Here is a 113,027-nt window from a genome sequence, read left to right as displayed (position 1 = left end):
GAACTGAAGGTGCGTCAGGCGTCCTGCAAACAGCGCAAGAGCATGGCAGGCAAGGGCTGACGATCCAGCCTCAAACGACGCGTGCCAAGCAGCACCTCGATCTGCTTGGCCTTGCTGGCCACAAGCCCATCCACCAACTGATCAGCAACCCCAAGCTGCAGCCAGTGACTGGTCAGCCCACCATCCATTCCCAAGCGGTGACAGCGATCCTCCGCCTGATCCACATCTCCGGGAGTCCAAGGTCGCTCCAACAACACCACGTGGCGGGCCCGGTGGAGGGTGAAGCCAAGCCCTCCGGCCCCATAGGTCGCCAGCAAAAGATCACTCTCTCCAGACTGAAACCGATCCACCACCGCCTGACGCTCCACAGGCTTCAGTCGCCCAGTGAGCAACTCCCCGCCGATCCGCTGCTGCAATAACTGCAACGGATCAACGAAACCACTGAACAGCACCACAGGCTGCTGTTGTCGGCGCAGCTCCTGAACAAGACGCTCTGCAAAGGGCAACTTGAACTCCGCTCCGATCCGCCGCAGGGCTGTGAGCACCGCAAAGGCCTCAGCATCAGAGCGCACCTGTCCCTCTCGCACGCGACGGCGGTAGTCATCGATCACCTGAGACATTCGATGATCCAAACCCAGGGATTCCGCATCAGCGATGGCGATGGGATGAAAACAACGCTGCTTTGGGGGCAGGCCTAACACCTGCTGTTTGCGACGGTGCAAAACCAATGGCTTAGTGAGGCGACGGAGTTCCTCCAATTGACTGGCGCCTTTGGCTTGCCAGCGCCGATTGTTGCCCTCATCGCGCCAATGCCCCTGACAAAACGTCTCCTCAAAAGCGCGTTGATCACGAGCAATCGGATGATCGATCGCAGCGAGCAGGGGATAGAACTGATCAGGCCGTCCGTTCTTCATCGGTGTGCCAGTCAGCAACCAGATCGCCCTCAGGCGCGGATGGCGGGCAAGACGGAGGAGCGCCTGGGTGCGCTGAGCCAGCATCGACTGGCCGTAGTGGGCTTCATCCACCACGAGCAAGGTGCCGGCAGCAGGCAGGTCTTGAGGCAGCCGAGCCCAGCTGAGCAGGGTGATCCTCAAATCCAGAGCCTCCGCTTCCCGACGCCAATGGCCGTGGAGTCCGACCGGTGCCACCACCATCAACCGCAACGACATTGCCCGCATCAAGGCCCTCGCCGCCAGCAAAGCCGTGAGTGTTTTGCCAAGACCCATCTCATCGGCCAGAACGGCACCACGACGAGCCAGCAGCCATCGCGCTCCCGAACGCTGGTGAGGCAACGGCTGGCGGCCGTCAGGGAGCACCGTCATCAAGTCGGCCAACTCCACAAGCTGCCGATGATCCGGCAGCGGAGGCAAGGGATGACGATGCCAATGGATCCAACGTGCGAGATCGTCGCGGGTGGGGAAACGCGATCCCAACTGCTCTTGAAGCGACTGCGCTGCAGCCAGGGGAAACTCCCAACCTTTCTTGACACCCCTCCAGATGCCACGAGGGCGAACCCGACCAATCTGGGCATGGGTCACCGCATCAAAAGGATGGATCACCTGCACCAGCCCTGAAGGGGAGAGGCCGAGATAACAGCGGGAGCTGGAGGACGCCGTAGCCACAGAACCAGCGAAGAAGATCTTAGAGGCCTGTGCAGAGCAGACAAGGCATCAAAAACTTTCTTGATCAACAAACAGCTGGAACTTGCAAAAATGCATTCTTCGACACATTGACGGCCGAGCAAAACGGGGCAAACTAGCTCTAACCGAGATACTCGGATGCACAACAGGGACGCGGTTTTCCTCGACGAACTCTGCCCCAAATTGCGCGTTCGACGATGGCGTCAATCCCTTCACACATATACGGGTAAAAGTTGTATTTATTGTGGCAAACCCTCTGAATCAATTGATCACATTGTCCCCCAATGTCGTGGTGGCCTGAGCATTACCGAAAATTGTGTTCCGGCTTGCCTCTCATGCAATGGGCATAAGTCCGATGCTGATGTTTTCGACTGGTATCGGCGTCAGCGCTTTTATGACCCACGTCGGGCGATGGCGATTCGCGCCTGGATGGATGGAGATCTACGCCTAGCGATGCGCTTGCTGCAATGGGCCCAACCGGAACTCAACAACACCGCGTCGCCCCATCACCACCAGCCCCAGCAACAAGACGATGACCCTCTAACGGGCGACTGGAATCTGCAGGCGGCCTGAACTCAACAGCTCACCAAACGCGACAGGCCGACACTGAATGATGCCTTTCACAAATGGAGGCCTGCTGTTGGGGCTGCTCGGGAGCCAACACAAAAGCGCCAGTGACAAGAGCCGCGGCCATCAAAGCACCGGCGCAATGGGGCAAGGCCAAGCGCGCAGACGGGCGCCGGGGCACCATAGAGACAGTTGGTGAGACCAAAGAAAGAGATGCGCCAGTCATGGCCGATTCGCAAACTAATACACTTGTACTGATGGCGAGCGAAACTGTCAACCGTTCCCGTCCTTGGCCGACCAACGCCACCCTGCTGGTTCTTGGTGCAGGCTTCAGTGGGAAGCGAATCGCCTCTCTCGCACGCCAGAACGGCGCCCGTGTTCTCACCACGCGTCGTCTAGTCGATGACAACGGCTCAGACGAAGCACTGTGCTTTGACAGCCAGCTAGGTCGCATTCCGACCCCAGAACAGCTCAACGGAGTGACCCATCTGATCAGCACCATCGCTCCAGAACGCGATGGTCAAGACCCCGTGCTGCGCTGCCTTGGCGATCGGCTTGGCTCGATGCCGCTGCAATGGGTGGGCTACCTCTCAACGACAGGGGTCTATGGCGACCGCCAGGGACATTGGGTGAGCGAAACTGATGCCCCCAACCCCACCCAGGAACGCAGCAAGCGCAGACTCGACTGTGAAGAGGCCTGGATGCAGACCGATCTTCCCCTTCAAATCATGCGTTTGCCAGGGATCTATGGCCCCGGACGCTCTCCGCTGCAGGCCATTCTCCGCGGAGAGATCAAGCCAGTGGAGAAACCAGGGCAGGTGTTCTCCCGCATCCATGTGGATGACATTGCGGGAGCATGTCTGCATCTGATCGATCGAGCCTCAAACGGACAGAGGCCGGCGATCGTGAATGTGTGCGATGACCGACCGGCCCCGAGTGCGGAGGTGCAGAGCTATGCCGCCGAGCTGCTAGGGATCGCTCTGCCTGCCTGCCGCTCCTACAACGCTGTGGAAGGATCCATGAGCCCCATGGCGCGTTCCTTCTGGGCAGAAAATCGACGGGTGAGCAACCAGCTGCTCTGCCAGGAGCTTGGCTACCGACTCGTTCACCCCGATTTCCGCAGTGGTATGCGTAACTGCTGGGAGCAAGAAGGATTCAGGGCTCGCGGGTCGGAGCCGGGGGCGGCTTGAGGATCGGATGCTCATGCAGACGTAGCGGCTGCTCAGAGTCATCAAAGCCAAGACCCGCATCTTCGAACAACTGCTGCCATTGCACCTCCAACCAGCCGTTCTTGAACGCAGTACCCAGTCCGTAGATCAGCAGCCCCAGAAGCAACCAGCGCAGCATCGTCATGTCCCTTGAACCCACTGACGCTAATCAGCGCTTGGTGATTGCTCTCGGCGATCCAGCCGGAATCGGCATGGAAGTCACCCTCAAAGCCTTAGCCAACCGCGGCTGTCCCAGCGAGATGTCTCCCCTCCTGGTGGGCTGCCGGCGCAGTCTCGAGATCACCTATGAGGAGCTGAGCCGGCGGGGAGCAATCTCCCTTGCCAATCCCGATCGACTCGAGATCGACGACATGCCCCTTGCAGAGCCTGTCAAACCAGGAGAGCCCAGCCCTGCAGGAGGTGCCGCCAGCTTCCAGTGGCTAACGCGTGCTGCCAGCCATGCTCTCGAGGGCAGAGCCCGCGCTCTGGTCACCGCGCCGATCGCCAAACACATCTGGCACGCTGCAGGTCATTCCTATCCCGGCCAAACCGAACGACTGGCCGAACTGGGGGGATGGTCTGAGGCCTCGATGCTCTTCACCGCAGTCTCTCCCCATACCAGCTGGCGACTCAACACCCTGCTGGCCACAACGCACATCCCACTAGCAGAAGTACCCAGAGCGCTGACTCCAGAACGAATCCACAGCAAACTCAACACCCTGGCGGACTTCTGTCGGCGTTTCCACCAACAACCAAAACTGCACGTGGCCGGACTCAATCCTCATGCCGGAGAGAACGGTCAACTGGGCCAGGAAGAAGCCAGCTGGCTCAAACAAGTGATGCAGCGGTGGGCCTCCGACAACCCCGATGTGATCCTCACAGGCCCGCTCCCGCCAGACACCTGTTGGCTGAGCGCAGCTCAAGCCTGGAGCAAGGGCGCAGACGACACCAGTCCTGATGGGTACCTAGCGCTCTATCACGATCAGGGGCTGATCCCAGTGAAGCTGCTGGCCTTCGATCAAGCCGTGAATACCAGCCTTGGGCTGCCTTTCCTTCGCACGTCACCAGACCACGGCACAGGATTTGATATCGCCGGGATGGGTGTAGCCCGCCCGGCAAGCATGCTGGCAGCAATTCAAGCCGCCTGGGAACTCAGCCAGGCTTGACCCTCATCAGCACCTGGCCGAATTCCACCGGAGTTCCATTGTCCACAAGAATCTCCACCACTTCACCGGAAGTCTCCGCTTCCAACTCATTCATGAGCTTCATCGCCTCAAGAATGCACACCGTCTGACCGACACCGATGCGACTGCCCACTTCGACAAAGGAGGGTTCACCCGGAGCAGGGGCTCGATAAAAAGTTCCAACCATCGGAGCGGTGACATCCACCAAGTCAGAGCGGGAGGCAGGCACCGGTGGTGGCGGTGTACTTGGTGCAGACGACTCATGGGCAACCTCCATTGGAGCTGCTGGAGCCGCAGCTACTGCGGCCACAGGAGCTGCAGCCACTGCCACAGCGGGAAGATTGCGCCTTACCTCAAGACGGAAGTCGTCTCCTTCAAGACGGAATTCCTGGATATCGCTGTCTGAGAGGACCTCCAGCAAGCGATGAAGCTGGTCGTGATCAAGCTGCATGGTCATCCGTTCTCCCGGCCCAGATAGGAATCATTGCGAGTATCAACCTTGATTTTCTCGCCAATGGAGAGAAAGAGAGGCACCATCACCTGGGCGCCGGTCTCAAGAATCGCAGGTTTCGTGCCACCCGTGGCTGTGTCGCCCTTCACACCCGGATCAGTTTCGGTGATCTCCAGCACCACGGAGTTGGGAAGTTCAACCTCCAGGGGCTTCTCATTCCACGAGACAACGCTGACCTCCATTCCTTCCTTGAGATATTTGCGGCTGTCACCGATCTGTTTGGCGGTGAGCCGAGTCTCCTCATAAGAGGACATGTCCATAAAGACATAGTCCTCACCTTCCATGTAGGTGTGCTGAAGGGTGGCCTTTTCAAGAATCGCCTGAGGCAGCATCTCCCCGGCGCGAAACGTCTTCTCAACCACGTTGCCGCTCTGGACAGCCTTGAGCTTGGTGCGCACGAAGGCAGAACCCTTGCCAGGCTTGACATGAAGGAACTCGACAACCCGCCAAACGGCACCATCAAGCTCGATGGTGGTACCGGTGCGAAAGTCGTTGCTGGAGATCATTCCGGCTGGACGGTTCAGGGGATCATACGGCTGTGCCAAAGTCCAGGCAGCACCTGGCTTCCCCATGGCCCATCAGCGTCTTGCCGCACTGCTGGTCGCCCTCATCACATCCCTTGGTCTTCTCGTTGCTGAGCCGGCCAATGCCGGCCTACCGCAGGGCAATGCGGTCAAGGACCCTGCCGCGATCCTGCGCGATGCTCTCCCCTTCGAGCAGCCCGATTTGCGCGATCTCCAGCATCGACTTGAAGGCACTAGCGATGACCTCCGGGCCAAACGTTGGAGCGCGCTCAGCCGTTCACTGACCAAGAGCCAAGCCTTCCTGTCCACCCGCCGGGACAGCATCCTCGCCTCGATGGCAAGCGACGATCAAACCATCGCTGAGGGACTACTCGACGCAGTCGACGCAGGCATCACCGCGATGCGGACCGAAGTCGACCAACAGAACAAAACCGGGTTGATCCAAGTGCGAAGGGAGACCCTCACCACAGTCGGCGATCTGGAAGCTCTGCTCACCGATGAGACGATTCCAGCCATTCCGACCGAGTTCGATGCGCTGCCTCGTCTGAAGGGTCGTGCCACCGTGAGCATCAGCACGAGCCAAGGCGAACTCACCGCTGTGGTGGACGGTTACAACGCTCCACTCACCGCAGGCGCCTTCATCGACCTCAGTCTCAAAGGCTTCTACGACGGCCTTCCATTCATCCGTGCAGAAGATTTCTACATCCTTCAAACCGGTGATCCGAAGGGTCCCGAGATCGGTTACATCGACCCCAAAACCAAGCAGGAGCGCCACGTCCCCCTCGAGATCCGTGTACCTGGTGAAGCCGAGACCATCTACAACGAAACCTTCGAAGATGTGGGGCTCTACAAAGCCACACCAACCCTGCCCTTTGCCACCCTCGGCACTCTGGGATGGGCCCATTCCGATCAATCTCTTGGCGACGGTTCCTCCCAGTTCTTCATGTTTCTCTATGAAGCGGAACTCACCCCAGCAGGCCTGAATCTGGTGGATGGCCGCAATGCCGCCTTCGGCTATGTGGTGGACGGTTTTGATGTGCTGGAAGAACTGGGAGTCGATGACCGCGTCGTGAGCATCAAGGTGATCGACGGGGCAGATCGACTCCAGCCGCACGCCTGAGGTCTCAACCTTGGCTGAGACGCTGCAATCACTAGGAGAAGCGGAGCTGCTGCGGCGGCTGGCAAGGTTTGCGCCGCCCGGTCAGCTCGATGACGACACGGCCCAACTCAAGAATCCCGCCGCCGACCTCCTGATCAACACAGACGTGTTGGTCGAGAACGTCCACTTCAGCGATGCCACCACAACCGCGGCCGACGTGGGATGGCGGGCCGCGGCCGCCAATCTCTCCGATCTGGCCTCCAGTGGCGTGGACACCGTGCTTGGGGTCACCGTTGGGCTGGTCGCACCACCACAAACCCCATGGAGCTGGGTGGAGGGGGTCTACAGCGGCATCGAAGCGATGCTGCAGTCCAGCGGTGGACAGCTGCTGGGAGGAGACTGCACCAGGGGCAGCGAACGAATCCTGTCCATTACTGCTCTAGGGACCCTGGGACCGCTGCGTCTGCATCGCAATCAAGCCCGGGCCGGAGATTGGATCGTGGTGAGTGGTGCCCATGGGCTGAGCCGCCTGGGGCTAGGCCTGCTTCAAAGGGAAGCAATGGCCATGCAGACCGACTTACCCGAAGCCTTGAGGACGATGGCCATCACACGGCATCAACGCCCTGAACCACGCCTGGATGCTCTGGTCCAACTGATCGAGTGCAAACCGAAGGACCTTGCCTGGAGAGCCGGGGGAACAGACAGCAGCGACGGGCTACTGGCAGCAGTACAAAACCTTTGCCAGAGCAGTGGCTGCGGTGCTGTGCTCGAACAAAAGCGCTTGCCACATGCTTCAGGTTGGCCCAAGGGCGAAGCTTGGCGGGAATGGTGTCTTAGCGGCGGAGAGGACTTCGAACTGGTGCTGAGCCTGCCCCAAGCTTGGGCGGAGGCCTGGCTGACTGCACGTCCAGAAAGCAGTCAGGTGGGCTGGATCACTGACCAACCTGACGTGATCCAGTGGAAAGAGGGTGGCCGTCCAATGAGGCGCAGTGGTTTTGATCACTTTCAAGGCCTCTGAGATCAGGAGGCGATCACAAAAAAATCCCTCCCCGAAGGGAGGGATCAAGCAAAACAGAATCGGACGATCAGCTGATCACTTCCAATTACGAGCAACCACTTCAGCCAGATCAACAACACGCTGGCTGTAGCCCCACTCATTGTCGTACCAGGAAACGATCTTGAAGAAGTCGTCACCCATGGACAGGGTCAGGTCGGCATCGAAGATCGTCGACTGATCAGTACCGGCGTAGTCGGTTGAGACCAGAGGCAGATCGCCGTACTTGATCACGTTGCTCATCGGGCCTTCGGCCGCAGCCTTGATGATCGACTTGATCTCATCGACAGACGAGGCGCGGGAGGACTGGAACACCAGGTCAACCGCGGACACGTTCGGGGTGGGAACGCGCATGGCAATACCGGTGAACTTGCCCTTCACGGCGGGATACACCAGAGCAACAGCTTGAGCTGCACCGGTTGAGGTGGGAACCATATTCACGGCTGCGGCTCGGGCACGACGCAGGTCGCGGTGGTTGTTGTCCAGGATCCTCTGGTCACCGGTGTAGCTGTGAATGGTGGTCATCAGACCACGGTTGATACCGATCGACTGATCAATCACCTTCACCAAAGGCGCCAGGCAGTTGGTGGTGCAGCTGGCATTGCTGAGGATGTCCCAATCCTCATGGCGGTACTGGTCCTCATTCACACCGACGACGAAGGTGCCCACCTTCGGACCTTTGCCAGGAGCGGTGAGGATCACCTTCTTGGCACCAGCCTGGATGTGCATGCTGGCTTTTTCATCGGTGTTGAAGACACCGGTGGACTCAATCACCAGATCCACACCCCATTCTTTCCAGGGGCAGTTGAGTGGATTGCGGTCGGAGAAAAACTTGACTTCTTTGCCATTGATGATCATGGAATCATCAGTGGTTTCGATCTTTACGCTGGGGTCGAGTTTGCCCAGAATGGAGTCGTAGGTCAGCAGGTGAGCGCTGGTCTTGGGGTCAGACGTGGCGTTGACGCCAACGATTTCAATACCGGTGTCAGCGCCACGGCTGATCCAACCCCGCATCACATTGCGACCGATTCGGCCGAATCCATTGATCGCAACGCGCAGGGTCATTACTTAAGCGGAAATCCGCAGCTAGGTGGTTTGGCCGCCGATCATACAGAAATTGGTGTTTTCTCTCGGGTCCGCGTGCCACTCCACCCGACAGACCATCGTCAACAGCTGGGCCAGGTCTCCCCTAGATCGACCTCCAGGACCAACTGCTGACAAGCGTGTCGATGACAAGCTTTCGGCCAGATCCTGACCTATCTTTCGGACCCACGGTTCAACCCCTTGTCCAGTTTGCTCAGCCGCCAGCAACCCATCCATTTCATCGGAATCGGCGGCATCGGCATGTCAGCCCTTGCGCTGATTCTGGCCAAACGCGGACAACGCGTTTCCGGTTCAGAGCCCAAGCAATCATCAACCGTGCACGAGCTGGCTGAGCTCGGAGTCCGGGTGTTCCCGCAGCAGATCGCAGAAACGATCAAGGCCGTCACTTCTGCTGATGGGCCTCAGCCCCATGTGGTCATCAGCACCGCCATCCCTGATCACAACCCAGAGCTGATGGCAGCGCGAGCCCTCGGGCTCACCATTCTTCATCGCTCCGATGTTTTGGCGGCTCTGATTGCCGAACAGACGTCGATTGCCGTCGCCGGCAGCCACGGCAAAACAACCACGAGCACGGTGATCACCACGCTTCTGGCCGCCGCCGGAGAGGACCCAACGGCAGTCATCGGCGGCATCGTGCCCTGCTACGGGAGCAATGGCCACGCCGGTGAAGGGCGGTTATTGGTGGCAGAAGCCGACGAATCCGACGGTTCGCTTGTCAAGTTCGCTGCACACTTGGGCGTGATCACCAACCTCGAGCTGGACCATACGGATCACTACGCCGATCTCAACGATCTGATCGCCACCATGCAACGGTTCGGAGCCGGCTGCGATCGGCTGCTGGCCAACCATGACGACCCGATTCTCAGGGAGCATTTCCAGGCCACCCACTGGTGGTCTGTGAGCAACCACGAAGGTGTGGATTACGCCGCCCTTCCCGTCGCACTGGAAGGGGACCGCACCGAGGCGGACTTCTACGAAGGTGGTGCTCGCATCGGTCGCATCACGCTGCCCATGCCCGGCCTGCACAACCTCAGCAATGCCACCGCTGCCCTTGCGGCCTGCCGGATGGAAGGCCTGCCCTTTGAACAACTGCAACTGGGTCTCAGCCAACTGCGCCCGCCCGGACGCCGCTTCGATTTCCGTGGGAGCTGGCAGGGACGGCTGGTGGTTGACGACTACGCCCATCACCCCAGTGAAGTGCGAGCCACTCTCGAAATGGCACAGTTGATGGTGAGCAGCGGTCGCAGCCCCCTGCCCCGTGCACCGCAACGGCTGCTGGTGGTGTTTCAGCCCCATCGCTACAGCCGCACCCAAGAGTTTCTCGACGCCTTTGCTCAGGCCCTCAGCAGTGCAGACACGGTGGTGCTGGCCCCGATCTATTCCGCCGGAGAAGCAGCCATCGAAGGCATCAACAGCCACACCCTGGGTGAAAAGCTGCAGCAGTTAATTCCAGAGCGCTCTGTTTTGGTGGCCGACACCATGGACCAACTCACTGCCCTGGTTCAAGAACACAGCCGACCCGAAGATCTCGTGCTGGCGATGGGGGCTGGTGATGTGAACAGCCTCTGGAACCGTCTTTGCCCCGACGAATCGTCTGCTGACGCCACCCAGCCGACATCGCTAGCAGCCTGATGGTTGATCACGACCCGGAACTGTTGCGTTCCCAGGTCTCCCTGGCTGACTACACCACCTGGCGGGTGGGTGGACCAGCCGAATGGCTAGCGGAACCAACGCACAAGGATCAGCTGATCGAACTGATCAGCTGGGCGCATCAGCACCAACTGTCCTGGAGAGTGATCGGTGCAGGCTCCAATCTGTTGATCAGTGATGCCGGCCTGGCAGGTCTCACCATCTGCCTACGCAAGCTTCAAGGCATGAACCTCAACGGAGAGACCGGCGTGGTGGAAGCTTTAGCCGGTGAACCGATCCCAACCCTGGCCCGGCGCGCGGCACGTGCAGGTCTTCATGGCCTGGAATGGGCTGTGGGTATCCCTGGCACCGTGGGGGGTGCTGCCGTCATGAATGCCGGAGCTCAGGGAGGCTGCACCGCCGAGAGACTGCTTTCCGTTGAGGTGATCGATGCTTTGCCCAATGGCAGCGAGAACGCTGCCATCCGCATCTTGAACAATGCTGAGCTCGACTTTTCCTACCGCCATAGTCGCCTCCAGGACTGCGACCTGATGGTGATCTCGGCGCGCTTTCAGCTGGAGCCAGGCCACGATCCCAAGGCACTCAGCCGCGCCACCAGCAGCAACCTCAACCACCGCACCACAACGCAGCCGTATCAGTGGCCTAGCTGTGGCAGCGTCTTCCGCAATCCCGAACCTCTTAAAGCCGGCCAGCTGATCGAAGCCTTAGGGCTGAAAGGCCACCGCATTGGCGGCGCTGAGGTGTCACCCGTGCACGCCAATTTCATCGTTAACAACGGTTCTGCGAGTGCGAATGACATCCTCAGCCTGATTGCCCTGGTGCAAAAAGAAGTGGAAAACAACCACGGCATCACCCTTCACCCAGAAGTGAAACGACTCGGATTCAGTCAAACGATCACGCACTGACCGCTTAACCTGCCCGTTCTCCCTTAGGCGCCATGGCAGGGTTCGGACTCCCCAACTTCGGACAACTCACCGAGGCTTTCCGCAAGGCTCAGCAGATCCAACAAGACGCCCAGAAACTGCAGGAGGAACTCGATGGTATGGAAATCGAAGGAAGCAGCGATGATGGCCGGGCAAGCATCTGGCTGTCAGGCAACCAGCAACCCCTGAGAGTGCGCCTGGACCCGTCCTTGCTGGCAGAGGGGCAGAGTGCCTGTGAAGCGGCCACTCTCGCGGCACTCCAATCGGCCTATGAGCACTCCACCGCCACCATGAAAGAGCGGATGGAAGAACTCACCGGAGGCCTCAACCTCAACCTCCCCGGGATGGGCGGCTGAACCCCATCAGCTCCTCAACGGCCCGCCGATAAATGCCGTAACGCTCCCAATCACGACTGACCCCGCAGCCTGGTTCATCCCGATGCAGACAGTCTCGGAAACGACAGGGATGGGTCTCGAGTTGACTGCGTAATTCGGGGAACAGCACCTCAAGGTTATGAACGTCATCCGGTAAGTCGGGACGATTAAACCCCGGTGTATCGGCCACTCTCGCTCCAGGACCGAGCGCATGCAATTCAACATGGCGCGTCGTGTGCCGCCCTCTTTGCAGGCGCCCTGAGACGGCCCCAACTCTGAGCGACAACTGCGGTAGCAGGCTGTTGAGCAAAGAGCTTTTGCCCACACCGGAAGGACCGCATAACACCGACAGGGCCTGACCCTTGAGGAGCGTGCGCAAAGAATCCATGCCTTCACCCGTCTCAGAGGACAGCAGCAAAGGTGCATACCCCCAGCCCTGAAGCCGATCCACCAATTGCCGAGAGGCCTTCTCCTGCAGCAGGTCGCATTTGGTCAGCAACACCTGAACGACCAAGCCCGTTTGCTCAGCTGTGAGCAGGAACCGACTGGCCTGATCGGGATCAAACGCTGGTTGCTCCACCGAGAAAGCAACCACCACCGCGGTGACATTGGCCACGGGAGGGCGGCTCAACCAACTGAAGCGAGGTTCCACATCCGCCACCACAGCACGACGCTGCTGCTGATCAATCGCCTCGACCCATACGCGATCACCCACATGAACGGCAGCCCCACGATGATTGAGGCGGGTGCGGCGGGTGCAGAGCAGTCGCGTGGCGGCGTCGGGCGGATCCAGTTCCACCTCGAGGTAGTTGGCCTGCAACGCCACCACCACACCCCTAAGGCGTTGCTCAACCACCCCCACAGGTCACCTTCAACCTCACCCAGTCGTCAGTGCCGCCATCCAGCTGAACCTGATGGCCGTCCTGTTCCAAACCGGGCACCACCATCGCCTCCGGCTCGCCCCGATCCAGGCTGACCGCCAGAACCTGTCCAGGAACCATGGTCTCCAGCGTGAGCCGACAGCGAATGAAGTTCACCGGACACGGAGTGCCGCGGAGATCGAGCTGCTGATCAACATCGGAGCCAGTCAACGTCAACCTTGACCAAACAGTCGTGCGAAGAGACCGCTGTTGTGGTGGTGATGCTGCACACCTCGCGCTGAATGGTGACCGGCCAACTGTTCCAGCAGCGTGCGCTCCTCCTCATTGAGACGAGTGGGCAACTGAACAGACACTGTGACCCTTTGATTACCTCTGGCCACTGGGTTACCCAACTTAGGGATGCCCTTGTTCTCGAGGGTGAGCACCGCATTGGGCTGAGTGCCGACCGGAATCTCCAAACTGGTGGGACCGTCAACGGTCTCCACCTCAATCGTGTCTCCGAGAATGGCCTGGAGATAGCTCACCTTCACATCGGAGAGAACGGTGAGGCCATCCCTGCGCAAACTGGGATGGCTTTTGACCGTAAGAAAGACGTAGAGGTCACCTGAAGGACCACCACGGAGGCCGGCATTGCCTTCGCCCGCAACACGCAAGCGCGTGCCCGTATCAACACCAGCGGGAATATTGATGCGCAGTTTCTTGCGCACCTGAATCACTCCTTGGCCACCACAGGCTGAACAAGGATCAGCGATGACCTGACCGCTGCCGCCACAGGTGGGACATTCCGCCACCTGGGTGAAATTTCCGAAAGGAGTGCGGGTAGCGCGCCGCACCTGACCGACACCACCGCAGGTGGAGCAGGTGGTGGGACCACTTCCCGACTTAGCCCCAGAGCCGTTGCACGTGGTGCAGGTTTCCAGGTGAGGAATGCGGATCTCCCTCTCTTGGCCGAACACGGCCTGATTGAAGTCGATCGTCAGGTCGTAGCGAAGGTCATCGCCTTGCTGGGGGCCCCGCCGCCGCGGACGAGCTCCAGCACCTCCAGCAGCACCCCCGAAACCACTGAAAAAGGTTTCAAAGAGATCAGCAAAGCCGCCCATATCGCCCATATCGGGCATCCCTGCAGCTCCACCCAGACCAGCTTCACCGAACTGGTCGTAACGGGCCTTGGTCTGTGGATCGCTGAGGACCTCGTAGGCCCTGCCGATCTCCTTGAAGCGATCCTCAGCTCCAGGATCCTTATTGATATCAGGGTGATACTGACGAGCAAGCCGCCGATAGGCACGCTTGAGCGTGTCGGCATCGGCGTCACGACTGACGCCGAGCAGGTCGTAGTAATCGGCCATCAGCTCGTCATCCCGTTCATCACCCTAAGGGCCAGCCCAGGGAGCTCAACTCTCCTGTTGGTTGGGTTCTCCCTCCATCGCAGGGCCAGAATCCTGAGCATCAGCGGGAGAATCAGGCGCCGTTGCGGAGGCGACATCACCTTGGGGTCCGGGCCCCATCGACACCTTCACCATGGCGTGGCGGAGCACACGGCCATTGAGGTGATACCCCCGCTGCAGCTCTTCGATCACCACGTCTTCATGGTGCTGATCGCTCGGTTCCCGCAAAACAGCCTCATGCAAGCTGGGATCGAACTCCTGACCCACAACCCGCATCGGAGCAACACCAAGTTGCTTCAACACATCCACCAGCTGCTTGTAGAGACCCTGATAGCTGCGATGTAAAGCCTGGGCCTCTTCACCTTCGGGATTGAGCTGATGCCGGGCACGCTCGAAGTTGTCCACCACCGGCAGGATCTCGCTCAATGTGCTGCAGGTGAGTTGCACCTTGAGATCATCCTGATCTCGGCTCTGACGCTTGCGGAAGTTGTCGAAATCAGCAGCGATGCGCATGTATTGGCTGCGCAGGGTCTCGTGTTCTTCGCGCAAGCTGCTGTGTTCGCGCTCCAACTGCTCCAAGCGCGCTTCATTGTCTTTGCCACCGGCTGCTGTTGGATCCGGAGAGGGAGCGCTGGCTGCATCACTCGGAGCATCCACAGTCTCGGCCGCAGCCTCGGGACCTGGACCGGGTGCTGCAGCATCAGCGGCGGGATCGTGAGCTGATGAAGAGGGATCGCCACTCATGCTGACCAGTTGCAGATTCACACCTAGACATGTTGATAGGTAAGGCTCACCTCCCACAAGCGGCGGAAGCCCGCACCTCCAGCACCAGATCCCTCGCCGCAGCCCCACCGTGAGAGACCAGCAGCGTTTTGTCCTGGAGCTGCTGTTGCAGGAACCGGTCCCGGAACGACTGGATCAAGACAGCCATCAGCAACTGCTGACAAGACTTGAAGCAAAAGGACTTGTCCCCAACAAGCATCCACGCCTGGCCGCAGCCCTGATGGCCCTCCAGAGCCAGGAAGACAACCAGACCACTGCCGCTGTGGCGGAGTCAAATCAAGCAGAAGCAGACATCAACCTGCCGCAGGATCCTGGAGAGGAAACACTGGATGACCCCCCAGAAAGCCAGGAAGAGAGCGAGGCACCCATCAACCTCGATTCACTGCTATCTGGCTTCAACAGCGACGGGGTGCTGGAAGAAGAGCCCGATGAAGCAGCCCGACTGGGCTCAAGACACGAAGACCTCGAACAGACCTTCCGAGACACGAACGCCTCACCAGTGGTGAATCTGGTGAACCGCATCCTGCTTCAGGCCCTGCAACTTGGGGCAAGCGACATTCACGTGGAACCCCAACAAATCGGCCTCCAGGTGCGCTTCCGCCAGGACGGTGTGTTGCAGAGCTACAGCGAACCGCTGCCCAGTCGCCTGGTGCCAGCCGTGACCTCACGCTTCAAGATCATGGCCGACCTGGATATCGCCGAACGACGGCAAGCCCAAGACGGTCGAATCCGCCGCCGCTTTCGCAAACGCAGCGTTGATTTCCGCGTCAGCAGTCTGCCGAGCCGCTTCGGGGAAAAGATCGTGCTGCGACTCCTCGACAGCTCATCCACGCAACTGGGCCTCGACAAGCTGATCAGCAACCCGGAGGCACTCGAACTGGTGCGCAGCCTCGGCTCAAAGCCATTCGGCATGATCCTGGTGACTGGTCCAACAGGATCAGGAAAATCGACGACTCTCTACTCGCTGCTGGCGGAACGCAACGATCCCGGGATCAATATCTCAACGGTGGAGGATCCAATCGAATACACCCTCCCAGGCATCACCCAATGCCAGGTGAACCGGGAAAAGGGCTTCGACTTCAGCACGGCCCTACGGGCGTTCATGCGACAAGACCCAGACGTGCTTCTCGTGGGAGAGACCCGTGATCTAGAAACAGCCAAAACAGCGATCGAAGCTGCCCTGACCGGCCACCTGGTGCTCACCACCCTGCACTGCAACGACGCCCCAAGCGCTATCGCCCGCCTTGGCGAGATGGGGGTGGAACCCTTCATGGTCAGCGCTTCCCTGATCGGGATCGTGTCGCAACGGCTGCTACGGCGTGTCTGTAGCCATTGCCGCGAAAGCTATCAACCCGATGCCACTGAACTGGGCCGATTCGGGCTCATGACGCACCATGAGACAGGTGTGCGCTTCTACCGAGCCCACCACCACGATGGCAATCGTGACCAGAGTGGCGACCCCTGTCCCCACTGTCAGGGCAGCGGTTATCGAGGCCGGATCGGTGTGTACGAAGTGCTGCGCATGAACGAGCAGTTGGCCACCGCGGTAGCCAACGGTGCCACCACCGATGTGCTCCGTCGTCTGGCTCTGGAATCGGGCATGAAAACCCTGCTGGGCTACAGCCTCGAGTTGGTGCGTCAGGGTCAGACCACCTTGGAAGAAGTGGGCCGGATGATCCTCACCGACTCAGGCCTGGAGTCAGAGCGACGGGCCAGGGCTCTCAGCACCGTCACCTGTGAACGATGTGGTGGCGGACTACAGGAAGGCTGGCTGGAATGTCCGTACTGTCTGACCCCTCGTCAGTGAGGTGCCTGCCATGGATCTGATGATCGAAGACCTGATGGAGCAACTGGTCAAGGCCGAAGGCAGTGATCTGCATCTCGCTTGCGGCCAACCACCGTACGGCCGTTTCAGCGGCGAACTGCGCCCCCTCTCCGACACACCGCTGAGTGAGGAGAGCTGCAACCGCCTGATCTTCTCAATGCTTAATAACAGCCAGCGCAAGACGCTGGAACAGACCTGGGAGCTCGATTGTGCCTACGGCCTCAAAGGCGTGGCACGCTTCCGCGTGAACGTCTATCGCCAGAAGGGCAGCTATGCCGCCTGCCTCAGGGCGCTCGGCAGTTCAATTCCCAGCATCGAGGCGCTCAACCTGCCCCCAGTGGTGGTGGAAACCTCTGCCCGCCCCCGCGGCCTTGTGCTGGTGACGGGACCGACCGGATCCGGCAAAACAACCACATTGGCGGCACTGCTCGACCACATCAACCACACCCGCAGCGAGCACATCCTCACGATCGAAGATCCGATCGAATTCGTGTACCGCAGTGACCGCAGCATGGTGCACCAGCGCCAATTGCATGAAGACACTCGCAGCTTTGCCAATGCCCTACGGGCTGCGCTGCGCGAAGACCCCGACGTGATTCTCGTGGGTGAGATGCGCGATCTGGAAACGATTCAACTCGCCATCAGTGCAGCCGAAACCGGTCACCTGGTCTTCGGCACCCTGCACACAAGCTCAGCCGCCCAGACCGTCGATCGCATGGTGGATGTGTTCCCACCTGGCCAGCAGACCCAAATCCGGGTACAGCTATCGGGAAGTCTGATGGCCGTGTTCTCCCAGACCCTCTGCCGTCGCGACAAGCCGCAGCCCGGCGAATTCGGACGGGTGATGGCTCAAGAGATCTTGATCAACACCCCGGCGATCGCAAACCTGATCCGTGAAGGCAAAACGGCTCAGCTCTATTCCCAACTTCAGACCGGGGGTGAACTGGGCATGCAGACCCTGGAGCGGGCCCTTGCCAATCTCGTGGAAACCGGAGCAATCAGCCAGGCAGAAGCCATGACCAAGGCCGGGAAACCAGGCGAACTGAATCGTCTCCTAGGGAACAGCTGAGCCGAACGCCATGGCCAGCTTCATTGCCACCTATCAGGCCACCAGTGGAGGAGACCGAACCCTGCGGATCCAAGCTCCGGATCAAGCAACGGCGCGCAAGCTGCTGCGGCGGCGGGGCATCAAGGCGACAACGGTTCAGATGGAGGAGCCAACCGACCAAGGTGGAAGGCCACGGAAGCGTGGAAGCAACCCCAACAACACGAGGGAAGGACAGGCAAAAGGCGGCCTGCAAGCCATGCTCTCCTTCGATCTCAGTGGCGCCTTTGAAAAGGCACCCGGGGTGCGAGAAAAGGCAGTTTTCGCCAGCAAGCTGGCGGCACTTGTGGATGCAGGGGTGCCAATTGTGCGCAGCCTGGATCTGATGGCCAGCCAGCAGCGACTGCCGATGTTCAAGCGAGCATTGCTGCAGATCGGCCTGGATGTGAATCAAGGCACGGCCATGGCGGCTGCCATGCGCCAATGGCCGAAGGTGTTCGACAAGCTCAGCATTGCCATGGTCGAAGCCGGAGAAGCGGGAGGCGTCCTCGACGAATCACTGAAACGTTTAGCCAAGCTGCTTGAAGACAACGCCAGGCTGCAAAACCAGATCAAAGGCGCCCTGGGCTATCCAGTCGCCGTTCTGGCAATCGCCATCCTGGTGTTTCTGGGAATGACCATCTTTTTGATTCCAACCTTCGCGGGGATCTTTGAAGACCTAGGAGCAGAGCTACCGCTGTTCACTCAGCTGATGGTGGATTTGAGCGCCTTATTGCGATCGTCTTTTGCCCTACTGATTGCCGGCGCCGGGCTGATAGGGATCTGGCTGATCAGCCGCTACTACGCCACGCACAACGGGCGGCGTGTGATCGATCGCCTGATCCTGAAACTGCCTCTCTTTGGGGATCTGATCATGAAAACGGCCACCGCCCAGTTCTGTCGGATTTTCAGCTCCCTGACCCGGGCAGGTGTTCCAATCCTGATGTCCTTAGAGATCTCGAGCGAAACCGCCGGCAACGCGATCATTTCCGACGCGATTCTGGAATCCCGCAACCGGGTGCAGGAAGGGGTGCTACTGAGCGCCGCCCTGATCCGCCAAAAAGTTCTACCCGATATGGCCCTGAGCATGCTGGCCATCGGCGAAGAAACCGGAGAGATGGATCAGATGCTGAGCAAGGTGGCCGACTTCTACGAAGACGAGGTCTCGGCAGCGGTCAAGGCCCTCACCTCGATGCTCGAACCAGCAATGATCGTGGTCGTTGGCGGCATCGTCGGCTCCATTCTGCTGGCGATGTATCTGCCGATGTTCACCGTGTTCGATCAGATCAACTGAGCCTGCATCGCTTTGAAGACGATGCAGGCCATTCCGATCAAGACAGAGACGCGGCTATGGCCTGACCAGCCAGCCAGCCGCTGCTCCAGCAGTGCTGAAAATTGAAACCTCCGGTGACCCCATCGACATCCATCAGCTCACCAGCGAGATAAAGCCCTGGCAGCCGCCGACTCTCCATCGTGGCCAGATTGATCTCCCCTAGATCCACCCCGCCAGCTGTGACGAACTCCTCCCCGAACGGACCGCGACCGCGAATCGGGTAACGACTTCCGGTGAGAGCCTGGGCCAAAGCCCGCTCCCAACTCCCGGGACAATCAGCCCAGCGGCGCTGCGAGTCGGCCCCTACCTGCGAGAGCAAAGCCAACCAAAGGCGACGCGGCAAGCGTTCAGGCCAAGGCCTGGCCACCGCCAAACTGCGTCGTGGCTGCTCCCGGCGCAACTGCGCCAACTCAGACGCGACCTGATCCAGTGTGTGGCCCCCAACCCAGCGCACTAGCAGAACACCCCGATAACGCTGGCCATGCAAAGCGCGCGCTGCAAAAGCACTCAGGCGCAAGGTGGCGGGTCCGCTGAGACCCCAGTGAGTGATCAGCACACGACCGGTCTGCCGAAAACGCTGCTGATCGCACTTCACTTCGAGGCTGACATCATCAAGAGCGATGCCACTGCAAGCCGTAATCGCTGGTGCTTCCAGAGCCAAGGTGAACAAGGAAGGCAACGGAGGCGTCACCCCATGCCCCAAAAGCTGAGCAAAGCGTCGGCCACTGGGGTGGCCACCGGTGGCCAGCAACAGCCTGCAGCCACGCCAGACCCGACCACCAGAACCATGCACCACGAAACCGGCTTGGGTGGTCTCCACCCGGCGCACCGGAGCACGGCATTCCAACGCCACACCAACTGCACGGGAAGCCTTGAGCAGGCAATCGATCACCGCCTCGGAACGGTTGGCTTGGGGGAACATGCGGCCATCAGGTTCCTCCACCAACTCAAGGCCATGGTCTGAGAACCAGCCCACGGCATCACCACAAGCAAAACGGCTGAACGGCCCGCGCAGGGGGCGGCTACCGCGGGGGTAATGACCGACCAGTTCCCGAGGGTCCCAGCAAGCATGGGTGACATTGCAACGGCCCCCTCCGCTGATCCGAACCTTGGTCAACGGGTCCGGTGTGGCCTCCAGCACCAGCACTCTCTGGCAGCCCTGCTCCGCCGCCGTGATCGCTGCCATGAAACCGGCGGGACCCCCACCGATCACAATCAAATCATGGAGAGGGCTGGAATCGCAGTGCAACTCCGTTGTTGCAGAAACGCTTGCCGGTGGGTTTGGGCCCGTCATTAAACACATGGCCCTGATGACCACCACAGCGACGGCAGTGGTATTCGGTGCGGGGAATGATCAGCTTGAAATCTATCTTTGTGGCGATCGCTCCAGGCAGTGCCTGCCAAAAGCTGGGCCAGCCGGTGCCGCTATTGAACTTGGCCTCAGAGGAGAACAGAGGCAGATCACAACCGCTGCAGTGAAAGGTGCCTGGTCCCTTTTCATCATTGAGAGCACTGCTAAACGGTGGTTCCGTTCCTTCCTGTCGCAAAACGCGATAAGCCTCCGGAGACAAGCGGCGCTTCCACTCCGCATCACTGAGGTCCCAGGCCGTTTCATCAGCCTTGGAGGCAGCCAGCACAGGCTTCGGCGACCTGAACAGACCGACCGATCCGGCCAAGATCGCCAACAGCAGGGAACGGCGACTCAGCCACCAGTACTGCAGTGAAGAGGCCATGGCTTCAAGCATGAATCGATCAACACCCCTTATCTAAGTGCTTCGGTCCAAGGGAAGGGAAGAATGGAGCGATGGATTCCCCACCCCCTATTGATCGGGAACCCGCCTGGAGGTTCAGCGTCGCGCCGATGCTCGACTGCACCGATCGACACTTCCGAGTGCTGATGCGGCAGATCAGCCGCCGAGCTCTGCTCTATTCAGAGATGGTGGTGGCTCAAGCGCTGCACCACAGCAAACGTCGGGAACGCCTGTTGGCGTTCGATCCGGTGGAACATCCCATTGCCCTACAGGTCGGGGGCGATGACCCCGCTCTGCTGGCTGAAGCCACAAAAATGGCTGCCGACTGGGGCTACGACGAGATCAACCTCAACGTGGGCTGCCCTAGCCCCAGGGTGCAAGCAGGCAATTTCGGTGCCTGCCTGATGGCGGAACCAGAACAGGTCGCTCGCTGCGTAGAAGCGATGTGCCAGGCCTCCCCGCTGCCGGTGACCGTGAAACACCGCGTGGGCATCGACGACCTCGATAGTGATGCCCTGCTCCAGACCTTTGTCGACCTGGTTGCTGCCGGCGGTGCCTCACGCTTCGCGATTCATGCCCGCAAAGCCTGGCTGGAGGGACTCGACCCCAAGCAGAACCGCACAATTCCACCGCTGCAACATAACCGGGTCATCGCCCTGAAACAACGCAGACCCGAGCTGACGATCGAACTCAACGGTGGCCTCGACACCCCGGAACAGTGTCTGGATGCGCTGCGCAGCTGTGATGGCGCCATGGTGGGGCGATCGGCCTATGCCCATCCTCTGCGTTGGGGATGTGTCGACCAACTGATCTACGGCGAGAGCGAACGCAACATCACCGCCTCAGGTGTGGTGCTTGGCCTGATCCCCCATGCCCAAGCTCATCTCGAACGGGGCGGGAGGCTCTGGGACCTCTGCCGCCATCTGGTGCAACTGGTGGAAGGAGTCCCTGGAGCCCGGCACTGGAGAAGCAACCTCGGGCTCAAAGCTCAACGCCGTGGAGCTGACATCCCGGTGCTGGAGGAAGCAGCCCGGCAACTGCTTGATGCCGGGCTGTAAAAGCAGAGATCAGCCCTCAGCACCGCCGTAACTGTCACCACCACCACCACCAGCACCGCTGCGACGGCGACGACTGCGACCGTCGTCATAGTCACTGGACTGACCGCCAGCGCCACCGCCGTAACTGCGATCTTCCCAGCCACGGGCACCAGAGCCGCCGCCATAACCGCCACCGCCACCGCTGCGGTAACCACCTCCTTCCGAACCACCGCCGCGGTAACCACCGCCGCCGCCGCCATAGCCACCACCGCCACCACGACGTGGAGCGCTGCCACGAGGCTCGGCTTTATTGATCCTCAGGGGACGACCCATGAGCTCAACACCCTGGAGCGCCTCGATCGCAGCGTCTTCGGCAGCTTCATCGACCATTTCGATGAAGGCGAAGCCACGCTTTCGACCGGTGTCCCGTTCCAAAGGAAGGGCGCAGTTTGAGACCTCGCCATGGGTCGCAAACAATTCAATGATGTCTTCCTGCTCAGCGCGGAAGGGCAGATTGCCGACGAAGATGCTCACTTTCCTAGTGGACCGTTGATGAAGGGGACCGATGGGACCTGACCTGCCATCGGTTCATGCTCCGGAAAGGAATCAATGGCCTTTGGCCTACTCAGCGTAGACCCAGTCAGTCACTTCGTTTCATCCACCTTCATGCCAATCGCGATTCCCAGCGTTTCAACTGTTCCTCAACACGCACAAAACCAGTGCCCCCTTCACTGACGCGGGCCGCCACCACTTGACGCGGAGCTAGAGCCTCGAACAGATCCGCCTCAAACACAGGGTGAAAACTTTTCCACTGCTCGAGGCTGAGATCGAGCAACAACACACCGTCCTGCAGACAGCGTTTCACCACGGCCCCGACTAACTGGTAGGCCTCCCGGAAAGGCACACCGCGGGCCACCAGATAATCAGCGACATCCGTGGCATTAGAAAAATCAGACGCCACCGCCCGTTCAAGCCGCTCAGGACGAAACTCGACTCCTTCCTCCATCAGGATCGCCATCGCCTCAAGACAATCGGATGTAGTGCGAACCAGATCGAACAGGGCTTCCTTGTCTTCCTGAAAATCCTTGTTGTACGCGAGGGGAAGACCCTTAATCATCGTCAGCAAACCTTGCAAGTGGCCGAAAACGCGCCCGCACTTACCCCGCACCAATTCAGGTACATCAGGATTCTTCTTCTGGGGCATCAGGCTGCTGCCGGTGGCACAGCGATCGCTGAGTCGCACAAAGCCACACTCCTCGCTCGCCCAGAAAATCACCTCTTCCGCAAGACGACTGAGGTGCACCATCACCAGCGCCGCAGCCGATGCGAATTCAACAGCGAAATCTCGGTCACTGACAGCATCAAGACTGTTGGCATAGATCGCCTCGAAACCAAGGGCCTCGGCTGTGCTGCGGCGGTTGATCGGCACCGGGGTTCCTGCCAAGGCAGCAGCCCCAAGTGGTGAGACATTGACCCTGCCGCGCACATCAGCCAGGCGCTGGCGATCACGCTCCAGCATCTCCACATAGGCAAGAAGATGATGCGCCAGACAAACGGGCTGTGCCCGCTGCAGGTGCGTATAGCCCGGGATCAGGGTGGTGCGCTGGTCTAAGGCCTGTTGCAGCAGCGCCCGCTGAAAACGAAGCACGCGATCGTTCAGTTCATCAAGACGACGGCGCAGCCAAAGGCGCAGGTCGGTACCCACTTGGTCGTTACGACTGCGACCGGTGTGAAGCTTCTTTCCGACCGGTCCGAGCAGGGTGATCAAACGCCGCTCAACGGCAAAGTGAACATCCTCATCGGCCAGGCCGGGACGGAAAGATCCGGCCGCGGCCTCATCGCGTATCGTCTCCAGCCCTGCGCAGAGCTGGCTGGCTTCCTCGGCACTGATCACACCACATTCCGCCAACATGCGGGCATGGGCGATGGAACCGTCGAGATCCTCTTGAAGAAGAGTGATGTCGAACCCGATCGAAGCATTGAACCTTTCGATCGCAGGGTGGAGGCCCTGATCAAAGCGGTCACTCCAGGTGCCGGAGCCTCCACCCGTCACTCCCCCAGCCATACCGTCATCCGAGCTCAGCGTGCAGTCAGCTTGTCAGGCCGAGGGATCACAACGGTGCCGAACAATCAGAGCGCAGCCCGGGGAACAGAAGGCAACATCACCTCCTCTGGGACCTTCAACACCACCATCGAGGCATCATCTTCCAGTTGGCGATCCACTCCAACGAAGCGATCCAAACGGGTGAAGAGCTGATCGAGGATGCCTTGAGACCCGGTGCCAGATCGACAAGCCGCCTCAAGGCTGCGCATCAGGCGCTCCTCATCAAAGCGATCACCAGTGATCCCAGGTGCCTCGGTCACCCCATCGGTGTAATAGAGCAGCACATCACCAGGTTCAAGCACCACCTCACCACAACCGTATTCCGCCTCCGCCTGCAAACCAATCAGCAGACCCGGGGCATCCAACCGACTGATACTGCGCTGCTGCGCCCTCCAAATCAGGGGCGGATTGTGGGCAGCATTGGCAAAGCGCAAGCGTCGGGTACGGGGATCGAAATCGGAATAGAACAGCGTGACAAAACGGTGCGACTGAACCAGATCCTCCTGGGCCAGCTGGTTGAGATCGTGGAGGATCCGATCAGGAGGCAGGCCGCTGAGAACTTCAGCCCGCAACATCCCGCGCAGCATGGTCATCAGTAGACCAGCGGGGACCCCCTTCCCCATCACATCACCCATCAACAGAGCCCAGCGTCCACGCTCACGGCGCCGACCCATCAGCTCCGGACGCGTGGGAATGAAGTCGTAGTAGTCACCACCCACCTGAAAGGCGGGACGACAACGAGCGGCAAGCTCCACCCCTTCAATCACCGGACAATGGTCGGGAAGCAATTGCGCCTGAATTTCGGCACCAATGCTGAGCTGGCGATCCACACGCTCATGACGGCGCGCTTCCTGGAGCATCAAGTCGTGTTCGACAGCAACACCAGTGAGATCAGCCACCAGTTGCACATGGCGCCGGTGCACGTCACTCCAAACCAGAGGACCGGTACTGCTGAACACATACAGACGACCCCGCTGACGGCCGCGAGCCACCAGAGATGTGGCAAACAGACCGGCCCGGCCGAGATGGCGCTGGACTAGATGGTCGAGAGCAAGCACCTGGCGTTCATCCGAACCGAAGCCCACCGCTGTGCCCGGATCAAAGGCGGCGATTTGTCGCAACAGCTCTGGCGACCGCTGATCCGGCAACATCTGCAATTGCTCGCGCCAGATCCTGCCATCAGCGGTGAAAGGGACCAGCAGGGAACCGTCAACACCCACCAGACGGGAGGCCACCACAGGCACCAACTCCAGGAAGCGATGCAGGTTGGTGAAGCTACGCAGGGCAAATCCAAGGGAGGCCAGAAGCTCCTGGCTGGATCGCTGCTCCCTGGAAAAGCTGTCGAACAGTTCTCGCAGCGAAGCAGTCGCCGTTAAGGGCTGAGCCACGGTGCGTTGATGCGGCGTGGAATGGCGACGGGTTGACTTGCTGCTCACGGCCGTCCATGGCAGTGCGCGAACGCTAGCTACGGCGATCAGCGGCCGGCCAACAAAGCCTCCACAAACTCAAAGCTGTTGAACGGTCGGAGGTCACGGATTCCCTCTCCGGCTCCGATGAACCTGATCGGAAGACCCGCCTCAGACGAAACAGCCAGAGCAACTCCACCGCGGGAGGTTCCATCGAGTTTGGTGATCACCACCCCCGTGAGATCGGCAGCCTTGGCGAAGGCCAGCGCCTGTTTCAGCCCGTTCTGACCCTGACTGGCATCAAGGACCAGGAGAGATTCCACCTTCGATTCCGGAGCTAGACGATCAACGATGCGCCGAATCTTCTGAAGCTCCTCCATCAAATTGTGCTTTGTCTGCAGACGACCAGCCGTGTCGACCAACAGCAGATCTGTCTCTTTGGAGCGGGCCGCTCCAATTGCATCGAACACGACAGCAGCAGGATCAGCGTTGGCTGTGGGATTGGACACCACGGGCACATCACTGCGTTGACCCCACACCTCCACCTGCTGCACTGCAGCAGCTCGGAACGTATCCGCAGCGGCGATCATGGCGCTGTAACCGCTTCGCACCGCCAGGTTGGCAAGCTTGCCGAGGGTCGTGGTCTTACCGACTCCATTGACACCCACCATCAACCAGATATTCAGACGCCCGCGCTCAGGGGCAAGTAGCTCAAAACCACTGGCCTGAATCGGCTCATCCAGCAAGTTTCGCAGCTGCTCCTTCAAGAAACGGATTCCTTCGCTGGGATCCACCACCTCTTCATTGAGGCGTTTTCTGAGCGCTTCCATCACCTGATCGGTCGCCACAACACCAGCATCTGCACGGAGCAGAAGGGCCTCAAGGTCATCCACCACCTCAGGGGTGAGGGGATCATCTCCAAGGCTGTCGAGAAGACCAGTAACAAAGCCCTGTCGGGTTTTTTCAAGGCCACGACGGAGGCGAACGAGCCAGTCGATTTCTTCCAGCGAGACCTGATCGGCCTGACGACCCTGGGCCGCCAACACCTCAGCAGACCAAGTGAAGCTGTCATCGAACTCGCCAAGCTGAGGTTGATCAGAACCATCAGCCAGAGCAGGCTCAACCGAGGGAGCGGCCGGTGCAGGCATCGACACCGGTGCGGACGTGGCACGGGCCTCAAGCTCCTGCTGGCGTTGCTGCCGCTCAGCGGCGGCCTGCTCGAGAAGAGACAGCCTTGGTGCGGGAGTCGTACTGGACTCCGAAGTGGCAATCGGGGTCGAAAGCGGAGTGGCAGACGAAGCGGTGCTCACCGGTGATTCAGGTGAGGCCACCTCAGACACCTCTTCAACTGAGGGCTGCTCTGGTGAGGGCTGCTGTGGCGCAACGGGCGTCTGAATTTGTTCAGCTTCAGCCGCCTGCTGCGCCTTCAGACGGGCATAGGCCTGACGAGCCCACTCAAGGGGATCGTCGTCCACATCAGCGGTCGCCGAAGCTTCGGCAGCGGTTGAAGCTGCCTCATCCACTGCCGCAACTGACGGCTGTGATGCAGGGATGCTGGGCTCAGGCTCAGGCTCAGGCTCAGGCTCAGGCTCAGGCTCAGGCGATTGTGCGTTGGCCAGCTCGTCTACTGCGGAAGACTCTGGTGTCTCGCCATCACTTTCGATCGGTGATGCCGGGTCACTCTCCGCTGGAGTCGGCTCGGGTTGAGCGGAGCGACGCTGGAACCAGTCGAAAACCATCGAAACTGCCGAAGCGAAACGAAATCAGGAGCCTGCAGATGAAGCCGGAGCCGCATTCTGCAGACGCCGCAGAACGCCATTAATCATGCGACGACCTTGATCATCGCTGTAGCGGTTAGCCAGTTCGACCGCCTCATTGCAGGCGACAGCGGAAGGTGTCTTCAAACTGGTGAGATCAACCACGGCCAGGCGCAGGATGTCACGGTCGATGCGGGGCAAACGACTCAAACGCCAGCCCTCCATCACCCCATCTAGACGAGCATCGATGCCACTCCGCTGTTCCAACACCAGACTCACCCGACGCATCGCTCCGTGGCGCACGGTCTCCTGATCAGCCAAGGCAAGCAGACGGGGCAGCTCCAGGCTTCCGGAGAGACTGTTCAACACCTGCTCAGCTGTGGTCAGTGAAGCCTTGAGGTGATCCCGCACCACGGATGAACTGTGATCGCCACCATCTTGAAGCTCACTATCGAGCAGAGACTGCTGAGCCTTTTCAAGATCCTGAGCCGAGGCATCCAGCGACTCTCGCCAATGCTGCTGCAAAGTCTCAAGAGCTTTCTGGAGAACGGAATCCAGCTGCAGATCCGCAGCATCCTGATGATCACGATCAGAGAGCTGACCAAGCACCAGCAGTGCCAGCTCACGGGCTAGAGAACGGGACTGCATGAAAGCAAGTAAAAAACGAAGGGATGGGTCAGACCCCTGACGTGGACGACGAGGGGGATACCGATGCTCGCAGCTGGGAGATCAGACTTGAAAAACTGCGATTGACCGGAGCCTCCCGCTCATCGGGATTCACAATGCCAGCCGAAATAATCGTTCGGAAGGCATCCTCCACCGAAATCTCGAGATCCCGAACCGAGGATTCAGGAACCAGGGTGTACCAGCCAGTGGTGGGATTGGGCGCTGTGGGAATGAAGACGCTGAGCAACGGTTCTTTCAAATCGGCCTGGAGTGAAGGACCAACCACTCCGGTCACGAATCCCACGCTGAAGAGTCCTTCACGGGGATATTCCACGAGAACAACCCGGCGGAAACGACTGGAGTTGTCTCGCAGAAAGGTCTCAAGTAACTGCTTGAGCGTCTTGTAAACGGAGCCTGCCAGGGGGATGCGTTGCAAGGTCCCCTCACCGAACTCAAGCAACCAGCGGCCAACGATGTTGCGAGCCATCAGGCCGATCAACAAGATCCCGAGCAGAGGCACCGTTAAACCCAGCGCCAGGTTGATCAGATCCTGTAGAAGCGGATTGAGGGTAATGAAAGGATTGAACTGCTTCGGAATCGACGTCAAAAACGCGAGTACAAAGCGGCTCACCGTTGTCGCCAACCAAATCGTGGTGGCAAGCGGAATGACCACCAGCAGACCGGCGATCAGATCATTTTTCAGATCCTTCTGAAGTCTGTCGCCGAGCGGCAGATCAGGTCTGGGGTTGGACTGCACCAAGGAACGACCAGGGCTTGGAGCCGACGTGATCTGCCCAACCTAACCAGCTGCCAGCGAAAACCCGCCTTTAGAGAACCGAGGCGAGAGCAAGCAGCACAAAGGCCACAGCCAAAACGACCGCACTGAAAGTGCCCCCAAAGCGCCGCTGATTCACAGCCAGATTGCGCTGGCGTTCAGCCTGCTGGATCTGGTCGTCCATCTGAGCAAGCTGACCATCAATAAACCTCTGGGCAGCCTTGGTTTTGTCGTCATCGCTGGCACCTGCAGGCAGCTGGCCGGCCTGGGCCAGCTGTTCACCCAACATTTTCACGCCTTCAGGATCCTTGGACTGCTGGCGGGCCATCTCCAACTGACCACGCTTTTGCTCGAGAGTCTGATCAGCCTGACCAGCAAGGGTCTGGTTACCGGTGATCGCCATAGGGACGACACCGATCAGGGCGATGGTGAGCAAAGAGGAGAGGACGCACACCACCCAGCGAATCGGCGTACGCGCAGCACCTGGATGATCAAGCCGCGAACCAATCAACATCAACAAAAGACCCACCAAACCCATCGGTGCCTGATTCACCAGGCGCTCAATCAGCACCTGCTGAAACGCTGGATCACTCCATTCCGCAGCACTGAAGATCACCACGAGCTGGAGAATCAGCAGCACCACAAGGGTGATGCCGAGCCAGCGAAGCACGGCCGCCAGGCGCAGGTTGGAGGAAAGACCCGAAGCTGAAGCAGACACGGCAAACTGCCAGAAGGTGCCCAACTTTAGAGTCAGTTTCCGTGGAGGCTCTGTCGACTCAGAAGGAACTCAGCAGCGCTCTTAAGCATCAGGCCCGAGCACAGGGATTCGAACCGGTCGGAATCGCCCGACTGCCAGGAAGCGCACGGATGCGCTTACGCAGCGCAGCTCTGGAACGGTGGCTGGACGCGGGGTACCAAGCCGACATGGGCTGGATGGCAGCACCGCGACGAAAGGATGCGACTCAATTGCTGGAGGGCGCTACGAGCCTGCTGGCCGTGGGCCTCAACTACCACGTGAAACACGAACGAATGCCAGGCCGTCTGGCAATCGCGCGCTATGGCTGGGGGCGGGACTACCACCGGGTCGTGAGCCAACGACTGAAACGACTGGGACGGTGGCTGGAAAGCCAGAAACCTGGCACCCACTGGCGGGCTTGTGTGGATGCCGATCCCTTGCTGGACAAAGCCTGGGCCGAAGAAGCTGGCCTGGGCTGGATCGGAAAGCACAGCAATCTGATCCACCACGAACGCGGCTCCTGGATGGTGATCGGCCATCTCCTCTGCGACATCGAGCTCAGCCCCGACCCCCCTGCAGCACCCCTTTGCGGTCGCTGCACGCTCTGCATGGAGGCCTGCCCGACCCAGGCGATCCGAGAACCGTTCGTGGTGGATTCAGGGCTCTGCCTTGCGTATCACACGATTGAAAATCGAGACGCCGAGCTACCCGAAGCAATCAAGGCAGCGATGGGCCCCTGGGTGGCTGGTTGCGACATCTGCCAGGACGTCTGCCCCTGGAATCGGGGCGACATACCGAGCAACGACGATCCAGATCTGCAACCACGGCAATGGATGCTTGATCTCAGCCGTGAACAGGCGATGACATGGGATGACACCACCTGGCAAGAGCAACTGCGCGGTTCAGCACTTCGCCGGATTAAACCCTGGATGTGGCGCCGAAATGCCGCCGCGGCAGAGCCGAAGGACGTGCCTACGCTGGACAAATCTGGATCAAGGTGATGGGGAGACGTCAACGTTCGTGGTGCTCAGCCCTGGTGCTGTCGATGGCCAGCATCGTCAGCACACTGCCCGCTCAGGCGCTTGTACCTACGGTTTACCTACCCAGTGCCCAGGAATTAGAGGGTTCAGCCATCGGCATCGGCCGAACCGCCGCCCAACTTCTCAGCCTGGGACAACCCGAGGAAGCAGCTCGACTCGCAGCCCTGGCCGTACGGCTGCGTCCGAATGATGAACGCTTATGGGCCGTGCTGGCAGAAGCCCAACTACGCAGCAAACAGCTCAAACCGGCCGCCGACTCCCTGGCCCGCGCCAAAAAACTCGACCCAAAGAATGCAGGACTCTGGTTTGCCGAAGCCTCTTTAGCTCTTCGGGACAATCGACCGAACGATGCCATCCCGCTCCTGGACCAAGGGCTAAAGCTGGATCCGAAGAACCCCAGTGCCTACTTCGACCTTGGCAATGCACGGGTGATGCAAACGGAATTCCGTGCCGCCCTCAGCGCCTTTGAAAAGGCGTCATCCCTCAAACCAACATTCTGGGAAGCACTGAACAACCAGGGGATCGTGTTGTTCGAAATGGGGAACACGCGAGAAGCGATCCAGCGTTGGCGCCATGTCCTAACCATCGAACGCAACGCCGAACCGATGCTGGCCCTGGCCGCAGCCCTGAATCGTCAAAAAGACGGAGATGAAGAAGCGATCACGCTTGCTCAACAGGCCCTAAAACAAGATCCCAACTACGTTCTGCCTGATCATCAGAAGCAGCAACTCTGGGGTCTCAGCCTGCGCCTCGCCACCCGAGATCTGCTGACCAACCCCGGGCTTAAAACTGCGGTTGAACGTGCCCAAGCCAATGCGGATCCCTCCAGCAGTCCTTGAACAGGGCTGTTCAAACAGAAAGACATCTGTAGGCTGAGCCCCGTTCGCCCTCGGTAGTTCCAGACACGGATGGCAGAGGAGCGCGTTCAACCGATCGCCCTGCATCAAGAGATGCAGCGCTCCTACCTCGAATACGCGATGAGCGTGATCGTGGGTCGGGCGCTTCCTGATGCCCGTGACGGTCTCAAACCGGTGCAGCGCCGCATCCTGTTTGCGATGCATGAACTGGGGCTCACCCCAGACCGCCCCTATCGCAAATGCGCCCGCGTGGTGGGTGACGTGCTGGGTAAGTATCACCCCCATGGTGACCAGGCGGTCTACGACGCACTGGTGCGATTGGTTCAGACCTTCTCGAGCCGCCATCCACTCCTCGATGGCCATGGAAACTTCGGATCGGTGGACGATGACCCACCGGCAGCCATGCGTTACACCGAAACGCGGTTGGCCCCCATCGCCCATCAAGGCCTTCTCGATGAGATCGGCGATGACACAGTTGATTTTGCCTCCAACTTCGACGGGTCCCAACAAGAACCAACGGTGCTTCCGGCCCAGCTGCCGTTCCTTCTCCTAAACGGTTGCTCCGGCATCGCGGTGGGCATGGCCACCAGCATCCCGCCACACAACCTGGGCGAAGTGGTCGATGGCTTGATCGCAATGGTGCGCAAGCCCGATCTAAGTGACGAGAAGCTGCTGTCGATGATCCCTGGGCCCGATTTCCCCACAGGCGGTGAGGTGCTGCTGGGAACCGGCGTCCGTGAAACGTATCTGCGCGGCCGGGGAAGCATTCCGATGCGGGGCGTCGCCCACATCGAGGAAATCCAACCCGGGAAAGGGCGCCACAAACGAGGCGCAGTGATCATCACCGAACTGCCTTACCAACTCAGCAAGGCCGGCTGGATCGAAAAACTCGCCGACCAAGTCAACGACGGCAAGATCGGAGGGATTGCCGACATCAGGGATGAAAGCGATCGCGAAGGCATGCGCGTCGTAGTGGAACTTCGCCGCGACGCTGAACCCGACAAAGTGCTCGCCGAATTGCAACGCCGAACATCGCTGCAAAGCAATTTCGGCGCCATTCTCCTGGCCCTGGTGAATGGTCAACCACATCAGCTGTCGTTGCGACAGCTGATGCAGACCTTCCTGGAATACCGGGAACTGACGCTGATCCGGCGCACCAGTCATGCCCTACGCAAGACGGAAGACCGGCTTGAGGTCGTGGAGGGTTTGATCACGGCCCTGGATTCACTCCAACGGGTGATCGCCATGATTCAAGAGGCCAAGGATGCCGCCTCCGCCAGGGCAAGCCTGATGGTGCATCTCGATCTAACCGAACGACAGGCTGATGCCGTTCTGGCAATGCCCTTACGACGGCTCACAGGCCTTGAGCAAGAAAGCCTGCGCAATGAAGCAGAGGATCTGCGCCGAGAACGGCAACGCCTTCAGTTGCTGTTAAAGGAACGAGATCAACTGCTCGATGCGATGGTGCAGGAGCTGAAGCAACTGAAAAAACGCTTCGCCACACCGCGACGCACCCGCCTGATCGAAGGAGGCGACCACTTGCTGGCCGAAAAGGCTGCGAGTCAGCGCCCCAATGCCGAACTACAGCGACGTCAGGCGCTTGGAGCCCTGCCCTCGGACGTACGTCTCCTGATCCAGACCGATGGTCAGGTGAAAGTGGTGAGCCCTCAACTGCTCGGTCGGCTGCATCTGAACGAACCAGTGGAACTGGGTGATGAACCCTCTCCGGCCCGTCTGATCCTGCCAATCAAGCCTGAGCCCCGATTGCTGGCCGTGACCAGCAGCGGACGCATGGCCTTGGTGCGCTGGGAATTCGCTGGCCAGCAACCGGGAGGACTGGAACGCTTCCTGCCAACCGCCATGGAAGGCGATCCAGTGGTCAGCCTGCTGCGCCTTCCGGCCTCTGACGACGCCAACGCCAACCGTTGCCGCTCCTTAGGACTCCTGAGCAGCGATGGACGCTTTAAACGACTTCCTCTGCAAGAGGTGCAGGATCTCTCAGGACGTGCCACCAGCATCGTGAAACTGAAAGAAGGCGTCTCACTGCTCTCGGCTGTGGTGTGTGAAGACGACGGAACAGTCGCCCTGGTCAGCGACATCGGCCGAGTGCTCTGCCTACCTGTCGAGGAACAAGCGCTGCCATTGATGGGGAAATTGGCTCAGGGTCCAATGACAATGCGAATGCTGCCCGGAGAATCTCTGGTCGGGGCCGTCAGTCAACCAGCCCACAACGACCACAGTGCTGAATCACAAGGAAACAGTGGTGAGATTCTTGTGGGTAGCCGTCAGGGGAAAGTCATACGCCTGTCACTAAGCGATTTACGCCGGTGCAAAAGGGGCGATATGGGCGACATGATCATGCAGCTCGAAAGCAAAGGGAACGATCCAGACCGCCTCGTTTCCATCTGTGCTGTCGAAGAGCTTGTGGGGGTGGTCAGCAGCAAGAACCGCCATGGCCGACTGCTCAGCGCCGAGCTGAGCAACAACACCGATCAACCCACCCAACTGACTCTGAAGGGCGATGAAAGCCTCGCCGATCTGGTGCCCTTGCTGAGCTAAATCCCTGCCCAGATCCGGATGGAAGCTTGCTGTGCTCAGCCTTTGGACGCCGCCACACCTGAGGGTTCGAGCATCAGTTTGCTGGAACGAACCGAGTCATCCATGGGAATTGGATAGCTGCCATCAAAACAAGCCGTGCAGAAATGTTCAGAGCTGGCGTGAGCGGCTTCAACCATGCCTTCCTTGCTGAGATAAGCGAGGGTGTCAACCTTGAGATGGTCCTCGATCTGCTTAACCGTCAACCGAGCGGCAATTAACTGATCCTGCGTATCGGTATCGATGCCGTAGAAGCAGGGATGGGTGACTGGCGGTGAACTGATCCGCATGTGCACCTCAGTGGCGCCTGCATCACGCAGAGCCTGCACCAATTTGCGGCTGGTCGTACCGCGCACGATGGAGTCATCAATCACCACCACCCGCTTACCAGCCAAGACATCCGGCAACGGATTGAGCTTGACGCGGATTCCAGCCTCTCGCATCGCCTGAGTGGGCTGAATGAAGGTGCGACCCACATAGCGATTTTTGATCAGACCATCAGCGAAGGTGATGCCACTGGCCTGAGAGAAACCAATCGCTGCCGGAATCCCAGAATCAGGTACACCGATCACCAAATCAGCCTCAACGCCCGATTCACGGGCCAGAATCTGACCAATCCGTTGGCGATAGCTATACAGCGACTCACCGAAAAAGCGACTATCTGGACGAGCGAAATAAATCATCTCGAACACACACATCCGCGTTGAAGGCTCCGCCCATTGCTCCCGCTGGGGCTCAGTGTCTCCAAGCCGAAAGGTAATCAACTCGCCAGGTTCGACGTCAGCCTCAAAAGCTGAACCGATGATGTCCAGACCACAGCTTTCACTGCTCACCACCCAGTGACCACTCTTGGCATCTCCCAACCGACCGAAGACCAACGGTCGGACGCCATAACTGTCCCGAAGGGCATACAACGCGTCGACGGTACCGATCACCAAGCTGAAGGCTCCGCGACACATGGCAGCGGCTTCGATGATGGCCGGCTTCCAATCCAGCCCACGATTCACGGCCTGCTGAATCGCGAAAGCAATTAATTCCGAATCAGTGGTGGAGGTGAATTCGGTCTGACCATCATCGAGCTTGTCCCGGAGCTCAGCGGCATTCACAAGATTGCCGTTGTGAGCAAAGGCAAAAGGCCCCAGACGGGTCATCAACACCACAGGCTGCGCATTGCAAGCCTTGCTGCTGCCCGTTGTGGAATAGCGGTTATGGCCGATGGCGAGGTTGCCGGGCATTCGCGCCAGCACGTCCTGATCGAACACCTGGCTGACCAAGCCCATGTCTTTGTGCAAGCGCACCTTGCCGTGGTTGAAAACGGCGATACCGGCCGATTCCTGGCCGCGATGCTGCAGTGAATACAGACCGAAGTAAGTGAGATTGGCAACAGGTTGCCCATCGGCCAACACCGCATAAACCCCGCACGCCTCCTCCATCCGATCGGGTCGCTCTGTGATGGGCTGATGCACAGGGCGCCTCAACTTCAGACTTCCTTCATGATTTTGCACCACGCCCCAGCGGCCGCTCACGAGACCTCAAGGCGACGGGGCAACGCCTGCTCATATGTGGATGCCAACGCATCCACCGACAGAGTCAACACAGACTGCCCCTCACAGGTGATGGAGAGCTGATCATGATCAGCCACGGATCCCAGTCGCTGCAGCGGAACATCGACAGAGGACAGCAAAGCTTGCCAGTCCTCCCATCGCTCCGATTTCACCGACACCACAATGCGGGCTCCACCTTCTGCGAACAAACGTCGCTGCAACGACGCCGGAGAAGCTCCCAACTTGATCTCAACGCCTTGCCCAGAAGCTAACGACGCTTCCGCCAGGGTTACCGCCAGACCTCCATCACTGCAGTCATGAGCGGAAGCGAGCAACCCTTGCGCAATGGCTTCACGCACAAGGGCCTGGACGCTGACCTCCAAGCCGAGATCGATCCGTGGGGGACGACCGGTAAGCAAGCCGTGAATGACACCTTGGTAAGCGCTACCGCCAAACCCGACCCGATCATCCTCAGGCTGCTCACCCGAGACCCCAAGCATCACAATCGGATCACCGGGCTGACGCCAAGCCATACCGCACACCCGATTGATGTCGTCCACCAAGCCCACCATGCCCACCACAGGAGTGGGATGAATGGGTGTGAGGGTGCCGTCGTCGCCGCGGGTTTCGTTGTAGAGAGAAACGTTCCCTCCAGTCACCGGAGTGTTGAGCGCACGACACGCTTCTGACAATCCTCGACAAGCCAGGGCGAGCTGCCAATAACCACGATCTGTCTCTGGGGAGGGGAAGTTGAGGTTGTCGGTGACCGCGAGGGGCTCAGCACCGACACAACTGAGATTGCGAGCAGACTCAGCCACCGCTGCGATGGCGCCGCGTTCTGGATCAAGAGCCACCCAGCGGTTGGGACAATCGACCGTTGCAGCCACGCCACGGACCGTGGTCTGCAGGGAGGCCTCACCTTGCTGTGGTCGAAGCCGCACGACAGCGGCATCAGCCCCACCGGATGGAACCACGGTGTTGGCCAAAACCTGCTGGTCGTACTGGCGATAGACCCAACGCTTACTAGCGATCGTGGGATCATCCAGCAGCTTGAGCAGGTCAGTACCCCAGTCATGGCCAACAGGCGCCGGGGGTAGATCGGCATCACACCAGGTCCAGTGCTGCTGGAGATCAGCCGGGGGTTCAGCCAGCAGTTCGTGATGGTTGATCGGGGTGTCCTCCGCCAGAGCCCGAGAGGGCACCTCAGCAGCAACCTCGCCATGCTGCAACACCCGCACAACCGGTTCCTCCAACACACGACCGACCACAGCAGCCTGAAGGCCCCAGCGCCGGAAACGTTCCATCAGCGGCTCCTCCCGACCGGCGCGCACCACAAACAACATGCGCTCCTGAGATTCGGACAGGAGGTACTCATAAGCAGTCATGCCCTCTTCACGGGCAGGAACCTTGTCGAGGTCGAGCTCCACGCCCACATCCCCCTTCGCAGCCATCTCTGAACAGCTGCAGGTCAACCCGGCCGCCCCCATGTCCTGGGCAGCCACCACATCTCCACTCTGGAACGCCTCCAGACAAGCTTCAATCAAACCTTTCTCGAGAAAAGGATCACCCACCTGAACAGCAGGGCGGTCATCCAAAGAAGCTGCGCTTAGTTCAGCACTGGCAAAACTGGCTCCACCCATGCCATCACGACCGGTGGTGCTGCCGACATAGACGACGGGATTACCGACACCAGAGGCGCCGGACTTGACGATGTCGTCGGTCTCCATCAAGCCCAAAGCCATGGCATTCACCAGGGGATTGCCGCTGTAAGAGGCATCGAACGCCACCTCTCCTCCCACGGTGGGCACGCCAACGCAGTTGCCGTAATGGGCGATGCCGGCAACCACACCCTCAACGAGACCGCGGGTGCTGGTTTCCTCCAAGGGCCCGAAGCGGAGGGCATTGAGCAAGGCGATCGGGCGAGCACCCATGGTGAAGATGTCTCGGAGAATGCCACCCACACCAGTGGCTGCGCCTTGGAAAGGCTCCACAGCAGAAGGATGGTTATGGCTTTCGATCTTGAAGGCAAGGCGATGGCCATCGCCGAGATCCACCACCCCTGCGTTCTCTCCGGGCCCCACCAGGATGCGCGGTCCTTCCGTAGGGAAACCACTGAGCAGAGGCCGGGAATTGCGATAACAGCAGTGCTCCGACCACATCACGCCAAACATCCCCAGCTCCGCACGGTTGGGATCTCGACCAAGACGACGCTGAATCTCCAGGTAATCGTCCTCGGTAAGTCCCTCCTGGCGGAGAGCGGCGGCCACATCAAACGGCATTGCCGATTCAAGGGACTGGACCACAGGGTGGATTTCAGCTTCTACCAGTGTTGCCGACTGTGGTCTCAGACCCAGGGATCAGAATCCGACTCCTCCTGCGGATCGGGAGCGGACGAATGGGGACGACCGCGGCGAGGTCGCCTGGAGCGAGGGGGATCCTCTCTCCAATCAGACTCATCCCAACCATTGAGAGGATCATCAAGATCCTCATTGAGAGGCTCGAGAGGCGAGGCAAATTCAGATGTCTGATCTCGCACGGACTCAGGTGTCGTGGCATAGGAACCCTCCCAATCACCGGAGTCATCCCAATGGTCGGCGTTGTCCTGATCACGCTCCACCCAACCTGCGGTGCCATCCCAAGGGGGCTCTTCCAGCCAGCCTTCCAAGCGCTCACCAGCCCGATCTCCGATCTGCTGAATCTGCTCACGCCAATGCTTTGATCGACGCAGTAGGTCTTGACGGACGCTTGAGCGTGCCAGCGGTAGGTCATCGAGAGCTGAGAGACCGGTGGTGACCAAACCCGGCTGCTGATCGAGAATCCGATCAGTCGTCAGCCGCCAGCGACTGCTGCCAGGAAGACGCGGATCGCTTCGAGAGACGAGGTAGTGGAGGATCTTGCCGGTGGCAGGCACGAACGTGAGGTCGGCAATCTGGCCCAGACGCTCACCATGCCGATCCACCAGATCAGCATCAATCAGAGTCGGAAGCCGCTCCAAAGTGAGCTGATCACTGACTGAGGGAAGCCCTTTCACAAACACTTCCTGGTCGGAGATGCCACGCCATTGATCCAGACGCCAGACATCACGACTGTTGCGAAGGGCGGAAGGACGGCTGACCCAACCAAGCAACCGATGCACTGGCGGATGCATCCAAGCCATCACACCAGCTCCATGGTCGATGCCCTGATCACAACGCACCCTGTGGTGCAGCAGATCACTCAACAGGACCTGATCCGGAAGCTCCACGGTGACGGTCGTTCGAGGGTGTCAATTGCGGATCTGAACGGGCATCACCAGATAGGTGAACCCTGCTGCATTATCGGCGGGTGTGAGGATCGCCGGTGTGGTTGGGGCATTGCATTGAAGCGAGATCCGATCTCCCTCCATGGCTTTGAGGCCATCGAGGACATAGCGCACATTGAAGGCAATCTGCACAGCCTCTCCAGTGAGCGTGGCCGGTAGTGATTCCGATCCACTACCCACATCCTGTGCATCAGCACTGATCTGCACCAGACCCGCAGTGGGATCCGTGCTGATCCTCACCACGTTGTTGTGCTGATCAGCAAGCACGGCCACCCGTTCCAAGGCCGCCATGAATGGACGGCGTTCCAAATCAATCGTGCGGGTGAACCCATCGGGGATGAGCTGCCGATAATTCGGATAGGTGCCTTCCAAGGTGCGGCTCGTGACCATCTGGTCAGCTGCGAGCACAACCACCTGGCCGCGGTCATAAAAGAGCGTGACAGGATCATCACTTTTCCAGCCAGCAATCAGACGCTCCACCTCACGCAAGGAACGAGCTGGCAGGGTGACAGCAAGAGAACCATCGTCAGACGTGATCCCCTCCGCTGATCCAGCGGCGGTTGGATCGTCCTGCAACGCATCGTTCACCGTCAGAACGGCAAGACGGTGGCCATCGGTAGACGCCGCTTCGAGATGACGCCCTTCGAAGCGAAGGTGAACGCCTGTGAGGAGCTGTTTTGCTTCGTCAGCGCTACTCGCAAACAAGGTTCCTCGCAGAGCCTGAACCAGCGAGACTGCATCCACACGCAGAGCGGTGCCGTTTTCAACCAGCGGCAGATCAGGAAATTCATCAGCCGGCATGGCGCGCATTTGGTAGCTGCCGCTCAAGCTGGTGAGCTCGACCTGCTCGGAAGCTTCATCTGTGGCCAGGGTGATTGGTGAATCAACAGAAAGCCGTGAAACGATCTCGCCTAGCAAACGGGCAGGCAGTGTCACGGCGCCGCTCGCTTCAACCGATGCCGATAGCGAAGTCTGAATGCCGAGATTGAGATCAAATCCGGTGAGGCTGAGGCGACCCGTGCCTGCATCAGCAGTGAGCAGAACATTGGCCAGCACCGGGTGGGTTGGGCGAGATGCCACAGCACGACTTACCAGTTGGAGGGCTGTATTGAGCTCCGCCTGGGAACAGACCAGTTTCATGGAGTCAACGTCCCGACCAAGTGTCCTGAAGAGTTCCCACGGTTTCACAGGCTGAGGAGATGTGCAACGGCCAGAGCATTTGGATCGGCATCATCCGTCTTTTGGATTTGATGATTTTTAAAACCAAACAAAACAGCCGTAGTCGGTCCTGGGGAAAGCGTGGAAAACCGTTCAGAATCCAGTTGGATCCTGATTGGTTGCTTTCACAGGCCTGGGGAAGTGGCTTCAGCGAATGCGGAGAACCTCTCGTTTTGCACAGCTTCCACAACCTGGGGAAAGAATCACTTGTCGAGCCGGGGGGAGTTGTCAGCCGTTTTCCACCATTTTTTTGTGGCTTTTCTGGCGTCTTCCGCAGCCGCTTTGTCGGGTGGTTCGCCGAAGAGCAACCTCTCAGAGTGACGTCGACCCATCAAAAAGCCCCTACGTAGAGGGGCCAGATCGAGAGATTGATCCAGAGCTGCTCGGCTCAGAAACCCATCACCTTGGCCACGGTCTCGAGATTTGGATCCAGATCTGTATGGAAGGCGGCATCGTTGTTATTGATGGCGCAGTCCGGATCCTTGAGTCCATTGCCGGTCAGTACACACACCACCGTGGCCCCTTCAGGCACTTCGGCAGACCGCTTCAGCAAACCTGCGACGGAGGCAGCGCTGGCTGGTTCGCAGAAGATCCCTTCTTGGCCACCCAGCAGCTTGTAGGCCTCGATGATTTCGGCGTCGGTGACGTCGAGGAAGGCGCCGTTGCTGCCTTCGCGGGCGGCAAGAGCCTTGTCTCGGTTCACCGGGTTACCGATTCGGATCGCGGTGGCGATGGTGTTGGGATCCTCCACGGTGGTGTTGTGGACGAGAGGAGCTGATCCGCTGGCCTGGAAACCCATCATTCGGGGCAGTGTGCGACTGTGGCCTGCCTGGTAATACTCTTGGAAGCCCATCCAATACGCCGTGATGTTGCCGGCATTCCCCATCGGAATGCAAAGCCAATCGGGGGCATTGCCAAGGGCATCAATCACCTCAAAAGCAGCGGTTTTTTGACCCTGCAGGCGGTAGGGATTCACCGAGTTCACCAGGGTGACCGGATAGCTTTCGGCTGCTTCCCTCACGATGTCGAGAGCACGGTCGAAGTTGCCACGGATGGCCAGTACCTCAGCTCCGTAGACGAGGGCCTGGGCCAGTTTCCCTTGGGCGACATAGCCATCTGGGATCAAGACAAACGCCCGCATTCCGGCACGCCGGGCATAGGCGGCTGCGGCTGCGGACGTGTTGCCCGTGCTGGCGCAGATCACTGCTTCACAGCCGACTTCCTTGGCTTTGCTGATTGCCATGGTCATGCCCCGGTCTTTGAAGGAGCCGGTGGGGTTGAGACCGTCGTATTTGACGTAGACCTTGACGCCTCGACCGATCCTTTCGGCCACCGAAGGGACGGGAATGAGGGGAGTGGCACCTTCATGCAGGGTCACCACAGGCGTGGCATCTGAAACCGGCAACCAGCCTCGATAGGCTTCAATCAGGCCGGGCCAGTCCTGCATGACGGGTCCGGTGATCAGACGCCTGCGGAGGTTCTGCAGCAGAGACACCGGCGAATGGCAAGGGACCAGAGGAATCTATGTCTCAGGGTTGGGCGTCCTTGAGGCCATCGAGTGGGGATTCTGAGAAAAATTGCACCAGACCCGAAATCGATTGAGCCTTTTCAATCACAGCCATCAACGCCGGGATGTTGACCTCCATCACTTCAGCTGGGTAGGCCTCTAGAAACTTGATGGCTGTTAGGCCGCCGTCGCCGATTTGTAGTCCGTTGATCACGCCGGCCCTGATTGCAGGCACGCTCACTTCCGGTGCAGGAACCATCAGCGGATAGATGATTCGAGCCACCCGGCGGATGATCACATCACCGATTCGGGTCGACATCAGCCGACTGGTGAGTACAAGCGGCAGGTTCAGTTCCTGGTTGAGCAATTTGGCGACGTCTTCAGGGTTCTGATTGCTCAGGCGGAGGATATCCACCATCAGTCCCCTGGGCTTACCGGTCTCAGCGAGGTAGGCAAGATCGGCCACGGAGATCGAACGACGAAAGGCTCCGCTCACCAGAGCGACATCCTTGGCTGCTTGGCTTGGTGGGCTGGCGATGGCTCCAAGGCCCGTCAGGGTCACTCCCACTCCAGTGCACAGAGCCAGCAGTCGGCGGCGACGCGTCTTGGACGAATGGTTCACAGCTGACTGGCGCATGGCCTTTTCTTTGTCTGTGAAATTTAGGCAGGGATTCCAGCGGCCACCTTCACTAGGCGGACAACTCCGCGTTCGGCCAGTCCCTTCGCCACTTGTGCTCCCATCCGGCGGGCATCCGGTTCGCGGATCAATCGGGGCAGACGTTTGAGGACAAGATCGGGGCTGAAGCCTGGTAATTGCTGCAACACGACCAGGAGTTGGCGGATTGGTTCGAGGTCAAGCAACTGTTCCTGTTCGATGCCCCAACTGCTCGTGTTGCTGATTAGCGCTGGTTGCAGAGCGCGGGGGAGTTGGCGTCCGAGACGTTGAACGGTCAACCAGCCAAGCGCATCGAGTCGCTCCACCACGGCTTCGACCAACTGCGTTCGCAACAGTCCGCCGTTGGCAGAGAAAAGAAAATCGAGCACTTGATCGAGAAGGGTGTCCAAATCGAGTTGGGCCTGACTGGCTGCACTGGCCACCAGGTTTTCCAGCCGAGTCCAGCGGAATGCTTCACCGTCGAACAGCATTTCCTTCAGGCTTTGACGCAGCTGGGGATCCGGGTCCTCCATGAGGCGCTGGGCGAAATACGGATAGGCGGCCCCAAGAATTTTGAACTCTGGATCCACACTCAGGGCAATGCCTTCCAGCGTGACTAATGAGCGGATGATCAGGGCGTAATAGGGCGGCACCCGGAACGGGAATTTGTACATCACCCCCGACATGTCGTCGGTGACGCTCTTGAAGTCCATGCGGTTGACCCCCATTTCCAGGGCTTGGCTGAACACCGATTCGAAGGCCGGAACGATCGGTTCGAGATTCACATCTTCAGCGAGGAAGCCGAGGGTGACGAAATCCTTGGAGAGCTGAGCGAAATTGCGGTTCACCAGGTGCACAACAGCCTGGATTAAGCCGGTGCGCGATTCTCGGCTCACCTCACTCATCATTCCGAAATCGAGGTAGCAGAGGCGGCCGTCCTCGAGGGCTAGCAGGTTGCCTGGGTGTGGATCGGCATGGAAAAAACCATGTTCCAGTAATTGCTGCAGGCTGCAGCTGACGCCCACTTCGACCATGTCATCTGGATCGATGCCGAGGGCGCGCACGGCACTGAGATTGGTCAGTTTCACGCCGTCAATCCACTCCATCGTCAGCACCCGGCGACTGGTGGAGTCCTGATAGATGGCAGGAACGGCGATGCGCGGATTTTGGTGGTGCAGTTCGCGGAATCGTTCGGCGTTCGCTGCCTCGTTCAAGTAGTCCATCTCTTCGAACACCCGTCGACCTAGCTCGTCGATCAGAGCCACCAGATCACTGCGGATTAGGCCGATATTGCTGTTCAGCCAGGCGGCGATATTCCTAACGATGTAGAGATCCAGAGTGATTTGCTCGCGTAGACCCGGTCGTTGCACCTTCACAGCGACGGCCTGGCCGCTCATCAGCACACCGCGGTGCACCTGACCGAGAGAGGCCGCGGAAATTGGCTCACGCTCGAGATCCTTGAAAATTTCTTCGATTGGAGCGCCAAGGTCCTCTTCGATGCACGCCATCGCCAGATCACTGTCGAATCCAGGCAGTTGATCCTGCAGTTGGGCTAGTTCCTCCAGCAGAACGGGGGGAATGATGTCTGGACGCGTGGACAAGGCCTGTCCAGCCTTAATAAAGGCAGGCCCCAGTTCGACCAACAGTTCGGCGCATTCTTTTGCACGGTTACGGGCTCGTTCAGGACTCTTCAATAGACCCAGAACCCAATCAGTCGCTAATCCCAGCAGCAGTAGGCCGATGGGTACCAGGGTTTGCCACAGCCTTCGCAGCAGCCGTTGGGGGTGACCGGCATAAATGCGTGTGATTGCAGCTGGGTCGTAGCTGAGCAGACCAGCGGCTTCGATGAAATCACCCAGTTCCTGTTCGATCACAGCCGGCGTTGGCAGTGACCCCCTTCTAAACGAGCTGAGCAGCCGCTACGGTCAATCCGATCACCAGGAGCTGCCGTGCTAGCCGGTCTGCGACTGCACAACATTGCTCTGATTGAGAGCCTGGAGCTTGATTTCGAGCCGGGTTTCACGGTGCTGACCGGTGAAACGGGTGCTGGTAAATCGCTGTTGCTTGACGCCCTTGATGCGGTGCTCGGCGGACTTCAGGGAACAGCGGCCGCTCGTTTGGTGCGTGGTGGTGAGCCACGAGCCGGAATCGAAGCCCGTTTCACTCTCAGTGATGGCGTCATCGATTGGTTACAGCAGCAGCAACTGGCTTGGGACGCTGATGACGACGATGGGTCTGATGCTCTGGTGGTGAGCCGTGAGTGGCGCCGACAGGATGAGCGTCTGTCCTCTCGTTTTCGGATCAACGGTGTGGCAGTTAATCGCCAGCAGGTGCTTGGGCTGCGGCCACTGCTCATCGATCTCACTGTTCAGGGGCAGACCCAGCAGTTAGCTCGGCCGGGTCAGCAACGTCGCTGGCTGGATCGGCTTGGGGCAGCACCATTGGCAACTGCTCTAGCCGAGGTGCGCGTGACGTGGCTTCAATGGCGAGAAGCCTCTGCGCTGTTGGACCAGGCGCGTCAACAGGCGGATCAGTGGCAGGAGCAGCTGGAGGAACGTCAGGCGTTGCTGGCGGAGCTGGAGGCCGCGGCCCTCAACGATGGCGATGAGCTCAAACAACTCAGTGCTGAACAGGATCGGCTCGTGCATGGTGTGCGTCTGCACGAGGGCCTGGCGCAATTGATCGGACGCCTTCAGGACGGTGCCGACCAGGCTCCGTCCGCGATGGATCATTTGCTGGCCTGTTGCCATGAGCTCCAGCAGATGCAACTGCTGGATCCTTCTTTGCAGTCCCTCAGTGGGCAATGCCTTGATTTGGAGTCTGGATTACGGGATCTGATTCGAGAGCTCGAGAGCTATGGAGCTGTTCTCGATAGTGATCCCGCCCGGCTGAGTGAATTGCAGGATCGGCTTGCTCTGCTCAAGCGGTTGGAGCGTCGTCATGGCTTGGATCTGGCGGGTCTGTGTCGGTTGACCGATGCACTGCGGGATCAGCTGACAGAAGGTGGTGCAGAGGCTGCTCTTGATCAGTTGCTTGCCGATGAGACCAAGGCACGTCTCGAAAGGGATGCGGCTAATCATCGTTTGACGCAGTTGCGGGAGCAGGCTGCCAGTGATCTGGAGCAGAGCCTGCTCAATCACCTCCGGCCGATGGGGTTGGCGAATGTTCGCTTTCAAGTGGCAATCACAGCCTGTGATCCCAGTGAAATAGGTGCTGATGCCGTCAATTTCCTCTTTTCCGCCAATCCCGGTCAGCTTCTCGCTCCACTGGCTGAAGTGGCTTCAGGTGGTGAGATGTCTCGGTTTCTGCTGGCGCTCAAAACCTGTCTTGCCGGTGTGGATGGTTCCAGTTCTTTGCTCTTCGATGAGATCGACTCTGGTGTGAGTGGTCGGGTCAGTGGGGCGATGGCTGATTTGCTGCGCACGATGGCTAGCCGTCGACAGGTCTTCTGTGTGACCCATCAACCGCTGGTTGCTGCTGCTGCCGATCACCATTTCCGTGTCAGTAAAACCGTCGTTGACGGTCAGACCCGTTCGCGAGTGTCCCAGCTGCGGGACACTCAGGCCAGGCAGCAGGAACTGGCGGAGCTTGCCGGCGGTGATCTTGGTGAAGCGCGTGCTTATGCCGCAAGTCTTTTGGATCAGCGGGCGGCCTGACCAATCGGTCCGTCAGTCTCTCTACACTGCTGGGCTGCTGAAGAGCGCTGCATGCGGCCTGTTGCTTCCAACTCGACGGATGCTGAGTTCAGGCCGCCGGTGAATCTTGCTGGAAGTTCATCGGAAGGTGTGATCCGGGTGCGTGGAGCCCGTCAGCACAATCTCAAGAACGTCGACGTCACCATCCCTCGCAACAAGATGGTGGTGTTCACAGGTGTGAGCGGGAGCGGTAAGAGCTCGTTGGCTTTCGACACGATCTTCGCTGAGGGTCAGCGACGGTACGTGGAGAGTCTTTCCGCCTACGCCCGCCAGTTCCTCGGACAGGTGGATAAGCCGGATGTGGATGCGATTGAGGGGCTTTCCCCTGCGATCTCCATCGATCAGAAATCCACTAGCCATAACCCCCGTTCGACGGTGGGAACGGTCACGGAGATTCAGGACTATCTGCGCTTGCTTTTCGGTCGTGCCGGAGAGCCTCATTGCCCGAAGTGTGGACGTTCAATCCGGCCTCAGACCATCGATGAGATGGTCGATCAGATCCTCACCTTGCCGGAGGCCACCCGGTATCAGCTGCTGGCACCGGTGGTGCGCGGTAAGAAGGGCACCCACAGCAAGTTGATTAGTGGTTTGGCTGCTGAGGGCTTTGCTCGTGTTCGCATCAACGGAGAGGTGCGTGAGCTTGCCGACAACATTGAGCTGGATAAGAACCAGAGCCACAACATCGAGGTGGTCGTTGATCGTTTGGTGGCTCGGGAGGGAATCCAGGAACGCCTCACCGATTCCCTGCGCACAGCGTTGAAGCGCGGCGACGGCTTGGCCTTAGTGGAGGTGGTGCCGAAGAAAGGCGAAGAGCTTCCCGAAGGTCTGGAACGCGAGCGTCTTTATTCCGAGAACTTTGCGTGTCCGGTTCACGGCGCCGTGATGGAAGAGCTGTCACCACGGCTCTTTTCTTTCAACAGCCCGTACGGAGCCTGCGAGGCCTGTCATGGCATCGGTCATTTACGCAAGTTCACCGCGGAGAGGGTGGTGCCCGATCCATCCTTGCCCGTGTATGCCGCTGTTGCTCCCTGGGCTGAGAAAGATAATTCCTACTACTTTTCCTTGCTCTACTCCGTTGGCGAAGCCTTCGGCTTTGAGATCAAAACCCCCTGGCAAGAGCTCACGGATGAGCAGCGAGATGTGTTGCTGCATGGCAGTCGTGAACCGATTCTGATCCAGGCCGATAGCCGCTTTCGCAAGAGCTCTGGCTATACGCGCCCGTTCGAGGGCATTCTCCCCATCTTGGAGCGACAACTCCGCGATGCCAGCGGGGAGGCCCAGCGCCAAAAGTTGGAGAAGTATCTAGAGTTGGTGCCGTGCGCCAGTTGCGCCGGTCAGCGCCTGCGGCCAGAAGCCTTGGCAGTGAAGGTTGGCCCGTTCAGGATTCCTGAGCTCACGGCTGTGAGTGTGGGTCAGACCCTGGAGCGAATTGAACAGCTGATGGGTGTGGGGGCTTCCGAGGGATGTGAGCCACTGCTCAATCCTCGCCAGATGCAAATCGGTGATCTGGTGCTTCGCGAGATCCGCATGCGTCTGCGCTTTCTGCTGGATGTGGGCCTCGACTACCTGAGTTTGGATCGGCCGGCGATGACGCTTTCAGGTGGTGAAGCGCAGCGCATCCGGCTCGCGACTCAGATCGGTGCCGGACTCACCGGTGTGCTGTATGTGCTTGATGAACCCAGCATCGGCTTGCACCAGCGCGATAACGATCGACTGCTGGCCACGCTGCATCGTTTGCGCGACCTGGGAAACACTCTGGTTGTCGTGGAGCACGATGAGGACACGATTCGGGCCGCTGATCACCTCGTTGATATCGGCCCAGGAGCGGGTGTACACGGTGGTCATATCGTTGCTGAGGGCAACCTGAAGGAACTGCTTGAAGCTGAGCAGTCACTCACCGGTGCCTATCTCAGCGGTCGGCGATCCATTCCGACGCCGGCAGAGCGGCGCCATGGGAGTACTCGCAGCCTCAAGTTGCTCAATTGCACACGCAACAATCTTTGCGATGTCAGTGTTGAGTTTCCGCTTGGCAGGCTCGTTTCGGTGACCGGTGTGAGCGGGAGCGGTAAGAGCACTCTGGTGAACGAGCTGTTGCATCCCGCGCTGGAGAACGGTTTGGGTCACAAGGTGCCTTTTCCAGCCGGTTTGGGTGAATTGCGTGGTCTCAAATCGATCGACAAGGTGATCGTGATTGATCAGTCACCGATCGGTCGCACCCCTCGCTCTAATCCAGCCACTTATACGGGTGCTTTTGATCCGATTCGTCAGGTGTTTGCTGCCACGGTGGAGGCCAAGGCCCGCGGCTATCAGGTGGGACAGTTCAGCTTCAACGTCAAGGGTGGTCGCTGCGAGGCCTGTCGTGGTCAGGGTGTGAACGTGATTGAGATGAATTTTCTGCCCGATGTCTATGTGCAATGCGACGTCTGTAAGGGGGCTCGCTTCAACCGCGAAACCTTGCAGGTCACCTACAAGGGCCACACCATCGCTGACGTTCTGGAGATGACGGTGGAGCAGGCCGCTGAAGTGTTCTCGGCGATCCCCCAGGCAGCGGACCGTCTGCGCACCCTGGTGGATGTTGGGCTCGGTTACGTCAAACTCGGGCAGCCGGCGCCCACGTTGTCGGGCGGTGAGGCCCAGCGCGTGAAGCTGGCGACGGAGTTGTCCCGGCGGGCCACTGGCAAGACCCTCTACTTGATCGATGAGCCCACCACAGGTTTGAGCTTCTATGACGTGCACAAGCTCATGGATGTGATGCAGCGGCTTGTGGATAAGGGCAATTCGATTGTCTGCATCGAGCACAATCTGGATGTGATTCGTTGTTCCGATTGGTTGATCGATCTTGGTCCTGAAGGGGGCGACAAGGGTGGCCAAGTGCTGGTCTGTGGCACACCGGAGGAGGTGGCTCAGCATCCGACCAGTCATACGGGTCGTTATCTGGCCAAGGTGCTTGAACAACATCCAGCGGAGATCCTTCCGGAGGCTGCGTGATCAAAGTTCGGAAGCATGGTCTGCTCACTTCCACTCTGGTGGCGTTGAGCGGCGTTCTGATTGCTCTGATGCCTCTGCCGAGTCGTGCTATCGAACGCTTGCGCATGATCTTGCCCCTGTTGGAGACCGAGGTGAGCTTTGAGCTCGGTCAGGCGGAGACTGCTCAGCAGTTGTTACTGGCGAATCCAGATTTAGCGGAGCTTGATCGCGTTGGCGAGGGGGCGGTCACTCGGGTTCTGGAGCAGATGCTGACGGCTCCGCTGCCGGACCAGAGTGTTGGTTTCTTGAGCGAATCGGCCGGTCAGCCTTTGTTTGAGCAGGCCCTACTGGCGGCTTCAGAACTGATGGATGTCGAGGGTCTGTCGGGCCCCTTGACTGGTGCAGATCTGAGATCAGCTCTGAAGGCGGCCTACCGAGATGACCAGTCCAATCTCCTCGGTTTGCTGCGCCATCTACCGGGAACGACGGCATCGATTGATCTGCAGGCCTTGGTGTTCTATGCCAACCGTTTGGCACGTCATCAGCGTTCGGCTCAGCTGCTGATCGCTGCTGGCCGAGAGGAGCAGTCGGTTGATGTCGCTCTAGCGGCCGAGCTGTTGCAACGGCGAGGCTGGAGGCGCATGCAGACATCAATTGCGGCGGCCCATCGATCGCGGCCGCTTGAGCTCGTGATCCTCCAGCCCAGTGCTGACGCCAATGGTCAGTTAGTGGTGATCTCCCATGGCCTTTGGGATGAACCGGCCAGTTTTGAGGGTTGGGCCCAGTGGTTGGCGTCCCGTGGTTACACGGTGGTGTTGCCAGTTCATCAAGGCAGTGATCTGGCTCAGCAGCAGGCAATGTTGATGGGAGATCAGCCGCCACCGCAAGCCGATGAGTTGCGTCTTAGGCCGCTCGATGTCACCGCCTTGATTGATGCCGTGGCGGCCGGTGATCTCTTGCCTGGTGTTGGGCTCGATACCGATGCGGTGGCGATGGTGGGGCATTCCTGGGGAGCCACCACCACGTTGCAAGTGGCTGGTCTGCGCACGACCGATGAACAGCTGATGGCCCGTTGTCAGGATCCTCGAGATCCTGAACGCAACCTCAGTTGGCTGCTCCAGTGCAGTTGGCTCAAAGTGGCTTCGGATGGTTCTTTGGGGGACCCGCGTATCAAGGTGGCGGTTGCGGTTAGCCCGCCTTTGCGTCTTCTGTTTGATCCCGGTAGCGGCCATGAACTCACGGCCAAGGTGCTTTTGGTGAGTGGTAGTGGTGATTGGTTGGTGCCTTCCGGGCCGGAAGCGGTCACCCCATTGCGCAACGGTCGACCTCTGGCGAATGGCCACCGATTGGTTTTGGCATCGGGTGGTGGCCATTTCAATCTGCGTGCTCCCAGCGCAGCCACAACAGCGCCGGTGTTGGCACCCTTGATTGAGGCATGGATCAACCAGCAGCTGCAACCTGCCTCGTCCTTTCGGTTTGATGGTGGAGGTTGGGGCAGTGATCGCATTCCCTTGGTGGATGTCACCTCCCAGCTATGAGTTGCGTCGGTTCTTAAACCAGTTGCATGGATCAGGCAACCGCTGAAAGTTTGCATTTGCTTAGCATTCAGACTGAGCCCCGTTTGCAGAGCAATCCCAGAAATGCCTGTGCTGGCATGGATTTGCGAGATTTCTTTGTTGGAGTTCGCTTGATTTCTCAGCTTTTTTTCACATTTTTGATGGTGGATGCCCCTAACCCTTGATCAGGCCTTTTGGTCTGTCGCGTTGTGCATTAGGGGTGAGTGTGGGATTCAAGTTGTTGCAACTGCACCTGCACGGTCTCTTCCGTTCCCGTGATCTTGAGCTTGGCCGAGATGCCGATACCGGTGGCCAGACCCTCTACGTTCTTGAACTTGCCCGTGGCCTGGCTGCTCGTCCGGAGGTCGAACGGGTCGAAGTGGTGACACGTTTGGTCCAGGACCGGCGGGTCTCTCAGGACTATGCACAGCCGCACGAGGAGATTGCTCCTGGAGCGTCCATCCTGCGCTTTCCTTTCGGACCGCGTCGTTATCTGCGCAAGGAGCAGCTCTGGCCCCATCTCGATGATCTGGCCGATCAGCTTGTGGCCCGTCTTCAGCAGCCTGAGCACAGACCCGACTGGATTCATGCGCATTACGCCGATGCTGGTTACGTCGGGGCATTAGTGAGTCGTCGCCTCGGAATCCCACTGGTGTTCACCGGTCATTCCCTTGGTCGCGAGAAGTTGCGACGCTTGCTCGCGGCAGGAGGCGATCACGATCAGATTGAGCAGTCGTATTCGATTAGTCGTCGTATCGATGCCGAGGAGCTTGCCTTGGCGCATGCGGATCTGGTGGTGACCAGTACCCGTCAAGAGGTCCAGGAGCAGTACGCCCGTTATGGCCGTTTTCAGGTTGAGCGCGCTGAAGTGGTTCCGCCTGGCGTGGATGCCCGTCGTTTTCATCCTCAACCCACCGGCGCAGAAGCTGAGGCATTGGATGCTCTCTTAGGGCCGTTCTTACGGGATCCGGAGTTGCCGCCCCTTTTGGCGATCTCCCGGGCTGTGCGACGTAAAAACATCCCTGCATTGGTCGAGGCTTTCGGACGTTCCGCCGTCCTCCGCGAACGCCACAATCTGGTGCTCGTGCTGGGTTGCCGGGAGGACCCCCGCCAGCTCGAGAAGCAGCAACGGGATGTGTTCCAGCAGGTTTTCGATCTGGTTGATCGTTATGACCTTTACGGCCAGGTGGCTTATCCGAAGCAACATCGCCGTGAGCAGATACCCGCCGTCTATCGCTGGGCGGCGCAGCGTCAGGGTCTGTTTGTGAATCCGGCTCTCACCGAGCCCTTTGGGCTCACCCTGCTTGAGGCTGCAGCCTGCGGTCTGCCGATGGTGGCCACCGATGACGGAGGTCCCCGCGACATCCTTGCCCGCTGCGAGAACGGATTGCTGGTGGATGTCACTGACCTCGAGGCCGTGCAGGACGGTCTTGAACAGGCTGGAGCCGATCAGGCCCGTTGGCATCGCTGGCGTGACAACGGTATTGAAGCCGTCAGCCGTCATTTCAGTTGGGATGCCCATATCTGCTCCTATCTCGCCCTGATGCAAGGCAAGCTGGAGGCACGTCAGCCGGCCGTGGCGCGCTCTGGTGATTCTTCAGCAGTGCCCAGTCGTCTGGCCGATCGCCTTTTCCTTCTCGATCTCGATCACAGCCTCGAGTTGCCGGCTGGGGATGGCTTGGTGGCTCTGCGCCAGCATCTGGAGAAGGACGCTCGGTCAGGACGCCCAAGTGCCCTTGGCATTCTCACGGGTCGGTCATTGGCTGTCGCCAGACATCGGTTCACTGAGTTACATCTGCCCGACCCAGGCGTGTGGATCACCCGAGCTGGCACAGAGATCGTTTACGGCCAGGAGAACAGCTCCGATCCAGAGTGGTCGCGCATGATCGCGGTGGATTGGAACCGCGAGCGGGTAGAAACGACCCTTCAGGATCTTGGAGCCCATTTGAAGCTGCAGGAACCTGAGCATCAGGGGGACTTCAAAGTGAGTTACCTGCTCCGTCAGTCTGGGGAAGGGATCCTTCCTCTGGTGCGCCAGCGATTGCGTCAGCGTCAACAGGCGGCGCGTCCGTCACTGCGCTGCCATTGGTTTCTGGATGTGGTGCCGATGCGGGCTTCGCGCAGCGAGGCGATCCGTTTCCTTTCCCTCCGTTGGGGTCTTCCCCTCGAGCGCATCTTGGTGGTGGCCAGTGAGCAGGGTGATGGTGAATTGGTACGGGGGCTTCCCGCCACTGTGGTGTTGGCGGAGCACGACCCCAGCCTGGACAGCTTCCGCCATCAACAAAGAGTGTTCTTCGCCAGCCGTCAGTCGATGTCAGGAGTGCTGGAAGGTCTCCAGCACTACCGATTCCTCAGCCGTCGTTGAGCTGCTTTCAACCGGGCATGACCTTGATCCTGCCGGCTGCCCGGTCAGCCTTGGTCTGCGCCTCAGCGACGTCTTGACCGCGGGCTAACACCACCCCCATGCGCCGGCCGGGGCGAGCATCAGGTTTGCCGAACAACAGCACCTGGCTATCGGCTTCTTCCAGGGCCTCTCCCACTCCGGAATAACGGACGCTAGGCAGCTGGGCATCCGCCAAGATCACACGGCTGGCTGAGGGGCTTTGGCATTGGATTGAAGGTATCGGGAGCCCTAGCACTGCCCTGAGGTGCAATTCGAACTCGTTCAGGTTCTGGCTGGTCAGCGTGACTAGACCGGTGTCATGAGGCCGGGGTGAGAGTTCAGAGAACACCACGTCATCGCCGCACAGAAAGAATTCAACGCCGAACAGTCCCACGCCGCCGAGATTGTCAGTGACAGTGCGAGCCATGGTTTGAGCCTGGTTCAGTTGGGCGGCACTTAGAGCTGCGGGTTGCCAGCTGCACTGATAGTCACCGCCGCTTTGTTCATGGCCGATCGGTGGGCAGAACAGGGTGGGGCCATTGGCTTGGCGGATGGTGAGCAAGGTGATCTCTAACTCGAAGTTCAAGAATTCCTCGACGATCACCCGCTCGCTGCTGCCCCTGGCACCCGATACGGCGGTCTGCCAGGCCTGTTCCAGTTCGTCGGCGTTGTGAACCACGCTTTGGCCTTTGCCGGACGAGCTCATCACCGGCTTCACCACCACGGGCCAGCCCAGGGGAATGGCGGCTGATCTCAGTTCTTCAAGGTTGGTGGCATAAGCGAAGCGGGCCGTGCGCAGTCCCAGTGCATCGGACGCCAGATCTCTGATGCGGTCGCGGTTCATGGTCACCGCCGTGGCTCTAGCCGTGGGGATCACCTGGATCCCCTCATCTTCGAGAGACTGCAAGGCGTCGACCGCCAGGGCTTCGATCTCGGGAATCACCACATCAGGTTTGTGGCGGCGCACCACGTCCTGCAAGGCCGCGGCATCCGTCATGGCGAACACCTCGGCTTGATCGGCGACTTGCATGGCAGGCGCCTGGGCATAGCGGTCGCAGGCGATCACCCGGCAGCCAAGGCGTTGGGCTGCGATCACCACTTCTTTGCCCAGTTCGCCGCTGCCTAGAAGCATCACGGTTTTGGGAAATACGGTCATGGACGGCCAGGCATCAGCATGGTGCGATCTTCGCTCTTCGCCGGCCATGGCCTTCACCCTTGCCTTCACCACTGCCGGGGATGCGGCCGATGGTCTTTTGTTCGGCTGGGAGATTGCCAGCCTGCAGAAGTGGGCCCTGATTTATCTCGGAGTCTCGTCGTTGGCGTTTGTGGTGGTGTGGATCGTCGGTTATGTCCGTGAGCAGTGACCGTTTTTGGCTCAGTGGGGAAGATCAGGCATCAGGGTGAGCTGACGCTCTGGAGATTCCTCATTGACGAAGCCCCAGGCATCAAACACGTCTGGGGTGGGATGGGTGATGCGCTGCAGTCCTTTGCTGCGTTCCAGCTGGAAGCCTTCCTTGGCCATCCTTCGCATCAGGCTGGCGGCCTCCTCAAAGCGGGCGGCCATGGCTTCGAGGCTGGCGCAGTCGCTGGTGAGCCCGGCTTCCTTCCAGGTGAAATAGGCCATTATTTGAGTTGACTCCTATGACACGAACTGTCGTTGTGGTTTGAGGGATTCATCGTTACTTAAGCACCATTTCAGTCGTCTGTGACTCCATTCTGTTTGGCTGATGTTCCGCAAGCCACTCATCAACCGTACGCTAAACATCAGTTCAGATCACGAGATCGTGGTTTGTGGAGCTGAGCTGTATGGCTCAGGTGTGATCTCCATGGGGTCGTTTGTTTGGTCGATCTAGACTGAAGATCGAGCGAATGTTTCTGTCACAGCTTGGCAAGGCGGTTTTGGGTTCAGGTTGCGCTCACGGCTGCTGTCGTCAGCGTCATGCTTGAGACGGCGAACAAGCCCAGCCATCAGGACGTGATGGCGCATTGCTCTCACTACAATTTGACTCATTACCAAGGCATCCAAGGGTTTGAGAACGGAACGTTCTCAGGATGTTTGACCGAAAGCAAAAAAGATCTTGTCTGGTTTGTGTGGCGAGGCCAAAAGAAGCTGCATTGGCGTTATCAACAAGGGACCTATCGATTCAAACCCTCACGATCAAAACCTGAGTCGTTGAAGCCGGGCTTGATCTGATTCAATCAGAGTCACAAGCTCCGTCACAACCCTACAATTTTCTTCTGATCGGATTGGTCTAGATGAGTCACTGCGCCTACAGATGTTGCTTTTGAGCCATGCGATCTTGATGGCCATGATAGGGGTGAGCCCCTGATTAGAGCCGATTTTTGGCTCTCGTTTCATGTGGCAGACATGGTGAAGACGACAGGTTGCTGAGATTGAATCCAATGATTCTTGTTGATTATGCTGTCTTCAAGTTAGAAGCAGCGTTGAGGATAATCTTAGCTACTTGTTTTGATGAATTTCCGATATTGTAGCCAAATAATTCTCTTACTTTTTTGAGCATGTTGTCTCTGTTGCTGGGAAACTCAACGCCATTCATAAAGGCCTGCATGAGATCGTCTGCACCCTCGAACTGGACGCTTATATCTTTGTAGATTTCATAAGTCTGGTTGTTGCGAAAGGAGTCTTTGTCGATGTTTAATAGAAGTGGCTTCTCCAGTAAAGCTGCTTCAATCACAATTGAGCTGATGTCAGCGATGACGACGTCAGAAGCCAGAAGAGCACTGGCATCACTGACTCCAAGGCTTAACGAAGCCGAACCCCTATCTCTTTCATGGCAGAGAGACCTGTAGATCCATTCCGATGTTTGAGTGCTCACATGATTCGTCCATAAATTCGGATGTGCACCTTGAATGATATGGACTTTGTCTCCAAGTGTTGATAGTGCCTGTATCAGACTGGTGCCAAATCGTCTTAAGATTCCACGTGATGTCCAGTGAGAAGCAATGAAAATAACTGCTTGATCGCTGGCAATATTCATCGCTTGTTTGACTTCATGTTTGATTTGATTTCTGTTTTCTTGTGAGCCAGATATGTAGTCAGAGAACATATCGTTTTTTGGACATCCTGTGGCAACAAATAGTGCTTCTTTTCTGGCAAGCTCGCCGATTGAGTCGGTGATATATTCCTCTTCTGTTGGTGATACTCCGCAATAGATGTTCGAGGCTTTGTAGCAGGATAGTAAATAATCTGAGGCCATGTTGTTGCCAAAGGCAGAGCCGTGTGGAACATGGATATACAGGCCCTTATTTAATCCATGTCTTTCGTCTGGGATGTGGGTGGTGACTAGCGCGTATTCGTACTCATTGGGTTTGGGCAATGTGTCTGCAGGTGGCGTACTGAATTTTTCCTTGAAAAGTTCAAATAAATCTTTTGAGTTGTCGTTTCTAAACTCATAGCGATCACAAGGTGCGCAAACGCTCATCCAGTTTTTTGCGTTTGGTTCTTGGGCCAAGATCTCCTTGATGATGGGAAAATATGAATCCCAACTCTGAGAGCTAAATGCATAAAAGATGATTTTTTCTTTCATCTGTCGTGGGTTTCTGCCGTTGGGATGATCAGGGGTTGAGTCCGTTGATCGATGCTATCGTATTCATTTATCCTTCAACATTCATGGTTGCGAAAAGCATGAATGTTGCTCACTTTTCAATGAACCACCAATCGCCAGTTGCTGGGTTTTAGCAGCCATTCCACTCTTTTTGGGTCTGATTGCCTCGCGATTGAGACTGCGACTGCGATTCGTTTCCGTCGGGGGCTGCCCTAGCTGTGAGGTCGCAACAACACTCCTGCTATCACGAGTAAAGCGGTGATCAGCCAGAAGGCTCTCACCACCTGTTGTTCGCTGGCACCACCTAGCTCGAAGTGATGGTGCAGCGGCGCCATCCGGAACACCCGTTTGCCCACTCCATCCGATCCCTTGGTGGCTTTGAACACCCAGACCTGAATAATCACAGAAAGCGATTCGGCTAGAAACACCCCGCCCATCACCAGCAGCGGCCAGAGGCTGTTGCTCAGCAGGGCTACAGCGGTGAGGGCTGCTCCCATCGCCAGTGATCCTGTGTCTCCCATGAACACTCGGGCTGGATTGCGGTTGTGCACGAGGAATCCGATCCAGGTGCCGGCCATGGCCATACAGAAACCCGCCAGAGATGGGTCACCGCCATTGCCGCGCAGCATCAGTTGCAGCGCCAAGCCGCTGAACACCAAGGCTCCGCAACCGGCAGCGAGGCCGTCGAGCCCATCGGTGAGATTGGTGGCGTTGCTTTCGGCCAGAAACACGAATAGAGCCAGGGGCCAGATCAACCATCCCAGTGCCAGGTTGAGCCCGAAGGGAAAGGCAATCGTGCCCGTGATCCAGCCCTGCCAGCCCGCTACAGCCAGAAACAAGCCAGCCGCACTTGCCTGAAGCAACAGTTTTCCCCGGGGCGTCAGGCCAGTGTTGGTCTGACGGGTGAGGCTGCGCCAATCATCGATCCCGCCGATCAGCATGAAGGCCAGGGTGACGGTGGCGACTGCAAGCAGTCGTTTGTCGTCGCCGTTCATCACGCTCACTAGAGCGCCGATGATCACACCCACTGGCACCACCAGTAGCCCTCCCATGGTCGGTGTGCCGGCCTTGCTCAGATGCGCCTGGGGGCCGTCTTCGCGGATGACTTGCCCCATTTTGAGGGCCCGAAGCCAGGGGATTCCTAGCCAAGCCACCACGCTTGCCACCAGTGTTGTGATCAGCAACGGCAGGCTGAGCAGGCTGCCGGGTATGAGGCGATCGCTGGCGAAAGCGAGGCCAAACACGGCTGTGGCAAGGACCATCGCTGGCAAACGACCGTCCATCACCTGGGACGCTTCCGTTGTTTGATCCACAGCTGCGTGTCTGGGCGCCGTGAGATTAAGAGAGCCCCAGACGTGCTTGATCTGATCAGGGTCAGTCGACTGTCAGTCAGAACGCCAGGAGACCTGTTGTCTCAGTCTTCCCAGTTCTCTTCCTGCTCGTCATCTTTGTTGTAGTCCTCTTTTTCGCCCATCAGTGCAGACAGTTCCTCTTCCTCGACGGTGCTCACGTCGCTGGAGGAGGATTCCTCGTCTTCGACCAGACGGCCACTGGTTTCGAGCCAGCTGAGGAGGTCAGGCTCTTCGCGCAGGGGCAGTACCGGTGCAGGCTCCTTGCGCCCGTAACGGGTCAGGGCTGGATTGATGTTATCGAGTGCGCTGCTCATCGCCGAGGACAAAGTCCAATTAGTCCAATCAACCATCATAGTGGACAGCAACAGCAAGATTCAGCTTGAGCGGCAAACCTCGTGCCCTGTTGCTGCTCTGGGCACTTGCTTTGCTCATCAGTGCCGGTCTACGCCGTTGGGGTGCTCTCCATCCCGGCTCCCCGATTGTTGACGGCCCGACTGTGGTGTGGCTGGTGTTTGGTCCCTCTGTGCTTGTTGTGATCTGGCTGTTGGTGGGCCTGACCGGCGGGGAGAGAGAATCAGACGATTGTGATCAGGAGTCGCATTGATGGGCCGTGCGAAGAAGGTCGTGCTCGCCTATTCCGGGGGAGTTGATACCAGCGTTTGCATTCCTTACCTGAAGGAGCAGTGGGGCGTGGAGGAGGTGATCACCTTCGCTGCCGATCTGGGTCAGGGTGATGAGCTCGAACCAATCCGTCTCAAGGCACTTGAGGCCGGCGCCAGCCAGTCGCTGGTGGGTGATCTGATTCAACCGTTCATTGAGGAGTTCGCCTTCCCGGCGATCCGGGCCAATGCTCTGTATGAGGGTCGCTATCCCTTGTCAACGGCCCTGGCCCGTCCTCTAATCGCCCGCCGTTTGGTTGAGGTGGCCCGGGAGGTGGGTGCTGATGCCGTCGCCCATGGTTGCACCGGCAAGGGCAACGATCAGGTCCGTTTTGATGTGGCGATCGCCGCTTTGGCGCCGGATCTCAAGGTGCTGACCCCTGCGCGCGAATGGGGTATGAGCCGTGAGGAGACCATCGCCTATGGCGAGCGCTGCGGTATCCCGGCGCCGGTGAGCAAGAAGTCGCCCTATTCGATCGACCTCAACCTGTTGGGTCGCAGCATTGAAGCCGGCCCCCTTGAGGATCCGATGGTGGCACCCCCTGAAGAGGTGTTCGCCATGACCCGATCGATTGGGGAGACGCCTGATGACCCCGACGAGATTGAGATCAGCTTCGAGGCCGGAAACCCCGTGGCGATCAACGGCCAGCGTCTGGACCCGATTGCCCTGATCCGCGAAGCCAACCGTTTGGCTGGAACCCATGGCATCGGTCGCCTCGACATGATCGAGAACCGGGTGGTCGGCATCAAGAGTCGTGAGATCTACGAAACCCCTGGCCTGCTTCTCCTCATTCAGGCCCACCAAGAGCTGGAAAGCCTGACTCTCGCCGCCGATGTGCTGCGCAGCAAGCGCCAGTTGGAGATGCAGTGGGCTGACCTGGTGTACCAGGGTCTTTGGTTCGGGCCGCTCAAGGATGCCCTTGATGGCTTCATGGATCGCACCCAGGTGCATGTCAACGGTGTCGTGCGGCTGCGGCTACACAAGGGCACTGCCACCGTCACCGGTCGTTCCTCTGCAGGCAGCAGCCTCTACGTTCCGGAAATGGCCTCCTATGGCAGCGAGGATCAATTCGATCACCGTGCTGCAGAAGGCTTCATCTACGTCTGGGGGTTGCCAACCCGTCTTTGGGCAGCGACCCATCGCCGTTGAGGTTTGCCAGCACTCAGAGCAGTCACGGTCAGCCTGATCATCAGGCGGCATTCTGTTCTGAGTCTTGATTGTTGAAGCTAATGCGTCTCACTCTGGGCCAGCTCCATCGCAGTGCTGCTTTCTGTAAGGGTGCTTGGGGTGCGTGCAAGTCCTGGGCTTGAGCGAGCAGGCGATAGCGCTCCAGTAGCGGTTCAAGTCGCTGCTGGAACTTGCGTTCGAAGAGATCAGGGAGTTCCTCGAGCAGGGCTTCGTAATCGGCAACGTTGGCTTCTAGTTCCTGCACCCGTGCGCGTAGACGCGTCAATTCAGCGTCGCTTGCTTCGCTGTGTCCAGTGCTTTGCTGCATTGAGCTGGATGTTGGCTCTGATCGTTCCAATGGATCCGTCGAGGCTTGCCACAAGGGTGTTGGAGCCTGATGGTGATCAGAAAAAAAGTCCATGGCCAGACGGTATCGCTGGGCCACGGACTGAACAATCCCTGCACTGAACAGGAGTTGGAATCAGGCTGGGGTGCTGGCAGGCTCTTGCTCTTCCTGTTGCGCAGGTGCTTCCGTGCCGGGCATGACGCGAGGCGCGGGCAGCGGGCCGTCTTGCTTGACGGTGAGATAGCGGATCACGTCTTCGCTTAAGCGCATTGCTTTCTCAAGCACGGCAACTTGCTGGCCATCGCCGTTGTGGCTCAGCTGCACGTAGATGCCTTCCTTGTTCTTGTTGATCGCATAAGCCAGTCGGCGCTTGCCACGCATCTGGTTATCGAGCACCTCGGCACCGGCCTCAACGATGATGTCGCGGTACTTGAGCAGATGAGACTCAACTTCCTCTTCCGGAATATCCGGACGGAGGATGTACATGGTCTCGTAGTAAGGCTGCTGGGTCATGGAAGGTCACTCCGACAGGGACTCAAGGCTCACCAAAGTGAGCGACGGATCAATCACCTTATCGTCTGGGGGGTTGACAGCTCAGTAGAGCTGCATCCGCACGGCCTGGCTGATCCCGGGAAGATCGGGCTCTCGACCGCGCAGGCACTCGATCAGGGCGAAGATCACGATCCCCAGCACACCTAGGAATACTGTGCTGCCCAGGGTGCGGATCACGAGGCCATCCCCGAGGCTGCCTAGCTGCATCGACAGCGGCGTGTAGACGTAGGTGATCAGGATCACCACGATGTCTATCAAGAGTGCCTGAAGAGTGTTGAAACGCAGGAAGTAAGGCACGTTGGGATTGCGCACGACCCCCAGGAAAAGCACGAAGAACAACAGCAAACCACCAAGAGCTAGCGGTCCAAAGCGGATGCTTTGCTCGAGGATCACCAACGGGACTGCCGGAAGCAGGAACAGTCCCAAAATTGGGTACTGAGTTACGAGAGACTGTCCGAAGGGCAGAGCATCGCTCAGGGGTAGCAGGTACACCAATAGTCCGAGCAACCGCTGCCAGACGGGAATCGACATAGAGGCCTTTGTGCTGGGCTGACGCTAGGTGGTCAGTTGTTGGAGGGCTGCATCACGCATGGCTGCCACTGGCACATCGTCGCGACCAGACCAGAGACGCAGGGCCGCTGCCCCCTGTTGAACGAGCATCTCGAGGCCGTCGATGCTGCGGCATCCGTGGTTCGTTGCCAGCTGCAGCAGTCGGGTCGGTCTTGGGGTGTAAATGATGTCGTACACCCAGGATTCTTGCTTCAGTCGGCCAATCAGATTGGGGCTGAGGGGACTGGCGAGGGCTGCGTTCGGGTCATTGGGCGAAGCCATCCCCACCGGCGTTGTATTCACGACAAGATCCGCCTGCTCCAGGCTCGTGGCCAAAGAAGCTTCATCGCTCAAGCACACGGTCTTCAGCTGGGGTGCCCAGTCAAGGCACTCCCGTTGGAATGCGATCAGGGCTTCGTTCCGACGTCCTGCGATTTCTATGCAGGAGCATCCCAGCTCGATCAGTCCCGCCACGACCGCTCTGGCACTCCCTCCACAGCCCAGCACTAGGGCCCGTCGCTTGTTCCAGCTCGACTCCGCATCGCGCAGGGGTCGACAGAAGCCTTCGACGTCGGTATTGGTGCCGAACCAACCGCCATCGGCATGGGGGACCAGCACGTTCACTGCGCCTAGACGCTGCGCCAGTGGGCTGAGCGTTTTGCAGAGGGCGGCCACAGTTTGTTTATGGGGAATGGTCACGTTCAGGCCGCGGCAGCCGATGGCTTCCAGTCCCTTCAAGACGCTGCTGAGCTGGTCGGCCGGCGTCGGCATGGCCAGAAAGACCCAGTCGAGTTCCATGGCCGATAACGCCGCGTTTTGCAACGCCGGAGACAGTGAGTGATGCACCGGATCGCCGAGAAGGCCCACCAGTGCTGTGCTGGCCCCGATCGTTCCTGGGCTGGTCATGGGCGGCTGCCTGCTCTGATGACCAGCCTGCCGCCCCGGCTGTTCGGGAACCACACCTCGTCTTGAGACCACTGCTCTGGAGAAGATGCAGAGGTTCAAGACGACATTTCGACGAGGAGGTGGGATCCCATGGGCAAGGTTGTTGGCATTGACCTAGGCACAACGAACAGCTGTGTTTCCGTCATGGAGGGCGGCAAGCCCACCGTGATCGCTAACGCGGAAGGATTCCGCACCACCCCCTCGGTGGTGGCTTACACCAAAAACCAGGATCAACTGGTCGGGCAGATCGCCAAGCGTCAGGCGGTGATGAACCCGGATAACACCTTTTATTCGGTGAAGCGCTTCATTGGTCGCCGTGTCGACGAGGTCAATGAGGAATCGAAGGAGGTGAGTTATGGCGTCGAGAAGGCTGGCTCCAATGTGAAGGTGAAGTGCCCGGTTCTGGAGAAGCAGTTCGCTCCTGAAGAGGTCTCCGCCCAAGTGCTACGCAAGCTGGCCGATGACGCCGGCAAGTACCTCGGTGAGACTGTCACCCAAGCGGTGATCACTGTTCCCGCCTATTTCAACGACTCTCAGCGTCAGGCCACGAAGGATGCCGGCAAGATCGCCGGCCTTGAGGTGCTGCGCATCATTAACGAGCCCACGGCTGCCGCGCTGGCCTACGGACTCGACAAGAAGAGCAACGAGCGCATCCTCGTGTTTGATCTGGGTGGTGGCACTTTCGACGTGTCCGTGCTCGAAGTTGGCGACGGCGTGTTTGAGGTGCTCTCCACCTCTGGTGATACGCACCTCGGTGGCGATGACTTCGACAAAGTGATCGTTGATCATCTGGCTGGAACCTTTCAGTCGAATGAAGGAATTGACCTGCGTCAGGACAAGCAGGCTCTGCAACGTCTGACCGAGGCCGCTGAGAAGGCCAAGATCGAGCTCTCCAACGCCACCCAGAGTGAGATCAACCTGCCGTTCATCACGGCCACCCCTGAGGGCCCTAAGCACTTAGATCTCACCCTGACCCGCGCCAAGTTTGAGGAACTCGCTTCCAAGCTGATCGATCGCTGCCGCGTGCCGGTGGAGCAAGCCCTCAAGGACGCCAAGCTCTCCTCCGGTGAACTCGACGAGATCGTGATGGTGGGTGGTTCCACCCGTATTCCGGCCGTGCTCGAGCTGGTGAAACGGGTCACCGGTAAGGATCCCAACCAGACGGTGAATCCCGATGAGGTGGTGGCCGTTGGTGCCGCGATCCAGGGCGGCGTCCTGGCTGGTGAGGTGAAAGACATTCTTCTCCTTGATGTCACCCCCCTCTCCCTGGGGGTGGAGACCCTGGGTGGCGTGATGACCAAGATGATCACCCGTAACACCACCGTTCCCACCAAGAAGTCGGAGACCTATTCCACAGCTGTGGACGGTCAGACCAACGTGGAGATCCACGTGCTTCAAGGCGAGCGTGAGATGGCTTCCGATAACAAGTCGCTCGGAACCTTCCGCCTTGATGGCATCCCCCCGGCTCCCCGTGGCGTGCCTCAGATCGAAGTGACCTTCGATATTGATGCCAACGGCATCCTTAGCGTGACGGCCAAGGACAAGGGCAGTGGCAAGGAGCAGTCCATCTCGATCACGGGTGCATCCACGCTGAGTGAGAACGAGGTGGACAAGATGGTGAAGGATGCCGAAGCCAACGCCAGCGCTGATAAGGAGAAGCGCGAGCGTATCGATGTCAAGAATCAAGCTGAGACCCTTGTTTATCAGGCGGAGAAGCAGCTTGGTGAGCTTGGCGACAAGGTTGATGCCGATGCCAAGACAAAGGTGGAGGAGAAGCGTGTCAAGTTGAAAGACGCCGTCGACAAGGATGATTTCGATGCGATGAAGTCCTTGCTGGAGGAGCTTCAGCAGGAGCTTTATGCCCTGGGTGCTTCGGTGTATCAGCAAGCTGGTGCTGATGGTGCAGCTCCGGGAGCTGATGCCGGTGCCACAGGCGCCTCCGCTGCTGATGGTGGTGACGATGTGATCGACGCTGAATTCACTGAATCGAAGTGAACTCGTTTCCAATGATTGTCTGAAGAGCGTTCCTGTATGGGTTCTCTTTCAGCAGCATCCCCTTCTTCCCCGTCTGTATTCAGGCGGGGATTTTTGTGGGAGAGATTCACTGTTGATTGGGGCCAGAAATCGAGTGGGTTTTCAGCTCTGGGGCCCTACAAACCCAGTCATCCTTCAACTTCTTGAACAACACAGCACAACAAACAAACCGCAAAAAAAGGGGGCCTTAAGCCCCCTCCTCAGTCTCAGCGATGGGCTGATTGGATCATTCGCTGATCGAGTTGGCAGCGGCCTTGGCTTTGCTCACCACTTCTGGAGGCAGGGAGACATAGCCCAGCTCCGGTGCTTTGGACTGGGACTCATCGGACAGCATGTAGTCGAAGGTCTTCTTCAGAATCGGAGTCTTCTCTCCGTTGCCGGTGGCGTAGGCCAGCACCCAGGTGAAGGTCACGATTGGGTAACCGCCTTCGGGGTTGGGGTTGCCACCGATCAGGTCTGGACCGAGGTCGATGGAGCCGAGCGCTTCGCTCGCTGTTGCGTTGGTGGGCTTCACTTGCATCCCAGAAGCATTTTCAACAGCGGCGGCCTGTAGATCACCTTTCACGTAGGCCAGCTCGACATAACCGATGCCGCCCCCGATCTGGCTCAGCTGTGCTGCCACGCCTTCATTGCCTTTGGCTCCGACGCCCGTGGGCCACTGCACCGATTTGTCAGCACCAACATCCTTCTTCCAGTCAGGGCTGATGGCGGCGAGGTGCTTGGTGAAGTTGTAAGTGGTACCGGACCCATCGGAGCGATGCACCACTTTGATGCTCTTGTCTTCGCAGCCGAGCTCGTTGAAGTTTTTGATCGTTCCCAGGAAGATCCTGGCGAGTTGCTGCTGGTTCAGCTTCAGGTCGCAACCGGGATTGTTGTAAGCGACGGCGATGGCGCCTGCGGTCATTGGGATCTGAACCACACCACGTTCCACTTTGGCGATGGCCTCAGCTTTCATGGGTTTGTCGGAAGCCCCAAAGTCCACCGTGCCAGCAGTGAACTGACGCACACCTGCGCCGGAGCCCACGGACTGGTAGTTGACGTTGATGCCCTGAGGAGAAAGATCCTGGAACCAGCGCTGGTAAATCGCTGCGGGGAAAGAAGCGCCGGCTGCTGAGAGGCGACCTTCCACCTTTTCGCCATCACCACCGGAGGAGCAGGAGACGAGGCTGACAGCAGCACCGATGCCGAGAAGGCTGGCGGCTGTGCGTGTCAGAAGAGAGCGAGTCATGTGTGGCGGATCCTTGTCGCGTTTCAATATCTAGCTGGAGCTCCTGCTTGTTCTGTAAAGGCAGGCTTAAGGCTTGGTAAGCATCACGCTTTGGATGTCTCGCCGTCGATCTCCTTGCTGACCCATTCGGCCGTGGCCGGAGCCAGTAGAACTCCGTTTCGGTAGTGACCACTGGCCAGGATCAGACCGGGTTCGAGCTTTTCCAGTAGTGGAGCTGGACAACCACTCGGGCGGGCCCGCAGCCCGTGCCAGTGCCCGATCTCCTCAGCCTGCTCCAGCCAGGTTGGGGCGTGTCCATTCAGGGCGCGCATGGTCAGAGTGGCGGCCTCGAGTGGTTCTTCACCGGGTTCGAGCGTGGCTCCAAGCAGGAGCTGATCGGACCCATGGCGTATCAGGTTTACGCCATGGCTCATCAGCACTGCTGGCCAGTGGGGGTTTAGTGCATCTGGATTGCGCAGCTTGAGTTGGAGCACTTGTCCCAGCACTGGATCCATGGCTCGTGCATGGCCCAAGGGGGCCAGAAGTGTCTGGCTGGCAAGGCCACTGCAAACCACCACCGTATCTGCGTAGGTACGGCTGCCATCGCTCAATTCCAAGTGCCATTGGTTGCCATCCCGATGGAGTGTCTCCACCGCTCCTGTCTGCATGGGCACGCTGAGCCTGTGTAATTCACGGCGCAGGCTTCGTTGCAGGATCAGTGGATCTAAACGGCCATCGTGGTCCGACTGCAATCCACCATGCGATGACTTGGGCCAATCAGGGTGCTCAAGGGCCAGCCTGTCTGCGGTGATGAAGCTCAGGCCAAGATGGGAGCGCTCCTCCACCAGCTTTCGCTGCAGTGCAGCCTCCTCATCCGTGGTGGCTAACTGCACCAGAGGAGTTTGAAGCAGTAGTGGTTCGTCCGGGCAGCTGAGTTCCTTCACCCAGAGAGGCCAGAGCTCCATGCTGCGGCGGCGCAGGCGCCAGGCGCGACCGCTGGAGCGGCGGAAGACATGGCCCATCAGGATCCCGAGGGATGCTGATGTTCCTGTCAATGGGGAACTGGAATGCCGGCTTGGGTCTTGGGCCAGTGCTGGGTCGATCAGTTCAACCTGGTGGCCTGATCGCGACAAGCACCAAGCGGTGCCAGCCCCAATGGCGCCAGCACCGATGACGGCAATGGAGTGACTCAGAGTGCTTGGATCAGTTCAGGGCCTGTTCTGGAATCACCCGGGCATAGTTGGCGAAGCCGGTGGCGACAGAGGTGTAGGACTTCTGCAGCTTCGCGCCGTCTTGCAGGCGGGCTGATTCGTCAAGATCAGCGAGGGCTTCTTTCAGGGTGGTGGCCAGCTTGTTCGCTTCGGAGCGATCGTCCTTGAGAAGGCGCTGATTGATGTAGGACATTTCCCGGCCCACTTCCTGCATCGGACCGTGGATCAGGTTGCGGGTGAAGGTCCAGTCGCGTTTGTTCACGAGCTTGGCCAGATCGGGCAAACGCTCCTGGGCATTCTTAAACCCTTCGGCATTGCGGCGAATCACCTCCATGTCGTCGGGGCTGATGGTGCGATTGATGCTTTTGGCGGCGTTCGCGGGGGCTGCGAGTCCCAGGCAAAGGCAGGCGCAGAGGCAGAACGAGGCGAGGCGACGCAGGGCGCTCAGCATCACGAAGCAGGGGCATAGAGATGGGCGGCATTTTACCGGGTTTACCCGCTTGCAGCGTGATTGGGAGACTGGTTGTTCATGCGTTCTGGTTTTGGGTTCCCCTTCCGTGATCCTGCAGATGATCTGTCCGGACCGGCCTGGCTTAGTGAGTGAACTCGCGGGCTGGGTTGCGGCCAATGGCGGCAATATTTGCCATGCCGATCACCACACGGATGCAGGAGCGGGCTTGTTTCTCAGTCGTTTGGAATGGGAACAGCAAGGGTTTGGTTTGCCTCGAGAGGCGATTGAACCGGCGGTTAGCGCTCTGGCTGAGCGGCTTGGAGGGGAAGCCCAGTTGCATTTTTCAGACGCCTTGCCTCGCGTCGCGATTTTTGCCAGCAAGCAGAGCCATTGTTTGCTTGATCTGCTGTGGCGCTCTCGGAGCGGCGAGTTACCGATGCAGGTTGCTTTGGTGGTGGCCAATCACCCTGATCTTGAACCGCTCTGTCAGGAATTCGGAGTGGCGTTTGCTTGCGTGCCCGTGACTGCGGCCACTAAGCCCGAATCGGAGGCGCGCATGCTCGAGTTGCTGGAGAGCAACGGCATTGAGCTCGCCGTGCTGGCTAAATACATGCAGGTGCTGAGTGCGAATTTCCTCAGTCGTTTTCCCACGGTGATCAATATCCACCATTCCTTTCTTCCCGCTTTTAAGGGTGCGCAGCCGTATCACCGAGCCTGGCAGCGGGGTGTGAAGCTGATTGGTGCCACGGCCCACTACGTGACAGAGAACCTCGACGATGGCCCGATCATTGAGCAGACGACGGTGCATGTGAGCCATCGCGATGAGGTGGAGGATTTGATTCGCAAAGGCCGTGATACCGAGCGCCTCGCCCTGGCAAGGGCTGTGCATTTGCATCTGCATCGTCAGGTCATGGTGTATCGCGGCCGCACGGCCGTTTTTGCATGAGCACCGTTTTTGCATGAGCACTGTCGTTGTGCAGTTCTGCGCGTTGTTTGAGCGTCTGCGCCAGCGCCTTGCGCTGGGCTGTCCAGACGCAGCCTCTCCAGCGGGCTGGTTGCTGGTTCAGCTGGGTTTGCTGCTTTTGCCATCCAGTGCACTGCTGGCGAGCTTCTTGCTCTTCCCTGCCCTTTTGCTTGGCAGCCTGCGCCGTGAATGCCCCTATTGGCGCGATCCTTGGAATTGGCCGCTGATTGCTGCTGGTCTGTTGATGCTGCTGGGTTGCTTCAACGCCTACAGCGGGGGCCTTGCCTTGTCTGGTCTGGGCAACTGGATCCCTTTTTTCTGGGCGTTCTGGGGATTCCAGCCCTATCTCGCCGATGCCAAGGCCCGTCGTCGGATGGCCCTCTGGCTGGTGGCCGGCACGGTGCCTGTGGTGGTGACCGGTCTCGGACAGCTTTGGTTGGGCTGGCAAGGACCTTGGCAAGTGCTTGGGGGCTTGATCATTTGGTTTGTTGCCCCAGGTGGAGAACCGGAGGGACGGCTCTCGGGCTTGTTTGATTACGCCAACATCGCTGCTGCCTGGCTGGCCCTGGTGTGGCCGCTGGCGTTGGCGGCTTTGGTTCAGCCTGGTTTGAAACGAGGCCGCCGCCTGCTCGTTCTGGCCGTTGTGGTGGCCCTCGTGGCGGCGCTGGTGCTCACGGATTCGCGCAATGGCTGGGGTGCTTTGGTGTTGGCGGTGCCCTTGGTGCTGGGGCCGCTGAGCTGGCCTTGGCTTCTGCCGTTGTTGGCGCTTGCTCTGGTGCCCGTCGTGCTGTCGGTGCTGCCAGGGGTGCCGACTCTGCTTCAGGACCCAGCGCGGTCCCTGGTGCCTGAGTCGGTTTGGTCGCGGCTTAGTGATAGTCGTTATGCCTCGGAGCGGGCACTCGCCTCCACTCGGCTCAGCCAGTGGTCTGTGGCATTGCAGCTGATCAGCGAGCGTCCCTGGCTGGGATGGGGCGCCGCAGCCTTTTCGGTGCTGTACCCGTTGCGCACGGGTAAATGGCATGGCCACTCTCACAATTTGCCGTTAGAGCTTGCCGTCAGTCATGGTTTACCCGTGGCGATCGCGGTCGTCGGGCTGGTTTTGGCACTGTTGGTTGTCAGTCAGCGCTGCGCCTCGATGTCCCTCTTCGATCGGGCCTGGTGGGCCGCGATTTTGATCGTTGTGGTGCTCCACGGCACCGACATGCCGTTCTTTGATAGCCGTCTGAACATTGCCGGTTGGATGCTCTTGGCGGGGTTGCGCAGTCGTATCGGCGAACCTCGCTCCAATGATTCGGTGACGGTGTTGTGATCAGTTGCTGCCCAGGCTGAGGGCTTCCTGTTGATGCTCCAACAACCGTTCTCGGCTGAGCGGTCCTTCCAGGTGTTCCCAGGGCAGCACCTGGTTCGAATCCCAGCATTCATGCACGACGGACTCCCAACTGGGCGGGAGCGGCAGGCTCACGCCGGCGCTTTGGGCTTGGGGCAGTTCGCCGGCTCTGGCTGCTCGGTAGGCCTTCTTCCAGCCTCCGAGGCTTTCTTGGGAGCCACGCACCGCTGCAATCACCGGTGCTAGGCGCCTGTCACTGCGCGAGAGCAGAGCTTGGATCACGCTCCAGCCATAACTTTCGGGGCGTAGGTCGATGCCTTTGGGTTTGAGGCGTTTGGCCAGCAGCTTGAGACGTTTCTCCGCTTCTGGCCTCACTCCTTGCCATTGGAAGGGGGTGTGGGCTTTGGGCACGAAGGTGCTCACGCCCAGGGTGAAACGAAGACCCGGTGTGCCCTTCTTCAGATGGAGCAGAAGGGCTGCTGTGCTCTCCACGTCGTCGTTGTCTTCGCAGGGAAGGCCAACCATTCCATACAGCTTCAGAGCCTTCAGTCCCCCTTGTTTGGCGTGTCGGGCCGCAGCTTCGATTTCGTCGCCGCTCAGTTTTTTGTTGACGACCCGTCGGATGCGCTCACTGCCACTTTCGATTGCAATCGTGAGTGATTTGCTGCCTCGCCGGGTCAGCACGCTTGCCAGTTCGGGTGTGACCGTGGCGGCTCGCACGGAACTGACGCTCAGTCTCAGATCATCGAAGCGGTCCTGCCCTAGCCATTGCAGGAGGTCTGTGAACTGTGGGTGTTGGGTCACCGAGGCTCCCAGTAAGCCCAATCGCTTGGTGGCTGTCAGCCCCTTTTCGACGGCCGGGATTAATCCGTCCTCGAGGGATGGGGTCCGAAACGGCAGGGTGAGGTAACTGGCCAGGCAGAAGCGGCAGAGCTCTGGGCAGCTTCGGACCACTTCCACCATGTGAATGTCAGGCCAGGCGGCTTCGGGCGTGATCACCGTGGAGTGGCTGAGGCTGTTGCCACGCCAGGTCTGCTTGGCGATCGTGCGGGGTAGCGTCGCCTCCACCGGTTCTACCGCTAATAGCGTGCCTTCACGGTCGTAACGGGGGGCATGCAACTCGGGAACGTAGATCCCCGGCACCGTGGTGAGATGCCTCAGGCGCTCTTGCCTGGGTTGGCCCTTCACGGCCTGGAGGGCATCGATGAAGGCCGGTAGCAGATTTTCACCATCTCCCAGCAGCACCACATCGAAGAACGGGGCTAACGGTTCGGGGTTGGCGGTGAGGACCGGCCCGCCTCCGAACACGATCGGGTGCTCATCACTGCGTTGATGGCTCCAGATCGGAATGCGTTGCTGTTCGAGCAGATCAAGCAGGACCGGGCCATCGAGTTCCCAACTCAGGGAGAGACCGAACAGGTCGCACTGGCGGTGGGGCCGATCCCCCTGATCGGTGAATAGGCGGCGCACATCCAGGTCCGGTCGCATCGCCAGAGTCGCCCAGACAATTTGGTAGCCGAGGCTGGTGATGCCCACGGTGTAGGTGCTGGGAAACGCCAGCACTGTGCGCAGGGCACCGGGTTCCGGCACCGCTGGGTTGAACAGCAGGGTTTCCTGTTTCAGTGACTGTCTTCCGGTGGGATGGGTTTGGGGTGTTGAGGCGGAGGAGGCGCTGTAAAGGCGCGTCGACGGATCGATCCTTCCCAGGCGTGATGGATGCCACCGCGCCGTTCCCGGCGGGCTTCTAAGTGATCCTCTTCCAGCAGTTCCATGCCGAGCTGGCGTTCGTAGATCGAGCGGTCGTCGAAGAGACGGGCCACCAGGAAGCTGGCCAGACAGGCCACCAAGAGCGGCTTCAGAATCAGCAGATCCTTGGTGAGGGCGAAGGCCAGGAACATGGCCGTGATTGGCGTACGGGAACAGCTGGCCACGAAGGCACCCATCCCTGCGAACACATAGGTGCTGGGCACGTGGCCGGTGAGGGCCTCCACCCAGATGCCACAAGCCAGACCGATGGCGCCTCCCAGGGTGAGCATCGGGTAGAACAGCCCGCCTGGAGCTCCTGAGGCTGCCGCTAGGCCTGTGCTGAAAAACAGCACGATGAAGGTGCCCAGAGCCATGGGGATGTCGACTTTGCCGTCGGCAATCAGATGCTGCAGACCTTCGAGGTTGTGAAATGCATCCGGCAGAAAGGCGTACACGCTGCCCAGCACGCCACCACTGATCACCATGCGCAGCACCAAGCGATCACCAAACCAGGCGTTTCCCTTGCGCTGCATGGTCAGCACGTAGCGGCAGTAGAGCTCTGCCAGCACACCCACCACCACACCCAGTCCGATCAGATAGCCCAGATCGATTGGCAGAAAGCTCACGAGTGGCGTGTACTCCCTTTCCAGTAGGAAGCCTTGGGTGGCATCCAGTCCGCCCGTGGAGGGGCTGATGCCCACTAGCCCAAAGACATCCGCCCAGGCATCGGCCCAGAAGGTGGTGACAATCACCAGAAGCAACACCACCGGTCTGGCGGAGTGCAGCAATTCCTCTACGGCGTAGACGAAGCCTCCAATAGGGGCGCTGAAAACAGCAGCAATGCCGGCCCCGCCGCCAGCCGCCACGATCAAGCGGCGAAAGGCCACGGGTGCTTTCAACCAGCGCGCCATCTGCCATGCCACGGAGCCACCCATCTGCACGGCCGGCCCTTCCGGTCCGAGTGGGAAGCCGCTGCCGATGGCCACGATCCCAGCCACAAGTTTCACCAGTCCCACCTGCAGGCCCATTGGCACCGCACGGTGCTTGAGGAAACCCATGATGTGGGTGATGCCTGAGCCCCCTGCAGCAGGGGCCAGCCGTGACACCAGCAAGCCAGACACCAGACCGCCTAGTGCGCCAAGGCTGGGTAACACAACCCAGGCGGGAAAATCGGCTAGAAGTTCAAGTCGCCAGCCGCCCAGCAGCTTGAGCCCCGCCTTAAAGAGCACACCTGTGAGGGCCGCGCCGAGCCCTGTGAGCATGAGCGCCAGCACCACGACCCACCAGCGGCGTTCCAGCAGCCTGCGGATGCTGCGGCTGGAGCCAAGTTGATGGCGGCGGTGTTTCAGTTCACTCAGAACGACCATTGACGACGATTGGCTGGCTTCAGGCTTTCGCCAGAACGTCAGCCTGGTCGGTTGCGCTGATGATGCGGCCCTCGTCATCAAATCCATCGATTTGATCGAAGTTCAGATAGCGATAGAGCTCAGCTGATAGCGGGTCGATTTTTTCGGCGGCAATGCGCTGATATTCCTCGGCTGTGGGGATGCGCCCGAGCAGGGCACAAACTGCGGCGAGTTCTGCGCTGCCGAGATACACCTGAGCACCCTTGCCGAGACGATTATTGAAGTTGCGGGTGCTGGTTGAAAACACGGTGGTGTTGTCGTCGACCCTGGCCTGGTTGCCCATGCACAGTGAGCAGCCGGGCATCTCCATACGCGAGCCAGCTGCTTCGAACGTGGCGTAGTAACCCTCGGCCTTGAGCATGTCCTCGTCCATTCGGGTGGGTGGGCACACCCAGAGACGCGCCTTGTTGGCGCCGGCGCCTTCGAGCACCTTGGCCGCGGCGCGGTAGTGGCCGATGTTGGTCATGCAGGAGCCGATGAACACTTCCTGCACTGCATCACCGGACACTTCGCTAAGCAGCTTCACGTTGTCGGGGTCGTTAGGACAGGCCAGTACGGGTTCGGTGAGGTCGTTGAGGTTGATCTCGATGATTTCGGCATACTCGGCATCGGTATCGGCGCTTAGCAGCTGGGGGTTGGCGAGCCATTCCTCCATCGCCTTAATGCGTCGAGCCAGGGTTCGGGCATCGCTGTAGCCCCGGGCGACCATGTTTTTGAGCAGTGCCACGTTGCTGCGCAGGTATTCGCTCACCGTTGCCTCTGAGAGCTTGATTGTGCAGCCGGCGCAGGAGCGTTCAGCGGTGGCGTCGGTAAGCTCGAACGCTTGCTCCAGCTTCAGGTCTGGCAGGCCTTCGATCTCCATGATCCGGCCGTTGAATGCGTTTTTCTTGTTCGATTTCTCCACGGTGAGCAGACCTTTCTGAATCGCCACCCAGGGGATGGCATTCACCACATCGCGCAAGGTCACCCCCGGTTGCAGTGAGCCGCTGAAACGCACCAGCACCGATTCAGGCATGTCGAGTGGCATGGCGCCGATGGCAGCGGCGAAGGCCACCACGCCAGACCCGCCTGGGAAGGAGATACCGAGAGGGAATCGGGTGTGACTGTCACCTCCTGTTCCCACCGTGTCGGGCAGGAGCATGCGGTTCAGCCAGCTGTGGATGATGCCGTCACCTGGACGCAGAGCCACACCGCCGCGCTGGGCGAAGAAGTCAGGCAGGTCTTTTTGGGTCAGTAGATCAACAGGCTTGGGGTAAGCCGCTGTGTGGCAGAAGCTCTGCATCACCAAGTCGGCTGAGAAGCCGAGGCAGGCGAGTTCCTTCATCTCATCCCGTGTCATCGGTCCAGTGGTGTCCTGGGAGCCGACGGTTGTCATCAGCGGTTCGCAGCTGGTGCCGGGGCGCACGCCCGGAAGCCCACAGGCTTTGCCGACCATCTTTTGAGCGAGGGTAAAGCCCTTACCGGTGTCTGCAGGTGCGGAGGGTCGGATAAACAGTGTGGAGGGAGCCACGCCGAGTTGATTGCGCACTTTGTCGGTGAGGGCGCGGCCGATCATCAGGGGGATGCGGCCACCGGCGCGCACTTCATCACTGATGGTGCTTGGTTTGAGGTCGAAGCGAGCAATGATGTCGCCGGCGCCTGCCTCTCCGGCGGCCCGTTCGATCGTGCCGGCGTAGGGACGGATGGTGATCACATCCCCGCTGTTGAGCTGGCTGACGTCACATTCGATTGGCAGAGCACCGGAGTCTTCTGCCGTGTTGAAAAAGATTGGAGCGATTTTGCCGCCGATGATCACACCGCCGGCGCGTTTGTTGGGGACGTGGGGGATGTCGTTGCCCGTGTGCCAGAGCACCGAGTTGATCGCTGATTTGCGGGAGCTGCCGGTGCCCACCACGTCTCCCACATAGGCGACTGGGTGGCCCTTGCTTTTCAGTTCGGCAATCGCGGCAAGGCCAGCGGGGTCCCGCGTCTCCAGCATCGCCAGAGCGTGAAGGGGAATGTCCGGGCGGGTTGTGGCGTGGGTGGCGGGAGAAAGATCGTCGGTGTTGGTCTCGCCTTCCACCTTGAACACGGTGACGGTGATTTCCTTGGCCAGTTCTGGTTTGGATGTGAACCACTCTCCGGCTGCCCAGCTGTCCACCACCTGCTTGGCGAAGCGGTTGGTGGCGGCCAGTTCCATCACCTCGTTGTAGGCGTCGTAGACCAACAAACTGCGGCTCAGGCCTTGGGCAGCGCAGTCCGCCAGGTCTGACTCGCTGTGCAGTAGCAGCTCGATCAGGGCCGCCACGTTGTAGCCCCCCACCATCGTGCCCAGCAGCCGTGTGGCTTCCAGCGGTGAGATCAGAGGGCTGGTGGCCCTGCCCTGGGCCACGGCACTCAGCCAGGTGGCCTTTACATAGGCGGCTTCGTCCACCCCGGGTGGGATCCGTTCACTGAGTAGATGCAGCAGCTCCTTCTCCTCTCCTGCTGGAGGGCTTTGAAGCAGCTCCGTGAGTGCCTGGGTCTGCTCTGCGTTGAGCGGCAGGGGGGGGATCCCCTGGGCGGTCCGTTCGGCGGCGCTTTCGCGGTATGCACTCAGCATCGGGATGGGGCTTCTGACGGTGGGCTCTGCCACCATTCTTCTTGTTGATGGGTCCGTCTTTGGTGATTGATGCATCCGGTGGCTTACGTAACCTGGGTTTTTAGCGGCCAGAGGTATGACCACCACTTCCGATCTGCATGTGGTGGAGACCCGCCCACTGGTGGCCCCGGCCCTGCTTCATGGTGATTTGCCGATTGATCCTGTTGCTGCCGAGACGGTGACTGGTGCCCGTCGGCGCATTCAGGCAATTCTCAGCGGTCAGGACCGGAGGCAGCTGGTGATCGTCGGGCCCTGTTCGGTCCACGATGTGGATGCTGCTCGTGCCTATGCCAGCCGTCTAGCACCTCTGCGTGAACGCCACAGTCAGGAGCTGGAGGTGGTGATGCGTGTGTATTTCGAGAAACCCCGCACCACAGTTGGTTGGAAGGGGCTGATTAATGATCCCCATCTCGACGGCTCCTATGACATCAACACAGGATTACGCCTGTCGCGGTCGTTGTTGCTCGATCTTGCCCGTGATGGCATGCCCACTGCCACCGAATTACTTGATCCCGTGGTGCCTCAGTACATCGCGGATTTGATTAGTTGGACCGCGATCGGTGCGCGCACCACCGAGAGTCAGACCCATCGGGAGATGGCCTCGGGCCTGTCGATGCCAATCGGTTACAAGAACAGCACGGATGGCAGTGCCACCATCGCGATTAACGCGATGCAGGCAGCATCGAAACCTCATCATTTTCTTGGCATTAATCACAGTGGTCAGGCTTCGATTGTCAGCACCACCGGCAACCCCCATGGGCATTTGGTTTTGCGCGGCGGCAATCGCGGAACCAACTACCACCTCGAAGCGGTGCAAGATGCAGCCGCTGAACTGAGCAAGGCTGGTTTACAGGAACGTTTGATGGTTGATTGCAGCCACGGCAATTCCAATAAGGATTTTCGCCGTCAGGGAGACGTGCTTGAAGCCGTTGCCGATCAGGTGCGTGAGGGCTCGACCCATGTGATGGGGGTGATGCTGGAGAGCCATTTGGTTGAGGGAAGCCAGAAGCTCAGTGCTGATCGCTCGGCGATGACCTACGGACAGAGTGTGACTGATGCCTGCATCAGCATCGACACCACAGCGCAACTCTTGGAGCAGCTGGCGGGGGCGGTGGCTGCATCCCGCGTGCCTGTCTGATCTGGCACTTGCACCTAGAGAGTGCCAGCTTGATTCTCAATGATTTCGTTCATGTAAGGGATCTCGTTGATAGCTTCTTTTTGAAGTTCTGTCTGCTGTTTGATTACTACATTGTGGTGATTGCGCATGGAGGTTGCGTCCGTGGTCTTTCTCCATTTCTTCGGTTTCGGAGATTCCCTGCGCTTGTTTGAACTCGAACAGCAGACTGGACTGTGGGTCCGGGGGTTCCGTCCTCTTCAGTTGGATGGTCTCTTGCAGTGGAGCCAGCGGGTTGCTAGCTCTCAGCACTGGGATTGTGATGCTCTCCAGCATCAGGTGATGGGCTTGTGGATGGAGCGGGCCGATCAGATACGCCGCTGGCAGGTTGGTCTCCAGACGCTGCCGCAGGAGCAGGTGTTGGTGGCTGGTCTTGGCAGCCATGGTGACTGGAGTCGTCATTGGGAGCGGATGCTGCAGTTCTGACCGTCTGCACCGCGGTTTGGACGCGGATCAGAGCGTCATCCAGTGCCAGCTGATGCCGACGGCGATCGGCACGCTGAGGTTGTCGATACCCCAGCGACTGAGTTGCTCTAGGCCGACTGCTAGCAAGCTGATCACCACCAGACCGATGGCACCAGGACTGCTGGGGCTCAGCATCGCCAGTGTGGTGAGCACCAGCAGGCTCACTATCAGCATGGTGACAGTGCCGGCGGTCGATTTGGTTTGCCCCCAGATTCGCCAGCTGGGGGATTGCAGCGCTCGTCCGATCAAGCCAGCCAGTCCGTCCGCTGCGGCCATCACCAGCACACCGGCGCACGCTGCCTGGGGTTGTTGCGGCCAGAACAGAACAAGAAGGGTTGTGATTGCCAGGCCATAGGCAACGGTGCCGTAGCTGTTGCGGTCGACATCCTCAACGACAGACAGCAGACGCCAGCGATGGTTGATCAGAGCCACAAGGGTGACGCCGAGAGCCACAGGCACCGCCAGGACTGCAGGAATCTGCAGCCACCAAGCAAGTGGCAGTACAGGACCTGAGCCGATGTGCACGATCTTGCGGCTCAGTTCTCGCTGCATCGGCCATTGCTTGCGGGCGAAAACCGCCAGGATGATCACCAGGACCATCCAGAGCGCAATCACGCCAACACCAACCAGGTGGCTCAACACTGCATGGGCAGGACTTGCCTGAACGATGTCAGGCTGCCTGCTGATGGTTGGTCATCATCCGCAGTTTGAGGATGGCTTTGGCTTCCAACTGACGCACCCGCTCTCTCGAGACGTTGATCTGTCGTCCGATTTCAGCCAAGGTCAGAGGCTCTTCTCCATCGAGGCCAAAGCGCAGGCGCAGGATCTTCTGTTCCCGTTCGTTCAGTTGTGAGAGCCAGCCACCCAGGTGCTCTTTCTGAATGCTGCGGTCCATTCCCTCCATGGGCTCTTCGCCATTGGGGTCAGGAATCAGCTCACCCAGGGTGCTGCGGTCTTCTTCGCCGCGGGCATGGGCATCGAGGGAGGCACAGGGTGCGCTTTGGGAAATCAGATCTTCCAGATCCCGGGGTTCGATGCCCATGGCATGGGCCAATTCCAGACGGTTGGGTTGGCGGCCAAATCGGTGCGACAGCTCCCTGGAGATGCGTCGCATCTTGGAGAGCTTTTCGCTGATGTGGATGGGCAGGCGGATCGTGCGTGCACTGTTGTCGATGGCCCGGGTCATCCCCTGTCGGATCCACCAGTAGGCATAGGTGGAAAATTTGTAGCCCATGGCTGGGTCAAACTTGTCGACAGCTCGCTCAAGGCCTATAGCCCCTTCCTGAACGAGATCAAGCAGTTCGAGCCCTTGGTTCTGGTATTTCTTGGCAACGCTCACCACAAGGCGGAGGTTGGCTGCCATCATCCTGTCGCGGGCTCGCTTGCCCATTCGGATTTTGTGGCGTTGGCGAGGCGTGCGTTCCTGTTCAGGCGTCTCAAGCAGCTCTTTCATGTCTTGCACATGATGTGCAAGCTCGATCTCCTCGGCTGCTGTGAGCAGCGGAATTCTGCCGATACTGCTCAGGTAATAGCCGATCGAATCAGTGGAAAGCCGACCAGCCTGTTTGATCTGCCGCGCTGCTTGGGCAGCACGTTTTCCCTGATCTGTTGAGCGAACACGTTTGGTGTTCGGCAAAACAGGTTCTGACGGAGTGGTGCGCAATGCATCACCCGCAGATTCCAGAGGGATCCCCATCACCCTGGCCTCCTGAGATTTGATTTGGGCGCAACTTAGCACCGTGTATGCACGGTAGCTGTGTCAAATCTGTAATTTTCTAGGACAAAGTTAAAGTCGGTCGATGTTGCTTGGCTCAAGCCAAATTCAGCCACGTTTTTGCGTTTTTTTGTGTCTTCAGTGCACGAACTGGTGTTGTGATGTAACAGCGATCACAATCATTCAGCGATTTCCGACTCCGTTTTGTCGTTGGTGTTGGTTGCTGGTAGGCCGTGACGCCAAAGGTCGGTCAGTTCCAATTGGGAGTGGATGGTTTTACGGCTCGGTTTGCGCTGGCTGAAGCTTCCATCGCTGAGCATGTCCCAGGCGCCTCGATTGTCGTCTAGGTAGAGGTTTAGAAGCCGCTCAAGCTGTTCTCGTAATTCCGGTTCCTCCACAGGGCTGACCGCTTCGACGCGACGATCGAGATTGCGGGGCATCCAGTCGGCACTTCCCAAATACACATCGGCTTCGCCTTTGTTGCTGAACCAGAAGATGCGTGAATGTTCGAGGTAACGGCCAATGATGCTCACCACTCGGATGCTGTCACTCACTCCTTCTCTGCCGGGGTAGAGGCAGCACATTCCTCGGATGATCAGCTCGATGACGACGCCAGCTTCAGACGCTTCATAGAGCAGAGCCACGATTGCTGGATCCACCAGCGAATTCATCTTGGCTTTGATGTGGCCACCATGGCCCTGTTTGGCGTGCTTGATCTCACGGCGGATCAGTCCTTCAATCCCTTTGCGAAGCGTGACGGGTGCCACCAACAATCTGCGGAAGCTTTGCTGCTTGGAGAAACCGGTGAGGTAGTTGAACAGTTCCACCAGGTCTTGGCCTAGTTCCGGTCTGGCCGAAAGCAAGCCGAGATCTGTATAGAGCTTGGACGTCTTGGAGTTGTAATTACCGGTGCCAATGTGCACATAGCTGCGTAGTCGCTGTTTTTCCTTGCGCACCACCAGAACAATCTTGGTGTGGGTCTTGAGGCCGATCACGCCATACACCACATGCACCCCCGAACTTTCCAGTTGCTTGGCCCACTGGATGTTGTTGTCTTCGTCGAAGCGGGCCTTGAGTTCAACAAGGGCCATCACTTGCTTGCCGTGCTCTGCTGCACGGATGAGGGCCGCGATGATCGGTGAATCCTTGGAGGTTCTGTAGAGGGTCATCTTGATCCCCATCACCTGGGGGTCGTCCGCTGCCTGATTGATGAATTCCTCTACGGAGGTGGAGAAGAGGTCGTAGGGATGGTGAAGAAGCACATCGCGGCGCCGGATCACGGAGAAGATGCTCTCGAACTCCTCTTCTTTGATGGAGCCGTCTTCAAGCATGCCCCGCTGGGCCCTGGCCAGGGTTGCCGGAGTGTGTCCATTGAGAGGTTCATCCTTGAGCGCCTCGAGGGGAAGGCTCAGGAGGCCGAACAGATCATCCAGTCCTAGGGGGCCGTCGACTCGGTAAAGGTCGTCCTCCGCCACCGACATGCCATCCATCAGCATTTCGATGACGTCGCCAGGCATTTGGTTGGCCACCTCTAGGCGCACCACCTCACCGCCCATACGCCGTTTGTGCAGTCCTTGCTCGATTGCAATCATCAGATCGTCGGCCTCGAGGTCGCGAAGTTCTAGATCTGCGTCTCGGGTCACGCGGAAGAAATAGTGACCCTCCACGGTCATGCCTGGGAACAGCAGGCCGATGTTGAACGCCACCACCTGCTCCAGCGGTACGGCGGTATGCACGGGTTCAGGATCCGAATCACTGAGATCTGTAGGGATCGCCACGAATCTGGGCAGGATTTTTTGCGGCACCTTGACTCTCGCCAGTTGGCGTTGCCCGCTGTCAGGGTCGACCACAAGGGCACCCACGTTGAGGCTCAGGTTGCTTACAAATGGGAAGGGGTGGGCAGGATCCACCGCCAGTGGTGTCAGCACTGGAAAGATTGCCGTTTGAAAGAAGTTGTCGATCCAGAGGCGTTGGCCTTCGTTCAGCTGGGCGTAATCGAGCAACTGAACGGCGTGCTTGTTCAGTTCAGTTTTGAGCGAGTTGAGGTAGTGCTTTTGTTGCTGCTCCAGCAGTGGGAGCAGCTCTGCACGAATCGCTTTGAGCTGTTGTTGCGGTGTTCGGCCATCGGCACTGGCGGTGCTGATCCCGGCCTCAACTTGCGACTTCAGAGATGCCACCCGCACCATGAAGAACTCATCGAGGTTATTGCTGAAGATGGCGCTGAATTTCGCTTGTTCGAGCAATGGCGTGCGTTGATCCAGCGCCTGAGCCAGCACCCTTTGGTTGAACGCGATCCAGCTCAGTTCCCGGTTGATGTACAGATCAGGATCCAGGGAACGTGCTGCCATCAGGGTGTTGAAAGGAACGGAGATCGCTGCCGGCAAGGTAGCAATCACATCTCTGTTGGGGGGTGTTGTGTACTGCCTTAGCCCTGTTGCACTTGAGCCCGCTTGGGTAGGCCGCCCGCCACTAGCAGAGCGACTCCTACCAACATCATTCCGCCGAACCAGAAGGGGCTCGTCGGTCCGAGTTTGTCGTAGCTGAAGCCGGCCGCGGAGGCGCCAAGGAAGGTGCCCAGGCTCTGCAGACCTTGCAGGCCCCCCAGGGCTGCACCCTGTCCGTCGTGATCGAGGCGACGGGAGACGAGAGTTCGCAGGCAGGGGGTGACGAGGCCGGTGCCAACGGCCAACAGGGATACGGCTGTGAAGACCACCGGGATGGAAGTGATGGGGGTGGCAAGAGGAATGAGTAGGCATCCCACCATCAGCAGCGCGAGTCCGAACAGGGTGAGGCGAAGTTCCCCGAAGCGTTTGACCAAGGGACCGATCAGTCCGCCCTGAACCACCATGGCAATCACGCCCACAAGTGCGAAGGCTGCTCCGAGCATGCCCCCGGTCCAGTTGAAGTTGTTGATCAGGTAAAGGCTCAGAACGTTGGTAAATCCGTTGAAGGTCATGAAGAAGCCGAAGAAGGCGATCGAGAGTCGGCGCACATCTGGTCTGGAGAACACGCGTCTCAGCAGGGTGATGGGATTGAGTTCGCGTTTGCGCGGAAGCTGTTTGCGGGCCTTTAAGGAATGGGTTTCTGGCAGCAGCTGAAGGACGACGATCAGATTGATCAGGGCGAAGCCAGTGGCTGCCCAGGCTGGAAGACTCTTGTTGATGTCACCAAGCAGTCCGCCTAGGCCTGGCGCAATGGCAAAGCCAAGGCCGAAGGCCACGCCGATCAGGCCAAAAGCCCTGGCGCGGTTTTCTGGGGTTGTGATGTCGGCCAGAACGGCTGTGGCCGTTGCAGCGGTGCCTCCGCTGGCGCCGTCGATGATTCTGGCCACGAACAAGATGGCCACCGGCAGGCCTGCCGCAGCGGCACCCGGCCAGATTTGCTGCCAGGGCAGGCTCAGAGTGGTGGCGAACAGGCCCATCCCGAGCACGGACCCCATGACGCAAAGGGTGATCACAGGTTTGCGCCCAAAGCGGTCGCTGAGGGCTCCGATCAGTGGGGCGACAGTGAACTGCGACAGGGCGTAGGTGCCTGAGAGCAGCCCCAAGGTGGTACCACTGCTAATGAAATCCTTCAGTAGCAGTGGCAATAGGGGTAGAAAGATGCTTTCACTCAGCCGGTCATTGAGGAGCGTGAGGAAGGCGCTTAGCAGGGTGGGGAACTGAAACCGTCTCACGCGTGCTCAGGCCTGCGGGGCTGATGGGATCGCTCACCCTCCCACAGACGCCCTCCACTGAATCAGCGCTTGCAAGGTGGAACTGGCGTGACCCTGGCTCAGTGTTGCTTCGGCGAGTTCAAGCCCGGCCTCAAGGCTGGTTGACCAGCCGGCCATCCAGAGATAGACGCCAGCATTCCAGCGCAGGGCAGAGACCAGAGGACCTTGGTTGTGCAGGGCGTCCTGCGCCTGGTCTTGCCACACCTCCAGGCTTTGCCATTCCTGATCGGGTCCGAAGCTGCCATGGTCGCGGGGATGAAGAATGAGCCGTTCAGGTGCTTTCCCCTGGCGCATGCGGGCGGTGATGCAGGCCCTACTGATGGGCAGATCGGTGCCTCCCTCCAGTCCCTTCACGGTGATGACATCCGCTTCTCCAACAATGGTGAGGGCCTCCCAGGCACGGCTTTCGGTGGGGGGGTGCACAAAACCACTCACCAGCAGATGCTCGCCTGCATGCGCTGTCCAGAGCAATTCCGCACTGGCGATCGGGGGGCGTTTGCCCAGGTCGTCGCGATGGGGGATCAATTGATCGGCCAGTGGAAAGTGGCTGGGCTGATGGATCAGGGCCAGCCCCTGGTTTTGGAAGCCGCTCTGAACCTCATCAAGAGACAGTGTTGCCAGTTCCAGCCCAAGGGCGGTGAAGAGTTCTGAGGCGGTGATGCCGTATTTGACGGGCATGCGTCCACCGGCCTGAAACACCACGGGTTGGCCGACGCTGAGCAGCACCAGGGCGGTAAGCGGATACAGGGGAGCTGTGCGTTTGCGACCGTCAAAGGGCATGCCGAAGCAGATGGGCCGTTGCTGATCAGGCGCACTAACGATTTCCGGCCCAAGCCGCCGATAGGTGTCGACCATGCCGCTTAATTCCTGCGGCTCGGGTCGTCGGATGCGATGGGCGATCAGAAAGGCACCGATTTGGGTATCACTGGCCTGGCCTGTGAGCATCAGATCAAAGGCTTCATCGGCCTCGGCCCGGGTTAAGCCTTTACTGGTGTGCTCACCACTTCCCACTTTGCGGAGCAGCTGCTTGAAGCGCTCCTTTGCTGGTTGCGCGGTGGGGCTGGCTTGAGGCACCGGCACAGATGGAGTCTTGAACGATCCTCTATTTTTCCTCAGAGCCCTGGGAGTAGCGGTTGTTACCAGGCACAAAGCCCTGAATGGGTGCCATGGAAAGGGTGGTCTGGGTGATGGCGGCCTTCTGCGTAATACAGGCGCTCAATCATCAGAGTTGGAAACCGCAGGCGGCTTGGTCTTGATCGGCGCAAGCCAACATCTGCGCGGTTGAATCGGGAAGCAATGTATCTGATCATGAGTTCAGAATCTCCTCTTTTAAAAGTGCAGGAGTTGGTGATCGCTTGCTGTCGCGATTGCTGCAGAATTCAGTCTGCCTGGAAGTGATTTTTGGTAGTGAAAGTGTCTTTTTTGCGTTTGGGATGCGACGAGTCTTGGTCTACTGCTGAGACGTCCCCTCTGGGATGCGGTTTTTGTGCAGCAGCCCCATTCTCTGAGTTTTTATGACTGCTTCCACGCTGACTCCCTCTCTGGCAGCTCCGTCTCAAGCCACGGTGACCTCAACTCTGATGGCTGCCAAAAAAGCCAAGGGCATGAGCTTTGCTGATCTTGAGGCTGCTCTCGGCCTTGATGAGGTTTGGATTGCATCGCTGTTTTATGGCCAAGCCACCGCTTCGGCTGAAGAGGCCGAGAAGTTGGCATCCTTGCTTTCTCTTGATCCTGCAATCACGGCAGCTCTTCAAGAGTTTCCTACCAAGGGCAGTCTTGAGCCCGTGATTCCCACTGATCCTTTGATCTATCGCTTCTACGAGATCATGCAGGTTTATGGGATGCCTCTCAAGGATGTGATTCAGGAGAAGTTTGGTGATGGCATCATGAGTGCTATCGATTTCACCCTCGATGTTGACAAGGTTCAGGATCCCAAGGGTGATCGTGTGGAGATCACGATGTGTGGAAAATTCTTACCTTACAAGAAATGGTGATGATCTCAGGCTGAGTGAGCATGCAAAAGCCCGGATTATTCCGGGCTTTTTTGTTGGATGAATGAGTCGGGTTTGATTAGGTTCTGTATTGCTGTTTGAGCTGTTTGCATGCCATTTGGCGTCGATCTCCTTCCGGCAGAGCCTGACTGAGTTCCAGTAACCATCGCTGACTTGCAGGTGTGGCAATACAACCGAGCGCCTTGAGGGCTGCGGCTGCCACAGGGTCGGAACCGTCCATGGTGAGCTGAGCCAGGCGCTCTGTTATCGCGGTGCCGTTTCGGCGTTGCAGCAGTCGGATCGTTGCCAGCGCAACGGGATCCCGGAAATCCTTGAGTAGCTTGTTGCAGACGCGAAGCAACTCCCTGTCGTCGAGCAGATGGGCATGGAAATTGAGCAGCTGCAGGCCGGCCAGACGCAGATGCATGCCTGGCATCTCCAGCGTTTGTTCGATCAGGGATAAGGGAAGTTCGCCACCCCAGCAGGCCAGTGACTGCAGCACCAGTAGGGCTCGATCGGGTTCTGTTTCTGGATCGATGCTGCGGAGGTGCTTCATCAGCCAGGTACGGCTTTCAGGCTGATGGCTAAGACCTGCGGCCATGATCAATTCGTCTTGAGGCCCGTATTGGTCCATCAGTTTCTGGATGAGCGGCCAGCCCCGTTCGGCCAGCATGCCGATTTTTTCAGCTATGGCATGGCGCAGTTCATCAGAAAGGCTGGGGGAGTAAACCTCCCCCAGCCATGCGGGATCTAAAGGAGCCCGTCGTGATGCTTTGGAAAGCCGCTCCCAAAGAACGGCTTCATTGGCAACCTCATTCACAGAGTCGTGATCAGCGGGCGCCCAATTCGGCGGCCAGTTCACGCTCCAGCTTGTCATCATGCTCGTTGGGAAGCACGTTCTCCACCTTGGTGCGGTGGGTGCTGTAGAAGAGCATGCCGATGAACACCATGCCACCAATGATGTTGCCGATGGTGACGGGAATAAAGTTCCAGATGAAGACCTGACCCATGTTCACGCCAGAGCCAAGGATGGGTCCCGCAGTGTGCAGGAATTGATTCACAACGATGTGCTCCATGCCCATCGATTGGAAAGCAGTGATGGGAAGCCAGCACGCCAGGATTTTTCCAGGAACACTCTTGCTCACCAGTGCCATGGTGACCCCTAGGCACACCAGCCAATTGGCGATCACCCCGCGAAGAATGGCGAGGAAGAAGCCGAGAGTCTGAAGGTTCTCGTATTTGGTGACAACGTTTGTCTTGTTGAGGGCAATGATCTTGGCGGCAACCTGTTGCCACATGCCACCACCATCAGCGGCCGAGGCGGGGTCAACGGTGCCGCCGCTTGTGAGGCTGATGGCCATGAGTAGGGCAACAACAGCCGTTCCAATCCAGTTCCCTAACCAGACCCAGGCCCAGTTGCGAAAGGTGGCGCGCCAGCTGCTGCGACCTGCCCAGGTGGCCATCGGTAAGAGGGCGAAGTTACCGGTGACTAGCTCCATGCCAAACAGCACGATGCTTGCGAAGCCGAAGGGGAACAGTAATGACCCGAGCCAGGGTTGCCCACTCTTGATCCCGACGGTCAGTGCAAGGATCACGGCCAGGCCGAGAATCGCTCCGGAATAGAAGCCACGCAGCAGCAGGTTCTTAATGCTGACAGTGGCTTTTTTGCCGCCGGCGCCAATCATGCCGTCGACAAGTTCATTAGGTAGGACGTAGTCCATCTGGGACGCAGTGACACTCATGGTGTAGGTGCTGATTTCAGGTGTTTGGAGTGGTAGGTCAGTGAATGTATTGGGTCCTTTAATCAGCCACTGATTTTGTTCATTAGCTTCGAGAAGCCATCCAGTTGATTAGAAGGACGGGAAATCGGAGCTTTGTCAGCGCCGCTGCTGGTGAACCAGTTGACGAGGCGGGAGAAGAGATCGCGGGATTCGGACATGGGTACTTCTAGAGAGGGTTGGTGGAGAATCGAGTGACCATGGCTTCAAAAAGTCAGCGCCACGGCTTGTTCGATTTTGAGTTTCGTTTTTGGCTTAGTTACTAATGCGATTCATAAATCGGGAGAAGAAATCAGTGCCTCCCTTGGGCTCAGAATTGGTGCTGGGGGCAGGTTTGGGTGTTGCTCCAAATTGTTCGATGAGTAGCTGTTTCAACACAGTTTGAATTTCATCTGCTGGAATGGCTTTGTGTAGCACTGATCCCATTGTCGGGTCACTGCCTTGAGAGCCACCAATCGTGATTTTGTAGCCTTCACCCATCACACCTTCACTATTTTTTGTTTTGGTTCCGGTAAGGCCGATTGCTCCCATATCTGCTTGTCCGCAGTTATTAGGACAGCCCGTCCAGTGGATCTTGACTTCGTCCGGAAGGTTGATCTCCGCGTCAAGTGTCTTGGATAATGCAAGAGCTTGATCCTTGGTGTTGGTGAGAGCAAAGCCGCAGTAACTGTTTCCTGTACAGGAAACGGTGCCTGCTGCTACTGCCTGTGGCTGAAGCGGGAAACGCTTCAGCAGTGGATCAGCTTCCAATGGTTTGATTTGCGCGTTCGGGACTCCCACGAGGATCACGTTCTGGTCCTCGGTGAGGCGCACCTCGCCATTGCCGTATTGGAGGCTGGCGCTTGCCAGGTCTTGCAAGTCATCGGCTCTAAGTCGTCCGACGGGTACGTGCAGGCCAGCAAAGTTCAGGCCTTCTTGCTTTTGGGGATGGATCCCGTAGTGAGAGCGCGGGGTCTGATCGAACACCGAGCCTGGGTCTGGGGTGAGTGGACCGAAGTGCTCCTCAACCAAGGTGCGGAACTGATCCAGCCCGACTTGGTCGAGGTAGAGGCGGAAGCGACCCTTGGGGCGCTTGTCACGCTCGCCGTTGTCACGCCAAGGGCGGATGACCGCGTCAGTGATTTTGCAGAGTTCGTCAGGTTTGACCCATGCGTTGAGCGGCAGGGCATAGGCGTTCATCTGGGAGGACAAAACGCCTCCAACCCACACACCGAATCCAAGCTCCCCATCCTTCTCAACCGGATGAAAGATGATGTCGTTGTGGAGGAGGAAGTTGTCTTTTGATCCGGCTACGGCTGTGTTCCACTTGCGTGGAAGGTTGGAGTATTCAGGATTTCCCTCTTCATTGTTGGTGAGGAATTGATTGAGTTCATGGGTATAGGGTCGCGTATCCACAATCTCTTGCGGATCAATGCCTGCCAGGGGATTGCCCGTGACGTTTCGGGGATTGTCAAATCCCGATTGAATGGTGCTTAGTCCGGCTTCCTTCAGTCGTTTGAGAATTTCTGGTAGGTCGCTCAGCAGCACTCCTCTGAGCTGCAGGTTCTGGCGGGTGGTGATATCACAACTGCCGTTTTCGCCGTAGCGCTCGACAATCGAACCAACGACGCGCAGCTGCTGGGCGGACAAGATGCCGTTCGGCACCCTGAGGCGAAGCATGAATTTGCCTGGTGTCTTCGGCCGCCAAAACATGCCGTACCACTTAAGGCGAAGCTGTAGGTCGGTTTCATCCACCTGCTCCCAACCCATCTCTGCGAATTTCTCAATCTCGCTGCCCACGAGCAAGCCATCCTTGGCAGCCTTGTTTTGCTCGATCTTGTTCAGTTTTTTGCCTTCCAGATAGGTTCTGGAGGGAGCGCTGCTGGTCATAACTGGGGGGGGGGAGATAGACGAGCTTCGAGCTCGATATCGGTCTTGGCAGTGAGGGGCAATCTCGAAATATCGAGCAAGCAGTGCCGATTAGTTCGGTAAAGCTGTGAACGGTTGTTTAGCGATCGGCCTAGTGCTTGCGCGGTAGCGGATCGAACAAAACGCAGTGTTTGTTGTCCTTGATTTTTGGTGTGATTGGATACAAGGAGGTGCTGGGCTTTCTGGCTCGATAGCCCCATGCCTGAACGCCACCACCAATCAGTACTGACGGCCTATTTCGCCCAGCATGCGCGCGGCACCCTGGCGGATCATCGACCAAACCTTGCCCATCGCTGCCAGGTCCCGGTCGAATTCCGAGCGTTGGTTGGAGCGGGGGTAGTGTCCGCGGTCATGCCTGTCCCAGTACCCCTCCTCACTCTCGATCGGGGATCTGTTGCGCCTTTGGCGCCTAGCGTCGACCATCTCGTCTTCCCAGGCTTGTTCACGCCGGGAGCTGGCTTGCATGCTTGGTCGTCGTTGTGCTTGGGCCGGTCTGCGTCTCTGGCTGGGCATGATGCGATGGTCATGGCTGACGATCGTTCGACTTCAACAGTGCAGGGGGCGGATCATCCGTTGCCGTTGTTACGGAATGCTCCGTTTGGGTGTTCCTCGGCACGGTTTGCGGCCGTGCCAGTGGATCGAGAGCCTGCGGTGATCAGACTGGTGGTGCATGGCCGTCGTGGGGGTGAGATTCCCCAGTGTTTGATCCGCTTGGCTGACGACCTGGCCCGGCTTCGACGTGCCCCTGTGGAGGTGGAGGCACTTACGGCAGCACCTCTAGCCACGGATCCGCAGCGCTCTTATTGGCTTTTGCCGTTGCTTCTGCTGCCGGGGACTCATGCTCGTAGTGATGTGCCGCAGATCCGAGAGCGGATGCGCCAGGCGGGTGGCAGCGTGACGTTGTTGCCCTTTCTGGGCGCATGGCCGCAGTGGTGGGATCTGTTGCGCCGTTGGATCGCTGCACTGGAGCGTGATGGTCGCTCTGCGGTGGTGGTGCATCACCCTCTGAGACCGGGCTTGGCGGATCGTTATCTCGACATGCTTGAAGAGAAGCTTGGCTGTGCCCTGGTGGCGTTCGATGCATGGGAGGAGTACCTCCAGCAGCATCCCGCCGCTTGGCCTTTACCTCTGGCCCTGGCCCCGAATCGGATGGCGGAGGCGCTGCGGCAGGCTGGTGGAGTGTCTTCGCTGCTTGACGATCCTCAGCTCCGCGCCGGTCTGGTTTCTCTGCTTTCTCTTCTGTCGTGACTGATTCGTCTCAGGGCACTGTCTATCTGGTGGGAGCTGGGCCCGGTGATCCGGAGTTGTTGACCCTCAAGGCGCATCGATTGCTGGCCGCCTGCGATGCCCTGGTGTACGACTCACTCGTGCCCAAGGAGGTGCTCGACCTCGTGCCAGAAGGGTGTGAGCGCCATTTCGTGGGAAAGCGCCGCGGCCATCATTCTGTGCCGCAGCCGAGCACCAATGCAGTGTTGGTGGAACTGGCCCACCGACATCGTTGTGTGGTGCGACTTAAGGGAGGCGATCCCTTTCTGTTCGGACGTGGTGGCGAGGAAGCGGCCCATCTGGCTGCGCGTGGCATTGGTGTGGAAGTGGTGCCTGGCGTGACCGCTGGGATCGCAGCTCCTGCCTATGCCGGTATTCCAGTCACCCATCGCCGAGCTGGCTCTTCGGTGACCTTTGTCACCGGCCATGAGGAGATCGACAAGAGGCGTCCTTCAGTGAATTGGCGGGCGCTTGCCACGGCGACTGACGGCTTGGTGATTTATATGGGTTTGCATAATCTGCCGCGGATCGCTGAGGAGCTGATCACTGGAGGCTTGGCCGCGGATACTCCCGTGGCCTTGATCCAGCAGGGCACGGTTGCGGGGCAGCGCTGCCTCACCTCGACGCTGGCAGTGGTGGCGGAGGAGGCACGGGCTCAGGCCTTTGCATCCCCATCGATTGTGGTGGTGGGGGAGGTGGTTGACCATCGGATTGATGCCTGTGCTCCAGAACCCGCGGCGGTCACGATGCCGATTCCCTTCTAGGACGTGGCGGGTTGATCAACTGGTTCGCGCAGTCTTGGTAGTAGCTGTACGAGGTTGCAGGGCTTGGTCGTGCTGTCGAGCTGCAACTTGATCAAGCGGTCCCATGCTGTTTCCACGGCATCGAGGGATCCTGGCAAGACAAACACGATCGTGCCGTTGGCTACCCCCGCCAGACAGCGGCTCTGCAGGCTGCTTGTGCCAATCGTCTCGAACGACAGCATGCGGAACAGCTCACCGAAGCCATCGATGCTTTTGTCCAGCAGGGGGGTGATGGCCTCCGGAGTGCCATCACGGCCGGTGAGTCCTGTGCCGCCACTCGTGATCACCACATCCACGTTTGGTGCGGCAATCCAGCCGCTCACCACAGCTCTGACCCGATAACGATCATCTGGACAGATCGCACGTTCCGCCAGGAGATGGCCTGCGGCTCCCAGCCTCTGCTCCAGGCAATGCCCACTGTCGTCATCGGCGATGGTGCGGCGATCGGAAACTGTGAGAAGGGCGATTCTGAGAGTCAGAGTTGGCAAGCAAAGCTGTAGTCGACGCTAAAACGATGGAAGCTCGCCTGCAGGCTGTGATGCCGCATGACGATTCGGGATCGGTGCGTGTGCTGCTGTTTGCGGCATTGCGGGACCAGGCGGGATGGGAGGAGAAACGCATGCCTCTCGCTGTTGATGGTCCGCAAACGGCGTTGCAGCTTTGGATGGCTCTGGAGTTGGGAGCGTTACCTGCCGCAGTGCGCGTGGCGGTGAATCAGCAACTGGTTGATCCGGATCAGCAGCTCCATGCTGGTGACGAACTCGCCTTTCTGCCTCCCTTCACCGGTGGCTGAGATGGGGGACGCGAAGGCTCAGCAGTCTGAGAGGCCCAAGGCTGTTCAGGTGGAGATTCACCCAGAGCCATTCTCTCCATGGCAGCGGTTGGAGTCCTGCTGTGATGGGTTTGCTGCTAGCGCTGTATTCATTGGCCGGGTGCGTCCGGAGAGTGCGCAGGGAGCACATCTTGATGCCCTTGAACTCACGCATTACCCGGGCATGTGCGAGCGCCGCATTGATGAGGATGCGGAGAGGCTGCGTCAGCTCCATGGCGCTGGTGCGGTGCTCGTGCTCCATCGGGTTGGTCGCCTTTCCCCGGGTGAAGTGATCGTTTTAGTTGTGGTGCAGGCGGATCGCCGCGGCCCTGCCCAGCGTTGCTGCAACGAGCTGATTGAGGCCCTCAAACATGACGCCCCGTTTTGGAAACGGGAGTGGTGCGGTGATCAGGGCGCCTGGCTGAGCGGGAACACCCCACTCTGAGAGTGCAGGGTTGGGTGTTGGAGTTGGTATCCGAGTGCTTTGAGCCGTTCATTGTTGATGCGTCGACTGCAGAGCCGTTGGTTTGCGCTTCTGCCCCATTGCACCGGATCCAGTCCCTGTCTGCGCAGACTGTGATCGACAAGATCCTTGAGGCAGATCGGTGCGTCGTTCACCACATTGACGACACCATTCCATTCTCCGTCCATGGCAGCGATCAAGGCGCCTGCGGCATCCTCCACATGAATCCAGTTGGTGAACTGCTGTCCATCGCTGGACTGTTCGCGGCCTGCCAGGCCCTTGAGTCGGGTGTCTAGATCTCGCCCCGGACCATACAGGGCGCCGAGCCGAAGGATGCAAACGTTTCGTCTTCCATCAGCCATGGCTCCAATCAGTTGTTCGCTCTCCACCAGTACCTGCGCATGACCATTCCTGGGATCGGGTGGAGCTGCTTCATCAACCCAGCCGCCATCAGCGTTGCCGTAGATCGAGCAACTGCTCGTATAGAGGATTTGTTGGAGATCAGGTAACTGTGGCAACAGTGACTGCAAACACGTGAAGCTTGCGATGAAGGTCTGCCGGTAGCCGTCCTCATTGACCTGACGATCCCCTTTAGGACCAAGACAGAACACAGCGCGGCGGCTCTTGTTCAGAGCTCTCAGCAGTTGGGTTGGGTTCGTGGCGTCACAGACCATCACGCCATCACTCAGCGCCGCGAGCTCGTGGCGTCGCTCCTCGCGTGTGGTCGTCAGGGTCAGTGGCAGGTGCGAACGGCGGGGTTGCAGTTGACGGGCCAGTGCGAGCCCGACAAACCCGCAACCGACGATGGTCAGTCCCATGGAATGGATGGCTCTAGACCCGACACTAGGAATCTTGATTGGTCAGGGAGGAGCCGACCATGACGAATCAGTGGACTCTCAACCGGCTCAATTTCGAGGGTTGCTGGCAGGGCCGGGGTTGCTGGCACGTGCGTGATTCGGAAGGAGATCTGAACTTCGCGACACCGACACGGGTGATCACGCCAACGCGATATGCCATCAGCTTCAGCGATGAGGACACGGGCGTTTGGGATGGATCAGGCTTGTTCTTCGCGCCGGATGGCAAGGCCACCTACGCCATCAGCCGTGACTCTTACAACGCTGGCGGTGGTTGCTGGCAGTTCGCTGGTGCTGGCGGTCAGTCCAGCCGACGCTTGGATGCTGGAGCATCCCGGTTCGGCCACGAAATCAATCTGTTTCAGGCTCGTTCCCGTTCGATGCTTGTGCTCATCTGGGAGCCGATCGATCACCATTGGCGGCTGCAGGTCGTTGGCGCGGTTGGCTTCCGTTGTCTGCAGGGTCAATCCGTGGAGCCTGAGCGCCCGATCTGCGCTTCACCTGAGGCGTTGTTGGAACCGTTGCGGGGTTGGCAGGGAAGTTCGGAACGCCTCACCCCCAGCGAGGCCATCCAGGGACAGCCCAGTGCCCCTCAGCCGGTGGTGTTTGACCCGAAACAGTTGCTTCGCCATGACTGTTCCGTTGTGATGGCCGATGGGTTGGTGTTCTCCGTTCCAGAGCAGCTGCCCAACGCAGCCTTTCGGCTTGAGATCGGTGGTCTGCTCGGACCAGCCTTGTTTCAGCAGGTCAGCATTCTTTTTGATTCAGCTGGAACACTGACGGCCTGGCACCGGTCCACTTTTCAGGCCACTCGGATCTAATTAGAGCAGTCTTGTCCGCACCAGCTGGGCCCAGAGTGGTGTGCCGACGTCGATCGTTCCAGCGTCGGCGGGCACTTCTAAGAGGAGATCGGCTTGGTGCAGAGAACTGATCCGGGAGGAGGCTTGGGATCCATTCAGCCGCGCCAGCAGCTTTCCCTGAGCGTTGCTTTCCAAGCGTGCTCGGGCCAGTTCAGGCCTGCCTGGGCGTCGTTGTAATGGATCCGCCAGTTCCACTCGTAATCGAGGGAAGAGTTCGGGTGAGGCTTGTCCTTCCAGTCGCTGCAGGGCAGGCCAGAGCAGTTGCAACGCAGTGATGGCTGCTGCCACCGGATTGCCCGGTAGACCGAAGAACGGCACCCCATGGCCCAATGTTCCAAAGGCAAAGGGGCGCCCTGGCCGCAGGAACAGTTTCCAGAAGTCGACGCTGCCCAGTTCCGCTACCAGAGGACGGATCCAATCGCTATCCCCAGCGGAGACACCCCCTGTGGTCACCACCACATCGGAGACGGCTGCAAGGTCGCTGAGGTTGCTGCGGAGTGCTTCCGGTTGGTCTGGCACGACGCGACGGTCGTGAACGTTGTGGCCAAGCTTGCGCAGCATCGTCTCCAGAAGGGTGCCGTTGCTTTCCCAGATCGCACCCGCAGGGCGGATGCTGCCGGCTGGCACCAGTTCGTCACCACTGATCAGCATTCCGATCTTTGCTTGCCGGTGCACCTTGAGATCGGCAATGCCGCAGCTAGCCAGTCGGGCTAGATCCGCTGGCCCGAGTCGATGCCCTGCTTCCAGAAGAACGTCATCGGCGCGGCACTCCTCGTCCGCTGCGCGGATCCATGGCCTGTCGGAGGCCTCTTGCACCAGCGTGATGGCCTGGTCGTTCTCCCTCACCAGTTCCTGGGGCAGCACCCAGTCGGCTCCTTGAGGGAGGGGGGCTCCCGTCAGAATTCTGATCGCTTCTCCGGCGCCAAGACTTCCTTGGAATGGCTGCCCGGCGACGGCGCGTCCGCGCAGACTCCATCGCTCTCCTTGTGCTGGTTGAGTGGCTTGACCAAGGGCATAGCCATCCATCATTGAGGCCCTGAAGCCGGGTACGGCTTCTTGAGCCACGGTTGGTTCGGCACTGACCCGTCCCAGGGCATCAGCCAGTGCAAGCGTTTCGAGATCGGTGAGGGGTTGGATCGCCTCCAAGATCCGTTGGCGGGCGTCCTCCAAGGGCAACCCTTCGGGGCCATAGGGCTCAGCGGATCCAGACACCGTTACGGCCTCCTTGCTTGCGCAGCAGCTGAATGGCTTCGATGGTCATCGCCGGATCCACGGCCTTGAGCATGTCGTAGAGGGTGAGGAGTCCCACCGAGACAGCCGTCATTGCCTCCATCTCCACACCGGTTTGGTGGGTGGTGCGACAGCTGCAGGTGAGGCGGAGCCCTGGCAGCTCCTGATCGGGTTCGATGCAGACATCGATGCCACTGAGAGGGAGTGGATGGCAGAGCGGGATCAGCTCCCAGGTGTGTTTGGCAGCTTGAATCGCGGCCACACGCGCCACCGCCAGTAGATCACCTTTCGGGGTTTCGCCGCGTTGAATCAGGGCCAGGGTGTCTGTTGCCATCCTGATCCTGCCTTCAGCGACGGCTTCGCGTCGTGAGGCGGAGCGGTCGCCCACCTCCACCATGTGCACCTCACCTTGCTGGTTGAGGTGGCTGAGGTTTTCACCCATCCGATGCCGGAGGTCGTGCTTATCGATTCAGCCTGGCAGATCAGACCAGGCTGACTTTGCCCGACAGGATGTCGAAGTAGCTAACCACGATCGTGAGACGGCCATCGACCTCTGCATCGGCCAGCACCCGGCTGCGTTGTGTGAGTTGTTTGGCGGCGAAGCCGGCGTTGCGTTTGATCGCTGTTGCCAGAGTGTTCCCTGGGCTGAGGCTGGCCCGGATCGGTTTCACCAGTTGCTCCAGCAGTGGAGTGAGAGGGGCGCTGTGGCGGGCTGCTTTGACAGCGCCGCAGTCGCTGTGACCCATCACCATGATCAACGGTGTGTGGAGCGTGGCCACGCCGAATTCGAGCGAGGCGATGGCGTTATCAAATGCGGTGTTGCCTGCGCTGCGGATCACGAACAGATCCGCTGGGGCAGCATCGAAGATCCATTCCGGAGATACGCGTGAATCGGCGCAGCTGAGAATGGAAGCCCAGGGGGCCTGGCCTGTTGTCAGCGTGTCGCCTGGTAGATAGCAACCCTTGGTCCATAGGCTGGACATGGCCTCAGCCCTTGCCGCCATGGTCGTTGCGGTGTTGTTGCTCTGCCAAGCGGCGGCGAAACGTTCGTTGCCCTCGAGCAAGGCTGCCAGAGGGTCTTGGGGCTGGCAGGAACGGGGCGTTTCATCTGCCTGAATTGCCGTATTGACCTTGAGGGGAGCAGCTTCAGCACGGTCCGCTTCCCCCAGCCATGAACCAACGAGTCCGGCGGCTGTGAGTCCACTGCCGAGCAGGAAGGAACGTCGATTCAGTCCCACGGTTCTGCGTCCTGACGATTGGGACGCTAAACCCCGTTCCGGTGCAGAGGGCGTGGTTGGCTTGGCATCAGTGCTCGATCAGCGCGCTCCGAGTGGGGCCCACAGGGTGGCTTCAGAGCCCACAACAGCCTCAACCTTGACCGCTTCAATGTTGGCGGCCGTGGCGTTGGTGGGTTGGACGTTGGCGGCGGCGGTGGGAACACGGCTGCTCTCACTCACTGCATCCCGTTCTCCCAATGCAGCCCACAGCGTGGCGGGGCTGGCGACGACAGGCTCAACAGCTGCGGCTCCGGTTTGAACCGCGGTGGATTGGCTGTGAACCAACTGCACGGCAAGGGAACCGACGATGAAGGCACCCAGGAAACCGGCCGCCACAGTGATGGGACTGCGGCCTGAGACGGACGAAATGGTGTGAGTCACGCCTGAAACTCTTCAACAGAATTTCAGTATGAGAAAAAATGGTGCGAACCGCTACTGAATGGAGAGAAATCAGTATCAGAATTAACGCTTTGTCCAGTATTCAGGAAGCTCGGTTTGTTTTGAGCCAAGTTCTCAGACATCACCCATCCGTGGGAGATGCCAAGCAACATTCCAAGGGAGAGGGCGAAGCGCACGACGTTAATCTTGTAACAGCGTGAACATCGCTGGTTCTGCGTTCCTTTGTTGTCATCATTGACACCATTCACCCTCCTGGTTGATGGGCAGTCATCACAATTCGGCCAGTCATTGTTTTGCTTTTGAGCAGGATTTCATTGGCAACTGGCGCTGCATTCCCCTCTGTGTGCGCCGAAAGTTGGATCTGATCGGCCTCAAGCTCAAACTCAATCACTGGCTTGCTCTCAGCCAGGTACAGCGTCAGGAGTTGGTGGACTGGCCCGATGCGTCTGACGCTTTAGAGCAGTTGCGCGAGCATCTGCGTTCCTGCACCAGTGGCATGGCCGAGGGGATGGCGAAGGATCTTCTCCCCATCGTGGATGCAGCGTGGCAGCAGGCCGATCGATGCCCAGCTGAAGTCTTGACTGCTGCCGCTACGCGGGGGGTTGGGTTGACGCCAGCCCAGTGGTCAGGGATGAGTGAGCTGGAACGGTTCGCTCTCTGCAAGCTGGTGCGACCTGGGCACGATCACCACAACCTTGAAGCGGCTTTCAGTGAAGTGCTGGCGTGAGCAGGTTGCGAAGTGCCTTCAGTCGTCCCATCTCTTGCTCCACCGGTTTGACGACGGACACTGCTGGCGCCACGACAACAGCGCAGGCCTTCAGCTCCGGTTGCTTCGACACAGGGCAGGCTTGATCATGCATCAGCACATTGGCTTCGCAGGCTTTGTCCTGAGTAAATCCCCAGTGCATGGGTAAAAACACAGTGCCGCGACGGATCCGGGGGCTGACCTGTACCTTCGCGGTGATGTGGCCGCGGCGGGAACTGATCGCTGCGAGTTGCTTGTCTTCCACTTGATAAGCGCGGGCATCGTCTGGGTGGATTTCCAGGACCGGTTCGGGGTGCATGGTTTGCAGACGTTTCACCTTGCCGGTGCGCGTCATCGTGTGCCATTGCCCGAGGTAGCGCCCCACTGTGAGCACCAGTGGAAAGGTGTTGCATGGGGGTTCGGCCAGACCGAGCGGTTTGTCGTTGCTGAAACGGGCTCGGCCCGTTGCTGTGGCGAAGTGATGGTCGGTGTAGAGGCGTTTCGCGGTCTGCGTCGGAGCACTGCCTTGGGGGAAGGGCCACTGCTGCGGACCCTCTTGAGCCAGCAGGTCATGGCTCAGACCTGACATGTCACAGAGTCGTCCAGTGGTCAGCCTGGTGAATTCTGCATACACCTCTGCGGAGGAGTGGTAGCTGAACTGATCCACAAAGCCCAGGCGTCGTCCGATGTCTGCGAACACTTCCCAGTCGGGCCGGCTGTCGCCATGGCGGGGCCGATAGGCCGGACAGTAGGTGACGCGCCGTTCGGAGTTGGTCATGGCGCCTGCCTTCTCGCTCCATTGCGAGGCAGGCAGTAGCAGATGGGCGTAGTGGGATGTTTCCGAGTCTGCGTAGGCCTCGCTGACCACAACCAGTGGACAACGCTGCATCGCTGCCTTGACCCGTTCCAGGTCTGGCATGCTCACCAGAGGGTTGGTAGCAGCCACCCACCAGAGCTCAAGCTCGCCTCGTTCCATGGCTTCCACCTGCTGCCAGGCGGCGAGTCCAGGCATCGGAGAGATTCGCCCTGCTGGAACGTTCCAGGCTTGTTCGACTTGGCTGCGGTGTTCGGCATTGGTCACCAGTCGGTAGCCGGGAAGGAGATGGGCCAGCCCGCCGGCTTCACGCCCACCCATTGCATTGGGCTGGCCGGTGAGTGAGAACGGCCCGGCCCCTTCCTTGCCGATCTGGCCACTGAGCAGATGCAGGTTGATCAGCCCCTGTACCACAGCGGTGCCTTCACGCCGTTGGTTCACGCCCATCGACCACAGGCTCAGCACCCGCTGACGCCTGTGGAACAATTCGGCGACGTCGCGTAGACGTTTCTCGGGAATGCCGCAGAAGCGCGCCACCTTGCGTGGCGTCCAGCGGGTCACCACATCGAAGAATGGTTTGTAGTTTTCGGTGTGCTGGTCGATGAAGCTGACGTCTTGACCGTTCTCCCGCAGCACGAGATGGGCCATGCCATGGAGTAGGGCCAGGTCGGTGCCTGGTGCCACGGCAAGGTGGATGTCGGCAGCTTTGGCGGTGTTGGTCTGGCGTGGATCGATCACCACGATCGTGAGGCTGTTGGGGTTGCGTTTTTTGCGTTTGAGCAGTCGTTGGAACAGCACCGGGTGGCATTCGGCCGTGTTGGTGCCGATCAGCACGGCCACACTGCAATGGTCGATGTCCTCGTAGCAACAGGGGGGGCCATCGGAGCCGAGGCTGCGGGTGTAGCCGGCTACAGCCGAACTCATGCATAGGCGTGAGTTGGCATCAAAGTTGTTGGTGCCTAGGGCTCCCTTCAGTAGTTTCTGGGCGAGGTAGTAATCCTCGGTGTGGAACTGACCAGAGCCATACATGGCAATGGCATCAGGGCCTTTGCTTTGCAGGGTTGTACGGATCTGATCGGTGATCGTCTGCAGGGCCGTATCCCAGCTCACCGGCTGGAAGTCCTGATCAAGGCTGGCGCGATAGAGCGGTTGTTGGAGGCGTCCGCGGGAGAGGGTTTCCCCCACGGTGGCGCCTTTGATGCACACCTGTCCAAGGCTGGACGGGTGCTGCCGGTCGCCGCGCGCGGTCCAGATTGGGTTGCCTTCGGGATCGCGTTTGACGGCTTGACCGGGTTGGGCTGGAGCGAGCAATTCAAGGCCGCAGCCCACACCGCAGTAGGGGCACTGGCTGCGCACAGACGGTGTGGTCATGGCTTTGAGAATGAAAAGCCTGGGCTTTTAGCCCAGGCCATGGAGCCGCAATCTGCGGCGTTTGTTGTGGGGTTTGAGGGGTCAGCGACCAGCCAGCACAGGAATCGCTTCTTCTCCTTCATGCAGTTCTGCGAAAGACCCTTTCGGTTCCTTCAGGAAGAAGAAGCAGAAGAAGGCCACAATCAGCCCAGCAATGCCAAGGATCATGAAAAAGGCACTGTTCGAGTTGGCGATCACCTCCGGTGAGGGATCTGAACCACCACCCATCCACATCGGCAGCAGGCTGAAGATGGTGAGATAGGTCACAGCACCGACATTTCCGTAGGCACCCACCAGCCCGGCAACCTGACCGGTGACGCGACGCTTCACCAGAGGGACTAGGGCAAAGGTTGCACCTTCTCCGGATTGCACAAAGAAGGACGCAAGCATCGTGATCACCACGGCCACGGTGATGCCGCTGGCCCCTGAGAAGGTGCCGGGTTTGATCATGCTCATCACCAGGTAGCCAAAGCCCAGGCCGGCGGTGAGGAAGCCCATGGTGTTCTTGCGGCTGCCGACTTTGTCGGAAATCAAACCACCTGCAGGGCGGGCAATCAGGTTCACGAATGCAAAGCAGGAGGCAAGAATGCCGGCCGTCGCTTTTGGCAGATCAAACGTGGTTTCAAAGAAGGTGGGCAGCATCGACACCACAGCGAGCTCGGAACCGAAGTTGACGATGTAGGTGAGTTCCAGAATGGCCACCTGACGGAACTCGTAGCGGTCTTCCTTGGGGTAGACCTTGTTGCCCAGGATCAGTTCACGGTTGGTGCGGATGATGCCCCAGGTTTGGAAGGCAAACCAGAGGGCAACAGCGCCGAGGGCCAGTGGATAGGTGGCGGCAGTGAGGAAGCCCACTTTCTGCAGGCGCCAGCAGAGCACGCACAGAATCGCAGCAAAGGGGACATTCATGCCCAGCAGGCCCCAGAAATCACGCATAGAGGTCACTTCCAATCCAGCGGTTTTCTCTGGCTTTTGATAGGCCTTGCCTGGAGGTGTATCGGTGACGTTGAAGAAATAGAAGACGCCGTAAAGGGCAGAGATAATGCCTGTGAGGGCGATCGCAGCGCGCCAGTTCAGCACTGCACCTGTTGGTAGTTCGAAGCCACCGGAGAACGAGAGAACGCCAGCTAGAAACACCATGGTGAGTGCCGAGAAGGCCGAGCCGAAGTTGCCCCAGCCGCCGTAGATGCCTTCAGCTAGGCCGATTTCTTTGGGCGGGAACCACTCAGCCACCATGCGGATGCCGATCACGAAGCCGGCGCCGACAATGGAGAGCAGCAGACGGGCTACGACCAGCTGGTTGAAGTTCTGAGCGGAGGCAAACAGCAGGCAGGGAAAGGCCGAGAAGACCAGGATCGAGGAATAGGTAATCCGGGGTCCGAATTTGTCGAGCAGCATGCCGATCAGCACCCGAGCTGGGATGGTGAGGGCCACGTTGCAGATCGCCACCGTGCGGATCTGGCCGAGTTCGAGGCCGAGATCTGCTCGTACTGTGGTGGCTAGAGGGGCCAGATTGAACCAGACGACGAACGTCAGGAAAAAGGCAATCCAAGTGAGATGAAGTGTTCGATATCTCCCTTGGAACGACCAAAGATCGCCAAGCATGAAAGTGAAATTTTGGTGCCCTCGAGCGTCAGAAGAGAAGTGCTGAGGATGGAATTAGACGGCGCTGAACAAAAGGACCGTTCGCAAATTGATTAAACGCCACTCGCTACCCTTCCAATGGTTGCAGCGGCTACTAAACAAGTGAAAACGGTTCTCGCTAAACATTATTTACGCTAATCAATGCAATGAGTTCTTGCGATTGATCTTTCAAAGGTGATCATTGCTACATGTTTGCCGTGATGTTTTGGCACGATTGCCCGTTGGCTTCAGTGGTCGTTTGGTCACCTGTTGTGATGAGATCTGATGGCCTCACAGCCTGCGTTTTCAGTGGCGGTGCCAGTGAACGGATGGGTCGCGATAAGGCATTGCTTTCCCATCCCAGCGGTGGCCTCTGGTTGCCCACCCTTGTTGATCATCTGCGGGCATTGCAGTTGCCGGTTTTGGTGGTGAGCCGACATCAGTCCCACCAAGCGCTGCTGCATGGACGGCCTCAGGTGCAAGTGATGCTGGAATCGCCCCCCTGGCAGGGGCCTTTGCGTGCGTTGGAGCGGGTCTTGGCTGTTGACTCTGGTTATCCATTGTTGGTGGCGCCGGTGGATATGCCGTTACTCACTCCAGCGGTGCTGCAGCAGTTAATCGATGACTGGCAGACCGATCCCCAGCGTGTGGCCGTAGCGGATGATGGCGAACGCTTGCAACCCTTACTGGGCATCTATCCCTCCGGTGCACCGTTTCAGCCGCTGCTTCGGCAGCAGTTGCAGCAAGACGATCGACGTTGGTTGCGCTGGCTGGATCGGATTCCCCATCAGACGGTTCGTCTGCCTGCTGCTGCTCTTCGCAATGTGAATGCTCCTGCTGATCTGGCAGCGTTAGAGGCATGACCGTGGCTCCTGTAATCGATCAGCTGGATCGCCCCCTAGGGGTGTTGCGCCTCTCGCTGACCGCTCGCTGCAATCTGGCCTGTCCCTACTGTTGCCCGGATGCGAAGGAGCCGGAAGGTCTGTTGAATCTCGAGGCCCAGTTGGCGGTGATCCGCGCAGCCTGCCGGCTCGGTGCCCACACGTTGCGGCTCACTGGTGGCGAGCCTTTACTCAGTGATCGGCTTTGGCCATTGCTGGAGCAACTTGCCGCGGGTCGTACCGATCCCTCTGATCCCTTGCACCAGTTGCGTCAGCTCACTTTGACCAGTAACGGTATTCTGCTCACGCCGCAGCGGGCCCTTCAGCTCAAGGCCCTTGGGTTGGACCGCGTCACGATCAGTTTGGATGGAGCTGATGCCATCAGCGTGGCGCGTATGACGGGTTTGCCTGGGGAGGCGCGCACGGGTGAGCGTTTGCTGGCTCAGGTGCTGAGAGCTCTCAAGGCTGCTCGGGCGGCTGGCTTCGATCCGCGTCTTGGCCAATTGAAGTTGAACAGTGTGATCCAGAACGGTGTCAATCAGGACCAGCTCATTCCTTTGGCGGCACTGGCCCGCGAGCAGCAGCTGGAGCTGCGCCTGATCGAATATATGGATGTGGGCAATCGCAACGGCTGGACCGAGCAGCAGGTTGTGCCGGCTGCGGAGATGATTGCCCGTTTGCACCGTCACTGGCCGCTCGAGCCTGTGGGTCGTGCTCATCACGCCACTGCAAATCGTTGGCGTTATCGAGATGGTGGTGGGGTTGTGGGGGTGATTGCCTCCATCACCGAGCCGTTTTGTGGTGATTGCAACCGGCTGCGGGTCACCGCCGATGGTCTGGCCTTCACCTGTCTGTTCGCGAATGAGGGGCTTGACCTACGCCGCTGGTTGATGCCCCGTCCCGATCACGCCGGCCTGATGGCAGTGCTGACCGCCGCCTGGCATGGACGGGAGGATCGTTTCAGTGAGCTGCGGGCCCAGCTGGGTTCACCGTCGCCCCATGCGGAGATGGCCTACCTGGGGGGCTGATCTGAGTGCGGTTGAGCCGCAAGCCGTGGTGAAAGGGGTGTTGGTTGCCACCACGTTGATCGGGCGGTTTCGATACAACCAAGCAAGAGAGCTGCCTTGACTGGATTCACACCATGTTCGAGCTGCTGGCCTATGAACGGTTTCGCGACACGCCATCGGTGCGTTTCTTCGACGTGACGGTGGAGACGTCGAATGCCCGTGATCTGGTGATTCATTCAGGACCGGCCGTTAGTCCTCCGGACGACCCGGAGACAGGGGCCTGGCAGTTTTATCTCCATCCCCATCAGGAGGACAATCTGCTGGCGGCTAGCGGCGGACGCACGTTCTATTTGGTGAACCTCGCCTGGGATGTTCCCTTCCACATCGTTCGTTTAAACAGTGGTGGCGACATCCTGCGCATCCCACCCGGCACGTTCCATCGTTCGATTTCTGATGCCGAGGGATCGGTGGTGCTCAATCAGGCCGTGCGTGAACAAGGTGTGTCCTTGCTGCGGGAATTTCGGGTGTATAACAGTGCTCGCATTCCGGCGTTGATGGCAGCAACTGTGGCGTCGGCCCCGAAGCCTTTGCTGCATGGTGTGCGACCCGTGCTTCAGGCCGCCTGAATCAGCGCATTCGCTGCTTTGGCAGGGATTGGCTCCTCCTGGACGCTGATGCTCCAGCTCAGCTCACTTTCGGTCTGGGGCGGACCACTGAACGTGCCGCTGACCGCTGCGGTGAGAGCCGCTTTGGATGAGGTGGCCAGGACGACGTATCGCTCATTCACTTCACTGCCGGCACTGGGGTCAAAACCACGCCAGCCGGCGCCTGGCACATACACCTCCGCCCAGGCGTGTAGGTCGTAGTGCTCTGGGGCCGGATCCAGCAGCTGATAGCCGCTCACAAACCGTGCCGGAAGGCCCACCACCCTGCAGCAGGTCACCATCAGCATCGCTAGATCCCGGCATGAACCAATTCGTTCCCGCAGTGTGCGGCCTGCTGGCCAGGCCGGGCCCAGATGGCGCTGGGTGTATTTCACTCGATCTTGGATCAGCCCGATCAGTTGCATCAGGAATGCAAGGGTCTGTTGATTGCTGCCCATCAGCGCCTCCTGGGTGAGATCGATCGCCGCAGGTTCGTGTTGGCCATTGGGTAGCCACCCCTCCAGAGCGCCGAGCAGATCCTGATTGAGTTGGCCTCGGGGGTAGGGAAGGGATGGCTCCAGGCCGTTGAAGCAGATCTCGAGGGGTGGGGCTGGTCGTGTTTCGACACAGCTGCGCGCTTCGAAGCAGAGTCGGTCGGTGCTGCCGAAAAAGTTGAGTCTGAGGATTTCGTCACCGCTGGCGGCCAAGAGTTCCCTTTGCTGGCTTGGTTCCGGAAGCACCATGAGCTGGTGCTCGAGTAGGCGTTGAAATCCCTGGCCCCGAGGTTTCAGACAGAGGCGGTGTTCCCCCAGCGTCACCGGGTCCGCGTATTGATACGTCAGGCGGTGAAAGATGTGAGCACGCATTCGGGATTGGCGACGTTGGGGCGTAGGTCAGTCGTGGTGAAGTAACGCGCTTGGATCAGCGTGTGGAGGCGGTTGAGGTCTTGCTGTAGTTGGTCGATGGCCTCGTGCAGACCAGCGTTGATCAAGGCATCGATGCGTACGTAACTCCAGCGGGCGAGCAGTTGACCGCTCAAACAGTCGAGATCATCTGGAGGCCCCTGCACAGGTTGCTGTTGAATTTGTTCCAATGTGGCGTTGATGCCTTGTAGGCAGAAGCGCACCGAGCGGGGAAAAATCGGATCGAGCAGAAGGAAGCTGGCTACGGAGATCGGATTGATCGCCTGCTGCATCTTCTGGCGGTACATCTGATAGGCACCGGCGGTGCGCAGCAGAGTGATCCACTGCAGTTCGTCTAGGACGCCTCCCACCGCCTCCGGTGATGGCAGGAGCAGGAAGTACTTCACATCGAGGATGCGAGAGGTTTTGTCGGCGCGCTCGATCAAACGCCCCAGCTGACTGAACAGCCAACTCAGATCGCGGCTGAGGCTGGCTTCGGTGATGCCGTAGAAGATCTGGCATCCTCGACGGATAGTGCCCAGCTGCTCTTGCAGCGGCTCCTGCCAGATCGGTTCACCAACCTGCAAGCTCCAGTGCAGATCATTGATCTGTTCCCACATCTCGGTCGTGATGACATCACGAATCTGGCGCGCGTTCTCGCGGGCGCTGGAAATACAGCGCACGATGCTGTTGGGGTTGTCCAGGTCGTAGAGCAGAAAGCGGATCACCTCTCTGGGGCTGCCAGCTGGATAGGCCAGATCAAATCGGTGACGATCGCCGCTGGCTTCGACCAGGGGCAACCAGGGTTCGGCACTGCCGGGAGGGCAATCGAGGGCCATGGCCCCACTGACTTCTAAAAAGCGGGAGATGTTCTCTGCTCTCTCTAGATAGCGATGGATCCAGTAGAGGGAATCGGCGACGCGGCTCAACACGGCACAGCCTCCTGATGGTGACCGGCACTGACGTGATGCTCATCCACGATCCAGGTGTCCTTGCAGCCGCCGCCCTGGGAAGAATTCACCACCAAGGAGCCCCGCTTGAGCGCCACGCGCGTTAATCCTCCCGGGCTGACCCAGTTGCTCTTGCCGCGCAGGACGTAAGGGCGAAGATCAACGTGGCATGGATACAGCTCGCCGTCGCTTAGGGAGGGCACGGTGGAGAGTTGCAGTGTCGGTTGGGCGATGAAGTTGCGCGGATTGGCGCGGATCTTGGCGTCGAAGCAGGCGAGTTCCGAGCGACTGGCTTGAGCGCCGATCAGCATTCCATAGCCTCCGGCTTCGGCCACGGATTTCACCACCAGGTGTTCGAGGTGGTCGAGAACGTATTGGCGGTCTGACTCGCGAGAGCACAGGTAGGTGGGAACGTTCTCGATGATCGGCTCTTCGCCGAGGTAGTAATGGATCATCGCCGGTACATGGGCGTAGATCAGTTTGTCGTCGGCTACGCCTGTGCCTGGTGCATTGGCGATGGCCACCTTGCCTTGACGCAGCACCTCAATCAGCCCCGGGATCCCCAGGATTGAGTCGCTGCGGAACACAGTCGGGTCTAGGAAATCATCGTCAATGCGGCGGTAGATGACGTCAACCGCTCGAAGCCCATTGGTGCTTCGCATCCAGACCCGGCTGTCTTCGCAGACCAAATCGCGCCCCTCAACGAGGGGAATGCCCATTTGCTGTGCAAGGTAGCTGTGCTCGAAGTAGGCGCTGTTGTACACGCCAGGAGTGAGCAGCACCACTTGAGGTGCATCATTCCAGGGAGCGATGTCTTGAAGGGTGCGCAGCAGGTGAGAGGGATAGTCGTCGATCGGTTGCACCGTTCTTCCCTCAAACAGGCTTGGGAACAAGCGCTTCATCACGCGCCTGTTTTCCAAGAAGTAGGCCACCCCGGACGGACAGCGCAGGTTGTCCTCCAGGACTCGCCAGGTGCCTTCACCATCGCGGATCAGGTCTAAACCGGAGACATGGCACCAGCGATTCAGGGGCAGGGTGATGCCTTGGATGTCTGGCCGCCAGCCGGCGGAGCTCTCCACATCGGAACGGGGAATTACTCCGTCCTTCAGAATCTGTTGGGGGCCATAGACGTCGGCGAGAAAGCAGTCGATCGCCTCAAGACGCTGGATCAGCCCCTGTTCGAGACGTTGCCACTCGCTGCTGCCAATTAGGCGTGGAAGCGGATCGAAGGGCAGGATCCGTTCGCCGCTATGGATGCCACTTTCATTGAGGCGAAAGGTGGCCCCTAAGCGCCGAAGTAGATGACTGGCGGCGGCATGGTTTCGGTTGAGTTCGGCAATGCCCATCTGCCCCAGAGAGGACAGCAGAGGCTCGAGAGATGAGCGAGGAGCCTCATCACGCCGGCAGAAGTATTCGTCATATCCAGACGTTGGTCTGTATTCCGTGAACATCACCGCTGCTCGCGCTCATTGGAATTGAACGCCAACAGCTAGGTCCCGACAGGTGGCTGTTGTTACGCATCCGGGGCTCAATGTCGTTGATTACACAGAAGCACCATCGGTTTTGTCATTCTCATTACCTTCTCGACTGCTCAGTCTTGATTCATGGCTGCCCATTGATCAAGCACGTTGCTGAACAGGCGTCGTCCCTGATGTTCAAGTCTTGGGCCGAACTGGCTCCATTGGCGTTGTAGTTCGTCCAGCCCCTGTTCGCCTCGGGCGCTCACCACATAATCCTTGTCTTCGTTGAGCCAACGGTGGATGGTCTTGCCGCTCAGCTCCAGGTGACACTGCAGCCCGATTGCATGACGGTCGATGCGGAACACCTGTTCGAGACAGTGCAGTGATGAGCCGAGCAAGGTGGCCTCGTGCGGTAGCCGGATGCGATCTCCATGCCAGTGCAGCACGATCTCACTTGCATCCAGACCCTGCAGCATTGGCTCCTGGTCGGCAGTGGTCCACCAGTGAATGGCACCCAATCCCACTTCTTTGAGAGGGGTTGGCGGTTGGCCAACCTGCAGTGGCTCGACGCTGCCCCCGGCTGCGGTCGCCAGCAGCTGGGCTCCCAGGCAGATGCCGAGCACGGGACGTTTGCTCGCATGCCAGGTCTTGAGCCAGTCCAGCTCCCTCTGCAGCCATGCCATCCCAGGCTGATGTTGCTCGTTCACCCCCATGGGTCCACCGAGCACGAGCGCCACGGTGTTTGCACTGTCGGCGGGGTTCGGGAATGGATCGCCACGGTCTGGTCGCAGCGTTGTGATCGACATCCCCCGCTCCCTAGCCAGCTCGGCAATCACGCCCGGCCCTTCACGGTCCACGTGTTGGACCACCAGCAGGGTGGTGCTCAAAGCAGTAGGTAGCGCTGGGCCAGGGGCAACACCTCGGCGGGTTCGCAGGTGAGTAGCTCGCCGTCGGCGAAGACTTCATAGGTCTGAGGATCCACGCTCACTTTTGGGAGTGCGGCATTGAGCTTTAGGGATTTTTTACCAACGTTGCGGGTGTCTTGAACAGCCATGCAGGTGCGATCCAGCCCCAGTTGGCGCTGAATGTCGGCGTCCATCGCGGCTTTGCTCACGAAGGTGAGGCAACTGGCAGCGAGGGCTTTGCCGAAGGCACCGAACATCGGCCGGCCATGCACCGGTCCGGGGGTCGGAATCGAGGCGTTGGCATCGCCCATCTGGGCCCAGACGATTGAGCCGCCCTTGAGCACGAGCTCCGGGCGGATGCCAAAGAAGCCCGGCTTCCACAGCACCAGATCAGCCAATTTGCCGGTTTCCACCGAGCCCACTTCGCTGCTGATGCCATGGGCCAGAGCCGGGTTGATCGTCACTTTGGCGATGTACCGCTTCAGGCGATGGTTGTCGTTGCGGTTTGAGTCTTCCGGCAGGGCACCCCGCTGCAGCTTCATCTTGTGGGCGGTCTGGAAGGTGCGTGTGATCACCTCACCGACGCGGCCCATGGCTTGCGAGTCGCTGGCGATGATCGAGAAGGCACCGAGGTCATGCAGGATGTCTTCGGCGGCGATCGTCTCGCGACGGATGCGTGATTCGGCGAAGGCCACGTCTTCCGGGATCTTTGGATCCAGGTGGTGGCACACCATCAGCATGTCGAGGTGTTCCTCGAGTGTGTTGCGGGTGTAAGGGCGCGTCGGGTTGGTGCTGCTGGGCAGCACGTTCGCCTCCCCGCAGATCTTGATGATGTCTGGAGCATGACCACCACCGGCACCTTCGGTGTGGAAGGTGTGGATCGTGCGACCTTTGATCGCGGCGATCGTGTCCTCAACAAATCCGGCTTCATTGAGAGTGTCGGTGTGAATGCAGACCTGCACGTCCATCTGGTCTGCCACGGATAGACAGGCATCGATCGCCGCCGGGGTGGTGCCCCAGTCTTCGTGCAGTTTCAGTCCACAGGCGCCGGCGCGCACTTGCTCCTCGAGGGCTTCCGGCGTGCTGGCGTTGCCTTTGCCGAAGAAGCCCAGATTCACCGGCAGGCCTTCGGCGGCTTGCAGCATCCGGGCGATGTGAAACGCACCGGGAGTGCAGGTGGTGGCATTCGTGCCGGTGGCCGGTCCGGTGCCGCCACCCATCAAGGTGGTCACGCCGCTGGCCAGGGCCGTTTCGATCTGCTGAGGGCAGATGAAGTGGATGTGGGTGTCGATGCCTCCAGCGGTAAGGATGTGGCCTTCACCGGCGATCGCCTCGGTGCCGGGTCCAACCACGATCGTCACTCCTTCCTGGGTGTCGGGGTTGCCGGCCTTGCCGATGCCAACGATGCGACCATCTTTGAGGCCCACGTCGGCTTTGACGATCCCCCACCAGTCGAGGATCAGAGCGTTGGTGATCACGGTGTCGACGGCACCGCCAGCCCGTGAGGTTTGGGCCTGGCCCATGCCGTCGCGGATCACTTTGCCGCCGCCGAATTTCACCTCATCGCCATAAACGGTGTAATCCTTCTCAACCTCGAGAATCAGCTCGGTGTCGGCGAGGCGGACGCGATCGCCGCGGGTGGGGCCATAGGTCTCGGCGTAGGCCTGGCGGGAAATGCGATAAGGCATGGATTCAGGCGTCGAGGGGTCCGTTGATGCGGCCGTTGAAGCCGATCACCTGTCGGGCGCCGGCGTAGGGGATCAGATTCACGTCACGGTTGTCGCCGGGTTCGAAGCGGATCGCCGTGCCCGCAGGGATGTCGAGTCGTTGTCCGCGGGAGGCCTCCCGGTCGAATTGCAGGGCTGCATTGGCTTCGAAGAAATGGAAGTGGGAGCCCACCTGGACGGGACGGTCGCCGCTGTTAGCGACGTTGATGGTGGTGACGGGACGTCCGGCATTGAGTTCGAGTTCTCCGGGTTCGGGAAGCAGCTCGCCGGGAATCAGGGATGGCATGGAGAAAGGCCTCAACGGATCGGGTCGTGAAGGGTGACAAGCTTGGTGCCATCTGGAAACACCGCTTCGATCTGCACCTCATTCACCAGCTCAGGCACCCCTTCCATCACCTGATCGCGTGCCAGCCAGGTGGTGCCTTCCTGCATGAGGTCTGCCACCGTTTTGCCGTCACGGGCCCCTTCCAGAATCAAAAAACTGAGCCAGGCCACCGCCTCGGGGTGATTGAGCTTGAGGCCGCGATTGAGCCGTCGTTCCGCCAGCAAGGCCGCGGTTACGACCAGCAGTTTGTCTTTTTCCTGGGGACTGAGATGCATAGGGGGCCTCGGTCTTCTTCAGTGTGTCGCTGTTGTGGCCGATAACGGGTTCGTTGTGAACTCTTGTCGCTCCAATGGCTGCTCTTGCAACGGCCAGACCCGTGGAATTCTTGGCTGGGCCAATCCCCGCAGGGCCCGGGTGCGGGCCCAGATGCGGCTGAACCAAAAACGTGCGTCTCGACTGGAGGGGCCGGCGTAGCGGGCTACCAAGCCCTGCTCAAGTTGGCCGCAGCGCATGGTGCCAGTGAGGCCGGCACGATCGTTGCGGGCGTGATCGAGGAGAGAGGTCATCACCTCTGGAGCCAGGGTTATCGGTGCCGCCCAAACCAGTGATCCGAACACGGGTTGGCCCTGGAGACCGTGTTGATCGGTGAGGCTGCTGTTGCCGAGTTCCAGGCGATCCACCAATTCCCAGCGGCTGGACTGCAGTGTTTCGCCATCGCGTCGTTGAATGGCGAGGGCTGAGCGCCATCGTCCTTGTTGCAGCACTTCATTGGCGGCGGTGCGACCTAGTCGCACGATTTCGGCGCTCAGAAAGGAGGCGTTGTTGGGCAAAATCACGCTGAGCCGTTGTTCGAACAACGCATCGGCATAGAGCACGAGCTCCTGCGGAAGCCATTCCAAATCGCTTCCTCTGGCCAGCTGGCATTGCACGGTTTGCAGCGCCCACGCCCCTTCGGGATGGAGGCTGCTGCGGCCCACGGTTCCATACACCTTTTGCGCCGCCACACTGGTGATCAGGGCGCGACTGTCCCTTTTGAGGTTGAGATCGAGACTGAGCTGGTCACCGCCGACGAGGCCCCCGGCGGTATGCAGCAGCGGTAGCTCGCAGCGGCCATTGTCACCTTGCTCTGCACGCAGCAGCTTGAAGGGAGCTGTGCAGCCTCCCTGGTGAAGGGTGCGATTCTTGGCGTAGTCGAAGTGCAGCTGGCAGTGGCCATGCCAGGGCTCGGGGCGTTGCATTGACTCACGCTCGGCGCAGCAGGCATCTTCACTGTGTAGCAATGCATGTCAAACAACGGTTCGATGGTTGGGAACGCTGGGGTCATCAGGGAGGACGGAATCGGTGGCTGACGTGGTGATCGTGCTGGAACATCGACAGGCCGCTGCGGCCCCATCCGCCGCAGCAAAGGCTGAGCTGTTGCAGCTCCCGCTCAGTGCCCATCAGCGCACAGTGATGCGGGGCAGGAGGCGCACCAGTTGTGGCCTGGATGTGCTGTTGCAATTGCCCCGGGAGGGCTCGCTTCAGCCTGGTGAACGGTTGGTCGATGGGACGCGGACGCGGCAGGTGGTGGTGGTGGCGGCAGAGGAGGAGTTGCTACGGGTTCAGGCTGCTTCGCCCCTGGCGTTATTGCAGGCGGCTTATCACTTGGGCAATCGGCATGTGTCCCTTGAGCTGCATGAGCATGAGCTGTTTCTGTTAGATGACGCCGTGCTCGCGACGATGTTGGCCGGGTTGGGGCTCACGCTGAGCCGTTGTCGTCGTCCCTTTCTGCCGGAAGGCGGTGCCTACGCTGGCCACAGCCATCGACATGGCCACGAGCATGTCGACTCCGAGATGAATTCTTCGGTATGAGTGCATTGGCCCTGCTGCAGTTGGTCAGTCCTGCCTTGCCGGTGGGTGCCTTCAGCTACTCCGAGGGATTGGAGGTGTTGATTCAGGCGGGTTTGCTCACGGATGAGGCGTCGCTCGAGGATTGGCTCACAGCCGAACTGGAACGGGGTGCCCTGCGCTTGGAGGCTGCGGCTCTCTCGTTGCTCAGGGCAGACCTGCAGCTCTGGACTCGTCTTGGTGATGAGGCCGCTTTGAACCGTGTGCTCGATCTGGATGGATGGCTGCTGTCGACCCGGGAAGCGGTTGAGATGCGCGCGCAGCAGCGGCAGATGGGGGGATCTCTGCTTCAGCTGATGGCGGATATGGACCATGATCTGCCGCATCCTGCCAAGCTCGCTTGGCCAGGGGCCTGGGCTTGGGCAGCATTAGTGCTTGCCGTGTCCGAGACGGAGATGGTGGAGGGCTATCTCTACGGTTGGACCGCCAATCAGCTCAGTGCGGCAGTGCGTTTGGTGCCGTTGGGGCCCACCCGGGCTCAGGTGCTGCAGCAGCGTCTGTTGCCCAGGATCGCTGAGCAGGCGCGGTTGCTTCAGGAGCAGGATCCGCGCCAGCTCTGGTCTGGCGGAGTTGGCGCATCTTTGGCTCAGCTGGCCCATGCTGAGTTGTATTCGCGTTTGTTCCGAAGCTGATGGGCAGCAAGCTGCGTGTGGGAGTGGCAGGGCCAGTGGGCTCCGGAAAAACAGCCCTGGTGGAAGCGTTATGCCGACAACTGCGGGATCAGTTGCAGCTCGCCGTGGTGACGAACGACATCTACACCCAGGAAGATGCCCAGTTCCTCACTCGCGCAGGTGCCCTTGCCCCAGAACGAATCCGCGGGGTGGAAACCGGTGGCTGCCCCCATACGGCGATTCGGGAGGACTGCTCGATCAACCGGGCGGCGGTGGCAGAGCTGGAGGCGCAGTTTCCCGATCTGGATCTGGTGATGGTGGAGAGCGGCGGCGACAACTTGGCCGCAAGTTTCAGTCCGGAGCTGGTGGACCTGTGCATCTATGTGATTGATGTCGCGGCTGGCGACAAGATTCCGCGCAAGGGAGGTCCTGGCATCACCCGTTCCGATCTTCTGGTGATCAACAAAATTGATCTGGCACCGTTGGTGGGTGCAGACCTCGCGGTGATGGAACGCGACACCTTGCGGATGCGGGGGGAAAGGCCTTGGTGCTTCACCAATCTGCACAGCCGCGAAGGCCTGGAATTTGTGGTGGCCTTTCTGCAGCAGCAGTTACCAAAGTTACCAAGTTAAGGAGAGATTAAAAAAACGTTATACGATTTGGTTCCTGTTGATACAAAAACGATTGCTCAGGGGTCCTACTCAACCGGTGTCGCCGCGAGGCGCGCATCCTGTGTTGAGGATTTCATGAGCTCTTCTCTCTCCAAGCGTCTGTTTGCCGGTCTGGCTGCGGCGTCATTGGGCCTGGCCGTTACTGCCTGTGGTGGTGGTAGTGATGAGGCCACTAACGCCACTTGTGATGACGACGGCAATTGCACCGTCACCGTCGGCATCCTCCATTCTCTGACCGGCACGATGGCCATCTCGGAGAAGACGCTGGTGGACACCGAGAAGATGGCCATTGCAGAGATCAATGCCGCTGGTGGTGTTGAGGTCGATGGCAAGAACTACACGATTGAAACCATCGTTGAAGACGGTGCATCCACTTGGCCCACCTTTGCTGAGAAGTCGAAAAAGCTGATCGACCAGGACAAGGTGCCCGTCGTCTTTGGTGGCTGGACCTCCGCCAGCCGCAAAGAGATGCTGCCGGTTTACGAATCGAAGAACGCCTTCCTCTTCTACCCGATTCAGTACGAAGGCCAGGAGTGTTCCAACAACATCTTCTACACCGGTGCCACCCCGAACCAGCAGTCGGAGCCGGCGACCAAGTTCATGTATGAGAAGTCACCCGCTGCCGGTAAGGACTTCTTCCTGGTGGGCTCTGACTATGTCTTCCCCCGTACCTCCAACACCATTACCAAGGCTCAGGTTGAGCAGCTTGGCGGCAAGGTTGTTGGTGAGGATTACCTGCCCCTGGGTAACACCGAGGTGGCACCAATCATCGCCAAGATCAAGAAGGCGTTGCCTGATGGTGGTGTAATTATCAACACCCTGAATGGTGACCAGAACGTTGCCTTCTTCAAGCAGATCCAGGACGCCGGCATCACGCCTGCCAATGGCTACTACGTGATGAGCTATTCGATCGCTGAAGAAGAAATCAGCACCATCGGTTCCGAGTTCCTTGAGGGCCACTACGGCGCTTGGAAC

General features: G+C 59.2%; 111 protein-coding genes (2 of these 111 cut by a window edge). 45 read left to right on the top strand and 66 right to left on the bottom strand.

Annotated elements, in window-relative coordinates:
* Positions 1-60, top strand: the 3' portion of a protein-coding gene (locus tag DXY16_RS02930; RefSeq protein WP_244281509.1) for a hypothetical protein. 354 nt of this gene lie to the left of the window's left edge; 60 of the gene's 414 nt are visible here — the last part of the coding sequence; the start codon falls outside the window, past its left edge; its stop codon occupies positions 58-60.
* Here DXY16_RS02930 and DXY16_RS02925 read toward each other — a convergent pair.
* On the bottom strand, positions 15-1,565 hold the full coding sequence (locus DXY16_RS02925) for a DEAD/DEAH box helicase (RefSeq protein WP_170953815.1): 1,551 nt from the start codon (positions 1,563-1,565) through the stop codon (positions 15-17). The two genes, DXY16_RS02930 and DXY16_RS02925, sit on opposite strands and share 46 nt — an antisense overlap.
* 213 nt (positions 1,566-1,778) lie before the next feature.
* Between DXY16_RS02925 and DXY16_RS02920 the strand changes: the two genes are divergently transcribed.
* Positions 1,779-2,213, top strand: coding sequence for an HNH endonuclease (locus tag DXY16_RS02920; protein WP_115119309.1), 435 nt, complete (start codon positions 1,779-1,781; stop codon positions 2,211-2,213).
* Between the two features lie 251 nt (positions 2,214-2,464).
* Positions 2,465-3,397, top strand: coding sequence for an SDR family oxidoreductase (locus DXY16_RS02910; protein ID WP_115119307.1), 933 nt, complete (start codon positions 2,465-2,467; stop codon positions 3,395-3,397).
* Here the strand turns inward: DXY16_RS02910 and DXY16_RS02905 are convergent.
* A complete protein-coding gene (locus tag DXY16_RS02905) occupies positions 3,363-3,560 on the bottom strand; it encodes a 4-hydroxythreonine-4-phosphate dehydrogenase (protein ID WP_115018994.1) in 198 nt (65 codons plus the stop codon). The two genes, DXY16_RS02910 and DXY16_RS02905, sit on opposite strands and share 35 nt — an antisense overlap.
* On the opposite strand from DXY16_RS02905, the gene pdxA reads away from it, so the two are divergent.
* Positions 3,559-4,581, top strand: coding sequence for a 4-hydroxythreonine-4-phosphate dehydrogenase PdxA (pdxA, locus tag DXY16_RS02900; protein ID WP_115119305.1), 1,023 nt, complete (start codon positions 3,559-3,561; stop codon positions 4,579-4,581). The genes DXY16_RS02905 and pdxA overlap by 2 nt on opposite strands.
* On the opposite strand, the gene accB is transcribed toward pdxA, so the two are convergent.
* Both accB and efp read right to left on the bottom strand, forming a co-directional pair.
* On the bottom strand, positions 4,568-5,056 hold the full coding sequence (gene accB, locus DXY16_RS02895; RefSeq protein WP_170953807.1) for an acetyl-CoA carboxylase biotin carboxyl carrier protein: 489 nt from the start codon (positions 5,054-5,056) through the stop codon (positions 4,568-4,570). The genes pdxA and accB overlap by 14 nt on opposite strands.
* Positions 5,053-5,616 carry an elongation factor P gene (gene efp / locus DXY16_RS02890; protein ID WP_115019175.1) on the bottom strand — a complete coding sequence of 188 codons (564 nt, stop codon included), beginning with the start codon at positions 5,614-5,616 and terminating at the stop codon, positions 5,053-5,055. Before efp ends, accB begins: the two co-directional genes overlap by 4 nt.
* Before the next feature lie 64 nt (positions 5,617-5,680).
* Here efp and DXY16_RS02885 point away from each other — a divergent pair, with 64 nt between their 5' ends.
* Complete coding sequence (locus tag DXY16_RS02885) at positions 5,681-6,754, top strand: peptidylprolyl isomerase (RefSeq protein ID WP_115119303.1); 1,074 nt, start codon at positions 5,681-5,683, stop codon at positions 6,752-6,754.
* A 10-nt stretch (positions 6,755-6,764) separates the two neighbouring features.
* Positions 6,765-7,751 carry a thiamine-phosphate kinase gene (gene thiL, locus DXY16_RS02880; RefSeq protein WP_115119301.1) on the top strand — a complete coding sequence of 329 codons (987 nt, stop codon included), beginning with the start codon at positions 6,765-6,767 and terminating at the stop codon, positions 7,749-7,751.
* A gap of 75 nt (positions 7,752-7,826) precedes the next feature.
* On the opposite strand, the gene gap is transcribed toward thiL, so the two are convergent.
* Positions 7,827-8,852: a type I glyceraldehyde-3-phosphate dehydrogenase gene (gene gap, locus DXY16_RS02875; RefSeq protein ID WP_115019001.1), complete on the bottom strand. Its 1,026-nt coding sequence runs from the start codon at positions 8,850-8,852 to the stop codon at positions 7,827-7,829.
* A 219-nt stretch (positions 8,853-9,071) separates the two neighbouring features.
* On the opposite strand from gap, the gene murC reads away from it, so the two are divergent.
* The 3 genes from murC to DXY16_RS02860 are packed head-to-tail and all read left to right on the top strand — an operon-like array spanning position 9,072 to position 11,820.
* Positions 9,072-10,523, top strand: coding sequence for a UDP-N-acetylmuramate--L-alanine ligase (murC, locus tag DXY16_RS02870; protein ID WP_115119299.1), 1,452 nt, complete (start codon positions 9,072-9,074; stop codon positions 10,521-10,523).
* The gene (gene murB / locus DXY16_RS02865) at positions 10,523-11,446 is read left to right on the top strand and encodes a UDP-N-acetylmuramate dehydrogenase (RefSeq protein WP_115119297.1); all 924 of its coding nucleotides are present in this window, start codon (positions 10,523-10,525) and stop codon (positions 11,444-11,446) included. Before murC ends, murB begins: the two co-directional genes overlap by 1 nt.
* A 32-nt stretch (positions 11,447-11,478) precedes the next feature.
* Entirely contained in the window at positions 11,479-11,820 is a 342-nt protein-coding gene (locus DXY16_RS02860) for a YbaB/EbfC family nucleoid-associated protein (RefSeq protein ID WP_115019006.1), read from the top strand.
* Here DXY16_RS02860 and rsgA read toward each other — a convergent pair.
* The 4 genes from rsgA to grpE are packed head-to-tail and all read right to left on the bottom strand — an operon-like array spanning position 11,795 to position 14,848.
* A complete protein-coding gene (gene rsgA, locus DXY16_RS02855; protein ID WP_115119446.1) occupies positions 11,795-12,694 on the bottom strand; it encodes a ribosome small subunit-dependent GTPase A in 900 nt (299 codons plus the stop codon). The genes DXY16_RS02860 and rsgA overlap by 26 nt on opposite strands.
* A complete protein-coding gene (locus tag DXY16_RS02850) occupies positions 12,687-12,929 on the bottom strand; it encodes a sulfurtransferase TusA family protein (protein WP_115119295.1) in 243 nt (80 codons plus the stop codon). The genes rsgA and DXY16_RS02850 overlap by 8 nt, the downstream gene beginning before the upstream one ends.
* 2 nt (positions 12,930-12,931) lie before the next feature.
* Positions 12,932-14,065 (bottom strand): molecular chaperone DnaJ, encoded by a 1,134-nt coding sequence (dnaJ, locus tag DXY16_RS02845; RefSeq protein WP_115119293.1) that lies wholly within the window; start codon positions 14,063-14,065, stop codon positions 12,932-12,934.
* Positions 14,066-14,110: 45 nt separating this feature from the next.
* Positions 14,111-14,848, bottom strand: a complete 738-nt coding sequence (gene grpE / locus DXY16_RS02840; RefSeq protein ID WP_115119444.1) for a nucleotide exchange factor GrpE — start codon at positions 14,846-14,848, stop codon at positions 14,111-14,113.
* Between the two features lie 109 nt (positions 14,849-14,957).
* On the opposite strand from grpE, the gene DXY16_RS02835 reads away from it, so the two are divergent.
* Genes DXY16_RS02835 through DXY16_RS02825 form a run of 3 tightly spaced genes read left to right on the top strand, consistent with a single transcriptional unit; the run spans position 14,958 to position 19,090 of the window.
* Positions 14,958-16,694: a GspE/PulE family protein gene (locus DXY16_RS02835; protein WP_170953805.1), complete on the top strand. Its 1,737-nt coding sequence runs from the start codon at positions 14,958-14,960 to the stop codon at positions 16,692-16,694.
* Positions 16,695-16,704: 10 nt separating this feature from the next.
* A complete protein-coding gene (locus DXY16_RS02830; RefSeq protein WP_115119442.1) occupies positions 16,705-17,781 on the top strand; it encodes a type IV pilus twitching motility protein PilT in 1,077 nt (358 codons plus the stop codon).
* A 10-nt stretch (positions 17,782-17,791) separates the two neighbouring features.
* Entirely contained in the window at positions 17,792-19,090 is a 1,299-nt protein-coding gene (locus DXY16_RS02825) for a type II secretion system F family protein (RefSeq protein ID WP_115119291.1), read from the top strand.
* Positions 19,091-19,127: 37 nt separating this feature from the next.
* On the opposite strand, the gene DXY16_RS02820 is transcribed toward DXY16_RS02825, so the two are convergent.
* The gene (locus DXY16_RS02820; protein ID WP_115119289.1) at positions 19,128-20,423 is read right to left on the bottom strand and encodes an NAD(P)/FAD-dependent oxidoreductase; all 1,296 of its coding nucleotides are present in this window, start codon (positions 20,421-20,423) and stop codon (positions 19,128-19,130) included.
* A complete protein-coding gene (gene msrB, locus DXY16_RS02815; protein WP_115119440.1) occupies positions 20,350-20,862 on the bottom strand; it encodes a peptide-methionine (R)-S-oxide reductase MsrB in 513 nt (170 codons plus the stop codon). The genes DXY16_RS02820 and msrB overlap by 74 nt, the downstream gene beginning before the upstream one ends.
* Before the next feature lie 71 nt (positions 20,863-20,933).
* Here msrB and dusA point away from each other — a divergent pair, with 71 nt between their 5' ends.
* Positions 20,934-21,938, top strand: a complete 1,005-nt coding sequence (dusA, locus tag DXY16_RS02810) for a tRNA dihydrouridine(20/20a) synthase DusA (protein WP_115119287.1) — start codon at positions 20,934-20,936, stop codon at positions 21,936-21,938.
* A 9-nt stretch (positions 21,939-21,947) separates the two neighbouring features.
* Here dusA and DXY16_RS02805 read toward each other — a convergent pair whose 3' ends face one another.
* From DXY16_RS02805 to DXY16_RS02775, 7 genes are all read right to left on the bottom strand, one after another.
* Positions 21,948-22,451 (bottom strand): RNA-binding protein, encoded by a 504-nt coding sequence (locus DXY16_RS02805; RefSeq protein WP_115119284.1) that lies wholly within the window; start codon positions 22,449-22,451, stop codon positions 21,948-21,950.
* A 130-nt stretch (positions 22,452-22,581) separates the two neighbouring features.
* Positions 22,582-23,982, bottom strand: a complete 1,401-nt coding sequence (gene argH / locus DXY16_RS02800; RefSeq protein ID WP_115119282.1) for an argininosuccinate lyase — start codon at positions 23,980-23,982, stop codon at positions 22,582-22,584.
* A 65-nt stretch (positions 23,983-24,047) separates the two neighbouring features.
* The gene (locus tag DXY16_RS02795) at positions 24,048-25,457 is read right to left on the bottom strand and encodes a PP2C family protein-serine/threonine phosphatase (protein ID WP_115119281.1); all 1,410 of its coding nucleotides are present in this window, start codon (positions 25,455-25,457) and stop codon (positions 24,048-24,050) included.
* A 38-nt stretch (positions 25,458-25,495) separates the two neighbouring features.
* Positions 25,496-27,166, bottom strand: a complete 1,671-nt coding sequence (gene ftsY / locus DXY16_RS02790; protein WP_115119279.1) for a signal recognition particle-docking protein FtsY — start codon at positions 27,164-27,166, stop codon at positions 25,496-25,498.
* Positions 27,167-27,190: 24 nt separating this feature from the next.
* Complete coding sequence (nusB, locus tag DXY16_RS02785) at positions 27,191-27,832, bottom strand: transcription antitermination factor NusB (RefSeq protein ID WP_115119277.1); 642 nt, start codon at positions 27,830-27,832, stop codon at positions 27,191-27,193.
* 28 nt (positions 27,833-27,860) lie between these two features.
* Positions 27,861-28,610, bottom strand: a complete 750-nt coding sequence (locus DXY16_RS02780; RefSeq protein ID WP_115019026.1) for a DUF502 domain-containing protein — start codon at positions 28,608-28,610, stop codon at positions 27,861-27,863.
* 67 nt (positions 28,611-28,677) lie between these two features.
* Positions 28,678-29,343, bottom strand: a complete 666-nt coding sequence (locus tag DXY16_RS02775; RefSeq protein WP_244281507.1) for an HpsJ family protein — start codon at positions 29,341-29,343, stop codon at positions 28,678-28,680.
* A 41-nt stretch (positions 29,344-29,384) separates the two neighbouring features.
* Here DXY16_RS02775 and queG point away from each other — a divergent pair, with 41 nt between their 5' ends.
* The 3 genes from queG (at position 29,385) to DXY16_RS02760 (ending at position 33,817) form a co-directional block, all read left to right on the top strand.
* A complete protein-coding gene (gene queG / locus DXY16_RS02770; RefSeq protein ID WP_115119273.1) occupies positions 29,385-30,362 on the top strand; it encodes a tRNA epoxyqueuosine(34) reductase QueG in 978 nt (325 codons plus the stop codon).
* Positions 30,362-31,240, top strand: coding sequence for a tetratricopeptide repeat protein (locus tag DXY16_RS02765; protein WP_115119271.1), 879 nt, complete (start codon positions 30,362-30,364; stop codon positions 31,238-31,240). The genes queG and DXY16_RS02765 overlap by 1 nt, the downstream gene beginning before the upstream one ends.
* Positions 31,241-31,309: 69 nt before the next feature.
* Positions 31,310-33,817, top strand: coding sequence for a DNA topoisomerase (ATP-hydrolyzing) subunit A (locus tag DXY16_RS02760; protein ID WP_115119269.1), 2,508 nt, complete (start codon positions 31,310-31,312; stop codon positions 33,815-33,817).
* 35 nt (positions 33,818-33,852) lie between these two features.
* On the opposite strand, the gene purF is transcribed toward DXY16_RS02760, so the two are convergent.
* The 4 genes from purF to dnaN all read right to left on the bottom strand — a co-directional run bounded on the left by purF (position 33,853) and on the right by dnaN (position 39,838).
* The gene (purF, locus tag DXY16_RS02755) at positions 33,853-35,286 is read right to left on the bottom strand and encodes an amidophosphoribosyltransferase (RefSeq protein WP_244281517.1); all 1,434 of its coding nucleotides are present in this window, start codon (positions 35,284-35,286) and stop codon (positions 33,853-33,855) included.
* Positions 35,287-35,375: 89 nt separating this feature from the next.
* Positions 35,376-37,676 (bottom strand): phosphoribosylformylglycinamidine synthase subunit PurL, encoded by a 2,301-nt coding sequence (gene purL / locus DXY16_RS02750; protein ID WP_115119267.1) that lies wholly within the window; start codon positions 37,674-37,676, stop codon positions 35,376-35,378.
* 65 nt (positions 37,677-37,741) lie between these two features.
* Positions 37,742-38,641, bottom strand: coding sequence for an RNA methyltransferase (locus tag DXY16_RS02745; protein WP_244281506.1), 900 nt, complete (start codon positions 38,639-38,641; stop codon positions 37,742-37,744).
* 21 nt (positions 38,642-38,662) lie between these two features.
* Positions 38,663-39,838, bottom strand: a complete 1,176-nt coding sequence (dnaN, locus tag DXY16_RS02740) for a DNA polymerase III subunit beta (RefSeq protein WP_115119264.1) — start codon at positions 39,836-39,838, stop codon at positions 38,663-38,665.
* 59 nt (positions 39,839-39,897) lie between these two features.
* Here dnaN and DXY16_RS02735 point away from each other — a divergent pair, with 59 nt between their 5' ends.
* A complete protein-coding gene (locus DXY16_RS02735; protein ID WP_115119262.1) occupies positions 39,898-40,266 on the top strand; it encodes a hypothetical protein in 369 nt (122 codons plus the stop codon).
* A 38-nt stretch (positions 40,267-40,304) separates the two neighbouring features.
* Here the strand turns inward: DXY16_RS02735 and thrC are convergent, their stop codons facing one another.
* The 3 genes from thrC to DXY16_RS02720 form a co-directional block, all read right to left on the bottom strand.
* Positions 40,305-41,363, bottom strand: a complete 1,059-nt coding sequence (gene thrC, locus DXY16_RS02730) for a threonine synthase (protein WP_115119436.1) — start codon at positions 41,361-41,363, stop codon at positions 40,305-40,307.
* An 82-nt stretch (positions 41,364-41,445) separates the two neighbouring features.
* The gene (locus DXY16_RS02725) at positions 41,446-42,060 is read right to left on the bottom strand and encodes an alpha/beta hydrolase (protein ID WP_115119261.1); all 615 of its coding nucleotides are present in this window, start codon (positions 42,058-42,060) and stop codon (positions 41,446-41,448) included.
* Between the two features lie 23 nt (positions 42,061-42,083).
* Positions 42,084-43,952 carry an AarF/ABC1/UbiB kinase family protein gene (locus DXY16_RS02720; RefSeq protein ID WP_115119258.1) on the bottom strand — a complete coding sequence of 623 codons (1,869 nt, stop codon included), beginning with the start codon at positions 43,950-43,952 and terminating at the stop codon, positions 42,084-42,086.
* Positions 43,953-44,027: 75 nt separating this feature from the next.
* Here DXY16_RS02720 and recN point away from each other — a divergent pair, with 75 nt between their 5' ends.
* Genes recN through DXY16_RS02700 form a run of 5 tightly spaced genes read left to right on the top strand, consistent with a single transcriptional unit; the run spans position 44,028 to position 52,661 of the window.
* Complete coding sequence (recN, locus tag DXY16_RS02715) at positions 44,028-45,734, top strand: DNA repair protein RecN (RefSeq protein ID WP_115119256.1); 1,707 nt, start codon at positions 44,028-44,030, stop codon at positions 45,732-45,734.
* 51 nt (positions 45,735-45,785) lie between these two features.
* The gene (gene uvrA / locus DXY16_RS02710) at positions 45,786-48,761 is read left to right on the top strand and encodes an excinuclease ABC subunit UvrA (protein ID WP_115119254.1); all 2,976 of its coding nucleotides are present in this window, start codon (positions 45,786-45,788) and stop codon (positions 48,759-48,761) included.
* Complete coding sequence (locus tag DXY16_RS02705) at positions 48,758-50,278, top strand: esterase (protein ID WP_170953804.1); 1,521 nt, start codon at positions 48,758-48,760, stop codon at positions 50,276-50,278. Before uvrA ends, DXY16_RS02705 begins: the two co-directional genes overlap by 4 nt.
* Positions 50,279-50,304: 26 nt before the next feature.
* Positions 50,305-50,481 carry a hypothetical protein gene (locus tag DXY16_RS14990; RefSeq protein WP_206749543.1) on the top strand — a complete coding sequence of 59 codons (177 nt, stop codon included), beginning with the start codon at positions 50,305-50,307 and terminating at the stop codon, positions 50,479-50,481.
* A 41-nt stretch (positions 50,482-50,522) separates the two neighbouring features.
* The gene (locus DXY16_RS02700; protein ID WP_115119432.1) at positions 50,523-52,661 is read left to right on the top strand and encodes an HAD family hydrolase; all 2,139 of its coding nucleotides are present in this window, start codon (positions 50,523-50,525) and stop codon (positions 52,659-52,661) included.
* Between the two features lie 7 nt (positions 52,662-52,668).
* On the opposite strand, the gene purT is transcribed toward DXY16_RS02700, so the two are convergent.
* Positions 52,669-53,835, bottom strand: coding sequence for a formate-dependent phosphoribosylglycinamide formyltransferase (gene purT, locus DXY16_RS02695; protein WP_244281505.1), 1,167 nt, complete (start codon positions 53,833-53,835; stop codon positions 52,669-52,671).
* Between the two features lie 46 nt (positions 53,836-53,881).
* Between purT and DXY16_RS02690 the strand changes: the two genes are divergently transcribed.
* A complete protein-coding gene (locus tag DXY16_RS02690) occupies positions 53,882-54,043 on the top strand; it encodes a cytochrome B6 (RefSeq protein ID WP_115119250.1) in 162 nt (53 codons plus the stop codon).
* Positions 54,044-54,054: 11 nt separating this feature from the next.
* Here DXY16_RS02690 and DXY16_RS02685 read toward each other — a convergent pair whose 3' ends face one another.
* Entirely contained in the window at positions 54,055-54,303 is a 249-nt protein-coding gene (locus DXY16_RS02685; RefSeq protein WP_115119248.1) for a hypothetical protein, read from the bottom strand.
* Positions 54,304-54,564: 261 nt separating this feature from the next.
* Between DXY16_RS02685 and DXY16_RS02680 the strand changes: the two genes are divergently transcribed.
* Positions 54,565-54,873: a hypothetical protein gene (locus DXY16_RS02680; RefSeq protein ID WP_115119246.1), complete on the top strand. Its 309-nt coding sequence runs from the start codon at positions 54,565-54,567 to the stop codon at positions 54,871-54,873.
* 223 nt (positions 54,874-55,096) lie between these two features.
* Here the strand turns inward: DXY16_RS02680 and DXY16_RS02675 are convergent, their stop codons facing one another.
* From DXY16_RS02675 to DXY16_RS02665, 3 genes are all read right to left on the bottom strand, one after another.
* Entirely contained in the window at positions 55,097-56,227 is a 1,131-nt protein-coding gene (locus DXY16_RS02675) for a CDP-glycerol glycerophosphotransferase family protein (protein WP_115119244.1), read from the bottom strand.
* A gap of 230 nt (positions 56,228-56,457) precedes the next feature.
* Positions 56,458-57,528: a phospho-N-acetylmuramoyl-pentapeptide-transferase gene (gene mraY, locus DXY16_RS02670; RefSeq protein ID WP_244281516.1), complete on the bottom strand. Its 1,071-nt coding sequence runs from the start codon at positions 57,526-57,528 to the stop codon at positions 56,458-56,460.
* A gap of 131 nt (positions 57,529-57,659) precedes the next feature.
* The gene (locus tag DXY16_RS02665) at positions 57,660-57,911 is read right to left on the bottom strand and encodes a DUF3134 family protein (RefSeq protein ID WP_244281504.1); all 252 of its coding nucleotides are present in this window, start codon (positions 57,909-57,911) and stop codon (positions 57,660-57,662) included.
* Between the two features lie 65 nt (positions 57,912-57,976).
* Here DXY16_RS02665 and DXY16_RS02660 point away from each other — a divergent pair, with 65 nt between their 5' ends.
* Both DXY16_RS02660 and DXY16_RS02655 read left to right on the top strand, forming a co-directional pair.
* A complete protein-coding gene (locus tag DXY16_RS02660; RefSeq protein WP_115119238.1) occupies positions 57,977-58,201 on the top strand; it encodes a hypothetical protein in 225 nt (74 codons plus the stop codon).
* Entirely contained in the window at positions 58,201-59,406 is a 1,206-nt protein-coding gene (locus DXY16_RS02655) for an argininosuccinate synthase (RefSeq protein ID WP_115119236.1), read from the top strand. The genes DXY16_RS02660 and DXY16_RS02655 overlap by 1 nt, the downstream gene beginning before the upstream one ends.
* A 40-nt stretch (positions 59,407-59,446) precedes the next feature.
* On the opposite strand, the gene DXY16_RS02650 is transcribed toward DXY16_RS02655, so the two are convergent.
* The 4 genes from DXY16_RS02650 to DXY16_RS02635 form a co-directional block, all read right to left on the bottom strand.
* The gene (locus tag DXY16_RS02650) at positions 59,447-59,752 is read right to left on the bottom strand and encodes a hypothetical protein (protein WP_244281503.1); all 306 of its coding nucleotides are present in this window, start codon (positions 59,750-59,752) and stop codon (positions 59,447-59,449) included.
* A gap of 153 nt (positions 59,753-59,905) precedes the next feature.
* A complete protein-coding gene (rpsF, locus tag DXY16_RS02645; protein ID WP_115019066.1) occupies positions 59,906-60,283 on the bottom strand; it encodes a 30S ribosomal protein S6 in 378 nt (125 codons plus the stop codon).
* Between the two features lie 81 nt (positions 60,284-60,364).
* Positions 60,365-60,853, bottom strand: coding sequence for a Tic20 family protein (locus DXY16_RS02640; protein ID WP_115119234.1), 489 nt, complete (start codon positions 60,851-60,853; stop codon positions 60,365-60,367).
* A gap of 24 nt (positions 60,854-60,877) precedes the next feature.
* Complete coding sequence (locus DXY16_RS02635; RefSeq protein ID WP_115119232.1) at positions 60,878-61,777, bottom strand: shikimate dehydrogenase; 900 nt, start codon at positions 61,775-61,777, stop codon at positions 60,878-60,880.
* A 129-nt stretch (positions 61,778-61,906) separates the two neighbouring features.
* Here DXY16_RS02635 and dnaK point away from each other — a divergent pair, with 129 nt between their 5' ends.
* On the top strand, positions 61,907-63,811 hold the full coding sequence (dnaK, locus tag DXY16_RS02630; RefSeq protein WP_115119230.1) for a molecular chaperone DnaK: 1,905 nt from the start codon (positions 61,907-61,909) through the stop codon (positions 63,809-63,811).
* A gap of 265 nt (positions 63,812-64,076) precedes the next feature.
* Here the strand turns inward: dnaK and pstS are convergent, their stop codons facing one another.
* The 3 genes from pstS to psbQ all read right to left on the bottom strand — a co-directional run bounded on the left by pstS (position 64,077) and on the right by psbQ (position 66,719).
* Positions 64,077-65,078: a phosphate ABC transporter substrate-binding protein PstS gene (gene pstS / locus DXY16_RS02625; RefSeq protein ID WP_115119228.1), complete on the bottom strand. Its 1,002-nt coding sequence runs from the start codon at positions 65,076-65,078 to the stop codon at positions 64,077-64,079.
* 83 nt (positions 65,079-65,161) lie between these two features.
* Positions 65,162-66,190 (bottom strand): FAD-dependent oxidoreductase, encoded by a 1,029-nt coding sequence (locus tag DXY16_RS02620; RefSeq protein ID WP_244281502.1) that lies wholly within the window; start codon positions 66,188-66,190, stop codon positions 65,162-65,164.
* 70 nt (positions 66,191-66,260) lie between these two features.
* The gene (gene psbQ, locus DXY16_RS02615; protein WP_115119224.1) at positions 66,261-66,719 is read right to left on the bottom strand and encodes a photosystem II protein PsbQ; all 459 of its coding nucleotides are present in this window, start codon (positions 66,717-66,719) and stop codon (positions 66,261-66,263) included.
* A gap of 118 nt (positions 66,720-66,837) precedes the next feature.
* On the opposite strand from psbQ, the gene purU reads away from it, so the two are divergent.
* Positions 66,838-67,665 carry a formyltetrahydrofolate deformylase gene (gene purU, locus DXY16_RS02610; protein WP_170953813.1) on the top strand — a complete coding sequence of 276 codons (828 nt, stop codon included), beginning with the start codon at positions 66,838-66,840 and terminating at the stop codon, positions 67,663-67,665.
* Positions 67,666-67,678: 13 nt separating this feature from the next.
* Positions 67,679-68,992 (top strand): O-antigen ligase, encoded by a 1,314-nt coding sequence (locus DXY16_RS02605; RefSeq protein WP_115119220.1) that lies wholly within the window; start codon positions 67,679-67,681, stop codon positions 68,990-68,992.
* On the opposite strand, the gene DXY16_RS02600 is transcribed toward DXY16_RS02605, so the two are convergent.
* From DXY16_RS02600 to acnB, 3 genes are read right to left on the bottom strand one after another with little or no spacing between them, the layout of a single operon-like run.
* Positions 68,993-70,573: a radical SAM protein gene (locus tag DXY16_RS02600; protein ID WP_115119428.1), complete on the bottom strand. Its 1,581-nt coding sequence runs from the start codon at positions 70,571-70,573 to the stop codon at positions 68,993-68,995.
* A gap of 56 nt (positions 70,574-70,629) precedes the next feature.
* Entirely contained in the window at positions 70,630-72,123 is a 1,494-nt protein-coding gene (locus tag DXY16_RS02595; protein WP_115119217.1) for a ClC family H(+)/Cl(-) exchange transporter, read from the bottom strand.
* A gap of 19 nt (positions 72,124-72,142) precedes the next feature.
* On the bottom strand, positions 72,143-74,743 hold the full coding sequence (acnB, locus tag DXY16_RS02590; protein ID WP_115119426.1) for a bifunctional aconitate hydratase 2/2-methylisocitrate dehydratase: 2,601 nt from the start codon (positions 74,741-74,743) through the stop codon (positions 72,143-72,145).
* 115 nt (positions 74,744-74,858) lie between these two features.
* Between acnB and DXY16_RS02585 the strand changes: the two genes are divergently transcribed.
* Positions 74,859-75,920 (top strand): 3-deoxy-7-phosphoheptulonate synthase, encoded by a 1,062-nt coding sequence (locus DXY16_RS02585; RefSeq protein ID WP_115119215.1) that lies wholly within the window; start codon positions 74,859-74,861, stop codon positions 75,918-75,920.
* Between the two features lie 126 nt (positions 75,921-76,046).
* Positions 76,047-76,382: a hypothetical protein gene (locus DXY16_RS02580; RefSeq protein ID WP_244281501.1), complete on the top strand. Its 336-nt coding sequence runs from the start codon at positions 76,047-76,049 to the stop codon at positions 76,380-76,382.
* A 27-nt stretch (positions 76,383-76,409) separates the two neighbouring features.
* On the opposite strand, the gene DXY16_RS02575 is transcribed toward DXY16_RS02580, so the two are convergent.
* The 5 genes from DXY16_RS02575 to DXY16_RS02555 all read right to left on the bottom strand — a co-directional run bounded on the left by DXY16_RS02575 (position 76,410) and on the right by DXY16_RS02555 (position 82,924).
* The gene (locus tag DXY16_RS02575) at positions 76,410-77,060 is read right to left on the bottom strand and encodes a diacylglycerol/polyprenol kinase family protein (protein WP_244281500.1); all 651 of its coding nucleotides are present in this window, start codon (positions 77,058-77,060) and stop codon (positions 76,410-76,412) included.
* 31 nt (positions 77,061-77,091) lie between these two features.
* Complete coding sequence (locus DXY16_RS02570) at positions 77,092-78,117, bottom strand: RpoD/SigA family RNA polymerase sigma factor (protein ID WP_115119213.1); 1,026 nt, start codon at positions 78,115-78,117, stop codon at positions 77,092-77,094.
* Positions 78,118-78,314: 197 nt separating this feature from the next.
* On the bottom strand, positions 78,315-80,483 hold the full coding sequence (gene ppk1 / locus DXY16_RS02565) for a polyphosphate kinase 1 (RefSeq protein ID WP_115119422.1): 2,169 nt from the start codon (positions 80,481-80,483) through the stop codon (positions 78,315-78,317).
* Between the two features lie 77 nt (positions 80,484-80,560).
* Entirely contained in the window at positions 80,561-81,811 is a 1,251-nt protein-coding gene (locus tag DXY16_RS02560) for an MFS transporter (protein WP_115119211.1), read from the bottom strand.
* A 33-nt stretch (positions 81,812-81,844) separates the two neighbouring features.
* Positions 81,845-82,924, bottom strand: coding sequence for an anthranilate phosphoribosyltransferase family protein (locus tag DXY16_RS02555; RefSeq protein WP_115119420.1), 1,080 nt, complete (start codon positions 82,922-82,924; stop codon positions 81,845-81,847).
* A 440-nt stretch (positions 82,925-83,364) separates the two neighbouring features.
* Between DXY16_RS02555 and cynS the strand changes: the two genes are divergently transcribed.
* Positions 83,365-83,844, top strand: coding sequence for a cyanase (gene cynS / locus DXY16_RS02550; protein WP_170953802.1), 480 nt, complete (start codon positions 83,365-83,367; stop codon positions 83,842-83,844).
* A 76-nt stretch (positions 83,845-83,920) separates the two neighbouring features.
* Here cynS and DXY16_RS02545 read toward each other — a convergent pair whose 3' ends face one another.
* The 5 genes from DXY16_RS02545 to DXY16_RS02525 all read right to left on the bottom strand — a co-directional run bounded on the left by DXY16_RS02545 (position 83,921) and on the right by DXY16_RS02525 (position 87,992).
* Positions 83,921-84,661 (bottom strand): HEAT repeat domain-containing protein, encoded by a 741-nt coding sequence (locus tag DXY16_RS02545; protein ID WP_244281499.1) that lies wholly within the window; start codon positions 84,659-84,661, stop codon positions 83,921-83,923.
* 10 nt (positions 84,662-84,671) lie between these two features.
* Positions 84,672-85,562 (bottom strand): formate/nitrite transporter family protein, encoded by an 891-nt coding sequence (locus tag DXY16_RS02540; protein WP_115119207.1) that lies wholly within the window; start codon positions 85,560-85,562, stop codon positions 84,672-84,674.
* A gap of 83 nt (positions 85,563-85,645) precedes the next feature.
* Positions 85,646-85,780 (bottom strand): ferredoxin--nitrite reductase, encoded by a 135-nt coding sequence (locus tag DXY16_RS02535; protein WP_115019091.1) that lies wholly within the window; start codon positions 85,778-85,780, stop codon positions 85,646-85,648.
* Between the two features lie 94 nt (positions 85,781-85,874).
* The gene (locus tag DXY16_RS02530; protein ID WP_115119205.1) at positions 85,875-87,488 is read right to left on the bottom strand and encodes a ferredoxin--nitrite reductase; all 1,614 of its coding nucleotides are present in this window, start codon (positions 87,486-87,488) and stop codon (positions 85,875-85,877) included.
* 258 nt (positions 87,489-87,746) lie between these two features.
* Complete coding sequence (locus tag DXY16_RS02525; RefSeq protein WP_115119203.1) at positions 87,747-87,992, bottom strand: hypothetical protein; 246 nt, start codon at positions 87,990-87,992, stop codon at positions 87,747-87,749.
* A 60-nt stretch (positions 87,993-88,052) separates the two neighbouring features.
* Between DXY16_RS02525 and DXY16_RS02520 the strand changes: the two genes are divergently transcribed.
* Entirely contained in the window at positions 88,053-88,775 is a 723-nt protein-coding gene (locus DXY16_RS02520; protein WP_244281498.1) for a CbiX/SirB N-terminal domain-containing protein, read from the top strand.
* Positions 88,772-89,557: a uroporphyrinogen-III C-methyltransferase gene (gene cobA, locus DXY16_RS02515; RefSeq protein WP_115019096.1), complete on the top strand. Its 786-nt coding sequence runs from the start codon at positions 88,772-88,774 to the stop codon at positions 89,555-89,557. Before DXY16_RS02520 ends, cobA begins: the two co-directional genes overlap by 4 nt.
* On the opposite strand, the gene moaB is transcribed toward cobA, so the two are convergent.
* The gene (moaB, locus tag DXY16_RS02510) at positions 89,554-90,075 is read right to left on the bottom strand and encodes a molybdenum cofactor biosynthesis protein B (protein WP_115119414.1); all 522 of its coding nucleotides are present in this window, start codon (positions 90,073-90,075) and stop codon (positions 89,554-89,556) included. The genes cobA and moaB overlap by 4 nt on opposite strands.
* A 35-nt stretch (positions 90,076-90,110) precedes the next feature.
* Between moaB and DXY16_RS02505 the strand changes: the two genes are divergently transcribed.
* Together DXY16_RS02505 and DXY16_RS02500 are read left to right on the top strand one after the other, a co-directional pair.
* Positions 90,111-90,389 carry a MoaD/ThiS family protein gene (locus tag DXY16_RS02505; RefSeq protein ID WP_244281497.1) on the top strand — a complete coding sequence of 93 codons (279 nt, stop codon included), beginning with the start codon at positions 90,111-90,113 and terminating at the stop codon, positions 90,387-90,389.
* 1 nt (position 90,390) lies between these two features.
* Positions 90,391-90,852, top strand: a complete 462-nt coding sequence (locus DXY16_RS02500) for a molybdenum cofactor biosynthesis protein MoaE (RefSeq protein ID WP_115119201.1) — start codon at positions 90,391-90,393, stop codon at positions 90,850-90,852.
* Here DXY16_RS02500 and DXY16_RS02495 read toward each other — a convergent pair.
* Positions 90,816-91,688 (bottom strand): NAD-dependent epimerase/dehydratase family protein, encoded by an 873-nt coding sequence (locus tag DXY16_RS02495; RefSeq protein WP_115119199.1) that lies wholly within the window; start codon positions 91,686-91,688, stop codon positions 90,816-90,818. The two genes, DXY16_RS02500 and DXY16_RS02495, sit on opposite strands and share 37 nt — an antisense overlap.
* Positions 91,689-91,747: 59 nt before the next feature.
* Between DXY16_RS02495 and DXY16_RS02490 the strand changes: the two genes are divergently transcribed.
* The gene (locus tag DXY16_RS02490; protein ID WP_115119197.1) at positions 91,748-92,545 is read left to right on the top strand and encodes a hypothetical protein; all 798 of its coding nucleotides are present in this window, start codon (positions 91,748-91,750) and stop codon (positions 92,543-92,545) included.
* On the opposite strand, the gene glp is transcribed toward DXY16_RS02490, so the two are convergent.
* The 4 genes from glp to DXY16_RS02470 form a co-directional block, all read right to left on the bottom strand.
* Positions 92,546-93,796: a gephyrin-like molybdotransferase Glp gene (glp, locus tag DXY16_RS02485; protein ID WP_115119195.1), complete on the bottom strand. Its 1,251-nt coding sequence runs from the start codon at positions 93,794-93,796 to the stop codon at positions 92,546-92,548.
* Positions 93,780-94,256 carry a cyclic pyranopterin monophosphate synthase MoaC gene (gene moaC / locus DXY16_RS02480; protein WP_115119193.1) on the bottom strand — a complete coding sequence of 159 codons (477 nt, stop codon included), beginning with the start codon at positions 94,254-94,256 and terminating at the stop codon, positions 93,780-93,782. Before moaC ends, glp begins: the two co-directional genes overlap by 17 nt.
* A gap of 40 nt (positions 94,257-94,296) precedes the next feature.
* Entirely contained in the window at positions 94,297-95,052 is a 756-nt protein-coding gene (locus DXY16_RS02475; protein ID WP_115119191.1) for a carbonic anhydrase, read from the bottom strand.
* A 78-nt stretch (positions 95,053-95,130) separates the two neighbouring features.
* The gene (locus DXY16_RS02470) at positions 95,131-95,472 is read right to left on the bottom strand and encodes a hypothetical protein (protein WP_115119189.1); all 342 of its coding nucleotides are present in this window, start codon (positions 95,470-95,472) and stop codon (positions 95,131-95,133) included.
* Positions 95,473-95,749: 277 nt separating this feature from the next.
* On the opposite strand from DXY16_RS02470, the gene DXY16_RS02460 reads away from it, so the two are divergent.
* On the top strand, positions 95,750-96,217 hold the full coding sequence (locus tag DXY16_RS02460; protein ID WP_115119187.1) for a nitrate reductase associated protein: 468 nt from the start codon (positions 95,750-95,752) through the stop codon (positions 96,215-96,217).
* Here DXY16_RS02460 and DXY16_RS02455 read toward each other — a convergent pair.
* Together DXY16_RS02455 and DXY16_RS02450 are read right to left on the bottom strand one after the other, a co-directional pair.
* Complete coding sequence (locus DXY16_RS02455) at positions 96,198-98,420, bottom strand: nitrate reductase (RefSeq protein WP_115119185.1); 2,223 nt, start codon at positions 98,418-98,420, stop codon at positions 96,198-96,200. The genes DXY16_RS02460 and DXY16_RS02455 overlap by 20 nt on opposite strands.
* 81 nt (positions 98,421-98,501) lie before the next feature.
* Positions 98,502-100,064 carry a NarK family nitrate/nitrite MFS transporter gene (locus tag DXY16_RS02450; protein ID WP_115119182.1) on the bottom strand — a complete coding sequence of 521 codons (1,563 nt, stop codon included), beginning with the start codon at positions 100,062-100,064 and terminating at the stop codon, positions 98,502-98,504.
* Between the two features lie 293 nt (positions 100,065-100,357).
* Here DXY16_RS02450 and DXY16_RS02445 point away from each other — a divergent pair, with 293 nt between their 5' ends.
* From DXY16_RS02445 to DXY16_RS02435, 3 genes are all read left to right on the top strand, one after another.
* Entirely contained in the window at positions 100,358-100,945 is a 588-nt protein-coding gene (locus DXY16_RS02445; RefSeq protein WP_115119410.1) for a molybdenum cofactor guanylyltransferase, read from the top strand.
* Complete coding sequence (locus tag DXY16_RS02440; RefSeq protein ID WP_115119180.1) at positions 100,942-101,991, top strand: GTP 3',8-cyclase MoaA; 1,050 nt, start codon at positions 100,942-100,944, stop codon at positions 101,989-101,991. The genes DXY16_RS02445 and DXY16_RS02440 overlap by 4 nt, the downstream gene beginning before the upstream one ends.
* A 113-nt stretch (positions 101,992-102,104) precedes the next feature.
* Positions 102,105-102,596, top strand: coding sequence for a redox protein (locus DXY16_RS02435; RefSeq protein WP_115119179.1), 492 nt, complete (start codon positions 102,105-102,107; stop codon positions 102,594-102,596).
* On the opposite strand, the gene DXY16_RS02430 is transcribed toward DXY16_RS02435, so the two are convergent.
* The 8 genes from DXY16_RS02430 to DXY16_RS02395 all read right to left on the bottom strand — a co-directional run bounded on the left by DXY16_RS02430 (position 102,584) and on the right by DXY16_RS02395 (position 110,121).
* The gene (locus DXY16_RS02430; protein ID WP_115119178.1) at positions 102,584-103,480 is read right to left on the bottom strand and encodes a transglutaminase family protein; all 897 of its coding nucleotides are present in this window, start codon (positions 103,478-103,480) and stop codon (positions 102,584-102,586) included. The genes DXY16_RS02435 and DXY16_RS02430 overlap by 13 nt on opposite strands.
* Positions 103,453-104,448: an alpha-E domain-containing protein gene (locus DXY16_RS02425; protein ID WP_115119177.1), complete on the bottom strand. Its 996-nt coding sequence runs from the start codon at positions 104,446-104,448 to the stop codon at positions 103,453-103,455. Before DXY16_RS02425 ends, DXY16_RS02430 begins: the two co-directional genes overlap by 28 nt.
* The gene (locus DXY16_RS02420) at positions 104,442-105,917 is read right to left on the bottom strand and encodes a circularly permuted type 2 ATP-grasp protein (RefSeq protein WP_115119176.1); all 1,476 of its coding nucleotides are present in this window, start codon (positions 105,915-105,917) and stop codon (positions 104,442-104,444) included. Before DXY16_RS02420 ends, DXY16_RS02425 begins: the two co-directional genes overlap by 7 nt.
* Before the next feature lie 140 nt (positions 105,918-106,057).
* The gene (locus tag DXY16_RS02415) at positions 106,058-106,813 is read right to left on the bottom strand and encodes a type 1 glutamine amidotransferase (protein ID WP_115119175.1); all 756 of its coding nucleotides are present in this window, start codon (positions 106,811-106,813) and stop codon (positions 106,058-106,060) included.
* Positions 106,810-108,519, bottom strand: coding sequence for an urease subunit alpha (ureC, locus tag DXY16_RS02410; protein WP_115119174.1), 1,710 nt, complete (start codon positions 108,517-108,519; stop codon positions 106,810-106,812). Before ureC ends, DXY16_RS02415 begins: the two co-directional genes overlap by 4 nt.
* 4 nt (positions 108,520-108,523) lie before the next feature.
* On the bottom strand, positions 108,524-108,844 hold the full coding sequence (locus DXY16_RS02405) for an urease subunit beta (RefSeq protein ID WP_115119173.1): 321 nt from the start codon (positions 108,842-108,844) through the stop codon (positions 108,524-108,526).
* 11 nt (positions 108,845-108,855) lie between these two features.
* Positions 108,856-109,158, bottom strand: coding sequence for an urease subunit gamma (locus DXY16_RS02400; protein WP_115019134.1), 303 nt, complete (start codon positions 109,156-109,158; stop codon positions 108,856-108,858).
* Positions 109,159-109,176: 18 nt separating this feature from the next.
* Complete coding sequence (locus DXY16_RS02395; protein ID WP_115119172.1) at positions 109,177-110,121, bottom strand: urease accessory protein UreD; 945 nt, start codon at positions 110,119-110,121, stop codon at positions 109,177-109,179.
* A gap of 103 nt (positions 110,122-110,224) precedes the next feature.
* Here DXY16_RS02395 and ureE point away from each other — a divergent pair, with 103 nt between their 5' ends.
* From ureE to urtA, 4 genes are all read left to right on the top strand, one after another.
* Complete coding sequence (gene ureE / locus DXY16_RS02390) at positions 110,225-110,734, top strand: urease accessory protein UreE (protein WP_115119171.1); 510 nt, start codon at positions 110,225-110,227, stop codon at positions 110,732-110,734.
* Positions 110,731-111,402: an urease accessory protein UreF gene (locus tag DXY16_RS02385; RefSeq protein ID WP_115119170.1), complete on the top strand. Its 672-nt coding sequence runs from the start codon at positions 110,731-110,733 to the stop codon at positions 111,400-111,402. Before ureE ends, DXY16_RS02385 begins: the two co-directional genes overlap by 4 nt.
* The gene (gene ureG / locus DXY16_RS02380; RefSeq protein ID WP_115119169.1) at positions 111,402-112,013 is read left to right on the top strand and encodes an urease accessory protein UreG; all 612 of its coding nucleotides are present in this window, start codon (positions 111,402-111,404) and stop codon (positions 112,011-112,013) included. The genes DXY16_RS02385 and ureG overlap by 1 nt, the downstream gene beginning before the upstream one ends.
* Before the next feature lie 114 nt (positions 112,014-112,127).
* On the top strand, positions 112,128-113,027 hold the 5' portion of the coding sequence (gene urtA, locus DXY16_RS02375; RefSeq protein ID WP_115019144.1) for an urea ABC transporter substrate-binding protein. 408 nt of this gene lie beyond the right edge of the window; the window shows 900 of its 1,308 coding nt (coding positions 1-900); it begins with the start codon at positions 112,128-112,130; its stop codon lies off the right edge, out of view.

Source organism: Synechococcus sp. UW105, assembly GCF_900473935.1.
Taxonomy (GTDB): Bacteria; Cyanobacteriota; Cyanobacteriia; order PCC-6307; family Cyanobiaceae; genus Synechococcus_C.
This window is presented reverse-complemented; position numbering and strand designations above follow the sequence as displayed.

Coding starts and splice junctions, on each gene's coding strand:
- DXY16_RS02920 (WP_115119309.1), top strand. CDS start 1,779: ATGCACAACAGGGACGCGGTTTTCCTCGACGAACTCTGCCCCAAATTG.
- DXY16_RS02910 (WP_115119307.1), top strand. CDS start 2,465: ATGGCGAGCGAAACTGTCAACCGTTCCCGTCCTTGGCCGACCAACGCC.
- pdxA (WP_115119305.1), top strand. CDS start 3,559: ATGTCCCTTGAACCCACTGACGCTAATCAGCGCTTGGTGATTGCTCTC.
- DXY16_RS02905 (WP_115018994.1), bottom strand. CDS start 3,560: ATGACGATGCTGCGCTGGTTGCTTCTGGGGCTGCTGATCTACGGACTG.
- accB (WP_170953807.1), bottom strand. CDS start 5,056: ATGACCATGCAGCTTGATCACGACCAGCTTCATCGCTTGCTGGAGGTC.
- efp (WP_115019175.1), bottom strand. CDS start 5,616: ATGATCTCCAGCAACGACTTTCGCACCGGTACCACCATCGAGCTTGAT.
- DXY16_RS02885 (WP_115119303.1), top strand. CDS start 5,681: ATGGCCCATCAGCGTCTTGCCGCACTGCTGGTCGCCCTCATCACATCC.
- gap (WP_115019001.1), bottom strand. CDS start 8,852: ATGACCCTGCGCGTTGCGATCAATGGATTCGGCCGAATCGGTCGCAAT.
- murB (WP_115119297.1), top strand. CDS start 10,523: ATGGTTGATCACGACCCGGAACTGTTGCGTTCCCAGGTCTCCCTGGCT.
- DXY16_RS02860 (WP_115019006.1), top strand. CDS start 11,479: ATGGCAGGGTTCGGACTCCCCAACTTCGGACAACTCACCGAGGCTTTC.
- dnaJ (WP_115119293.1), bottom strand. CDS start 14,065: ATGGCCGATTACTACGACCTGCTCGGCGTCAGTCGTGACGCCGATGCC.
- grpE (WP_115119444.1), bottom strand. CDS start 14,848: ATGAGTGGCGATCCCTCTTCATCAGCTCACGATCCCGCCGCTGATGCT.
- DXY16_RS02830 (WP_115119442.1), top strand. CDS start 16,705: ATGGATCTGATGATCGAAGACCTGATGGAGCAACTGGTCAAGGCCGAA.
- DXY16_RS02825 (WP_115119291.1), top strand. CDS start 17,792: ATGGCCAGCTTCATTGCCACCTATCAGGCCACCAGTGGAGGAGACCGA.
- DXY16_RS02820 (WP_115119289.1), bottom strand. CDS start 20,423: ATGACGGGCCCAAACCCACCGGCAAGCGTTTCTGCAACAACGGAGTTG.
- msrB (WP_115119440.1), bottom strand. CDS start 20,862: ATGGCCTCTTCACTGCAGTACTGGTGGCTGAGTCGCCGTTCCCTGCTG.
- dusA (WP_115119287.1), top strand. CDS start 20,934: ATGGATTCCCCACCCCCTATTGATCGGGAACCCGCCTGGAGGTTCAGC.
- argH (WP_115119282.1), bottom strand. CDS start 23,982: ATGGCTGGGGGAGTGACGGGTGGAGGCTCCGGCACCTGGAGTGACCGC.
- ftsY (WP_115119279.1), bottom strand. CDS start 27,166: ATGGTTTTCGACTGGTTCCAGCGTCGCTCCGCTCAACCCGAGCCGACT.
- nusB (WP_115119277.1), bottom strand. CDS start 27,832: ATGCAGTCCCGTTCTCTAGCCCGTGAGCTGGCACTGCTGGTGCTTGGT.
- DXY16_RS02765 (WP_115119271.1), top strand. CDS start 30,362: ATGGGGAGACGTCAACGTTCGTGGTGCTCAGCCCTGGTGCTGTCGATG.
- DXY16_RS02760 (WP_115119269.1), top strand. CDS start 31,310: ATGGCAGAGGAGCGCGTTCAACCGATCGCCCTGCATCAAGAGATGCAG.
- purF (WP_244281517.1), bottom strand. CDS start 35,286: ATGGAGGAGGCGTGCGGGGTTTATGCGGTGTTGGCCGATGGGCAACCT.
- purL (WP_115119267.1), bottom strand. CDS start 37,676: ATGCCGTTTGATGTGGCCGCCGCTCTCCGCCAGGAGGGACTTACCGAG.
- dnaN (WP_115119264.1), bottom strand. CDS start 39,838: ATGAAACTGGTCTGTTCCCAGGCGGAGCTCAATACAGCCCTCCAACTG.
- DXY16_RS02735 (WP_115119262.1), top strand. CDS start 39,898: ATGTGCAACGGCCAGAGCATTTGGATCGGCATCATCCGTCTTTTGGAT.
- thrC (WP_115119436.1), bottom strand. CDS start 41,363: ATGCAGGACTGGCCCGGCCTGATTGAAGCCTATCGAGGCTGGTTGCCG.
- DXY16_RS02725 (WP_115119261.1), bottom strand. CDS start 42,060: ATGCGCCAGTCAGCTGTGAACCATTCGTCCAAGACGCGTCGCCGCCGA.
- uvrA (WP_115119254.1), top strand. CDS start 45,786: ATGCGGCCTGTTGCTTCCAACTCGACGGATGCTGAGTTCAGGCCGCCG.
- DXY16_RS14990 (WP_206749543.1), top strand. CDS start 50,305: ATGGATCAGGCAACCGCTGAAAGTTTGCATTTGCTTAGCATTCAGACT.
- purT (WP_244281505.1), bottom strand. CDS start 53,835: ATGACCGTATTTCCCAAAACCGTGATGCTTCTAGGCAGCGGCGAACTG.
- DXY16_RS02690 (WP_115119250.1), top strand. CDS start 53,882: ATGGCCTTCACCCTTGCCTTCACCACTGCCGGGGATGCGGCCGATGGT.
- DXY16_RS02685 (WP_115119248.1), bottom strand. CDS start 54,303: ATGGCCTATTTCACCTGGAAGGAAGCCGGGCTCACCAGCGACTGCGCC.
- DXY16_RS02675 (WP_115119244.1), bottom strand. CDS start 56,227: ATGAAAGAAAAAATCATCTTTTATGCATTTAGCTCTCAGAGTTGGGAT.
- mraY (WP_244281516.1), bottom strand. CDS start 57,528: ATGGACGGTCGTTTGCCAGCGATGGTCCTTGCCACAGCCGTGTTTGGC.
- DXY16_RS02665 (WP_244281504.1), bottom strand. CDS start 57,911: ATGAGCAGCGCACTCGATAACATCAATCCAGCCCTGACCCGTTACGGG.
- DXY16_RS02655 (WP_115119236.1), top strand. CDS start 58,201: ATGGGCCGTGCGAAGAAGGTCGTGCTCGCCTATTCCGGGGGAGTTGAT.
- DXY16_RS02650 (WP_244281503.1), bottom strand. CDS start 59,752: ATGCAGCAAAGCACTGGACACAGCGAAGCAAGCGACGCTGAATTGACG.
- rpsF (WP_115019066.1), bottom strand. CDS start 60,283: ATGACCCAGCAGCCTTACTACGAGACCATGTACATCCTCCGTCCGGAT.
- DXY16_RS02640 (WP_115119234.1), bottom strand. CDS start 60,853: ATGTCGATTCCCGTCTGGCAGCGGTTGCTCGGACTATTGGTGTACCTG.
- DXY16_RS02635 (WP_115119232.1), bottom strand. CDS start 61,777: ATGACCAGCCCAGGAACGATCGGGGCCAGCACAGCACTGGTGGGCCTT.
- dnaK (WP_115119230.1), top strand. CDS start 61,907: ATGGGCAAGGTTGTTGGCATTGACCTAGGCACAACGAACAGCTGTGTT.
- pstS (WP_115119228.1), bottom strand. CDS start 65,078: ATGACTCGCTCTCTTCTGACACGCACAGCCGCCAGCCTTCTCGGCATC.
- psbQ (WP_115119224.1), bottom strand. CDS start 66,719: ATGCTGAGCGCCCTGCGTCGCCTCGCCTCGTTCTGCCTCTGCGCCTGC.
- purU (WP_170953813.1), top strand. CDS start 66,838: ATGATCTGTCCGGACCGGCCTGGCTTAGTGAGTGAACTCGCGGGCTGG.
- DXY16_RS02605 (WP_115119220.1), top strand. CDS start 67,679: ATGAGCACTGTCGTTGTGCAGTTCTGCGCGTTGTTTGAGCGTCTGCGC.
- DXY16_RS02595 (WP_115119217.1), bottom strand. CDS start 72,123: ATGGTCGTTCTGAGTGAACTGAAACACCGCCGCCATCAACTTGGCTCC.
- acnB (WP_115119426.1), bottom strand. CDS start 74,743: ATGCTGAGTGCATACCGCGAAAGCGCCGCCGAACGGACCGCCCAGGGG.
- DXY16_RS02585 (WP_115119215.1), top strand. CDS start 74,859: ATGACCACCACTTCCGATCTGCATGTGGTGGAGACCCGCCCACTGGTG.
- DXY16_RS02580 (WP_244281501.1), top strand. CDS start 76,047: ATGGAGGTTGCGTCCGTGGTCTTTCTCCATTTCTTCGGTTTCGGAGAT.
- DXY16_RS02570 (WP_115119213.1), bottom strand. CDS start 78,117: ATGGGGATCCCTCTGGAATCTGCGGGTGATGCATTGCGCACCACTCCG.
- ppk1 (WP_115119422.1), bottom strand. CDS start 80,483: ATGGCAGCACGTTCCCTGGATCCTGATCTGTACATCAACCGGGAACTG.
- cynS (WP_170953802.1), top strand. CDS start 83,365: ATGACTGCTTCCACGCTGACTCCCTCTCTGGCAGCTCCGTCTCAAGCC.
- DXY16_RS02540 (WP_115119207.1), bottom strand. CDS start 85,562: ATGGACTACGTCCTACCTAATGAACTTGTCGACGGCATGATTGGCGCC.
- DXY16_RS02535 (WP_115019091.1), bottom strand. CDS start 85,780: ATGTCCGAATCCCGCGATCTCTTCTCCCGCCTCGTCAACTGGTTCACC.
- DXY16_RS02530 (WP_115119205.1), bottom strand. CDS start 87,488: ATGACCAGCAGCGCTCCCTCCAGAACCTATCTGGAAGGCAAAAAACTG.
- DXY16_RS02525 (WP_115119203.1), bottom strand. CDS start 87,992: ATGCAAGCCAGCTCCCGGCGTGAACAAGCCTGGGAAGACGAGATGGTC.
- DXY16_RS02520 (WP_244281498.1), top strand. CDS start 88,053: ATGGCTGACGATCGTTCGACTTCAACAGTGCAGGGGGCGGATCATCCG.
- DXY16_RS02505 (WP_244281497.1), top strand. CDS start 90,111: ATGGAAGCTCGCCTGCAGGCTGTGATGCCGCATGACGATTCGGGATCG.
- DXY16_RS02500 (WP_115119201.1), top strand. CDS start 90,391: ATGGGGGACGCGAAGGCTCAGCAGTCTGAGAGGCCCAAGGCTGTTCAG.
- DXY16_RS02495 (WP_115119199.1), bottom strand. CDS start 91,688: ATGGGACTGACCATCGTCGGTTGCGGGTTTGTCGGGCTCGCACTGGCC.
- DXY16_RS02490 (WP_115119197.1), top strand. CDS start 91,748: ATGACGAATCAGTGGACTCTCAACCGGCTCAATTTCGAGGGTTGCTGG.
- moaC (WP_115119193.1), bottom strand. CDS start 94,256: ATGGGTGAAAACCTCAGCCACCTCAACCAGCAAGGTGAGGTGCACATG.
- DXY16_RS02460 (WP_115119187.1), top strand. CDS start 95,750: ATGGGCAGTCATCACAATTCGGCCAGTCATTGTTTTGCTTTTGAGCAG.
- DXY16_RS02455 (WP_115119185.1), bottom strand. CDS start 98,420: ATGACCACACCGTCTGTGCGCAGCCAGTGCCCCTACTGCGGTGTGGGC.
- DXY16_RS02450 (WP_115119182.1), bottom strand. CDS start 100,064: ATGCTTGGCGATCTTTGGTCGTTCCAAGGGAGATATCGAACACTTCAT.
- DXY16_RS02445 (WP_115119410.1), top strand. CDS start 100,358: ATGAGATCTGATGGCCTCACAGCCTGCGTTTTCAGTGGCGGTGCCAGT.
- DXY16_RS02440 (WP_115119180.1), top strand. CDS start 100,942: ATGACCGTGGCTCCTGTAATCGATCAGCTGGATCGCCCCCTAGGGGTG.
- DXY16_RS02435 (WP_115119179.1), top strand. CDS start 102,105: ATGTTCGAGCTGCTGGCCTATGAACGGTTTCGCGACACGCCATCGGTG.
- DXY16_RS02430 (WP_115119178.1), bottom strand. CDS start 103,480: ATGCGTGCTCACATCTTTCACCGCCTGACGTATCAATACGCGGACCCG.
- DXY16_RS02420 (WP_115119176.1), bottom strand. CDS start 105,917: ATGTTCACGGAATACAGACCAACGTCTGGATATGACGAATACTTCTGC.
- ureC (WP_115119174.1), bottom strand. CDS start 108,519: ATGCCTTATCGCATTTCCCGCCAGGCCTACGCCGAGACCTATGGCCCC.
- DXY16_RS02405 (WP_115119173.1), bottom strand. CDS start 108,844: ATGCCATCCCTGATTCCCGGCGAGCTGCTTCCCGAACCCGGAGAACTC.
- DXY16_RS02400 (WP_115019134.1), bottom strand. CDS start 109,158: ATGCATCTCAGTCCCCAGGAAAAAGACAAACTGCTGGTCGTAACCGCG.
- DXY16_RS02395 (WP_115119172.1), bottom strand. CDS start 110,121: ATGCAACGCCCCGAGCCCTGGCATGGCCACTGCCAGCTGCACTTCGAC.
- DXY16_RS02385 (WP_115119170.1), top strand. CDS start 110,731: ATGAGTGCATTGGCCCTGCTGCAGTTGGTCAGTCCTGCCTTGCCGGTG.
- ureG (WP_115119169.1), top strand. CDS start 111,402: ATGGGCAGCAAGCTGCGTGTGGGAGTGGCAGGGCCAGTGGGCTCCGGA.